At 72.5% G+C, this 106760-nt stretch carries 122 protein-coding genes, 1 tRNA gene and 2 riboswitches (2 of these 125 running past the window's edge); of the genes, 72 read left to right on the forward strand and 51 right to left on the reverse strand.

The window, feature by feature from the left end:
- The 13 genes from ABTW95_RS01015 to ABTW95_RS01075 all read left to right on the forward strand — a co-directional run.
- A protein-coding gene (locus ABTW95_RS01015; protein WP_396449337.1) for an MraY family glycosyltransferase crosses the window boundary here: on the forward strand, positions 1 to 614 show its 3' portion. It extends 541 nt beyond the left edge of the window; only the last 614 of its 1155 coding nucleotides appear in the window; its start codon lies off the left edge, out of view; its stop codon occupies positions 612 to 614.
- Positions 615 to 833: 219 nt separating this feature from the next.
- Positions 834 to 1250: a Cg1360 family ATP-synthase-associated protein gene (locus ABTW95_RS01020; RefSeq protein WP_396449338.1), complete on the forward strand. Its 417-nt coding sequence runs from the start codon at positions 834 to 836 to the stop codon at positions 1248 to 1250.
- Between the two features lie 84 nt (positions 1251 to 1334).
- Positions 1335 to 1559: an AtpZ/AtpI family protein gene (locus ABTW95_RS01025; RefSeq protein WP_089330863.1), complete on the forward strand. Its 225-nt coding sequence runs from the start codon at positions 1335 to 1337 to the stop codon at positions 1557 to 1559.
- 70 nt (positions 1560 to 1629) lie between these two features.
- On the forward strand, positions 1630 to 2424 hold the full coding sequence (gene atpB, locus ABTW95_RS01030) for a F0F1 ATP synthase subunit A (RefSeq protein ID WP_396449339.1): 795 nt from the start codon (positions 1630 to 1632) through the stop codon (positions 2422 to 2424).
- 98 nt (positions 2425 to 2522) lie between these two features.
- A complete protein-coding gene (gene atpE, locus ABTW95_RS01035; protein ID WP_089330861.1) occupies positions 2523 to 2759 on the forward strand; it encodes an ATP synthase F0 subunit C in 237 nt (78 codons plus the stop codon).
- A 32-nt stretch (positions 2760 to 2791) separates the two neighbouring features.
- Entirely contained in the window at positions 2792 to 3349 is a 558-nt protein-coding gene (locus ABTW95_RS01040) for a F0F1 ATP synthase subunit B (protein ID WP_396449340.1), read from the forward strand.
- A 103-nt stretch (positions 3350 to 3452) separates the two neighbouring features.
- Positions 3453 to 4274: a F0F1 ATP synthase subunit delta gene (locus ABTW95_RS01045; protein WP_396449341.1), complete on the forward strand. Its 822-nt coding sequence runs from the start codon at positions 3453 to 3455 to the stop codon at positions 4272 to 4274.
- A gap of 63 nt (positions 4275 to 4337) precedes the next feature.
- Positions 4338 to 5972, forward strand: coding sequence for a F0F1 ATP synthase subunit alpha (gene atpA, locus ABTW95_RS01050; RefSeq protein WP_396449342.1), 1635 nt, complete (start codon positions 4338 to 4340; stop codon positions 5970 to 5972).
- A 5-nt stretch (positions 5973 to 5977) separates the two neighbouring features.
- Positions 5978 to 6874, forward strand: coding sequence for a F0F1 ATP synthase subunit gamma (locus ABTW95_RS01055; RefSeq protein ID WP_396449343.1), 897 nt, complete (start codon positions 5978 to 5980; stop codon positions 6872 to 6874).
- Between the two features lie 2 nt (positions 6875 to 6876).
- Complete coding sequence (gene atpD / locus ABTW95_RS01060) at positions 6877 to 8307, forward strand: F0F1 ATP synthase subunit beta (RefSeq protein ID WP_396449344.1); 1431 nt, start codon at positions 6877 to 6879, stop codon at positions 8305 to 8307.
- A 154-nt stretch (positions 8308 to 8461) separates the two neighbouring features.
- The gene (locus ABTW95_RS01065; protein WP_396449345.1) at positions 8462 to 8848 is read left to right on the forward strand and encodes a F0F1 ATP synthase subunit epsilon; all 387 of its coding nucleotides are present in this window, start codon (positions 8462 to 8464) and stop codon (positions 8846 to 8848) included.
- Positions 8849 to 8884: 36 nt separating this feature from the next.
- Positions 8885 to 9349, forward strand: a complete 465-nt coding sequence (locus ABTW95_RS01070) for a DUF2550 domain-containing protein (RefSeq protein WP_396449346.1) — start codon at positions 8885 to 8887, stop codon at positions 9347 to 9349.
- A 169-nt stretch (positions 9350 to 9518) separates the two neighbouring features.
- Entirely contained in the window at positions 9519 to 11042 is a 1524-nt protein-coding gene (locus tag ABTW95_RS01075) for a M28 family peptidase (protein WP_396449347.1), read from the forward strand.
- 59 nt (positions 11043 to 11101) lie between these two features.
- Here the strand turns inward: ABTW95_RS01075 and ABTW95_RS01080 are convergent, their stop codons facing one another.
- Together ABTW95_RS01080 and ABTW95_RS01085 are read right to left on the reverse strand one after the other, a co-directional pair.
- Positions 11102 to 12031, reverse strand: coding sequence for a DUF4097 family beta strand repeat-containing protein (locus ABTW95_RS01080; protein ID WP_396449348.1), 930 nt, complete (start codon positions 12029 to 12031; stop codon positions 11102 to 11104).
- A gap of 110 nt (positions 12032 to 12141) precedes the next feature.
- Positions 12142 to 12756 (reverse strand): cob(I)yrinic acid a,c-diamide adenosyltransferase, encoded by a 615-nt coding sequence (locus tag ABTW95_RS01085; RefSeq protein ID WP_396449349.1) that lies wholly within the window; start codon positions 12754 to 12756, stop codon positions 12142 to 12144.
- Between the two features lie 71 nt (positions 12757 to 12827).
- Here ABTW95_RS01085 and ABTW95_RS01090 point away from each other — a divergent pair, with 71 nt between their 5' ends.
- The 3 genes from ABTW95_RS01090 to ABTW95_RS01100 all read left to right on the forward strand — a co-directional run bounded on the left by ABTW95_RS01090 (position 12828) and on the right by ABTW95_RS01100 (position 15749).
- On the forward strand, positions 12828 to 14420 hold the full coding sequence (locus tag ABTW95_RS01090; RefSeq protein ID WP_396449350.1) for a GMC family oxidoreductase: 1593 nt from the start codon (positions 12828 to 12830) through the stop codon (positions 14418 to 14420).
- Positions 14421 to 14916: 496 nt separating this feature from the next.
- Positions 14917 to 15366, forward strand: a complete 450-nt coding sequence (locus tag ABTW95_RS01095) for a hemerythrin domain-containing protein (protein WP_500223517.1) — start codon at positions 14917 to 14919, stop codon at positions 15364 to 15366.
- A 17-nt stretch (positions 15367 to 15383) separates the two neighbouring features.
- Positions 15384 to 15749, forward strand: coding sequence for a cupin domain-containing protein (locus ABTW95_RS01100; RefSeq protein WP_396449352.1), 366 nt, complete (start codon positions 15384 to 15386; stop codon positions 15747 to 15749).
- Between the two features lie 32 nt (positions 15750 to 15781).
- Here ABTW95_RS01100 and ABTW95_RS01105 read toward each other — a convergent pair whose 3' ends face one another.
- The 4 genes from ABTW95_RS01105 to ABTW95_RS01120 all read right to left on the reverse strand — a co-directional run bounded on the left by ABTW95_RS01105 (position 15782) and on the right by ABTW95_RS01120 (position 19889).
- Positions 15782 to 16273, reverse strand: coding sequence for a GNAT family N-acetyltransferase (locus ABTW95_RS01105; RefSeq protein WP_396449353.1), 492 nt, complete (start codon positions 16271 to 16273; stop codon positions 15782 to 15784).
- Between the two features lie 74 nt (positions 16274 to 16347).
- The gene (locus ABTW95_RS01110; protein WP_396449354.1) at positions 16348 to 17847 is read right to left on the reverse strand and encodes an aldehyde dehydrogenase family protein; all 1500 of its coding nucleotides are present in this window, start codon (positions 17845 to 17847) and stop codon (positions 16348 to 16350) included.
- 65 nt (positions 17848 to 17912) lie between these two features.
- A complete protein-coding gene (locus ABTW95_RS01115) occupies positions 17913 to 19268 on the reverse strand; it encodes a carotenoid oxygenase family protein (protein WP_396449355.1) in 1356 nt (451 codons plus the stop codon).
- A 27-nt stretch (positions 19269 to 19295) separates the two neighbouring features.
- Positions 19296 to 19889, reverse strand: coding sequence for a hypothetical protein (locus ABTW95_RS01120; protein WP_396449356.1), 594 nt, complete (start codon positions 19887 to 19889; stop codon positions 19296 to 19298).
- A gap of 92 nt (positions 19890 to 19981) precedes the next feature.
- Here ABTW95_RS01120 and ABTW95_RS01125 point away from each other — a divergent pair, with 92 nt between their 5' ends.
- A complete protein-coding gene (locus ABTW95_RS01125; RefSeq protein ID WP_500223520.1) occupies positions 19982 to 20515 on the forward strand; it encodes a PadR family transcriptional regulator in 534 nt (177 codons plus the stop codon).
- A gap of 13 nt (positions 20516 to 20528) precedes the next feature.
- Here ABTW95_RS01125 and ABTW95_RS01130 read toward each other — a convergent pair whose 3' ends face one another.
- From ABTW95_RS01130 to nucS, 4 genes are all read right to left on the reverse strand, one after another.
- Entirely contained in the window at positions 20529 to 21314 is a 786-nt protein-coding gene (locus ABTW95_RS01130) for a site-2 protease family protein (protein ID WP_396452077.1), read from the reverse strand.
- A 110-nt stretch (positions 21315 to 21424) separates the two neighbouring features.
- A complete protein-coding gene (locus ABTW95_RS01135; RefSeq protein WP_396452075.1) occupies positions 21425 to 22009 on the reverse strand; it encodes a TetR/AcrR family transcriptional regulator in 585 nt (194 codons plus the stop codon).
- 45 nt (positions 22010 to 22054) lie between these two features.
- A complete protein-coding gene (locus ABTW95_RS01140) occupies positions 22055 to 22462 on the reverse strand; it encodes a DUF3224 domain-containing protein (RefSeq protein ID WP_396452073.1) in 408 nt (135 codons plus the stop codon).
- Between the two features lie 53 nt (positions 22463 to 22515).
- The gene (gene nucS / locus ABTW95_RS01145; protein ID WP_396452071.1) at positions 22516 to 23196 is read right to left on the reverse strand and encodes an endonuclease NucS; all 681 of its coding nucleotides are present in this window, start codon (positions 23194 to 23196) and stop codon (positions 22516 to 22518) included.
- Positions 23197 to 23337: 141 nt separating this feature from the next.
- On the opposite strand from nucS, the gene ABTW95_RS01150 reads away from it, so the two are divergent.
- Positions 23338 to 23520, forward strand: a complete 183-nt coding sequence (locus tag ABTW95_RS01150; protein WP_396452069.1) for a hypothetical protein — start codon at positions 23338 to 23340, stop codon at positions 23518 to 23520.
- 141 nt (positions 23521 to 23661) lie between these two features.
- Positions 23662 to 24048, forward strand: coding sequence for an SCO5389 family protein (locus tag ABTW95_RS01155; RefSeq protein WP_396452067.1), 387 nt, complete (start codon positions 23662 to 23664; stop codon positions 24046 to 24048).
- A 73-nt stretch (positions 24049 to 24121) separates the two neighbouring features.
- On the opposite strand, the gene ABTW95_RS01160 is transcribed toward ABTW95_RS01155, so the two are convergent.
- The gene (locus ABTW95_RS01160) at positions 24122 to 25153 is read right to left on the reverse strand and encodes an LLM class flavin-dependent oxidoreductase (RefSeq protein WP_396452065.1); all 1032 of its coding nucleotides are present in this window, start codon (positions 25151 to 25153) and stop codon (positions 24122 to 24124) included.
- 55 nt (positions 25154 to 25208) lie between these two features.
- On the opposite strand from ABTW95_RS01160, the gene ABTW95_RS01165 reads away from it, so the two are divergent.
- The 4 genes from ABTW95_RS01165 to ABTW95_RS01180 all read left to right on the forward strand — a co-directional run bounded on the left by ABTW95_RS01165 (position 25209) and on the right by ABTW95_RS01180 (position 28734).
- Complete coding sequence (locus ABTW95_RS01165; RefSeq protein WP_396452063.1) at positions 25209 to 26786, forward strand: 3-hydroxyacyl-CoA dehydrogenase family protein; 1578 nt, start codon at positions 25209 to 25211, stop codon at positions 26784 to 26786.
- A gap of 21 nt (positions 26787 to 26807) precedes the next feature.
- Positions 26808 to 27113, forward strand: a complete 306-nt coding sequence (locus ABTW95_RS01170) for an Rv1322 family protein (protein WP_396452061.1) — start codon at positions 26808 to 26810, stop codon at positions 27111 to 27113.
- A gap of 42 nt (positions 27114 to 27155) precedes the next feature.
- A complete protein-coding gene (locus tag ABTW95_RS01175) occupies positions 27156 to 27878 on the forward strand; it encodes an alpha/beta hydrolase (RefSeq protein WP_396452060.1) in 723 nt (240 codons plus the stop codon).
- A 64-nt stretch (positions 27879 to 27942) separates the two neighbouring features.
- The gene (locus ABTW95_RS01180; protein WP_396452059.1) at positions 27943 to 28734 is read left to right on the forward strand and encodes an alpha/beta fold hydrolase; all 792 of its coding nucleotides are present in this window, start codon (positions 27943 to 27945) and stop codon (positions 28732 to 28734) included.
- Between the two features lie 9 nt (positions 28735 to 28743).
- Here the strand turns inward: ABTW95_RS01180 and ABTW95_RS01185 are convergent, their stop codons facing one another.
- The 3 genes from ABTW95_RS01185 to mce form a co-directional block, all read right to left on the reverse strand.
- On the reverse strand, positions 28744 to 30276 hold the full coding sequence (locus tag ABTW95_RS01185; RefSeq protein WP_500223528.1) for an AI-2E family transporter: 1533 nt from the start codon (positions 30274 to 30276) through the stop codon (positions 28744 to 28746).
- A gap of 137 nt (positions 30277 to 30413) precedes the next feature.
- The gene (locus ABTW95_RS01190) at positions 30414 to 31739 is read right to left on the reverse strand and encodes a DivIVA domain-containing protein (RefSeq protein ID WP_396452056.1); all 1326 of its coding nucleotides are present in this window, start codon (positions 31737 to 31739) and stop codon (positions 30414 to 30416) included.
- Positions 31740 to 32068: 329 nt separating this feature from the next.
- Positions 32069 to 32503, reverse strand: coding sequence for a methylmalonyl-CoA epimerase (gene mce, locus ABTW95_RS01195; protein WP_396452055.1), 435 nt, complete (start codon positions 32501 to 32503; stop codon positions 32069 to 32071).
- Between the two features lie 107 nt (positions 32504 to 32610).
- On the opposite strand from mce, the gene ABTW95_RS01200 reads away from it, so the two are divergent.
- A complete protein-coding gene (locus ABTW95_RS01200) occupies positions 32611 to 33801 on the forward strand; it encodes an acetyl-CoA C-acetyltransferase (RefSeq protein ID WP_396452053.1) in 1191 nt (396 codons plus the stop codon).
- A gap of 3 nt (positions 33802 to 33804) precedes the next feature.
- Here ABTW95_RS01200 and ABTW95_RS01205 read toward each other — a convergent pair whose 3' ends face one another.
- Complete coding sequence (locus ABTW95_RS01205) at positions 33805 to 34509, reverse strand: DUF4230 domain-containing protein (RefSeq protein ID WP_500223531.1); 705 nt, start codon at positions 34507 to 34509, stop codon at positions 33805 to 33807.
- A gap of 132 nt (positions 34510 to 34641) precedes the next feature.
- Between ABTW95_RS01205 and ABTW95_RS01210 the strand changes: the two genes are divergently transcribed.
- Positions 34642 to 34950 (forward strand): DUF3817 domain-containing protein, encoded by a 309-nt coding sequence (locus ABTW95_RS01210; protein WP_396454951.1) that lies wholly within the window; start codon positions 34642 to 34644, stop codon positions 34948 to 34950.
- 79 nt (positions 34951 to 35029) lie between these two features.
- Here the strand turns inward: ABTW95_RS01210 and ABTW95_RS01215 are convergent, their stop codons facing one another.
- Together ABTW95_RS01215 and ABTW95_RS01220 are read right to left on the reverse strand one after the other, a co-directional pair.
- A complete protein-coding gene (locus tag ABTW95_RS01215) occupies positions 35030 to 36358 on the reverse strand; it encodes a hypothetical protein (protein WP_500223533.1) in 1329 nt (442 codons plus the stop codon).
- A complete protein-coding gene (locus ABTW95_RS01220; RefSeq protein ID WP_500223882.1) occupies positions 36351 to 37277 on the reverse strand; it encodes an ATP-binding cassette domain-containing protein in 927 nt (308 codons plus the stop codon). Before ABTW95_RS01220 ends, ABTW95_RS01215 begins: the two co-directional genes overlap by 8 nt.
- 404 nt (positions 37278 to 37681) lie before the next feature.
- Between ABTW95_RS01220 and ABTW95_RS01225 the strand changes: the two genes are divergently transcribed.
- Positions 37682 to 38611, forward strand: coding sequence for a tetratricopeptide repeat protein (locus tag ABTW95_RS01225; RefSeq protein ID WP_500223535.1), 930 nt, complete (start codon positions 37682 to 37684; stop codon positions 38609 to 38611).
- Positions 38612 to 39060: 449 nt separating this feature from the next.
- On the forward strand, positions 39061 to 40464 hold the full coding sequence (locus tag ABTW95_RS01230; RefSeq protein WP_396451660.1) for an NAD-dependent malic enzyme: 1404 nt from the start codon (positions 39061 to 39063) through the stop codon (positions 40462 to 40464).
- A 28-nt stretch (positions 40465 to 40492) separates the two neighbouring features.
- Here the strand turns inward: ABTW95_RS01230 and ABTW95_RS01235 are convergent, their stop codons facing one another.
- Entirely contained in the window at positions 40493 to 41110 is a 618-nt protein-coding gene (locus ABTW95_RS01235; RefSeq protein WP_500223537.1) for a hypothetical protein, read from the reverse strand.
- Between the two features lie 160 nt (positions 41111 to 41270).
- Here ABTW95_RS01235 and ABTW95_RS01240 point away from each other — a divergent pair, with 160 nt between their 5' ends.
- The 4 genes from ABTW95_RS01240 (at position 41271) to ABTW95_RS01255 (ending at position 45041) form a co-directional block, all read left to right on the forward strand.
- Positions 41271 to 41846 carry a YqgE/AlgH family protein gene (locus ABTW95_RS01240; RefSeq protein ID WP_396451663.1) on the forward strand — a complete coding sequence of 192 codons (576 nt, stop codon included), beginning with the start codon at positions 41271 to 41273 and terminating at the stop codon, positions 41844 to 41846.
- Positions 41847 to 41855: 9 nt separating this feature from the next.
- Positions 41856 to 42125: a DUF3039 domain-containing protein gene (locus ABTW95_RS01245; protein WP_396451665.1), complete on the forward strand. Its 270-nt coding sequence runs from the start codon at positions 41856 to 41858 to the stop codon at positions 42123 to 42125.
- Between the two features lie 153 nt (positions 42126 to 42278).
- Complete coding sequence (locus ABTW95_RS01250) at positions 42279 to 43262, forward strand: zinc metalloprotease (protein ID WP_396451666.1); 984 nt, start codon at positions 42279 to 42281, stop codon at positions 43260 to 43262.
- Between the two features lie 36 nt (positions 43263 to 43298).
- Positions 43299 to 45041: a DEAD/DEAH box helicase gene (locus ABTW95_RS01255; protein WP_396451694.1), complete on the forward strand. Its 1743-nt coding sequence runs from the start codon at positions 43299 to 43301 to the stop codon at positions 45039 to 45041.
- Between the two features lie 31 nt (positions 45042 to 45072).
- On the opposite strand, the gene ABTW95_RS01260 is transcribed toward ABTW95_RS01255, so the two are convergent.
- The 4 genes from ABTW95_RS01260 to ABTW95_RS01275 all read right to left on the reverse strand — a co-directional run bounded on the left by ABTW95_RS01260 (position 45073) and on the right by ABTW95_RS01275 (position 47941).
- Positions 45073 to 45294 (reverse strand): hypothetical protein, encoded by a 222-nt coding sequence (locus ABTW95_RS01260; protein WP_396451668.1) that lies wholly within the window; start codon positions 45292 to 45294, stop codon positions 45073 to 45075.
- Positions 45295 to 45409: 115 nt separating this feature from the next.
- Complete coding sequence (locus tag ABTW95_RS01265; protein WP_396451670.1) at positions 45410 to 45934, reverse strand: gluconokinase; 525 nt, start codon at positions 45932 to 45934, stop codon at positions 45410 to 45412.
- A gap of 2 nt (positions 45935 to 45936) precedes the next feature.
- The gene (locus ABTW95_RS01270; protein WP_396451672.1) at positions 45937 to 46518 is read right to left on the reverse strand and encodes an isochorismatase family protein; all 582 of its coding nucleotides are present in this window, start codon (positions 46516 to 46518) and stop codon (positions 45937 to 45939) included.
- A 70-nt stretch (positions 46519 to 46588) separates the two neighbouring features.
- Positions 46589 to 47941, reverse strand: a complete 1353-nt coding sequence (locus tag ABTW95_RS01275; RefSeq protein WP_396451673.1) for a nicotinate phosphoribosyltransferase — start codon at positions 47939 to 47941, stop codon at positions 46589 to 46591.
- Between the two features lie 129 nt (positions 47942 to 48070).
- Here ABTW95_RS01275 and clpS point away from each other — a divergent pair, with 129 nt between their 5' ends.
- The 14 genes from clpS to ABTW95_RS01345 all read left to right on the forward strand — a co-directional run bounded on the left by clpS (position 48071) and on the right by ABTW95_RS01345 (position 56616).
- The gene (gene clpS, locus ABTW95_RS01280; RefSeq protein ID WP_131875481.1) at positions 48071 to 48367 is read left to right on the forward strand and encodes an ATP-dependent Clp protease adapter ClpS; all 297 of its coding nucleotides are present in this window, start codon (positions 48071 to 48073) and stop codon (positions 48365 to 48367) included.
- Between the two features lie 4 nt (positions 48368 to 48371).
- Positions 48372 to 48911 carry a DUF2017 domain-containing protein gene (locus tag ABTW95_RS01285; protein WP_396451675.1) on the forward strand — a complete coding sequence of 180 codons (540 nt, stop codon included), beginning with the start codon at positions 48372 to 48374 and terminating at the stop codon, positions 48909 to 48911.
- Positions 48912 to 48921: 10 nt separating this feature from the next.
- Positions 48922 to 49341 (forward strand): M67 family metallopeptidase, encoded by a 420-nt coding sequence (locus ABTW95_RS01290; RefSeq protein ID WP_396451677.1) that lies wholly within the window; start codon positions 48922 to 48924, stop codon positions 49339 to 49341.
- A 43-nt stretch (positions 49342 to 49384) separates the two neighbouring features.
- A complete protein-coding gene (locus tag ABTW95_RS01295) occupies positions 49385 to 49507 on the forward strand; it encodes a hypothetical protein (RefSeq protein WP_396451678.1) in 123 nt (40 codons plus the stop codon).
- 106 nt (positions 49508 to 49613) lie between these two features.
- The gene (locus ABTW95_RS01300; protein WP_396451680.1) at positions 49614 to 49886 is read left to right on the forward strand and encodes a MoaD/ThiS family protein; all 273 of its coding nucleotides are present in this window, start codon (positions 49614 to 49616) and stop codon (positions 49884 to 49886) included.
- Positions 49887 to 49904: 18 nt separating this feature from the next.
- A complete protein-coding gene (locus tag ABTW95_RS01305) occupies positions 49905 to 50852 on the forward strand; it encodes a PLP-dependent cysteine synthase family protein (protein ID WP_396451681.1) in 948 nt (315 codons plus the stop codon).
- Positions 50853 to 50980: 128 nt separating this feature from the next.
- Positions 50981 to 51772 carry a thioesterase family protein gene (locus ABTW95_RS01310; protein WP_396451683.1) on the forward strand — a complete coding sequence of 264 codons (792 nt, stop codon included), beginning with the start codon at positions 50981 to 50983 and terminating at the stop codon, positions 51770 to 51772.
- A gap of 161 nt (positions 51773 to 51933) precedes the next feature.
- Positions 51934 to 52788: a glutamate racemase gene (gene murI, locus ABTW95_RS01315; RefSeq protein WP_500223544.1), complete on the forward strand. Its 855-nt coding sequence runs from the start codon at positions 51934 to 51936 to the stop codon at positions 52786 to 52788.
- A 31-nt stretch (positions 52789 to 52819) separates the two neighbouring features.
- Positions 52820 to 53569: an MBL fold metallo-hydrolase gene (locus ABTW95_RS01320; protein WP_396451687.1), complete on the forward strand. Its 750-nt coding sequence runs from the start codon at positions 52820 to 52822 to the stop codon at positions 53567 to 53569.
- A 20-nt stretch (positions 53570 to 53589) separates the two neighbouring features.
- Positions 53590 to 54309 (forward strand): ribonuclease PH, encoded by a 720-nt coding sequence (rph, locus tag ABTW95_RS01325; protein ID WP_396451688.1) that lies wholly within the window; start codon positions 53590 to 53592, stop codon positions 54307 to 54309.
- Complete coding sequence (gene rdgB / locus ABTW95_RS01330) at positions 54306 to 54926, forward strand: RdgB/HAM1 family non-canonical purine NTP pyrophosphatase (protein WP_396451690.1); 621 nt, start codon at positions 54306 to 54308, stop codon at positions 54924 to 54926. Before rph ends, rdgB begins: the two co-directional genes overlap by 4 nt.
- Before the next feature lie 85 nt (positions 54927 to 55011).
- Positions 55012 to 55581 carry a hypothetical protein gene (locus ABTW95_RS01335; RefSeq protein ID WP_396454595.1) on the forward strand — a complete coding sequence of 190 codons (570 nt, stop codon included), beginning with the start codon at positions 55012 to 55014 and terminating at the stop codon, positions 55579 to 55581.
- 16 nt (positions 55582 to 55597) lie between these two features.
- Positions 55598 to 56113 carry a SigE family RNA polymerase sigma factor gene (locus tag ABTW95_RS01340; protein WP_500223548.1) on the forward strand — a complete coding sequence of 172 codons (516 nt, stop codon included), beginning with the start codon at positions 55598 to 55600 and terminating at the stop codon, positions 56111 to 56113.
- Positions 56110 to 56616: a hypothetical protein gene (locus tag ABTW95_RS01345; protein WP_500223550.1), complete on the forward strand. Its 507-nt coding sequence runs from the start codon at positions 56110 to 56112 to the stop codon at positions 56614 to 56616. The genes ABTW95_RS01340 and ABTW95_RS01345 overlap by 4 nt, the downstream gene beginning before the upstream one ends.
- On the opposite strand, the gene ABTW95_RS01350 is transcribed toward ABTW95_RS01345, so the two are convergent.
- The 4 genes from ABTW95_RS01350 to ABTW95_RS01365 all read right to left on the reverse strand — a co-directional run bounded on the left by ABTW95_RS01350 (position 56613) and on the right by ABTW95_RS01365 (position 60377).
- Positions 56613 to 57524 carry an anti-sigma factor RsbA family regulatory protein gene (locus ABTW95_RS01350; RefSeq protein ID WP_396450028.1) on the reverse strand — a complete coding sequence of 304 codons (912 nt, stop codon included), beginning with the start codon at positions 57522 to 57524 and terminating at the stop codon, positions 56613 to 56615. The genes ABTW95_RS01345 and ABTW95_RS01350 overlap by 4 nt on opposite strands.
- Complete coding sequence (locus ABTW95_RS01355) at positions 57524 to 58432, reverse strand: MEDS domain-containing protein (protein ID WP_500223552.1); 909 nt, start codon at positions 58430 to 58432, stop codon at positions 57524 to 57526. Before ABTW95_RS01355 ends, ABTW95_RS01350 begins: the two co-directional genes overlap by 1 nt.
- Positions 58433 to 58512: 80 nt before the next feature.
- Positions 58513 to 59496, reverse strand: a complete 984-nt coding sequence (locus ABTW95_RS01360; protein WP_500223554.1) for an anti-sigma factor RsbA family regulatory protein — start codon at positions 59494 to 59496, stop codon at positions 58513 to 58515.
- 161 nt (positions 59497 to 59657) lie between these two features.
- Positions 59658 to 60377 carry a TetR/AcrR family transcriptional regulator gene (locus ABTW95_RS01365; protein WP_500223556.1) on the reverse strand — a complete coding sequence of 240 codons (720 nt, stop codon included), beginning with the start codon at positions 60375 to 60377 and terminating at the stop codon, positions 59658 to 59660.
- A gap of 38 nt (positions 60378 to 60415) precedes the next feature.
- Between ABTW95_RS01365 and ABTW95_RS01370 the strand changes: the two genes are divergently transcribed.
- Both ABTW95_RS01370 and ABTW95_RS01375 read left to right on the forward strand, forming a co-directional pair.
- On the forward strand, positions 60416 to 61999 hold the full coding sequence (locus ABTW95_RS01370; protein ID WP_500223558.1) for an MFS transporter: 1584 nt from the start codon (positions 60416 to 60418) through the stop codon (positions 61997 to 61999).
- Positions 61962 to 62046 (forward strand) — tRNA-Leu (locus ABTW95_RS01375). Before ABTW95_RS01370 ends, ABTW95_RS01375 begins: the two co-directional genes overlap by 38 nt.
- Before the next feature lie 66 nt (positions 62047 to 62112).
- Here ABTW95_RS01375 and bcp read toward each other — a convergent pair.
- Positions 62113 to 62610 carry a thioredoxin-dependent thiol peroxidase gene (bcp, locus tag ABTW95_RS01380; RefSeq protein WP_500223560.1) on the reverse strand — a complete coding sequence of 166 codons (498 nt, stop codon included), beginning with the start codon at positions 62608 to 62610 and terminating at the stop codon, positions 62113 to 62115.
- Between the two features lie 123 nt (positions 62611 to 62733).
- Between bcp and ABTW95_RS01385 the strand changes: the two genes are divergently transcribed.
- Entirely contained in the window at positions 62734 to 63045 is a 312-nt protein-coding gene (locus tag ABTW95_RS01385) for a DUF3618 domain-containing protein (RefSeq protein ID WP_396450016.1), read from the forward strand.
- On the opposite strand, the gene ABTW95_RS01390 is transcribed toward ABTW95_RS01385, so the two are convergent.
- The 5 genes from ABTW95_RS01390 to ABTW95_RS01410 all read right to left on the reverse strand — a co-directional run bounded on the left by ABTW95_RS01390 (position 62996) and on the right by ABTW95_RS01410 (position 67555).
- Positions 62996 to 63283: an anti-sigma factor family protein gene (locus ABTW95_RS01390; RefSeq protein WP_500223562.1), complete on the reverse strand. Its 288-nt coding sequence runs from the start codon at positions 63281 to 63283 to the stop codon at positions 62996 to 62998. The two genes, ABTW95_RS01385 and ABTW95_RS01390, sit on opposite strands and share 50 nt — an antisense overlap.
- A gap of 32 nt (positions 63284 to 63315) precedes the next feature.
- Positions 63316 to 64587, reverse strand: a complete 1272-nt coding sequence (locus ABTW95_RS01395; protein ID WP_396450012.1) for a family 4 glycosyl hydrolase — start codon at positions 64585 to 64587, stop codon at positions 63316 to 63318.
- Positions 64584 to 65255: an SIMPL domain-containing protein gene (locus ABTW95_RS01400; RefSeq protein WP_500223564.1), complete on the reverse strand. Its 672-nt coding sequence runs from the start codon at positions 65253 to 65255 to the stop codon at positions 64584 to 64586. The genes ABTW95_RS01395 and ABTW95_RS01400 overlap by 4 nt, the downstream gene beginning before the upstream one ends.
- 105 nt (positions 65256 to 65360) lie before the next feature.
- Positions 65361 to 66545, reverse strand: a complete 1185-nt coding sequence (locus ABTW95_RS01405) for an amino acid deaminase/aldolase (protein ID WP_396450029.1) — start codon at positions 66543 to 66545, stop codon at positions 65361 to 65363.
- A 62-nt stretch (positions 66546 to 66607) separates the two neighbouring features.
- Entirely contained in the window at positions 66608 to 67555 is a 948-nt protein-coding gene (locus ABTW95_RS01410; protein ID WP_500223566.1) for a CE1 family esterase, read from the reverse strand.
- Positions 67556 to 67740: 185 nt separating this feature from the next.
- On the opposite strand from ABTW95_RS01410, the gene purU reads away from it, so the two are divergent.
- The 8 genes from purU (at position 67741) to ABTW95_RS01450 (ending at position 74775) form a co-directional block, all read left to right on the forward strand.
- On the forward strand, positions 67741 to 68589 hold the full coding sequence (gene purU / locus ABTW95_RS01415; RefSeq protein WP_396450007.1) for a formyltetrahydrofolate deformylase: 849 nt from the start codon (positions 67741 to 67743) through the stop codon (positions 68587 to 68589).
- A 105-nt stretch (positions 68590 to 68694) separates the two neighbouring features.
- Entirely contained in the window at positions 68695 to 69309 is a 615-nt protein-coding gene (locus tag ABTW95_RS01420; RefSeq protein WP_396450006.1) for a DUF6286 domain-containing protein, read from the forward strand.
- A gap of 2 nt (positions 69310 to 69311) precedes the next feature.
- Complete coding sequence (locus tag ABTW95_RS01425; RefSeq protein WP_396450004.1) at positions 69312 to 69875, forward strand: hypothetical protein; 564 nt, start codon at positions 69312 to 69314, stop codon at positions 69873 to 69875.
- Positions 69876 to 70212: 337 nt separating this feature from the next.
- A complete protein-coding gene (locus tag ABTW95_RS01430; protein WP_396454590.1) occupies positions 70213 to 71877 on the forward strand; it encodes a sensor histidine kinase in 1665 nt (554 codons plus the stop codon).
- Positions 71874 to 72545: a response regulator gene (locus ABTW95_RS01435; protein ID WP_500223570.1), complete on the forward strand. Its 672-nt coding sequence runs from the start codon at positions 71874 to 71876 to the stop codon at positions 72543 to 72545. The genes ABTW95_RS01430 and ABTW95_RS01435 overlap by 4 nt, the downstream gene beginning before the upstream one ends.
- Positions 72546 to 72592: 47 nt before the next feature.
- On the forward strand, positions 72593 to 72748 hold the full coding sequence (locus ABTW95_RS01440; RefSeq protein ID WP_396449998.1) for a hypothetical protein: 156 nt from the start codon (positions 72593 to 72595) through the stop codon (positions 72746 to 72748).
- A gap of 402 nt (positions 72749 to 73150) precedes the next feature.
- On the forward strand, positions 73151 to 74314 hold the full coding sequence (locus tag ABTW95_RS01445; RefSeq protein ID WP_396449996.1) for a thiolase family protein: 1164 nt from the start codon (positions 73151 to 73153) through the stop codon (positions 74312 to 74314).
- A gap of 14 nt (positions 74315 to 74328) precedes the next feature.
- A complete protein-coding gene (locus tag ABTW95_RS01450) occupies positions 74329 to 74775 on the forward strand; it encodes a winged helix-turn-helix transcriptional regulator (protein WP_500223572.1) in 447 nt (148 codons plus the stop codon).
- On the opposite strand, the gene ABTW95_RS01455 is transcribed toward ABTW95_RS01450, so the two are convergent.
- Entirely contained in the window at positions 74743 to 75339 is a 597-nt protein-coding gene (locus ABTW95_RS01455; protein WP_500223575.1) for a TetR/AcrR family transcriptional regulator, read from the reverse strand. The two genes, ABTW95_RS01450 and ABTW95_RS01455, sit on opposite strands and share 33 nt — an antisense overlap.
- Before the next feature lie 89 nt (positions 75340 to 75428).
- Between ABTW95_RS01455 and ABTW95_RS01460 the strand changes: the two genes are divergently transcribed.
- Positions 75429 to 75890, forward strand: coding sequence for a nuclear transport factor 2 family protein (locus ABTW95_RS01460; RefSeq protein ID WP_396449990.1), 462 nt, complete (start codon positions 75429 to 75431; stop codon positions 75888 to 75890).
- Between the two features lie 3 nt (positions 75891 to 75893).
- Here the strand turns inward: ABTW95_RS01460 and ABTW95_RS01465 are convergent, their stop codons facing one another.
- From ABTW95_RS01465 to ABTW95_RS01475, 3 genes are all read right to left on the reverse strand, one after another.
- Positions 75894 to 76517: a LysE family translocator gene (locus tag ABTW95_RS01465; protein ID WP_500223577.1), complete on the reverse strand. Its 624-nt coding sequence runs from the start codon at positions 76515 to 76517 to the stop codon at positions 75894 to 75896.
- A gap of 70 nt (positions 76518 to 76587) precedes the next feature.
- Positions 76588 to 77025 (reverse strand): VOC family protein, encoded by a 438-nt coding sequence (locus ABTW95_RS01470; protein ID WP_396449986.1) that lies wholly within the window; start codon positions 77023 to 77025, stop codon positions 76588 to 76590.
- Between the two features lies 1 nt (position 77026).
- On the reverse strand, positions 77027 to 77590 hold the full coding sequence (locus ABTW95_RS01475; protein ID WP_396449985.1) for a DinB family protein: 564 nt from the start codon (positions 77588 to 77590) through the stop codon (positions 77027 to 77029).
- Between the two features lie 62 nt (positions 77591 to 77652).
- Between ABTW95_RS01475 and ABTW95_RS01480 the strand changes: the two genes are divergently transcribed.
- A complete protein-coding gene (locus tag ABTW95_RS01480; protein ID WP_500223580.1) occupies positions 77653 to 78618 on the forward strand; it encodes a helix-turn-helix transcriptional regulator in 966 nt (321 codons plus the stop codon).
- On the opposite strand, the gene ABTW95_RS01485 is transcribed toward ABTW95_RS01480, so the two are convergent.
- From ABTW95_RS01485 to ABTW95_RS01505, 5 genes are all read right to left on the reverse strand, one after another.
- Positions 78605 to 79975 carry an L-serine ammonia-lyase gene (locus tag ABTW95_RS01485; protein ID WP_396449981.1) on the reverse strand — a complete coding sequence of 457 codons (1371 nt, stop codon included), beginning with the start codon at positions 79973 to 79975 and terminating at the stop codon, positions 78605 to 78607. The two genes, ABTW95_RS01480 and ABTW95_RS01485, sit on opposite strands and share 14 nt — an antisense overlap.
- Before the next feature lie 56 nt (positions 79976 to 80031).
- Positions 80032 to 81288, reverse strand: coding sequence for a serine hydroxymethyltransferase (gene glyA, locus ABTW95_RS01490; protein WP_396449979.1), 1257 nt, complete (start codon positions 81286 to 81288; stop codon positions 80032 to 80034).
- Positions 81285 to 81674, reverse strand: a complete 390-nt coding sequence (gcvH, locus tag ABTW95_RS01495; protein WP_396449977.1) for a glycine cleavage system protein GcvH — start codon at positions 81672 to 81674, stop codon at positions 81285 to 81287. The genes glyA and gcvH overlap by 4 nt, the downstream gene beginning before the upstream one ends.
- A gap of 15 nt (positions 81675 to 81689) precedes the next feature.
- Positions 81690 to 82829 carry a glycine cleavage system aminomethyltransferase GcvT gene (gene gcvT, locus ABTW95_RS01500; protein ID WP_396449975.1) on the reverse strand — a complete coding sequence of 380 codons (1140 nt, stop codon included), beginning with the start codon at positions 82827 to 82829 and terminating at the stop codon, positions 81690 to 81692.
- A gap of 71 nt (positions 82830 to 82900) precedes the next feature.
- A riboswitch (glycine riboswitch) is annotated at positions 82901 to 82986 on the reverse strand.
- Positions 82987 to 82990: 4 nt separating this feature from the next.
- Positions 82991 to 83086: riboswitch (glycine riboswitch) on the reverse strand.
- Between the two features lie 49 nt (positions 83087 to 83135).
- Positions 83136 to 83492, reverse strand: a complete 357-nt coding sequence (locus ABTW95_RS01505) for a hypothetical protein (RefSeq protein ID WP_396449973.1) — start codon at positions 83490 to 83492, stop codon at positions 83136 to 83138.
- Positions 83493 to 83724: 232 nt separating this feature from the next.
- On the opposite strand from ABTW95_RS01505, the gene ABTW95_RS01510 reads away from it, so the two are divergent.
- Positions 83725 to 85023: a M50 family metallopeptidase gene (locus ABTW95_RS01510; RefSeq protein ID WP_396449972.1), complete on the forward strand. Its 1299-nt coding sequence runs from the start codon at positions 83725 to 83727 to the stop codon at positions 85021 to 85023.
- Here the strand turns inward: ABTW95_RS01510 and cds1 are convergent.
- Positions 85013 to 86110, reverse strand: coding sequence for an L-cysteine desulfhydrase Cds1 (gene cds1 / locus ABTW95_RS01515; protein ID WP_396449970.1), 1098 nt, complete (start codon positions 86108 to 86110; stop codon positions 85013 to 85015). The genes ABTW95_RS01510 and cds1 overlap by 11 nt on opposite strands.
- A gap of 88 nt (positions 86111 to 86198) precedes the next feature.
- On the opposite strand from cds1, the gene ABTW95_RS01520 reads away from it, so the two are divergent.
- The gene (locus ABTW95_RS01520) at positions 86199 to 87401 is read left to right on the forward strand and encodes a hypothetical protein (protein ID WP_500223585.1); all 1203 of its coding nucleotides are present in this window, start codon (positions 86199 to 86201) and stop codon (positions 87399 to 87401) included.
- Between the two features lie 55 nt (positions 87402 to 87456).
- Here ABTW95_RS01520 and ABTW95_RS01525 read toward each other — a convergent pair whose 3' ends face one another.
- Positions 87457 to 89016, reverse strand: coding sequence for an ATP-dependent DNA ligase (locus ABTW95_RS01525; protein ID WP_396450448.1), 1560 nt, complete (start codon positions 89014 to 89016; stop codon positions 87457 to 87459).
- Between the two features lie 124 nt (positions 89017 to 89140).
- Here ABTW95_RS01525 and ABTW95_RS01530 point away from each other — a divergent pair, with 124 nt between their 5' ends.
- Positions 89141 to 89866, forward strand: a complete 726-nt coding sequence (locus ABTW95_RS01530) for a hypothetical protein (protein WP_396450446.1) — start codon at positions 89141 to 89143, stop codon at positions 89864 to 89866.
- 341 nt (positions 89867 to 90207) lie between these two features.
- Here the strand turns inward: ABTW95_RS01530 and ABTW95_RS01535 are convergent, their stop codons facing one another.
- The 3 genes from ABTW95_RS01535 to ABTW95_RS01545 are packed head-to-tail and all read right to left on the reverse strand — an operon-like array spanning position 90208 to position 93262.
- Positions 90208 to 91179, reverse strand: a complete 972-nt coding sequence (locus ABTW95_RS01535) for an AurF N-oxygenase family protein (protein WP_500223588.1) — start codon at positions 91177 to 91179, stop codon at positions 90208 to 90210.
- A gap of 54 nt (positions 91180 to 91233) precedes the next feature.
- Entirely contained in the window at positions 91234 to 92097 is an 864-nt protein-coding gene (locus ABTW95_RS01540) for an SDR family NAD(P)-dependent oxidoreductase (RefSeq protein WP_500223590.1), read from the reverse strand.
- Between the two features lie 43 nt (positions 92098 to 92140).
- The gene (locus ABTW95_RS01545; protein WP_396450441.1) at positions 92141 to 93262 is read right to left on the reverse strand and encodes a ferritin-like domain-containing protein; all 1122 of its coding nucleotides are present in this window, start codon (positions 93260 to 93262) and stop codon (positions 92141 to 92143) included.
- Between the two features lie 123 nt (positions 93263 to 93385).
- Between ABTW95_RS01545 and ABTW95_RS01550 the strand changes: the two genes are divergently transcribed.
- Complete coding sequence (locus ABTW95_RS01550; protein ID WP_396450439.1) at positions 93386 to 94063, forward strand: TetR/AcrR family transcriptional regulator; 678 nt, start codon at positions 93386 to 93388, stop codon at positions 94061 to 94063.
- Here ABTW95_RS01550 and ABTW95_RS01555 read toward each other — a convergent pair.
- Positions 93999 to 94661 (reverse strand): TetR/AcrR family transcriptional regulator, encoded by a 663-nt coding sequence (locus ABTW95_RS01555; protein ID WP_396450437.1) that lies wholly within the window; start codon positions 94659 to 94661, stop codon positions 93999 to 94001. The genes ABTW95_RS01550 and ABTW95_RS01555 overlap by 65 nt on opposite strands.
- A gap of 82 nt (positions 94662 to 94743) precedes the next feature.
- Here ABTW95_RS01555 and ABTW95_RS01560 point away from each other — a divergent pair, with 82 nt between their 5' ends.
- Together ABTW95_RS01560 and ABTW95_RS01565 are read left to right on the forward strand one after the other, a co-directional pair.
- Positions 94744 to 96207 carry a flavin-containing monooxygenase gene (locus tag ABTW95_RS01560; RefSeq protein WP_396450435.1) on the forward strand — a complete coding sequence of 488 codons (1464 nt, stop codon included), beginning with the start codon at positions 94744 to 94746 and terminating at the stop codon, positions 96205 to 96207.
- A gap of 19 nt (positions 96208 to 96226) precedes the next feature.
- The gene (locus tag ABTW95_RS01565; RefSeq protein WP_396450433.1) at positions 96227 to 96613 is read left to right on the forward strand and encodes a nitroreductase family deazaflavin-dependent oxidoreductase; all 387 of its coding nucleotides are present in this window, start codon (positions 96227 to 96229) and stop codon (positions 96611 to 96613) included.
- A gap of 36 nt (positions 96614 to 96649) precedes the next feature.
- Here the strand turns inward: ABTW95_RS01565 and ABTW95_RS01570 are convergent, their stop codons facing one another.
- The 4 genes from ABTW95_RS01570 to ABTW95_RS01585 form a co-directional block, all read right to left on the reverse strand.
- Complete coding sequence (locus ABTW95_RS01570) at positions 96650 to 97297, reverse strand: TetR/AcrR family transcriptional regulator (RefSeq protein ID WP_396450431.1); 648 nt, start codon at positions 97295 to 97297, stop codon at positions 96650 to 96652.
- A gap of 93 nt (positions 97298 to 97390) precedes the next feature.
- Positions 97391 to 98044 (reverse strand): TetR/AcrR family transcriptional regulator, encoded by a 654-nt coding sequence (locus ABTW95_RS01575; RefSeq protein ID WP_396450430.1) that lies wholly within the window; start codon positions 98042 to 98044, stop codon positions 97391 to 97393.
- Between the two features lie 78 nt (positions 98045 to 98122).
- Entirely contained in the window at positions 98123 to 98998 is an 876-nt protein-coding gene (locus ABTW95_RS01580) for an aggregation-promoting factor C-terminal-like domain-containing protein (protein ID WP_396450428.1), read from the reverse strand.
- Between the two features lie 72 nt (positions 98999 to 99070).
- Entirely contained in the window at positions 99071 to 99685 is a 615-nt protein-coding gene (locus ABTW95_RS01585; protein WP_396450426.1) for a MarR family winged helix-turn-helix transcriptional regulator, read from the reverse strand.
- A 283-nt stretch (positions 99686 to 99968) separates the two neighbouring features.
- Here ABTW95_RS01585 and ABTW95_RS01590 point away from each other — a divergent pair, with 283 nt between their 5' ends.
- The 8 genes in view from ABTW95_RS01590 to ABTW95_RS01625 are tightly spaced (at most 18 nt apart) and all read left to right on the forward strand, a layout consistent with a single transcriptional unit that may run on beyond the window.
- Positions 99969 to 100772 carry an MlaE family ABC transporter permease gene (locus tag ABTW95_RS01590; protein ID WP_396450424.1) on the forward strand — a complete coding sequence of 268 codons (804 nt, stop codon included), beginning with the start codon at positions 99969 to 99971 and terminating at the stop codon, positions 100770 to 100772.
- Positions 100772 to 101626 carry an ABC transporter permease gene (locus ABTW95_RS01595; RefSeq protein ID WP_396450422.1) on the forward strand — a complete coding sequence of 285 codons (855 nt, stop codon included), beginning with the start codon at positions 100772 to 100774 and terminating at the stop codon, positions 101624 to 101626. The genes ABTW95_RS01590 and ABTW95_RS01595 overlap by 1 nt, the downstream gene beginning before the upstream one ends.
- Positions 101623 to 102699 carry an MlaD family protein gene (locus ABTW95_RS01600; RefSeq protein ID WP_396450420.1) on the forward strand — a complete coding sequence of 359 codons (1077 nt, stop codon included), beginning with the start codon at positions 101623 to 101625 and terminating at the stop codon, positions 102697 to 102699. The genes ABTW95_RS01595 and ABTW95_RS01600 overlap by 4 nt, the downstream gene beginning before the upstream one ends.
- Complete coding sequence (locus ABTW95_RS01605; protein WP_396450419.1) at positions 102696 to 103775, forward strand: MCE family protein; 1080 nt, start codon at positions 102696 to 102698, stop codon at positions 103773 to 103775. The genes ABTW95_RS01600 and ABTW95_RS01605 overlap by 4 nt, the downstream gene beginning before the upstream one ends.
- Complete coding sequence (locus ABTW95_RS01610) at positions 103775 to 104797, forward strand: MCE family protein (protein WP_396450417.1); 1023 nt, start codon at positions 103775 to 103777, stop codon at positions 104795 to 104797. Before ABTW95_RS01605 ends, ABTW95_RS01610 begins: the two co-directional genes overlap by 1 nt.
- Complete coding sequence (locus ABTW95_RS01615) at positions 104797 to 105864, forward strand: MCE family protein (protein ID WP_396450415.1); 1068 nt, start codon at positions 104797 to 104799, stop codon at positions 105862 to 105864. The genes ABTW95_RS01610 and ABTW95_RS01615 overlap by 1 nt, the downstream gene beginning before the upstream one ends.
- Positions 105864 to 106172 (forward strand): MlaD family protein, encoded by a 309-nt coding sequence (locus ABTW95_RS01620; RefSeq protein ID WP_500223597.1) that lies wholly within the window; start codon positions 105864 to 105866, stop codon positions 106170 to 106172. Before ABTW95_RS01615 ends, ABTW95_RS01620 begins: the two co-directional genes overlap by 1 nt.
- Positions 106173 to 106190: 18 nt before the next feature.
- Positions 106191 to 106760: the 5' portion of an MCE family protein gene (locus ABTW95_RS01625; protein WP_500223599.1), read on the forward strand. The gene runs 159 nt beyond the window's last position; only the first 570 of its 729 coding nucleotides appear in the window; the start codon lies at positions 106191 to 106193; the stop codon falls past the right edge of the window.

A 106760-nucleotide genomic window follows, 5' to 3' on the forward strand; every position in this document is an offset into this window, starting at 1 on the left:
TGTTCTCCTACGCCTACCTGCTGTCGAGGACGAACGGGCTGACCACGCTGACCGGCGCGACGCTCATCGCCGCGGTCCTGTTCGGGATGTGCGCGGGCTTCCTGCCGCACAACTTCAGCCCCGCCAAGATCTTCATGGGCGACACCGGCTCGATGCTGATCGGGCTGCTGCTGAGCGCGTCCACGATCATGCTGACCGGGCAGTTCGACCCGGCCATCCTCGCCAACGGGCTGTTCCCGTTCTTCGTCCCGGTGCTGCTGATCCCGGCGGTGGCCGCGGTCCCGTTCATGGACATGCTGCTCGCCGTGCTGCGGCGCACCAGCCAGGGCCGGTCGCCGTTCTCCCCGGACAAGCAGCACCTGCACCACCGGCTGCTGCAGCTCGGCCACTCCACCCGCCGGGCCGTGCTGATCATGTACTTCTGGGTGGGGCTGCTGGCCTCCGGGCTGGTCGGGCTGGCGCTGTTCGACGCCGCGTGGATCACCCTCGGGGTCACGCTGCTGGTCGCGACGGCCGGGGTCGTGCTGATGCTCCGCAAGCCGCGCCGCAGGAAGCCCCCCGCGGACCCGGGCACCGGCGACCACCCCGCCCAGCGCCCCTCCATGCGGGTCTGACTCCGCCCGCCGGCGGCGGGAGACCCGCCGCCCCGCACCGGCGCGATGCGGCGGAACCATTCGCTGAGCTGGGCTAAAGTCCAGGTGCTAGCCTCACCGGAGGTAGCCTCCCGGTTCCCGGATCCGCATTACCTCTAGGGTAATTGTGGACATTCCGGACGCTTGTGATACCTTTCACGAACAAGAGACGACCACTGACCGTGACCAGCCGGAGCCCTCATGCACACCTCCGACGCCAGGATGCTCCGCGGCGCCGCGATCCCGACCTCGGTCGTCGGGGTGGCCGCCGTGCTGACCGGCCTGCTGACCGCCGGCGCCAAGGGCGCCCTGGCGGCGGCGCTCGCCTCCGTCGTGGTGATCGCGTTCTTCTCGATCAGCGCGCTGGTGGTCTCGTGGGCCTCCCGGTACTCCGCGCAGACGATGATGCTGGCCGCGCTGGCCAGCTACGCGGTGAAGATCCTCGCGGTGATGGTCCTGGTCACGGCGATGGACGGCGTCTCCATCTGGAACACCACGGTCTTCGGCTGGACGGTCATCGGCCTCGCGCTGCTCTGGATCGCCGCCGAGTTCCGCGTCGCCCTGCAGCGGAGGCCCTACATTGACGAGCCCGAGAACGTCCTGGACCGGAGCCCGTGATGCAGGCCCCGCGGACGGCGCCTGCCCAAAGGGACTACTCCAATATGACCACCGCGCGGGTGGCCTGCTATCGTCCGGAACGCGATGAGCGAGCAGAAGCCCCGGCCGGAGGACGGCCAGCGGGAATTCGCCGACGTCGCCTGGTCCGTGCCCAGCTACCTTCTCTCCGGGATGATCATCTGGGGCGGCATCGGGTGGCTGCTGTCCGCATGGACGCACCAGACCTGGCTGATCCCCATCGGCCTGATCATCGGTGCCGGGCTCGCCATCTACCTGGTCTACCTGAAGTACGGCAGCCACTCCTCCTGAGCGGCCCCGCCGAGGAAGCCGCCGAGGAAGCCTTCGTGAAACATCACCACATTGATGAAGGGAACGCCGCGTGAACGCGCTGACGGTCCTCGCCACCGGGGGAGAAGAGTTCAAAGCCCCGGGCCCGGAGCTGTTCGACTTCCCGCCCCTGTTCGCCGGCGGCCCGGAGTGGCTGACCAAGCCCGTCGTCTTCTCGGTCGTCGGCACCCTGCTGGTCTGCGTCCTCTTCTGGATGGCGTTCGCCAAGCCGAAGCTCGTGCCGCGCGGCCTGCAGAACATCGGTGAGATCGGCTACATGTTCGTGCGGGACGAGATCGCCCGCCCGTTCCTCGGCAAGAACACCGACCGGTGGATGCCGATGCTGATGTCGCTGTTCTTCCTGATCTGGTTCTGGAACATCTTCGCGGTCGTCCCGATCATCCAGTTCCCGGTCGCGTCGCACATCGCGTTCCCGGTCGTCCTCGCGGTGTTCGTCTACATCGTCAAGGTCTACCTCGGCTTCAAGCACCAGGGCCCGGTGAAGTACTTCACCAACATGATCCCCAAGGGCCTGCCGCTGCCGGTCTACATCCTGCTGGTGCCGATCGAGTACCTCTCGACGTTCATCCTCGCGCCCTTCACCCACGCGGTCCGGCTCTTCGCCAACATGTTCGCCGGCCACACGATCCTGGCGTTCTTCAGCCTGGTCGGCTTCTGGTTCATCTTCGAGAAGCCCACCGCGCTCGGGTTCGGCGTCGGAGTCGTCGGCGTGATCGTCACGATCCTGCTGACCGCGCTGGAGCTGCTGATCCAGTTCCTGCAGGCGTTCCTGTTCGCGATGCTCGCCGCGATGTACATCCAGAGCGGCCTCGAAGCGGACCACTGAGCCCCCTTCGGTCCGGCCCCGGTGCCGGGCCGGCGCAGACAACCTCGTTAGCCCAGACCGGCGGAGCGTCCGCCGGCCGACAGAAAAGGAATGAACCCATGACGGGAGCCGTCCTCGCCGCAGTCGAAGGCAACGTCACCTCGATCGGTTACGGCCTCGCGGCCATCGGCCCGGGCATCGGCATCGGCATCATCTTCGGTCAGGGCGTGAACGCCATCGCCCGCCAGCCGGAGCTGACCGGCGTCATCCGCACCAACATGCTGCTGGGCTTCGTCCTCACCGAGGCGCTGGCCCTCATCGGTCTGGTCGCGCCCTTCATCTTCCAGGGCATCTGACCACGGGTTCCAACTGAGGAAGGGCTGCAGACATGATCACAGCAGCTTCCGTCCTAGCGGCGGAGGAGAACAACCCTCTCGTCCCGCACCCGTACGAGCTGGTCGTCGGCATCTTCTCGTTCCTGGTCGTCATGATCGTCCTGGGCCGCATCCTGGTCCCGCGTCTGCAGCAGACGCTGGAGGAGCGGACCCAGGCGATCGAAGGCGGCCTCGAGCGGGCCGAGCAGGCGCAGAAGGAGGCCCAGCAGGTCCTCGACCAGTACAAGGCCCAGCAGAAGGCGGCCGCGGTCGAGGCGTCCAACGAGCGCCGCAAGGCCGAGGAGCAGGGCGCGCAGATCATCGCCGAGGCCAAGGAGAAGGCCCAGGCGGAGGCGCGCAAGATCGTCGAGGACGCCAAGAAGCAGATCGAGGCCGAGCGGCAGCAGGCGCTGCAGTCGCTGCGCGCCGAGATCGGCGCCCTGTCGGTCGAGCTCGCCGGCCGCGTCGTGGGCGAGTCCCTTGAGGACAGCGCGCGGCAGAGCCGGGTCGTCGACCGGTTCCTCGAGGAGCTGGAGAGCCGCGCCCGCACGCAGGAGCAGATCACATCATGACCTATCTGATGTCGCGCCTCCGGCACGACCGGTCACGGCGCTTCCACGCCCGGTCTTCCCTCCTCGCTCGTACCTCGCTCCTCAGTCCAGACCGGGCGGCGTCATGACCATCACGGGAGCGGTGAGCAGGGCGTCGCTGGCCGAGGCCAAGGACCGGCTGGAGGCCGTGATTCCCTCCGCCGACCTGGCCGAGCTCGGCGGCGACCTGTTCGCGGTGCTGCACCTGATCGACCGCGAGCACGGTCTGCGGCGGGCGGTCTCCGACCCGGCGCGGGACGGGGCCGACAAGGCGCAGCTCGTCCAGATCCTGCTGGAGGGCAAGGTGTCGCCGGCCGCTCTCGGGCTGGTCGCCGACGTCGTCCGGCTGCGCTGGTCGAAGCCGTCGGAGCTGGCGGACGCGGTGGAGGCCCTCGCGGTCACCGCCGAGGCCGCCCGCGCCGAGGCCGCCCGCGAGATCGACGACCTGGAGGACGAGCTGTTCCGGTTCTCCCGGGTCGTGGAGGGGGAGCCCGCGCTGCGCGGCGCCCTGGCCGGCCCGGGGCTGCCGGACGACCGCAAGCTCGGCCTGGTCACGGCGCTGCTGGAGGGCAAGGTCACGGCGGCGACGCTGACGCTGGTCACCGAGCTGGTGCTGCGTCCGAGAGGACGTAGCCTGGAGGGTGGGCTCGCCGAGTACGGCAAGCTCGTCGCCCAGCGCCGGCAGCGGCTCGTCGCGCTCGTCCGGACGCCGACCGAGCTGTCGGCGCGGCAGCGGACGCGGCTGGCCGCGGTGCTCGCCGCCGCCTACGGGCACGAAGTACACCTGAACATCGAGATCGACCCGAGCACGATCGGCGGCCTGTCGATCGAGATCGGGGACGAGATCATCGACGGCACGATCGCCGGACGGCTGGACGACGTCCGCCGGCGGCTGGGCGCCGGCTGAGCGGCCGGTAGGGCCGACCCTTCAGCCGGTCGAGCTGACCTTTTAGGGAGCAAGAGAGGAATCATGGCGGAGCTGACGATCCGTCCGGACGAGATCCGGAACGCGCTGGAGCGCTTCGTCCAGTCGTACGAGCCCGAGGCCGCCGCGCGCGAAGAGGTCGGCACCGTCGTCGATTCCGGCGACGGTATCGCCCACGTCGAGGGCCTGCCCTCCGCGATGGCGAACGAACTCCTCGAGTTCGAGGACGGTACCCGTGGCCTGGCTCTGAACCTGGACGTGCGCGAGATCGGCGCCGTGGTCCTGGGCGAGTTCAGCAACATCGAGGAGGGCCAGAAGGTCCGGCGGACCGGCGAGGTCCTGTCGGCGCCGGTCGGCGACGCCTTCCTCGGCCGGGTCGTGGACGCGCTGGGCAACCCGCTGGACGGCAAGGGCCCGATCGAGACCACCGAGCGCCGCGCGCTCGAGCTGCAGGCGCCGACGGTCGTGCAGCGGCAGTCGGTGAACGAGCCGCTGCAGACCGGCATCAAGGCGATCGACGCGATGACGCCGATCGGCCGGGGCCAGCGGCAGCTGATCATCGGTGACCGGCAGACGGGCAAGACGACCGTCTGCGTCGACACCATCATCAACCAGAAGGAAGCCTGGGCGACCGGCGACCCGAAGCAGCAGGTGCGCTGCATCTACGTCGCCGTGGGCCAGAAGGGCTCCACGATCGCGAACGTCCGCCGCTCCCTGGAGGAGGCCGGCGCGCTGGAGTACACCACGATCGTGGCGGCCCCGGCGTCCGACCCGGCGGGCTTCAAGTACATCGCCCCCTACACCGGGTCCGCGATCGGGCAGCACTGGATGTACCAGGGCAAGCACGTCCTGATCGTGTTCGACGACCTGTCGAAGCAGGCCGAGGCGTACCGCGCGGTGTCGCTGCTGCTGCGCCGCCCGCCGGGCCGCGAGGCGTACCCGGGCGACGTCTTCTACCTGCACTCGCGGCTGCTGGAGCGCTGCGCGAAGCTGTCCGACGACATGGGCGGCGGCTCGATGACCGGCCTGCCGATCATCGAGACCAAGGGCAACGACGTGTCGGCGTACATCCCGACGAACGTCATCTCCATCACCGACGGGCAGTGCTTCCTGGAGACCGACCTGTTCAACCAGGGCGTCCGGCCGGCGATCAACGTCGGCATCTCGGTGTCCCGGGTCGGCGGCTCGGCGCAGATCAAGGCGATGAAGACGGTCGCCGGCACGCTGCGCCTGGCGCTGTCGCAGTACCGCGACCTGGAGGCGTTCGCCGCCTTCGCCTCCGACCTGGACGCGGCGTCCCGCGCCCAGCTGGAGCGCGGCGCCCGCCTGGTCGAGCTGCTGAAGCAGCCGCAGGGCAACCCGTTCCCGGTCGAGCAGGAGGTCGTGTCCGTGTGGGCGGGCACCTCCGGCGAGCTGGACGACGTGCCCGTCGCCGACATCCGCCGCTTCGAGCGGGAGTTCCTCGACTACATCGAGCGGGAGGAGGGCGGCCTGCTGACCTCCATCCGCGAGACGGGCAAGCTCTCCGACGACGGCCTCACCAGCCTCAAGAACGCCATCACGGAGTTCAAGAAGGGCTTCCAGACCAGCGAGGGCGACCTGCTGGCCGAGGAGCCCGTCGAACCGATCGAGGCCGAGGACGTCGAGCAGGAGACCATCACCCGCGTCAAGAAGGACTGACGCCGATGGCCGCACAGCTTCGTCAACTCCGGCAGCAGATCAAGACGGTCAAGTCGACCGCCAAGATCACGCGCGCCCAGGAGATGATCGCCACGTCGCGGATCGTCAAGGCCCAGCAGGCGGTGACGGCGTCCAAGCCGTACGCCGACCAGATCACGCAGGCCCTGACCGCGCTGGTGAGCCACCACGTGGGGATCGACCACCCGCTCCTGCGGGAGCAGCCGGCCGACACCCGCAGCGCCGTCCTGGTCGTCACCAGCGACCGCGGGTTCTGCGGCGCCTACAACGCCAACGTGATCCGCGAGGCCGAGGCGCTGATCAGGGCGCTGCGGGACGAGGGCCGCGAGCCGGTCCCGTACGTGGTGGGCAACAAGGGCATCACCTGGTACCGGTTCCGGGGCCGGGAGGTCGCGCAGACCTGGCACGGGTTCAGCGACCGCCCGAACTTCGCGAACGCGGAGCAGATCGGCCGCCGGCTCACCGAGGACTTCCTCAAGACCGACGCCGAGGGCGGCGTCGGCGAGATCCACGTGGTCTACACCGAGTTCGTCTCGATGCTGACCCAGACCGTCCAGGTCAAGCGGCTGATGCCGCTGGAGATCGAGGAGAGCGAGTCCGGCGCGGTCCCGCCGGCGTACGAGTTCGAGCCGTCCGCGCAGGCGGCGCTCGACCTCCTGCTGCCCAACTACGTCGAGAGCCGCATCTTCCACATGCTGCTGCAGTCGGCGGCGTCGTTCCAGGCGTCGGTCCGGCGGGCCATGAAGTCGGCGACCGACAACGCCAACGAACTGCTCGGGGTCTACACGCGCCAGATGAACCAGGCGCGGCAGGCCGCGATCACCCAGGAAATCAGCGAGATCGTCGGTGGCGCTGACGCGCTCGCCGAGTCTGGCGGGGAGTGATAATGACTGCACAGGTAGAGACGGCGACCGCGACCGGGCGCGTCGCACGCGTCATCGGCCCGGTCGTCGACGTGGAGTTCCCCGCCGACGCCCTCCCGGACATCTACAACGCGCTCAACGCGCAGGTCGTGCTCGGCGGCGAGGAGAAGACCCTGACCTTCGAGGTCGCCCAGCACCTGGGCGACAACATGGTCCGGGCCATCTCGATGCAGCCGACGGACGGCCTGGTCCGCGGCGCGCCGGTGTTCGACAGCGGCGAGTCGATCGCGGTCCCGGTCGGCGACATCACCAAGGGCCACGTGTGGAACGCCCTCGGCGAGGCGCTGGACGCCCCGACCGCGTCGCTGGAGATCAACGAGCGGTGGGGCATCCACCGCAAGGCCCCGGCGTTCGACCAGCTGGAGTCGAAGACCGAGATGCTGGAGACCGGCATCAAGGTCATCGACCTGCTGTGCCCGTACGTGAAGGGCGGCAAGATCGGCCTGTTCGGCGGCGCGGGTGTGGGCAAGACCGTCCTCATCCAGGAGATGATCCGCCGCGTCGCCCGCAACTTCGGCGGCACCTCGGTGTTCGCCGGCGTCGGCGAGCGCACCCGCGAGGGCAACGACCTGTGGGTGGAGATGGACGAGGCGGACGTCCTCAAGGACACCGCGCTCGTGTTCGGCCAGATGGACGAGCCGCCGGGCACCCGGCTGCGCGTCGCGCTGTCGGCGCTGACGATGGCGGAGTACTTCCGCGACGTCCAGGGCCAGGACGTGCTGCTGTTCATCGACAACATCTTCCGGTTCACCCAGGCCGGCTCGGAGGTCTCCACGCTGCTCGGGCGCATGCCGTCCGCGGTGGGGTACCAGCCGACGCTGGCGGACGAGATGGGCGTGCTGCAGGAGCGGATCACCTCGACGCGCGGTCACTCGATCACCTCGATGCAGGCGATCTACGTGCCCGCCGACGACATCACCGACCCGGCGCCGCACACCACGTTCGCGCACCTGGACGCGACCACGACGCTGTCGCGGGGCATCTCCGAGAAGGGCATCTTCCCGGCGGTCGACCCGCTCGACTCCACCTCGCGGATCATGGACCCGCAGATCCTGGGGAACGAGCACTACGAGGTCGCCCAGGAGGTCATCCGGATCCTGCAGAAGTACAAGGAGCTGCAGGACATCATCGCGATCCTCGGTATCGACGAGCTGTCCGAGGAGGACAAGGTCACCGTCCAGCGGGCGCGGCGCATCGAGCGCTTCCTGTCGCACCCGATGTACGTGGCCGAGCAGTTCACCGGCCAGCCCGGCGTGACGGTGCCGAAGGACGAGACGGTCGCCTCGTTCAAGGCGCTCGCCGAGGGCAAGTACGACCACCTGCCCGAGCAGGCGTTCTTCATGTGCGGCGGCATCGAGGACGTCGAGAAGAAGGCCAGGGAGCTGGAGAAGTAACCGCTGCGGCGGGGCCGTCCCGGGGCAGCGCGTCCGACCGCGCGCCCGGGGGCGGCCCCGCCGGATCGGCTCCGGTGAGCCCTTTTTCATCCTCGGAGGTTCGGCTCCCGGGGCTTCTCGGGACATGCCGGATGAACAGAATGAGGAGACAGGCGTGGCAAATCTGAGGGTCGGGCTGGTCTCGCCTGAACGCGAGATCTGGTCCGGCGAGGCCAAGATGGTGGTCGCGCAGACCATCGAGGGGTCGCTCGGCATCCTGCCGGGCCACGCCCCGGTGCTGGGCGTCCTGCTGGACGGCAGCGTGGTGAAGATCGAGCCGGCGGACGGCGGCGAGCCGATCACCGCGGCGGTCGGCAGCGGGTTCTTCTCGGTCGCCGCCGACCAGGTGTCGGTGCTGGCCGAGCAGGCCGAGCTGGGCGACGAGATCGACGTCGAGGCCGCCCGCCGGGCGCTGGACGACGCGCTCGCCTTGGAGGGCGAGGACGCGACACCCGAGCGGCGCGCGCGCGCCCGGCTTCGCGCGGCGGGCATCGAGGCCTAGCATCTGAGGTCTGGAGTTCGACGGACGGCGGGGGAAGTGGGCGAGCACCTGGCACTGGACGTGGGCGGTGCCCTGGCCGCGCTCGTCGTCGTGGCGGCGCTCCTGTTCGTCTGCATGGCGGTGCGCCGCTGGCTGTTCACGCGCGGCGGCGGCACCGTGGAGTGCAGCCTGCGCGAGGTGTCCCCGGAGGGCGGAGCTCCGGGGGTGTGGCGGCTCGGCATCGGCCGGTACAAGGGCGATGAGCTGCACTGGCACCGCGTGTTCGGTTTCCGCAGAAGGCCCCGGCAGGTGATCCACCGCCGGGGCCTCGTCGTGTCGAACCGCCGCGTGCCCGGCCCGGAGGAGGCGGAGGGCCTGCTGCCGGACGTGAGCGTCATCGAGGTGCGCGACGGCTCGCTGATCGTGGAGCTCGCGATGGGCGCGGCGGCGCTGACCGGGTTCCTGGCGTGGCTGGAGGCGGCCCCGCCGGGGCTTCCCGTGGACCTGCACCAGCCCGAATGACCCCGCCCACGCCCTCCGGCGGCCCGGCGCCCTGGACCGGGGGATGCGGAATGAGCGGGTAAGGCGCCGGTATCGAGTTGGCGTTGCGGCGCCGCCGCTGCTTGAGGCGGGCGGGGCGCGGGTCGAGGATCGCTGCTGGTCCGCTCCGTTCCCGTCCGCTGGAGTGCACGTGCGCAAGCTGATCACCGGCCGCAACCTCGTCACCGGCACCGCCGTGGCGCTGCCCGCGCTGTTCCTTCCCCTGGCGCTGCCCGCGGCGGGCGCCGCGCCCGCCCGGCCCGATCTCGCGAAGCTGGTGACGCTGAAGGACATGAGGGCGCACCTCGCGGCCTTCCAGGAGATCGCCGACTACAACGGCGGCAACCGCGCGGCGGGCACGCCCGGCTATGACGTCTCGGTGCGGTACGTCGTGGGGCGGCTCCGCAAGGCCGGTCTCACCCCGAAGGTGCACAAGTTCTCCTACCCGTACTGGCGGGAGAGGTCGGACGCGGTGTTCGCCCGGACGGCGCCGTCCAAGAAGTCCTACAAGCGGGAGAAGGACTTCCTCACCATGGCCTACTCGGGGTCCGGCGACGTGACGGGGCCCGCGGCCGCGGTGGACGTCCCGGCCAAGGGGGACGGGACGAGCGGCTGCGAGAAGGGCGACTTCAAGGGCTTCAAGAAGGGCTCGATCGCGCTGCTCCAGCGCGGGGGCTGCACCTTCCGGACGAAGGCGGCACGGGCCAAGGCGGCGGGCGCGTCCGCCGTGGCCGTGTTCAACAAGCCGGGGGAGAAGGGGCCGATCATCGGGACGGTGTCGAAGCCGTCCGCGATCCCGGTGGTCGGCCTGACGCACGAGCTGGGCGCCGCGCTGGCGAAGGAGGCGAGGAAGGGCGGCCTGAAGCTGCGCGTGAAGACCGACACCGCGCACGGCGAGCGGACGTCGGCCAACGTCGTCGCCGACACCGAGCGCGGGAACGCCGGCAACGTGGTGCTGGTCGGCGCGCACCTCGACAGCGTCCCGGCGGGCGCGGGGATCAACGACAACGGCACCGGCGCCGCCGCGCTCCTCGCCATCGCGGGCAAGATCAAGGATCTGGGCAAGGGCCTGCGGAACCGGGTGCGGTTCGCCTGGTGGGGCGCCGAGGAGGAGGGCCTGCGCGGCTCCGCCCACTACGTGGCGTCGCTGCCGGCGTACGAGCGGGAGAAGATCGCCCTCAACATCAACCTCGACATGCTCGGCTCGCCGAACGGCACCCGCGGCGTGTACGACGGCGACCACTCCACCGGCGGCGGCACGCGGGCGCCCGCCGGGTCCGGGGCGATCGAGAAGATGTTCCGCGACTACTTCAAGGGCCGCCGCCTGCCGACGGCCGAGAGCGCGTTCGACGGGCGCTCGGACTACGGGCCGTTCATCGAGCGGGGCATCCCGGCGGGCGGCATCGCCACCGGCGCCGAGGGCGTGAAGACCGCCGCGGAGGCCAAGGCGTTCGGCGGGCGGGCCGGCAAGGCGTACGACCCCTGCTACCACGCCGGGTGCGACCGGCTGAAGAACGTCGACCTCAAGCTGCTCGACACGAACGCCGACGGGGTCGCGCACGTCCTGCAGCACCTGGCCGAGACGACCGTCGCGGTCAACGGCGGCGCCCGCCTGGCCCTGCCCGCCGCGGCGTCCTACGAGCCGGTGCGGCAGGGCCCCTACCTGCTCCGCTAGCCCTGCCCGCCCGCTTCCGCCAGCCCTGCCCGCCTGCTCCGCCGGCCCCGCCCGGCCGGCTAGTTCGGTGCGACGCGGATGCTGCCGTCCTTGGTGGTGAGCTTGATCCGGCGTCCGGAACGGGAGTCCTCGTGGACGGCCGGGTCGATCCGCCGGCTGCCGTTGTCGGTGGACACGTCGAACGCGTAGCCCTCACCGGTCGGCAGGCGCAGATTGATCGAGCCGTTGTCGGACGTCGCGTCGACGTTCGCGGGCGACGCGGTCAGGCGCAGGACGATGCCGCCGTCCTTCGTCCGGGCGGTGATCCGGTCGGTGGTCAGCCCGGGCGCGTCGATGCTCCCGTTGTCGGTGCGGAGGTCGGCGGTGGTGACGTTCCCGCTGATGCGGATGCGGCCGTCGCGGGAGCGGGCCGTGACCTTGCCGGCCGTCAGCCCGGTCGCGTCCACCGAACCGTTGTCGGTGCGGAGGTCGGCGGTGTCGGCGCGGCCCGAGACGCGCACCGACCCGTCCTTCGAGCTCAGGGACGCGGTGGTGGCGCGCAGGCCGGTCGCGGTGATCGAGCCGTTGGCGCTGTGCAGCTTCACCGCCCCGGTGAGCCCGGAGGCGATGACCGTCCCGTCCCGGCTGTCGATCTGCACTGGCGTCGAGCGCGGCACCCGGATGCGGTACGAGACGCCGCACGGGGAGAACCCGATCACCTGGGTGCCGCACTTCGACGACAGCTTGAGCGTCGAGCCCTCGAAGGAGTGCTTCGCCCGCGGCTTGTTCTTGTCGTTCGACCAGCGCAGCCGCTCCCGCACGGTGATGCCGGGGGAGTCGGACGCGGTCACCTCGACCCGGCCCCCGTTCGCCTGGACCTTCAGCGCGGTGACGCCGGCCGGCGCGGCGAACGAGCGGTCCTCGTGGCGGGTGCCGAAGCTCAGGTTGCCGCAGGCCGTCAGCGTCACCGCCGCCACCGCCGCCACGGCCGTGCCCGTCAGGGTCCTCACGTGGTCTCTCCCGTTGGTCGCCATGCCCTCGTACATGACAAGCCTGGCCCGGACGAGACGCCGTCACCAGGTGGGGAGCCGGTCATCCGGGGGTGGGGTTAGCCCCACCCTCAGCGTTCGCCGCCCGGCTTCCACAGCACGTCGCCGTGCTCGGCGTTCGCGACGCGGCACAGGATGAACAGCAGGTCCGACAGGCGGTTCAGGTACTTGGCGGTGAGCGGGTTCACGCCGTTCTCCGCGACCTCGTCCGCGCTGCCGTGCGTCTCGATCGCCGCCCAGACCGAGCGCTCGGCGCGGCGCGTCACCGTCCGCGCGACGTGCAGGAGGGCGGCGCCGGGCGTCCCGCCCGGGAGGATGAAGCTGCGCAGCGTCGGCAGCTCGGCGTTGTGCTCGTCGCACGCCTGCTCGAGCCGCTCGATGTAGGACTCCTCGACGCGCAGCGGCGGGTACTGCGGTTCGGGGACGACCGGCGCGCACAGGTCGGCGCCCACATCGAACAGGTCGTTCTGGACGCGGGTCAGCAGCGTCGCCACGTTCTCCGGCAGCGCGCCGAGCGCGAGGGCCGTCCCGATCGCGGCGTTGGCCTCCTCGACGTCGGCGTAGGCGGCGAGGCGCGGATCGGTCTTGCGGGTCCGCGACGCGTCGCCGAGCGCGGTGGTTCCGTCGTCGCCCGTCCGGGTGTAGATCCGCGAGAGCACGACGGGGTTGTCCCTGTTCTTCGCCATATGAGGAGCCTAGCCTTGCCGGATACAGAAGCCCGTTCGGTAGGGTTCCCGGAAAGACCCCGGAGGCCGCCTTGTACGACTACATCATCGTGGGAGCGGGGAGCGCGGGCTGCGTCCTCGCCGCCCGCCTGACCGAGGACCCCTCCGTGAAGGTCCTGCTGCTGGAGGCGGGCCCGCCCGACGACGCGCCGGAGATCCACATCCCGGCCGCCGTGGCCGCGCTGATCAAGGGCCCCTACGACTGGGACTACACGACCGTCCCGCAGGAGCACGCGGCCGGCCGCAGCGTGTACTGGCCGCGAGGCCGGACGCTCGGCGGCAGCTCGTCCACCAACGCGATGATCTACATCCGCGGCGCCCGGCACGACTACGACACCTGGCGCGACTCCTACGGCTGCGACGGCTGGGGCTACGAGGACCTGCTGCCCTACTTCCGGCGCGCCGAGGACCAGCAGCGCGGCGACCTCCCCTACCACGGCGTCGGCGGCCCCCTCCGCGTCGAGGACCTGCGCTACAAGCACCCGCTGACCCGCGCGTGGGTGCAGTCCGCGAAGGCGTACGGCCTCGCCGCGAACCCCGACTTCAACGGCGCCGACCAGGACGGCGTGGGCTTCTACCAGGTCACCCACAAGCGCGGGAAGCGCTGGTCCACCGCCGCCGGGTACCTGCACCCGGTCGAGAACCGGCCGAACCTCACGATCGTCACCGACGCCCTGGCCACCCGCGTCGTGATCGAGGACGGACGCGCCACCGGCGTCCGCTACGAGGCGCGCGGTGAGACCCACTCGGCCCGCGCCGAGGCCGAGGTGATCCTGTCCGGCGGCGCGGTGAACAGCCCGCAGCTCCTGATGCTCTCCGGCATCGGCCCCGCCGACCACCTGCGGTCCCTGGGCATCGACGTCGTGGTCGACTCGCCGGTGGGCCGGAACCTCCAGGACCACCCGTTCGTGAACGTCATGTTCGCGACGCCGCGCCACAAGCCCCTCTGGGAACTCGCGAACGCCCGCTCGTTCGCCCTCTACCAGGCGCTGGCGCGCGGCCCCTACGCCTCGAACATCGCCGAGGCCGGCGGGTTCGTCCGCACGGTGGAGGGGCTGCCCGCCCCGGACCTGCAGTACCACGTCCTGCCGACGCCCTTCGTGAACCAGGGCCTCACCGAGTCGTCCGAGCGCCTCCTGTCCGTCATGGTCACCGCCATCGCGATCGAGAGCCGCGGCGCGCTGACCCTCCGCTCCGCCAGCCCGTACGCCAAACCGCTGATCGACCCGGCCTACCTCGCCGACAAGGCCGACCTGGACATCCTGGTCGCGGGCGTCCGGCAGGCCCGCGAGATCGCCGCGTCCGGCCCGCTCGCCTCGATGGTCGGCGGCGAGTGGGCGCCCGGCGAGCAGGTCGACTCCGACGAGGCCATCGTCGAGTTCGTCCGCCGCGAGGTCGCGACGCTGTTCCATCCCACGAGCACCTGCGCGATGGGCGGGGACGGCTCCGTCTGCGACCCGTCCCTCCGCGTGCGGGGCGTCGAGGGCCTCCGCGTCGTGGACGCCTCGGTCATGCCGGCCGTCCCGCGGGGCAACACCAACGCCCCCACCATCGCGATCGCCGAGAGAGCCGCCGACCTGATCCGCGGCCGCACCCCGCTGAAGCCGGCCAACGCCCCGGAATGAGAGACGCCCCGGCCCCGGGGCGCTGAAACGGAAAGCGCCCCCGTCGGAGACGGGGGCGCGGGGGCTTGCGTACGGGCCGCGGGGGTCACCGCTTGAGGGCCTTCGCGATGCGGGCGCGGCGCGAGTTCTTCGCTTCGGTCCGCAGGACGCGTACGCGGTCGTTGATGATGGTCTGGCTGATCTCCGGGCGGATCATGGCTGACTCCCTGTTCCCGCCGGGCCCTCGTGGCCCGACATGTACAAGGTTCGTCCTAAGCCCCCATCCCCCACATTGGGACGACGCCTTATCTACGCCGCCTAGGACGCCTTAGATGGCCGGTCCCTCGTCCGAAGGGACTCAGACCCCGTGGACGGCCGGGCTGAGCGCGCCCGGTGCCTGGTTTCTCACACTTGAGGGCAATATTTACATGTCCATCTTGTATTAATATCGAAGTTCCAGCGTTGCCGGTCGCGGGCGGCCGGGGGCGCCGTCCGAGCGCGGCAGCGAGGTTGCGGCATGGAGACCGAGTCACTGGCGATGGCCCTGGAGCGGGAGCATCACGAGATCGACGCGGGGATCGAGGAGTTCACGGCCGGGTCCGGGGAGCGGGAGCCGCTGGTGCGCGCCGTCCGCGCGCTGCGCCGCCACATCTATCTCGAAGAGGAGTTCCTGTTCCCGGCTCTCCACGCGGCGGGGCTGACGAGTCCGGTGCTCGTCATGCTGCGCGAGCACGCGCAGATGTGGGCGACGCTCGACGCGCTCGAAGCCGAGCAGGACGCCGGTGCCGCGTTCACGCTGTGCCGGCGGCTGGCCGTCCAGCTCCTGCACCACAACCTGAAAGAGGAGAAGGTCCTCTACCCGGAGCTGGACCGGGTCGTGCCGGAGCCGCGGGCCGGGCGCCTGCGGGCCTTTCTTGATTCCGGGGAGATGCCCGCGGGCTGGGTGTGCGTGCGGGCCCGGACCTGACCGAAGGGAGAGCAAGGGTGGAGAAGAAGGCCGTCATCGGGAGCGCGTCGGAGCTCGCGGAGTTCAGCGCCGAGTCGTTCTGCCCGAAGGTGCTGTCGGCGACCGACCTCACCAGGGTGATGATCGTGGGCATGGAGGACGGGCAGGAGATCCCGCTGCACACGCCGGGTGTGCAGCTGGCTCTGGCGATCCTGGAGGGGACCGGCGAGGTGTGGATCGGTGACGCGCCGCATCCGGTGGCGGCGGGCGACATCGCCGTGATCCCCGCCGGTACCACCCGGGGCGTGCGCGCCAAGGGGCGCCTGGTGTTCATGAACGTCGTGTCGCCGCCGCCGACCGCGGCCGACCACGAGGCCGAGCGGCGCCCCTGGCCGACCGCCTGATTGTCCAGGCCGGGGCGGCGGACGCCGCCCGTCTAGGCGACTTCGATGAAGCCCAGGTGGTCGTAGAGGCGGCGGGCGCGGCGGTTGCGGCGGGTCACCGCCAGGGAGAGGGTGTCGTGGTCCGGCGCCAGGGCGTGCATGGCCGCCTGGATCAGGGCCCGGCCGAGGCCCCGGCCCGCGTGGGACGGGGCGATGAAGAGGAACGCCAGGAGCGGCTCCCGCTTGTAGAGGGTGACCAGGGCCGCGCCTATAGGGCGGTTCTCGTGGTCGGCGACGAAGGAGGCGTCGCGGAGGAACGTGCCGTATTCGCCGTTCAGCGTGAGCCGGATCTCGCGGGCCGCGCCGGCGAGGTCGCCGACGTCCGCCTCGTCGGGGGTGCCGCGGTAGGCGTCCCACATGGCGGCGGCGAGGGCGGGGACGTCGGCGTCGGCGAACGGGCGCAGGCCCCGCGGAGGCGGGGGCGGCGCCGCGAGGGCCACCTGGAGGCGGCTGCGGACGGGTGCGCCGAACGTCCCGGATGCCATGGTTCCGAGTGTAGGTCGCGCCCCCGGGACCGGCCCGGGGGCGCCCTGCTCCTGTCGCGTCTGCTCCTGTGGCGTCAGCGCTTGTACCGGCGGCCGTGGATCATGTTGATCAGGCCGAGGACTCGGGCCATCTCCTTCTCGCTGCGGCCGAACGAGGTGAGGTTCATGGTGGCGAACCGCTGCCGGGTGATGGCCTTGGCGCGGGCGAACTCGCGCAGCCCGTCCGCGCCGTGGATGCGGCCGAACCCGGACTCGCCGACGCCGCCGAACGGCAGGGCGGCGACCGAGGCGAACGCGGCGAAGGCGTTGATCGACGTCATGCCGGAGCGCATCCGGCGGGCGACGTCCAGGGCGCGGGACTTGCTGCCGGAGAAGATCGCCCCGGCGAGGCCGTAGCTGGTGCGGTTGGCCTTCTCGACGGCCTCGTCGAGGTCCTTGACCCGGTGCACGGTGATCGTCGGTCCGAACGTCTCCTCGCAGACGGCGGACGAGTCGTCCGGCACGTTGGTCAGCACGACCGGCTCGACGTAGGGCTTGCGGACGGACTCGGCGCCGCCGACGACCGCCTTGCCGCCCTTGTCGAGCGCGTCCTTGATGTGCCGCTCGATGATGTCGAGCTGCGACGGCATGGTGATCGGGCCGTAGGCGGCCTCGCGGTCGAAGCCGGGGCGCAGCTCGGCGGCCTTCTCGGTGAGCTTGCCGAGGAACTCGTCGTAGGCGTCGTCGACGACGTAGATGCGCTCGACGCCGATGCAGGTCTGCCCGGCGTTCGACATGGCGCCCCACAGCGCCGCGTCCGCGGCGGCGTCGAGGTCGGCGTCGGAGTCGACGATGCAGGCGTCCTTGCCGCCGCACTCGGCGACGATCGGGGTGAGGTTCTCCGCGCAGGCCGCCATCACGCGCTTGGCGGTGCGGGCCGAGCCGGTGAACGCGATCTTGTCGACGTGCGGGTTCGAGGCGAGCGCCGCGCCGGTCTCGCCGAGCCCGGTGACCGTCTGCAGGACGGGGTGCTCGGGGATCACCGCGGCGAACAGCTCGGCGAGCAGCACGCCGACGCCGGGGGTGAACTCGGACGGCTTGAACACGACGGCGTTGCCGGCGGCGAGCGCGTACCCGATCGAGCCCATCGGGGTGAAGATCGGGTAGTTCCACGGGCCGATGACCCCGACGACGCCGAGCGGCTGGTACTCCAGCACGCACTTCTGGTTGACCGCCATCAGGCCCGGGTAGACGGTGCGCGGCCCGAGCACCTTCTGCGCGTTGCGGGCGGCCCAGTCCAGGTGGGTGATCGCCATGATCGTTTCGAGCTGGGCGTCCTGCACCGGCTTGCCGGTCTCCTGGTGGATGAGCTCGGCCATCCGGTTCAGGTTGCGGGCGAGCGACCCCTTGACGTTGAGCAGCCGGAGCCGGCGCTCCTTCCAGCCGAGGGCGCGCCACCACTCGGCCGCCTCCCGGGCGCGTTCGACCGCCGCCGCCACGGCGGCGCCGTCGTGGACGGGGTGCTCGGCGACGACCTCGCCGGTGGCCGGGTTCAGGGACGCGAACGTCTCGGCGCTCTCCGTGACCACGGACATGAGGAACCTCCCGCGAGGAGCCTGGTAAGTGGGTACTTGCGCTGTGTACCGGCTAGTAAACCACCCTAAGCCCCCGCCGGGGAGTCGGGGATCCAGCTTCCGTGGAATCCGGCCGGAACGCGCCGCGGCAGGTGGACGGTCGCCGTGTGCGACAGGTCGGAGGCGTCCAGGACGAGGAGGTCGGATCCTCCCTCTCGGGACACGATCGACAGCAGCCAGCCGTCGTCCTCCGCGCGTGCGCCCGCCGCGGGGACGAAGATGGCCTCGCCGACGTGCGCGCCGGGCCCGCAGTCGTGCGCGGACGACGCCCCGCGCATGTCGTACTTCACGATCGAGCTCCCGCCGACCGTGTAGAGGTAGCGGTGCTCCAGGCCGGTCCTGGTGTCGTCGTGGGTCGGGAACTCGACGCTCCGGTCGTCGAGCGGCTGCTCGACCGCCTTCCCCGTGGCGGGATCCAGGATCCAGCGGTGCAGGTGGGCGCTCTCCGACCGCGCCGCCTCGGCCGCCGGGTCGACCGCGCCGCCGATCCCGCCCCACAGGGACGCGAAGCTCTGCGGACGGTAGCGCGCCGCGTCCAGCACGATCCGCCCGGCGGCGTCCTCGTGCGCGTTGCCGACGTGGAACACATAGCACGGGTCGACCTCGAACCAGCGGACGCCGCCGGACCCGTCGCGCGGCATCACGCCGAGCCGGGCGCCGTACCCGTCGTCCCACCGGTACGGCATGCCGGATGTTCCGGACAGCGCCATGTCCAGGTCGAACACGACCGGCAGGTCGAGCCAGACGACGTGGTTCTCGGTGATCGCGAAGTCGTGCATCATCGTCGAGCCGGGCACCTCGACCTCGCGGCTCTCCACCAGGTCGCCGTCCGCGGACAGCCGGTGGAAGGTCAGGTAGGGCGGGAAGACGCCGTATCCGAAGAACAGCAGGTCGCCGGTGACCGGGTCCTCCTTGGGGTGCGCGGTCATCGCGGTGGTGAGCCGCCCGCCGAAGTCGCAGGGGCCGGCGGTCTCCAGCTCCGGCGTCACCTCGTAGGGGAAGCCGCTCTCCACCAGCGCCCAGATCCTGCCCGCGTGCGGGATCACGTGCGTGTTGGCCTGCACGGCGCGCCGGTCGAAGGTGAGGTCGTCGCGGACGAACGGCCTGCCCTCGGTGAACGCGTCGGTGCGGACCCAGCGGTTGCGGTACCACTCGGCCCGCCCGTCCCGCAGCCGGACGCCGTGGATCATGCCGTGGCCGGTGAACCAGTGCCGGCTCGGCTCGCCGGGCTTCGGGTTCGGCCCGTTGCGGAAGTACCGGCCGGTCAGCTCGGCCGGCAGCGTGCCGGTGACCCGCAGGTTGTAGGCGTCGGTCTCGTCCGGGACGGGGGCGAGGGGGCCGTCCATCCAGGCGGCGGCGCTTCCGTCGGTGTGCTCGCTCATCGTGTGCTCCTTGCGGGTCGGGACGGATCAGCCGGCGGCGGACTCGGGCGACGGCTGGGCGAGTCCTGCGAGGTGGCGCTTGCGCGCGATGCCGGGGTAGCGCGCGGTGAAGACGGCCGGGACCGCGAAGCCCGCGACCTTGACCGCGACGAGCAGCGCCGTGTCGTGCGGGTTCCAGTGCTGGACGGCGCCGAGCGCGGCCGCCATCGCGGTGAAGCTTCCGGCCCAGACGGCGGTGATCACGCGGTTGATGCGCCGGAACAGGGCGGTGGCCGCGATCTCGGCGGTGACCTGGCGGCGCGCGATGCCCTCGGTGAACGGCCGGCGGACGAGCAGCGTCCCCCATGCGGTGGCGGCCAGCCAGCCGATCGCGAGGGAGGCGCCGTAGTCCAGCACGGGCGAGCCGGGCGCGGCGAAGGCCAGCGCGGTGAGCAGCGCCATGAACGCGGATGTGGAGATCTCCAGGATCAGCGCGTCGGTGCGGTGGCCGCGGCGCAGATCCTGTCCCAGCAGCGCGAGCGCGGCGGCGAGCCCGGCGGCGGCGCCGGTCCGGGCGTCGAAGCCGCTCACGACCGCGAGCACGATCCACGGGAGGAAGGTTCTTGCGTAGTACTTCGCCATCGGCCGGGAGCCCCTCTGATATTCCAACTTTGACATGTCGAACATAGATACTCCGGATTCGACATGTCAACATGGAGAGGTAAGATCGCGGCATGAGTTTGCGACATGCGGTGCTCGGGCTCATCGCCGAGATGGACGGCGCGAGCGGCTGGGACCTGCTGAAGATGTTCGAGATCTCGCTCGGGAACGTCTGGCCGGCCCGGCAGAGCCAGCTCTACGGCGAACTGGGCAAACTCACCGCCGCCGGGCTGATCGAGGTGGCCGAGGAGGGGCCGCGCGGCCGCAAGGAGTACCGGATCACCGAGCCCGGCCGCGCCGAGCTGCACCGCTGGCTGCTGGACGTCGAGCCGAAGCCCGCCCGCCGCGACGACGCGCTGCTGCGCGTCTTCTTCCTCGGCCTGGTCAGCCCCGCCGAGGCCCAGGACTACATGGGCCGCCACCGGGACGAGCTGGACCGCCGCCTCGACGACCTGCGGACCCTGGAGAAGAACATCGACTGGGGCGACGACGACCTGTCGGCCTACGGACGGCTGGCCATGGAGTACGGCAAGCGCTTCATGGCGATGCGCCGCGACTGGTTCGACTGGGCCCTGCAGGAGATCAAGGCCCTGCACGACCGCGACTAGGGCGAGGCGCCCGCTAGTTCCAGAACTGGAACAGCGAGTACCCGAACTGGATCGGGAGCTCCTCCAGGCCCAGCGCGTCGGTGATGTTGTAGATGACGTTGAAGAAGCCCTCGTTGATCGGGCCCAGCCAGAGCAGGGCGATCAGGATGAGGAAGACGTAGCCCCCGTAGGGCGCCACCCGGTCGACCCAGCCGCGCGGCAGGTACGGCTCGATGATCCCGAACCCGTCCAGGCCGGGGATCGGCAGCAGGTTCAGCACGGCCGCGGTGACCTGGAGGAACGCCAGGAACGCCACGCCCAGCCAGAACACGCCGTGGTCCTGGTGGGCGAAGTTCTTGTAGAGCACCGCCAGCATGATCGCGAACAGGACGTTGGACAGCGGGCCCGCGGCCGAGATCAGGCTGTGCCGCAGCCTGCCCCGGATGGCGTGCCGGTCGATCCACACGGCGCCGCCCGGCAGGCCGATCCCGCCGAGCATGATGAAGACCACCGGGATGAGGAAGCTCAGCACGATGTCGGAGTACTTCAGCGGGTTCAGCGTGAGGTAGCCCTTGGCGGCGACGCTGCGGTCGCCCGACCGGAAGGCCGTGTAGGCGTGCCCGAACTCGTGCACGCAGAGCGACAGCATCCACGCCGCGAGCACGAACCCGAACAGCGCGATCCGCGCTTCCTTGGCCGGGTTCTCCCCGTACCGCCACGCGATCAGGCCGCACAGGGCGGTCGCCGCCACGATCGCGAGGAATACCGGGCTCGGCCGGACGGACGCGCTCCCCCGCGCCTTGTGTGCAGTCCCGTCCATCGCCTCCGGCCTCTCTCCCGCATGATCTTCATCTCGGTAACTGTCCGCGCGCCGCCGCGGTTCCGTCCGGGGCGGGCCGCCCGGGCGAGGCCGCCCCGGCGGGGCCGCCGTCACGGCGCCGCGATCACCGGGACGACGTAGGTGCGCAGGAAGCGGCGCAGCTCGTCGGCGTCCCGGTCCCGGTCCATCACGATCAGCGACGTGATGATCCGGAAGAGGAACTCGACCGTCCCCTCGACCTCGATGTCGGGACGCAGCGTCCGCTGCCGCTGCGCCTGCTCGAAGTACGGCCGGACGTAGTCGGCGCACAGCGCGAGCACGCGCTCGGCCCCGCCGGCGACCGCCGCCTGCATGTGGCCCGCGGCCTCCGGCACGAGGAAGTGCGCGATGGTCGGCTCGCTGCGGACGTACGCGATCGCGTCCATCGCGCCCTCGACGATGGCCTCCGGCACCGACCGCTCCCGGCGCAGCCGGTCGGCGAGCCGGTCCAGGAACCGGTGCAGGTCGCGCACCACCACGGCCAGGATCAGCTCGTCCCGGCCGCCGGTGATGCTCCGGTACACCGTCGCCCGCGACAGCCGCGCGGCCGCCGCGATGTCCTCGACCGTCGTCTTGGCGACGCCGAAGCGGCCGAAGCACTCTTCGGCCGCGTCGATGATCCGCTCACGGGTCGCGTCGGTGGTGACCGGGGGCATGCCAGCACATTACCGGCACCCCGCCGGGACTCGGCCCACCGGCGCTCAGTCCAGCGTGTACTCCAGGGTCCAGGTGTGCGAGCCGTCCTCGGCGACGGTGATCTGGCCGGAGCCGCGGATGCCGGCCAGCTCCCCGGTCCCGGACGTGGGGACGATCAGCCAGCGCAGCCACTGGGTGCCGGGCGTGCCGTCCTCGCTGCCCCCGCTGTGCTGGAGTACGAGCGTCCCCTCGCGCCCGTGCAGGATGCCCTCGACGCGCTCCACCCCGACGTAGGCGGCGGGCCCGGCCGCCGTCTCCACGGTGATCAGCTCGGTGCTGCTCGTCCCGACGAGGTCGCCGTGGTACCGCTTGCGGACCTGGACGCGGGTCAGCTTGGTGCCGTCCTGTTCCTCGTAGGGCTTCTCGGCGTCCCACGCCTCGATGTCGAAACTGCCGCCGGCTTGAAACGTCATGCCCGCCATGATTGCACGCCCCACCCGACGCGAGGGAAATCCCGGACGGCCGCTCAGAAGAGCGTGCCCTCGTGCCGGATGCCGCGCAGGGCGTCGTAGTCGAGGGTGACGCAGTCGATGCCGCGGTCGGTGGCGAGGACGCGGGCCTGCGGCTTGATCTCCTGCGCGGCGAACACCCCGCGGACGGGCGCCAGGTGCGGGTCGCGGTTCAGCAGCTCCAGGTACCTCGTCAGCTGCTCGACGCCGTCGATCTCGCCGCGCCGCTTGATCTCGATGGCGACCGTGGCGCTGTCGCCGTCCCGGCACAGGATGTCGACCGGGCCGATCGCGGTGGGGAACTCGCGGCGGATGAGCGTGTAGCCCTCGCCGAGCGTGGTGATGTGCTCGGCGAGCAGTTCCTGCAGGTGCGCCTCGACGCCGTCCTTCCGCAGCCCCGGGTCGACGCCCAGCTCGTGGCTGCTGTCGTGCATGATCTCCTCGATGGTGAGGATGAGCCGCTCGCCCGACTTGCCGTGCGTGACCGTCCAGCGCGCGACGGCGCCGTTCTCCTCGTAGCTCTCCTCGCGCAGCGAGCAGGGCGGGTTCATCCAGTTGAGGGGCTTGTAGGCGCGGTCGTCGGCATGGACGCTCACGCTCCCGTCCGCCTTGATCAGGATCAGCCGGGGGGCCATCGGCAGGTGGGCGGTGAGCTTGCCGGCGTAGTCGACGCTGCAGCGGGCGATAACGAGACGCACGCTGCCCAACCTTAGTGGCGGGCCTAAGGCGTGTGGGCCGGGTCGGATAAGGCGTGCTGCCGATGCGGGGGCGGGGTCCTTAGGACGAGTCTCTTGGATGTCGGGCCGTGCCGAGCGGCCCGGATCATTCGGGGAGAGACCGTGTTCCATCACGACATCATGCAGTCGATCATGACCGAGCGGGGCCGCGACCGGCGGGCGCGGGCCGCCGCGGAGCGGGACGCCCGGCTGGCGCGCCGGGCGCGCGAGTTCTGGGCCGACCGGGCCGAGCGCAGCGCGCCCGTCCGCCGGGCGCGCCGCCAGGGAGCGGCGCCCGCACGATAGCGCCCGCCTCCGGACGGACCGGGGCCGTCCGGAGGCGCTCAGTAGCGGAATGAAAATCTTTGTCAAGCCTGGAATTCTCCGGAAGCCGTGATTAGCGTCGGCGGGTGGGTGTTCATCCTCAAACGGCGAAAGGACCCCCGCATGTCTCTCGACGTGACTCCGGAACTGCTTGAGACGGCGCAGCAGGGCGAGGTCGGCGACGCCGCCTTCGTCGAGTGCATCAAGACGTCCCTCCCGTACGCGTGGGACATGATCAGCGGCCTGGTGGCCCGGCTCCAGGTGGACGGCGGCGACTTCGCCGACAACCTCACCCCGCCCCCGGACGAGCAGGCCCGCGGCCAGCTGCTCCGCGTCCTCGCGAGCGACGCCATGCGCGCCGCGCTGGAACGCCACTTCGGCGTGAAGCTCGCCTTCCAGAACTGCCACCGCGTCGCCGTCTTCCCGACCGCCGACTCCACCGCCTACCGGACGTTCGTGACGGCCCGCGAGCAGATCCTCAACCAGTCGCCCGAGCTCCGCGACTGCTGACCCCGCCCCGACCGGCGCGCGGCGTGCCGCCCGGGACCACCGGCCGCGGCACGCCGCACGCATCTCACCCGCCTCACCCGCGGAGCTCGGGGAGGACCTCGGCGCCCAGCCGGGCGATGTTCTCCAGCGTGGCCTCGCGGGAGCCGGCGGCCTCCACCATCAGGATCAGGTGCTGGATGCCCGTCTTCTCGGCCGCGGCCCGCAGGGACTCGACGCAGTAGTCCGGAGAGCCGACGGGGTGGATGTCGCACATCCGGCGCGTGTAGCCGACCGGGTCGGGGGAGGGGCGCGGACGGTCGTCCACGGCGACGTATCCCTCCAGGCCGGGGCCGAGCCAGCGGGGCATCTCCCTCATCAGGGTCTCGACCGCCTCCTCGCGGGTGTCGGCGACCTGCGCGACGTGGGCGGAGATGTGCGGGAGGCCGGGGCGGCCGTGCCGGGCGACGGCGGCGGCCTTCTCGCCGGCGTCCACGTGCATGCCCAGCAGCATCGGCAGGCCGCGCTCGGCGGCCAGCCTCTCGGTGGCCGGAGAGGTGCAGGCGACCGTCACGGGCGGCGGTACGGGCGCGCGCGGGACGATCGGGACCTCACGGAAGCGGAAGAATTCCCCCTCCGCCGAGACACGGTCAGCGGACAGAGAGGTGAGGAGCAGGTCCAGGGATTCGGCGAAGCCGTGCTCGTAGCGGGGGAGGCCCGTCCCGAAGACCTCGAGATCCCGCCACGGGCCGCCGCGTCCGACGCCCAGGCGGAAGCGGCCGCCGGAGAGGAGGGAGAGCATCGCCGCCTCCTCGGCGAGCGCCACCGGGTGCCGGGTGGACAGCACGCTCACCGCCGTCCCGACGTGGATCCGCGAGGTCGCGGCCAGCAGATGCCCGGCCAGCAGCGTCGCGGACGGGACGACCCCGTACGACATGAAGTGGTGCTCGGCCAGCCAGACGTCGTCGAACCCGGCGCGTTCGGCGGCGACGGCGGCCTCGACGGTGCGGGCGAGAGCCGCGGCGTCGCTTTGGGCGTCCGAGCGGAGCTCGTCCTTAGCACGGCGGTGGGCGGGGGCTGGAGGACGGGCGGGGAAACGGGTCGCGAGGAGGAAGATTCCTAGGCGCACCCCACCGTCGTACCCGGGAGCGGGAACGCCCGAGCGCTCTGCAAGACTGCCAATCATGACTGTGGGTGCGTTCAGCAGGATCGGGGTCGTCGGACTGGGCACGATGGGCGCGGGCATCGCCGAGGTGCTGGCGCGCGGCGGCCTCGCGGTCGTCGGCATCGAGGTGGACGAGGACGCGCTGGAGCGCGGGCGCGGCAACCTGGAATCCTCGACCGGGCGGGCCGTCAAGCGCGGAAGGCTCACCGAGGACGCGCAGCGCGAGATCCTCGGCCGGGTGGCGTTCTCCACCGACTTCGCCGATCTGGGCGACTGCGACCTCGTCATCGAGGCCGTCCCCGAGCGGCTGGAGCTGAAGCGCAAGGTCTTCGCCGAACTGGACCGGGTCTGCCGGGAGGACGCCGTCCTCGCCACGAACACCTCGTCGCTGTCGGTCACCCGCATCGCGGTCACCACCGGGCGCCCCGCCAAGATCGTCGGCGTGCACTTCTTCAACCCGGCGCCGGTCATGAAGCTGGTCGAGGTCATCGCGACCGTGCTGACCGAGCCGGAGGCGGTGACCCGCGTCGCCGCGCTGGTCGAGGGCCTCGGCAAGACGCCGGTGACGATCGGCGACCGCGCCGGGTTCGTCGCCAACCGGCTGCTGTTCGGCTACCTGAACCAGGCCGCCGGGATGCTGGAGTCCGGGCACGCGACCCGCGACGACATCGACACCGCGATGAAGGTCGGCGCCGGCCTGCCGATGGGCCCGTTCACCCTCATGGACCTGATCGGCCTCGACACCTGCGTCGAGGTGCTGGACGCGATCTACGCCGAGTCGCGCGACCGCCGCCACGCCGCGTCCCCGGCGCTGCGCGAACTCGTCACCGCCGGGATGCTCGGCCGCAAGACCGGCCGCGGCTTCTACTCCTACGACCGGTCCGGCGCGGCCGAAGAGGCGGCCGCGCCGGAGGAGGGCGCGCCGCCGGCCGTCGGCGTCGTCGGCGTCGGACCGCTCGCCGACGCGCTCGCCGCGCTGTGCGACCGCGCGGGCGCGCGGGTCCGCGACTCGGCCGCCGACCTCGCCGGCTGCGACCTCGTCATCGAGGCCGCGGAGGACCCCGGGGCCGCGCGGGCGCTGCTGTCCGCCGCCGCGCAGGCCGCCAAGCCCGGCGCCGTGCTCGCCGTGACGTCCGTGGCCGGCTCGGTGATCGAGCAGGCCATGGCCACCGGGCGCCCCGCCGACGTCGTCGGGCTGCACCTGCCCGACCCGGCCGGCGCGCTCGCCGAGATCGCCGCCACGGTCGCGACCGGCCCGGACGTCGCCGACCGCGCCGCCGCCCTGCTCGGCCGCCTCGGCCTCACCGCCGTCCGCTGCCGCGACCGCGCCGGGTTCATCGTGGACGCGCTGCGCTTCCCGTACCTGAACGACGCCGCCGCGATGCTCGGCGCCGGATACGCCGACGCCGACTCGATCGACGCCGCGATGACGCTCGGCTGCGGCTACCCGACCGGCCCGATCGCCGACCTCGACCGGCTCGGCCCCGCCCGCGCCGTGGCCGTCCTGCGCGCCCTGCACGCCGAGACCCGCGAACCCTCCCTGTCCCCGGCGCCGCTGCTGATCGAGCACGCGACGGCGGGCGAGCCGCTGCGCTGACCCGGCGAATATCCTGGGAGCATGAGCCCCCGGAAGAACCGCCGTGCCGTTTCCGACCGCCCCCGGAGCGGCGGGGCGTGGGCTCAGCGGGCAGAGGAGGGACCGGACGGCGAATGGATCGTCCGGCCGGTCGCCGGGGCCGCGGCGGCCAAGGCGTACCGGTGCCCCGGATGCGACCAGGAGATCCCCCCGGGCGTCGCGCACGTCGTCGCCTGGCGGGCCGGTGACGGCGGCGACGACCGGCGGCACTGGCACCGCCCCTGCTGGCAGGCCCGCGGCCGCCGCGGCCCCCGCATCCTCCGGTCGCGCAACGCCCCCCGTTACTGAGGGCGCCCGGTCGCAGAGGGCGCCCCGGCACTAAGGAGACCCATGGCGGAGATCAGGGCGGCGACAGTGCTGCCCGCGCGGCGCGAGGACATCACGCTGCACACGTCGGACGGCCTGGAACTGGTCGGGGAGCTGGCGCTGCCGCCGGACCGGCCGCCGGTCGCGACGCTCGTGTGCCTGCACCCCCTGCCCACGGCCGAGGGCATGATGGACAGCCACGTGCTGCGCAAGGCGTCCTACCGGCTGCCCGCGCTCGCCGACCTGGCCGTGCTGCGCTTCAACACCCGCGGGACGACCTCGGCGCGCGGGACGAGCCAGGGCGAGTTCGGCGAGGGCGAGACCGAGCGGTTCGACGTGGCGGCGGCGCTGGAGTACACCGAGTACCACGACCTGCCGCGCCCGTGGCTGCTCGGCTGGTCGTTCGGCACCGAGCTGGCGCTGAAGTGGGGACGCGACCCGCTGGTCGAGGGCGTGATCCTGCTGTCCCCGCCGCTGAAGCGCGCCGGGGACGCCGACCTGGACGCCTGGGGCGCCGACGGGCGGCCCGTGGTGGCGCTGGTGCCGGAGTTCGACGACTACCTGCGCCCGGCCGAGGCGCGGGAGCGGTTCAAGCGCGTCCCGCAGGCCGAGGTCGTCGCGGTGGACAACGCCAAGCACCTGTGGGTCGGCGAACCGTACGTCCGGATCGTGCTGAACGAGATCGTCAAGCGGGTCGCGCCGGCCGCCCATCCGCTCCCCACCGAATGGGACGAACCGGACAAGTAAACCGCTGCGGCCGATCGCGGCCACTCCCGTCACAGTGGCCGCGATAGCGGGTAAGCATGGCCCAATGACGGTGCAGCTGTACGCCAGGGATGTCGGTACCGGCACGCCGCTCGTCCTGCTGCACGCCTTCCCGCTCTCCTCCGCGATGTGGCTGGCCCAGCGGGAGGGCCTCGCGGGCCGGTTCCGGGTCATCACCCCCGACCTGCGCGGATTCGGCGGATCGGTGCTCGGCGACGACGAGCCGTCCGTCGACGCGATGGCCGACGACGTCGCCCGCATGTTCCGCGGCCTCGGCGTCCGGCGCGCCGTCGTCGGCGGCCTGTCCATGGGCGGGTACGTCGCGATGGCGCTGTGCCGCCGGCACCCCGACCTCGTCCTCGGGCTCGTGCTCGCCGCGACCCGCGCCGCCGCCGACACCGAGGCCGTCCGGGCGAACCGGCTCCGGCAGGCCGAGCGGCTCGAACGCGAGCGCAGCCCCCAGGTCCTGGTGGACGAGGTGCTGCCCGGCCTGGTCGGGCCCACCACCTACCGGCAGCGCGCGCTGATCTACGGGCGGGTCCGCGGCCTCGTCCAGGCGACCCCGCCGCACGCGGCCGCGTGGGCGCAGCGCGCCATGGCCGGGCGGCCCGACGCGTTCGACACGCTCCGCGCCGTCAAGGTGCCCGCCCTCGTCATGATCGGCGACGAGGACGCGCTCGCGACCGAGGACGAGGCCCGCGCCATGGCGGACGCGCTGCCGAACGCCGAGCTGCTCGTCATCCCGCGGGCCGGGCACCTGTGCGCGGTCGAGCAGCCCGATCTGTTCAACCAGGCGGTCGCCGAGTTCGCCGCCGCGCTCGCCCGCGTCGGCGGGTGAGCCCCGGCCCTACAGGGTCTCCTGGCGCGGCATGACGACCTCCCGGATCAGCAGCGAGATCGCCGCCGCCGTCGGGATAGCCAGCAGCGCGCCGACCACGCCGAGCAGCGCCGCGCCGACGAGCGCCGCGACGATCGTCACCGCGGGCTGCACGTCGACCGTCCGCTTCATGACGCGCGGGTAGACCAGGTAGTTCTCCACCTGCTGGTAGACCACGTAGAAGACGACGCAGACGATCAGGTCGGTGGTGTCCCCGGTGAGGAACGCGACCAGGCACACGATCACCGCGCCGATCGTGGCGCCGATGAGCGGGATCAGGTCGGTCACCGCCACGATCAGCGCCAGCGCGAGCGCGTACTTCACCCCGAGGATCGACAGGAAGATGTACGACGTGATGCCCGCGATGAACGCGATCGTGAACTGCCCGGCGACGTAGCCGCCGATCCGGTCGAGTATCTCGTCGCCGAGCAGGGCGACGCGGGCTCTTCGGGTGCGCGGCGCGAGCTGGTAGAAGAACGTCTTGATCTGCGGCAGCGAGCTGAGGAAGTACAGCGTCAGGATCAGGATCGTGATCGTCTGGAAGATCCCGTTGATCGCGACCTTGCCGATGCCGGTGGCGGTGTCGGTGAGGGTCTTCTGGAAGTCCTCGCCGGACACCGCCTTCTGCGCGCGGTCCAGCAGCCCGTAGCGCTTGTCCCAGTCGGCCAGCGTCTTGTTGTCCTGCAGTTGCTGGACGTACTCGGGGATGTTGTGCCGCAGCTCGGTGACCTGCTCGGACACCGGCTGGACGAGGGAGGCGACGAACCCCGCGAAGAACAGGATCACCAGCAGGAACACCGTCGCGACGGCGGCGCCGCGCGGGAACCCGAACTTGCGCAGCCGCTCCACCGCCGGGTTGAGGCCGACCGCGAGGAACATCGCGACGACGATCATCACGATGACGGACTTGGCGTTCGTGGCGGCCTTCACCAGCATCCACGCGGTGATGACGCCGAGCGCGGCGGTGAACCCGAACACGAACGGGTGGGCGCGGCCGAGCGGCTGCCCGGGCCGGCCGAACGGGAACCGCTGGTCGACGCCGGCCTCGCGGCGGCGCTGCTCGACGTCGTGCGCGGGATCGGGCGCTCCCGGCAGCGGCGGCACCTGCTCGCCGCCCGCAGTCTCGGCCGGGAGCGTGACGGGCGCGCCGGTCGCGGGGTCGCGTTCGCCCGCCGGCTCGCCGGTCTCCTCGGGCCGCAGCGCCCCGCTCGGCGCGACGCTCTCGCTCCCGGTCCCACCCGACCCGGTGTCCCGGTCACCGGTGTCCCGGTCGCCGTTGTCGTCGCCGTCGCTGCCGCCGGTGCCGGTGTCGCCGGTGTCGTCGGGGCTGCCGCCGGTGGCGTTGTCGGAAGCGTCCTCGTTGGAAGCGTCCTCGTCGGGGGAGTCCTCGTCGGTGGCGTCGTCCGGAGGCGGCGCGGGTGCGGGTACCCCGGGTTCGCCTGCGGGCCGTCCCGTGCCGGGCACCGCCTTCGGCTCGTCGTCGCGAGAGGTCTCGTCGGCCACGCCGCTCTCCTCGTTCATATGTCCCGTCGGAGGACGCGGCCGTTCACAGGCCACGAGCGTCCCACGGTGGTGAGACGAAGGAAAGCCTAGAGGCGTTTCACCGCCTCTAGGCTTTCCTCGACGCCGGTCTCAGGAACTCACTCCTGCCACCAGTCCTCGTCGTCCTCCTCGGACTTCTTGGGCTGGGCCTGCTTCGCGGGCGCGGCCTTCGCGGCGGCCGGCTGCTGCTGCTTCGGCTGGGGCTGCGGGGCCGGCTTCGGCTCGGCGGCCGGGATCGCGGCCTTCTCCGGGGCCGCGGCCAGCTCGGGCTCGGCGCCCATCGTCGGCGCGACGCCGCCGATGAGCTGGCGCAGCTGGTTGAGGTGGCTGGTGATGCTGTCGCGCTGCCGGGTGAGCTCGTCGACCTGCCGCTGCGCCGCCGTCCGGACGCGGTCGGCCTCGGCCTTGGTCTCGGCGAGCAGCTGCTCGGCCTGCGCCTTGGCCTCGGCGATCACGTTGTCGGAGTTCTTGCGGGCGTTGGCCATGAGCTGCTTGGCGTGCGCGTCGGCCTCGCGCCGGGTCTGCTCGGCCTGCTGGGTCGCCTTCGCGGCCCGCTGCTCGGCGGACGCGGCGCGCTGCTCGGCCTCGGCGACCAGCTTCTGCGTGGCGGCCTGCGCGGCGGAGTGCCGCTCGGCGTCCTGCCGGTCGGCCTCCTCGCGGCGGGCGGCGAGCTGGATCTCGAACTCGGCCTCGGCCTGGGCGCGCTGGGCCTCGCTCTCCTCCAGGATGCGCTGGGCCTGCGCCCGCATCTCGTCGGCCTGCCGCTTGGCCGTGGTGAGGATCTCGTCCCGCTCGCGCTTGGTCGACGCCCGCAGCTGTGCGACCTCGCGCTCGGTCGTGGTGCGCAGCTTGGCGATCTCGCGCTCGGCGCTGGCCCGCTTCTCGGCGACCTCGTGGTCGGCCGTGGCGCGCAGCTTGGCGACCTCGCGCTCGGTGGTGGAGGTCAGCTCGTCGGCCTCGCGGCGGGCGGAGGTGCGCACCTCCTCGGCCTCGCGCTCGGCCGCGTTGCGCATGTCGTCGCCCTCGCGCTGGGCGTTGGCGCGCAGTTCGGCGGCGTCGTTCTCGGCGTTGGCGCGCTGCTCGGCGGCGTCGACCTTGGCCGCGGCCTTGATCTCGTTCGCCTCGGAGCGGGCCGCCTGGACCAGCTCGGTCGCCTGCTCCTCGGCGAGGCGGAGCAGCTGCTCGATGCGGGCGCCTAGACCGGAGTAGGTGGGACGTTCCTGCTCCTGCAGCTGACGGTGGGCGTCCGACAGCTCCCGCTGCAGGGCCTGGGTCTGCTCGCGGGTCTGCCGCACCTCGTTGTCGAGCTGCTTGATGTGCTCGTCGACCTGGTGCCGGTCGTAGCCGCGAAGCACCACGTCGAACTCGCGCGGGGGCGTGTCTTCAAAGAAGTTGCTGAGCTGGGCGTCGATGTCGGACTGCATGTGGCTCAATCCTGATGTGACGGGGCTACGGGTGGTTCCGGGGACCGGTTGATCGCCTGACATGAACGGGCGGAGTGCCCCAGACCTCTTCCGGCGAATGAAGCGTACTCCGGACACTGCCGTGTTGGGGGCTCATCTTGACGCGCTGCGTGGAATGTCCGGTTTGTTGGCGTGTTCAGCCGGGTTGCAGGTGCGCAGGTGTCGGGGGTGCAAATGCACCAGATGTGTCTGAACGGTCACAGAGCGGCGGTCAGTGGCCCGCCCTCCGCCGCCGTGATATCGAACACGTCACGATCCGGTCGCGCGTACGCCGCGCCCGGCCCGCAAGATCATCCAGCGTCCGGCCGCTTCTGCACGAGCTCGGTCAGCACGCCGTGGCAGTCCTTGGGGTGCAAAAAGTTGATCAAAGATCCCATGGATCCGTTGCGCGGCGCGTCGTACAGCACCCGCACGCCCCTGCCCGCGATGCCGGCCGCCTCGTCGGCGACGGTCCCGTCCGTGCCGAACGCGATGTGGTGGACGCCCTCGCCGTTCTTCGCCAGCCACTTGGCGACCGCCGAGTCCTCCCGGATCGGCTCGATCAGCTGGAGGTAGCTCGCCGCCCCGTCCCCGGTGTCGTTGATCTTGAGCATGCACTCCCGGACGCCCTGCTCCTCGTTCACCTCGAAGTGCGCGTCGGTGAAGCCGTAGGTCGCCTTGTAGAACTCGACGGTCGCGTCCAGGTCGTGACAGGCGATGCCGATGTGGTCGATACGGGTCAGCATGGGCTTTCTCCCTACTAGGGCGGCCAGGCGGGGGCGAACGGAACCGGACGGCGTTCCCCTGGGTATGGTGGCAAACGTCGCCGCAGCACCACCTGGAGGGCCCCCACATGACCGCTACGTCCGTGATCGTCGCCGGCGCGCGCACCCCCATCGGACGCCTGATGGGCTCGCTGAAGGACTTCTCCGCGGCCGACCTCGGCGCGCACGCGGTCAGGGCGGCGCTGGAGCGGGCCGGGGTGGCCGGCGACCAGGTCCAGTACGTGATCCTCGGCCAGGTGCTGCAGGCGGGCGCGGGGCAGATCCCGTCCCGGCAGGCGGCGGTCAAGGCGGGCATCCCGATGAGCGTCCCGTCGATCACGATCAACAAGGTGTGCCTGTCCGGCCTGGACGCGATCGCGCTCGCCGACCAGCTGATCCGGGCGGGCGAGTTCGACATCGTGGTGGCGGGCGGCATGGAGTCGATGACCCAGGCCCCGCACCTGCTGCCGAAGTCGCGCGGCGGCTACAAGTACGGGTCGATCGAGGTCCTCGACCACATGGCCCACGACGCCCTCACCGACGCCTACGACGGCATCGCCATGGGCGAGTCGACCGAGCGCCACAACGCCAGGCTCGGCATCTCCCGCGAGGAGCAGGACGAGTTCGCCGCCCGCTCCCACCAGCGCGCCGCCGAGGCCATCAAGAACGGCGTCTTCGACGACGAGATCGCCCCGGTCGAGATCCCGCAGCGCAAGGGCGACCCGGTCGTGTTCGCCAAGGACGAGGGCGTGCGCGGCGACACCACCGTCGAGGGCCTCGCCAGGCTGCGCCCGGCGTTCAGCAAGGACGGCACGATCACCGCCGGCTCGTCCTCCCAGATCTCCGACGGCGCCGCGGCCGTCGTCGTGATGTCGAAGGCCAAGGCCGAGGAGCTGGGCCTCACCTGGCTCGCCGAGATCGGCGCGCACGGCAACGTCGCCGGCCCGGACAACTCCCTCCAGTCCCAGCCGTCCAACGCCATCAAGCACGCCCTCGGCAAGGAGGGCCTGACCGTCGACGACCTCGACCTCATCGAGATCAACGAGGCGTTCGCCTCCGTCGGCATCCAGTCGATGCGCGACCTCGGCGTCGGCCCCGAGAAGGTCAACGTCAACGGCGGCGCCATCGCGCTCGGCCACCCCGTCGGCATGTCCGGCGCCCGCATCGCCCTGCACCTCGCCTACGAGCTGAAGCGCCGCGGCGGCGGCACCGGCGCCGCCGGCCTCTGCGGCGGCGGCGGCCAGGGAGACGCGCTCATCCTGCGCGTCCCCACCGCGTAGCGGTCACTGGGCGCTGGGCTGCCGGACGGTCACCGTCTTGAAGCCCAGCGCCTTGAGCATGTTCTCCATCATCGACTTCGTGTTGGCGTCGGCGCGTTCCCGCAGCCCGCTCCGCCCGGCGGCGGTCTGGATCTTCTGCGACGCCAGGACGTAGAGCTGCTGCTGGTCGTTCGGGTTGCTGCTGAAGAAGTCGCCGAAGCGGTCGATGAGGCCGCGCTCGGTGGCGTAGACGTAGCTGCTCCTCGGGTCCAGGTTGGTCTTCTCCAGTTGGGCGCGGGGGAGCGTGACCGTGGCGGCCGTGCGGTCCTCGTTGACCTTCACGGCCCCCGAGCCGAGCTTGGAGAAGTCCACGTAGGCGTCGACGGTGCCGTTCCCGACGAACAGCGTCCGCTTGCCGCGCAGTGAGCCCGGCAGGAACTTGGCGTCCTTCTCCAGGTCGACGATGACCTGGAAGCTGCCGCTCGCCGCCTCGTAGCGGTGCAGGTCGCGGATCGACTTCAGCAGGACGGGCCCGCTGCGGTCCTTCGTCTCCGTGCCGAACGGGTTCAGCCGGCCCGGCAGGCCGCGCAGCGCCTGCTGCGCCAGGAGCACCAGCGCGATGGTCGCGACGACCAGCAGCACCGGGGTGAGCAGGCCGCGGCGCGGGGCGCGGGTCCGTTCGGGGGACGGCTTGCGGGGCGCGTCGTTCCGGGGTTCCGAGCGAGCCATGCACCAGAGCATTCCCGGCATCCCCGTCCCACACCTGGCGGCTCGGTGAGGTCGGCGTGGACCGCGATGTGATCAAGGCCATAGGGCGGGCCGAAACCCCGGGCGCGGGCGGGCCGTTGACGCGGCGTGGACATGATTCGTGTTTTCCGGTTCGTCTCGGTGGCGGAGGCGGTCTCGTTCCTGCTCCTGCTGCTGGTCGCCATGCCGCTGAAGTACGGCGCGGACGCGCCGGTGGGCGTCCAGCTGGTGGGCCCGCTGCACGGAGTTCTGTTCATGGCCTACGTCGGCCTGGTCTTCCTCGTCCGCGACGAGCTCGGCTGGGACCTCAAGCGCACGGTCCTGGCGCTCGGCGCCGCCGTTCTGCCGGCGGCCCCGCTGCTCGTGGAGCGCCACTGGGCGCGGCCCGCGGCGCCCGCCGCGCAGCCGGCCGGGCGGGCCTGAGACTTCTGCGCGGCCGCGGCGGTTGGGGGTGGCCGCCGCGGCCGCGCAGGGGAACCCGCGCCGCGCAGGGGGCCCCGCGTCATGTCGGGGGAGCGGTTCTGTCGAAGGTCCCGCGGCGCGCGTGCTTCGTCGATCGGTGCTTCCCGGCGCGGACGGGGCGGAAGTCGGCGGGGCCGAGGGAGCAGGTGCGGTACCGGGTGAAGTGGCGGCGCAGCCAGGCGCGGCGCCCGCGCTCGGTCCAGGATGCGAACCGGCGGGCCGCGCGGGCGTCGGCGATGGACGGGGGTTCGTCGTCCAGCAGCCAGGCGTCGACCAGCGCCGGGTAGCCGCCGGAGGAGCCGGCGGAGGAGCCGGCGGCGCAGGCGCGCGGGTCCTTGAGCGCCCTGCTGATCTGCCGGGCGGCCCGCGCCGCGTATCCGGGGGAGAGGTCCTCGTCGAGATGGACGAAGGCCACGCCGTCCGCGACCGAGACCGGCGCCCAGCCGGGACGCTGCCGCACCTGCGTGAACTCGCCGGGCGTGCCGTTCAGCCGCGCCGCGAGCGGGACGACCGCCGCCATCAGCCGGGGCAGCGCGTCGCGCAGCGCGGGATGCACGCAGACGGTCACCGGCCAATGCCGGCACGCTTGCGGCGCGGGCGCGGCGCGGACCGCCGCGGGGTCCGACCCCTGGAGGCCGAGCGTGGCCGCGCCGGTCGCGGCCAGCGCGGCGGCCAGCGGCAGGACGAGCAGGAACCGCCGCGTCGCCCACAGGACGTAGCCGAGGATCAGCGCGGCCGTCAGCCCCGCCGTCCAGGCGGCCTGGTCGGCGAACACGCGGGGGCGCAGGGTGGTGAACAGGTCGATGCGGGGGAAGGCGGCCGGGGGCAGGAGGCTCCACCACGACACGCCCGGGATGCGCAGCGCCGCCCACATCGCCGTCGCGCCGAACGCCAGGGCCGCCGTCGCGCGGTGCGGGACGACGCGTCCCGTCAGGTAGCCGACGACGACGTGCAGGACGAGCGCGCCCGCGCCCGCGATCACGCCGAGGGGGTGCGGGTGCCCGGCCTCCGCCTGCGCCAGCGTGACGGCGACGACGAGCGCCGTGACCGCGGTGTAGGAGACCAGGGCCGCGGAGGACAGCAGCAGGAGGTCGAGCAGCGCGCCCGTGGCCGGTGAGCGCGCGGTGAGGTCGCGCAGGTAGTCGAGCGGGCGCTCGCGCACCGCCGCCCACGCCGCCAGCGCGGCGGCGACGGGCCCGAGGAAGCGGACGGCGTTGACCAGCGCGACGACCGTGTTGTCCCAGTACGCGGCGGACAGGCAGAGCCCCGGGAGCGCCGCCGCCGTCCCGACCGCGGTGAGGACCGGCACCGCGACCAGCAGCGCCGTGCGGCGGGCGTCCAGCCGGAGCACCCGCCCGAGGTCAGACACCGGTGGCGCTCCCGGCGGGCAGCGGGAGCCGCGGCAGCGCCCGCCGCGCGGGCCGCCCGCCGCGGCGCCGGCCCGCCGCGCCGTCGCCGCGCCGCTCCAGCGCGTCGACGCGCTGCGGGCCGGGGACGCCGGCCCCCTGCGGGGCGGGGGCGGGCGCGCCGTCGTCCGGCCGGTCGAGCGCGTCGATCCCCTGCCGGTCGAGGGCGCCGCCGCGGCGGTCGGCGGCGGAGCGGCCGCGGCGCGCGGCGGACGAGTGCGTGGGCTGCTCGGTCAGCCGGCCGCGGGCCAGCGTGAACAGGCGGTCGCACCAGCCGGTGAGCGTCCCGGTGGCGTCGGCGGTGACGACCACCGCCGGCGCCAGCGCGCGCAGCACCGGGACGAGCTCGGCCATCGCGGAGGTCAGCGCGGACCCGCCCGGACCGGCGGCGCCGGTCGGCCACGGCTCGGCGGCGGCGCACAGCTCGCCGAACGGGTCGTCCAGCAGCACCGCGCGCGGCTCGTGGACGCAGGCGGCGGCGAGGCCCGCGCGCAGCCGCACCTCAGGCGGCAGCAGCGCCAGCTCCGTGCCGGCGGCGTCGGCGAGGTCGAGCCGCTTCAGCATGGCGCGCGCGGCGGACGCGCTCCGCCGCTTGTAGTACGCCGCGTACGCGACGAACTCGCCGGCCGTCATGTTCTCGGCGCGGGAGAACCGGGCCGGCAGGTAGCCGATCCCGGCCCGCGCGGCCCGCAGCCCGGCGGCGCTCGATATGTCGTGTCCGAGAATGCGCAGCAGGCCGGCATTCGGCCTGCGCAAGGTCGCGAACGTGGCCAGCAGAGTGGATTTACCGGCACCAGGTGGACCGGCCAGGCCGACCACGCCTTCGGGCACGCCGAAGGTCACCGGGCGCAGGAGCCACCGCCCCCCGCGGCGGACACCCATTCCTCGGGCCACGATCACGGAATGCTCCGCGATCACAAGTGTTTCCCCCCGTTGCTCGTCATGCGGTCGCGGCGCCGGCCGCGGGCGCTCCGGTGGCCACGGGTCCCCCAACCCGCCACGCGGTGCCCGCTTTTGCCCGGCCGCGATGCATCGACATCGTGACTATAACCGGGCTTGGTGATGGCTGTCAGCAATCTTTTTGCCTTTACGGCAGCCCGCCTGGATTCTTTGCCCGCGGCGCCGGAGCGGAGAATTCGATAATGGTCGACAATTCCCCGTTTGCATACCGAACAGGGATGTGTCGGACGTCCGGCGCGGGCGGCGCGCTCCGCTGGGAGCGGACGGGCGCACGGCCCGGTGCGGTCATGGGGCAGGATGGACCCATGCCTTCTCGGGACTTTTCGTTGCACGGGGCCATCGACCTGGGGGCGCGCCAGGCGGCCACAAGGAAGCAGCAGGAACGCCGCGCCCAGGGCGGCGGCGCGCCGGCGGGCGCGGGGGGCGCCGCCGGCCAGTACGTCGTCGACATCACCGACCAGACCTTCAACACCGAGGTCGTGGAGCGGTCGCAGTCCGTGCCCGTCCTCGTGGACTTCTGGGCGGAGTGGTGCGGGCCGTGCAAGCAGCTCGGCCCCATCCTGGAGAAGCTCGCCGCCGAGGCGGCCGGCAAGTGGGTGCTCGCGAAGGTCGACATCGACGCGAACCCGCAGCTCGCCGCGTACATGCAGCAGATGGGCGTGCGCGGCATCCCGTTCGTCGCGGCGGTCGTCGCCGGCCAGCTGCTGCCGTTCCTGAACGGCGCCGCGCCCGAGCCGCAGGTCCGGCAGGCCATCGACCAGCTCTTCGAGGCGCTGCGCAAGGAGGGCATCCTGCCGGAGGCGCCCGAGGGCGAGCAGGCCGCCGGCGACGCCGGGCCCGCCGCGAACCCGGCGCACGCCGAGGCGGAGGCCGCGCTGCAGCGCGGCGACCTGCCCGCCGCCAAGGCCGCGTTCGAGCGCCTCCTCGCCGACAACCCGCGGGACGGCCAGGCCAAGCAGGGCCTCGCGCTCGTCGAGCTGAGCATGCGCGTCGGCTCGCTGGACGCCGAGAGCGTCCTCCAGGAGGCCGCCGACAAGCCCGGCGACGTCCAGGCGCAGATCAGCGCGTCCGACGTGGAGATGGTGTCCGGCCGCATCGAGGAGGCGTTCGACCGGCTGCTGGCCGCGGTGCGCGGCAGCGCGGGCGACGACCGCGACGCGGCGCGCAAACACCTGCTGTCGCTGTTCGAGCTGCTGCCGCCGGACGACCCGCGCGTCGGCAAGGCCCGCCGCGGCCTGCAGTCCGCCCTGTTCTGACCCGCCCTGTTCCACCCGCCCAGTTCCGGCCCGCCCGGCTCGACCGGCGCGGTTCCGTCGCGCCCCGGACGCCCCGACCCTCCGGGCGGCCCCCGGCCTTCCGCCGGCCCCGCGCCGGCGGAAGGCGAACGAGCCGGGGCGATCAGGGCACCCGGCCGCGGTGTTGCGCGTATGCTCGGAGCGATGACCGTGCCCGGACGGTCCGCATGCAGCACTGACGCGATGCAGCACTGACACGCGGCCGCCCCCGCCGATCCGCGGCTCCGCAACCTCGTGACCGACGTCATGAGGCCGCCCGCGCCCGCGGCGGTCGAACGACCGCCGCACAGGCGCGGGCTTTCTGAGTCGCGGGGACCGCACCCGGGCCGCGGCCCCCGGACGCACCGTGCCGGTCCACGGGCGGCGCGCGCGGGACGAGAACAACCCGGAGCAACAAGGGAGCAGTCGTCGTGGCGAGCGTGCCGAGCGTGTCGTACTCCATCACCGTCCGGCTGGAGGTCCCGGCCGGCGGCAAGGCCGTCAGCCAGATCACCCACGTGGTCGAGAACGCCGGCGGCATCGTCACCGCGCTCGACGTCAACACCGCCGGCCACGAAACGCTGCGCATCGACGTGACGATCGCGACCCGCGACACCCAGCACGCCGAGGCGATCGCCGGGGCGCTGGAGGGCATCGAGTCCGTCAAGATCCACAAGGTCAGCGACCGGACCTTCCTGATGCACCTCGGCGGCAAGATCGAGATGCAGTCGAAGGTGCCGCTGCGCAACCGCGACGAGCTGTCGATGGCCTACACGCCGGGCGTCGCCCGCGTCTCCCTCGCCATCGCGCGCAACCCCGAGGACGTCCGCCGGCTGACCATAAAGCGCAACAGCGTCGCCGTCGTCACCGACGGGTCGGCGGTGCTCGGCCTCGGCAACATCGGCCCGGAGGCGGCGCTGCCCGTCATGGAGGGCAAGGCGGCGCTGTTCAAACGGTTCGCCGGGATCGACGCGTGGCCGATCTGCCTCGACACCCAGGACACCGACGAGATCGTCCGGACGGTGCAGATCCTCGCGCCCGCGTTCGGCGGCATCAACCTGGAGGACATCTCCGCGCCGCGCTGCTTCGAGGTCGAGCGGCGGCTGCGCGAACTGCTCGACATCCCGGTCTTCCACGACGACCAGCACGGCACGGCGATCTGCGTGCTGGCCGCGCTGACCAACGCGCTGCGCGTCGTCGGCAAGGACATCGGCTCGGTCCGCATCACGATGGCGGGCGCGGGCGCCGCCGGCAGCGCCATCCTCAAGCTGCTGATCCACGCGGGCGCCCGCGACCTCGTCGTGTGCGACTACCGCGGCGCCGTCCACAAGGGCCGCGACGACCTCGACGACTCGCTGCGCTGGATCGCCGAGCACACCAACGCGTCCGGCTACACGAGCGACCTGCGCGGCGCGGTCAAGGACGCCGACGTGTTCATCGGCGTCTCCGCTCCCGGCATCCTGAACGGCGACGACATCGCGACGATGAACGACGGCGCGATCGTGTTCGCGCTCGCCAACCCCGAGCCCGAGGTCGACCCGGACGAGGCCCGCGAGCACGCCGCCGTCGTCGCGACCGGCCGCAGCGACTACCCCAACCAGATCAACAACGTGCTGGCGTTCCCCGGCGTCTTCCGCGGCCTGCTGGACGCGCAGGCCGACGTCGTCACGCTCGACATGCTGGCGGCCGCGGCCGCGGCGCTGGCCGGGGTCGTCACGCCGGAGGAGATCGGCCCGAACTACATCATCCCGAGCGTCTTCCACCCGGACGTGGCGAGCCGCGTCGCCGGCGCCGTCCGCGAGGCCGCCGGCGGTCGCCCCCGCACGGAGGCGTGACCCCCGGGGGTCGCCCTGCCGGGGGCGCCTAGTCGGATTCCTTGCCCGCGAACATCTTCTCGCGGCGGCGGGGCCAGATGCCGCCGTACCAGAAGATGATCGCGCCGGTGAGCAGGATGGCGGCGCCGGTCGCGGCGCGCGCCCACAGGACGGTGTCGGGACCGGTGTGCGGCAGGTTGCCGGGCGGCGTCTCCGTCGGCGCCCCGGCGCCCGCCTTCTTGCAGTTCGCCCGCACCGTCTTGGCCACGATCTCCTTGTTCGCCCAGGTGACGGAGAGCTCGGTGCGGCGGTCCTCGCGCAGCTCGACCGGGACCGTCCGGGTGTTGTTCGGGGGGATCTTGCCGGGGATCGCGGAGCCGCCGTCGTCCCGCTCGATGGAGAAGTCCTCGGTCCGGGTCCCGGTGTTGCGGATCCTGACGTGGACGGTGCGGTCGGGGCAGGAGACCGAGCCGATGCTCGCGGTCACCGCCTGCGCGGGCGGCTTCGGCGTCCCGGACCCGGTGGCCGGCGCGGACGGGCTCGCGGACGTGGTCGCCGAGGACGACGCCGGCTCGGCCTTGCCGTCCGACTTGAACAGCGCCGGGATCGCGAGCAGCGCCGCGATCACGACGAACACGGCGGCGATGACGACCCTGGGCAACTGCATCGCTGTCCTCCCGGCGCGCACCAAGCGGATGGCCGATGATCCTAGATCATTCTTAACCCAGGACCTTGTGGTGCCGATATCCCCATCGATAGGAATGCGTAACAGGCTAACGAGCGGGGAGACGTGCCGCCGGAGGTCCGCGCAACGCATGATGGAACCCATGGAAGACGGCATCAGGGTGGGGCTCCTGCTGGTGGCGACCCCTCAACTGGAGGACCCGAACTTCAGGCGGAGCGTCGTCTTGCTGGTCGAGCACGACAGCGCCGGAGGCACGCTGGGCGTCGTCCTGAACCGGCCGACCGAAGTTCCCGTGGACCGTGTGCTCCCGCCGTGGGGCGAGCTCGCCACCGGCCCCGCCGTGGTCTTCCAGGGCGGCCCCGTCGCGCTGGAGCATCCGCTCGCGCTGGCCCGCCTCCCCGGCGAGGAGGAGCCGCTCGGCTGGCGGGCCCTCAACGGCGGCGCCGAGGTCGCGCGGGTCGGGGTCGTCGACCTGGAGGCCCCGCCCGGGCTGCTGGCCGCGGAGCTGCTGCAGCTGCGCGTGTTCGCCGGGTACGCGGGCTGGTCGGCGGGGCAGCTGCGCGGCGAGATCGAGGACGGCTCGTGGTACCTGGTGCCCGCCGAGGCCGGGGACGTCTTCGCCGCCGACCCCGAGCGGCTGTGGCAGGACGTTCTGCGCAGGCAGGGCGGTGATCTGGCGTTCGTCTCCACTTTCCCCGACGACCCCACGCTGAACTAAGGTGAATACGTGAGCACGAAGATCCTTCCTGAGAGCGACACCCAGCAGGACGTCCGGCCGGACCTCTCGCACGGTGACGGCGACCACGAGCGGTTCGCCCACTACGTGAAGAAGGCCAAGATCACCGAGAGCGCGGTGACCGGCACGCCGGTGATCGCGCTGTGCGGCAAGGTCTGGGTGCCCAACCGGGATCCGAAGAAGTACCCCGTCTGCCCGCAGTGCAAGGAGATCTACGAGTCCATGAAGCCGGGCGGCGAGGGCGACAAGGGCGGCGAGTGACCCGCCGCTGACACGCGGCGGACGGCGCGCCGCCATTTCGTGCTGCGCGCTTCCGGGTCCCGCGGCGGGGGGTGCCGCGGGACCTGCGATTACGGACTTCTGACATACGGGGGATGAATGCGGCGGCTGGCCGGGGTTTCACTATGCGCACTGATGGTCACGGTGTGCGCCGTTCCGACTGCGGCGGGTGAGCGGACGCGGGTCCGCGCCGCCCCGTCCGGCGCGGAGGACGACGGGTGCGTCCATCGCTCGAACGCCCGCGCGGCCCGGCCGCGCGACCGCGCCGACCTCGGCCGCGACCAGGTCGTCGGCATGCTCGCCGACCTGCGCCGCACGCTCCTCGACCGGTTCGGGACGTCCGACGAGCGGCGCCTCGACGCCTCCCGCCGGATGGCGCGGAACCTGGTCGTGCCGGTGCGGTTCCACGTCGTCCACAGCGGGCGGAGCGGGCTGCTGCCGAAGCGGGCCGTCCAGTGGCAGATCTCCACGCTGAACGCCGCGTACGGGGGCAAGAAGGGCGGAGTCGACACCCGGGTGCGGTTCCGGCTGGCCGGCTACGACCGCACGGACAACGCGGCGTGGTTCCACGCCCCGGAGCGGTACGAGCGCCCGATGAAGAAGCGGCTGCGCAAGGGCGGCCGCGGCACGCTCAACGTCTACACGGCCGCCGTCGGGTCGGACGTCCTGGGCTTCTCCACGTTCCCGCAGTGGTACAAGCGCGACCCGCGCATGGACGGCGTCGTCATCGACTTCCGCAGCCTGCCGGGCGGCTCGTACGGGCCGTTCAGCCGCGGGTACACGGCCGTCCACGAGATCGGGCACTGGCTGGGCCTGCTGCACACGTTCGAGGGCGGCTGCGTCCCGCCGGGCGACGGGGTGGCCGACACCCCCTACGAGGCGGAGCCGGCGCAGGGCTGCCCGCACTCGCGCGACACCTGCCCGCAGCGCGGCCGGGATCCGGTCCACAACTTCATGGACTACGCCCACGACGCCTGCATGAACGCCTTCACCGCAGGTCAGGGCCGCCGCGTCCGGGCGGCGTGGGCGGCCTACCGGGCCGGGCGGCACGGCCGCCACCGTGTGGATCCGGGCACAGCCGGGGCCGCCGGGGCACGAAGTGTCGGTGCGGCTCGGTAGCCTTCGATGACCGTGAGCACCTTCGCCGCATCGAGCATGCCCCCCGCGTTCCCCGAAAGGGCCGCCTGGGGGACGGCGTCGTCCCTGCGCGCATGGCAGCAGCAGGCGCTGGAGGCTTACTTCGGGGCGGACGGCTCCCGGCCGGGCCCGCGCGACTTCCTCGCCGTCGCGACGCCCGGCGCCGGCAAGACGACGTTCGCGCTGCGCCTCGCCCGAGAGCTGATGGAGCGGCGCATCGTGCAGGCGATCACGATCGTGTGCCCGACCGAGCACCTCAAGCGGCAGTGGGCCGAGTCCGCCGCCCGCGTCGGCATCAGGATCGATCCGGAGTGGCAGAACAGCGACGGCCCCATCGGCAAGGACTTCCACGGCGTCGCCGTCACCTACGCCACGGTCGCGGCGCGGCCCGCCCTGCACCGCAACCGCACCGAGTCGCGCAAGCACCTCGTCGTCTTCGACGAGGTGCACCACGCGGGCGACGGGCTGTCGTGGGGCGACGCGGTCCGCGAGGCGTTCGAGCCGGCGACCCGCCGCCTGGCGCTGTCGGGCACCCCGTTCCGCACCGACATCAACCCGATCCCGTTCGTCCAGTACGAGGAGGGCCCGGACGGCGTCCGCCGCAGCCGGGCGGACTACACCTACGGCTACGGCCCGGCCCTCGCCGACGGCGTCGTCCGCCCGGTGATCTTCCTGGCCTACGCGGGCGAGATGCGCTGGCGCACCCGCGCGGGCGACGAGATCACCGCGACCCTCGGCGAGCCGCTCACCCAGGACCAGACCGCCCAGGCGTGGCGCGCCGCGCTCGACCCGAAGGGCGACTGGATCAGGCAGGTCCTGGCCGCCGCCGACCGCCGCCTCAGCGAGCTGCGCCGCGCGATCCCGGACGCGGGCGGCCTGGTCATCGCGACCGACCACGAGACCGCCCGCGCCTACGCCGGGATGCTGAAGGCGGTCACCGGGCAGAGCGCCACGGTCGTCCTGTCGGACGACCCGACCGCGTCCAAGAAGATCAAGGCGTTCGCCGACACCGACGACCGCTGGATGGTGGCGGTCCGGATGGTCTCCGAGGGCGTCGACATCCCGCGCCTCTGCGTGGGCGTGTACGCCACCTCGACCAGCACGCCGCTGTTCTTCGCCCAGGCCATCGGCCGCTTCGTCCGCGCCCGCAAGCGGGGCGAGACGGCGTCGGTCTTCCTGCCGTCCGTGCCCGCCCTGATGAGCCACGCCTCGGAGATGGAGGAGGAGCGCGACCACGTCCTCGACCGCCCCGTCCGCGAGGACGGCCTCGACGACGAGCTCCTCGCCGAGGCCAACCGCAAGCAGGACACCCCGGACGTGGGCGAGGAGCTTCCCTTCGAGACGGTCGAAGCCTCCGCGACGTTCGACCGCGTGCTCTACGACGGCGGCGAGTTCGGCACGCACGCCCAGCCGGGCTCCGCCGAAGAAGAGGAGTACCTGGGCATCCCCGGCCTCCTGGAGCCCGAGCAGGTCTCGGCCCTGCTCCGCAAGCGGCAGGCCGCCCAGCTGGCCAGCGCGCGGAAGCGCAAGACGGGCGACCCCCGCGCCGACCGCACCGCCGCCGAGGACCTGGCCGCCCTCCGCCGCGAGCTGAACGGCCTGGTCAACGCCTGGAACCACCGCACGGGCCAGCCCCAGGGCGTCATCCACAACGAGCTGCGCCGCTCCTGCGGCGGCCCGCCCGTCCCCCAGGCGAGCGCCGAGGAGATCCGGCAGCGCATCGCCAAGATCCGCGAATGGGCCGCCAAGCGCCGCCACTGACCCCCGCCACTGACCCCCGGCACCCGGCTCCTCAGCCGCTCCCGGGCCGGCGCGGCCGCTGGAAGATCACCCTGAACACGCCCTGCCGGTCGGGCCCGATGACGCCGGCGCACTGCCAGCCCGCCCGTCCGGCCTTGTCGAGCTTCTCCTGCAAAGCGGTCGCGTGCACGCCCCCCACCGGGTTCAGCTTCACGACGCTGACGCGGTACTCCCATTGGGTCGCCGCGGCCGGCGGCTCGTCCTGACCGTCCATTCCAGCATTCTCCAGGCCCGGCCGGACCGGGGAGCCGGCGGGTCACCCGGCGGACCGGTGCCCGGGCCGATGCGCCGGTCGGCGTGGTGCCCGCCGGTCGCGGGGGTCTTTCGGGTCAGTGAGCGACCGGGGTCGGGTTCAGGGCCTTGATGATGTAGGTGACCGTTTCCTCGGGGGTGCCGGTGATGGGGGCGAGAAGGACGTCCTCGTCGGGGGCCGGGGGCTCCAGGTCGGCGAACTGGGTGTCGAGGAGCGTCGCCTTGAAGAAGTGGCCCTTGCGCGCCTTCATGCGGGCGGCGATGAGGTCGCGGTCGCCGTCCAGGAGGACCATGGCCACCTCGGGTTTGCCGCCGGCCAGCAGGTCGCGGTACTTGCGCTTCAGCGCCGAGCAGGTGACGACGCCGGGACGGCCGGTGGTGAGGCGCTCGGTGATCCATGCGGAGATGGAGCGGAGCCACGGCAGGCGGTCGGCGTCGGTGAGGGGGTGTCCGGAGCGCATCTTCGCGATGTTGGCCTCGGAGTGGAAGGAGTCGGCCTCGGCGTAGTCCCAGCCGAGGCGCTCGGCGAGGAGGGTGCCGATGGTGGTCTTGCCGCTGCCGGACACGCCGGCGACCAGGATGACCGTGGGGGGATTCGGCATGGTCAGGCGTTCACCACCGGCGCGCCGGACAGCGTGACGCCCTCGGCGCGCAGCTCGTCGAGCGCGCGGTCGACGGTCGCCTTGCTGACGCCCGCGGTGAGGTCGAGCAGGACGTTCGTGCGCAGGCCCGCGCGGGCGGCGTCGACGGCGGTGGCGCGGACGCAGTGGTCGGTGGCGATGCCGACGATGTCGACGGCGTCGACGCCGCGGGCGGCCAGCCAGTCGGCGAGCGGCGTCCCGTCGTCGGAGACCCCCTCGAAGCCGCTGTAGGCGGCCTCCTCGCGGCCCTTGCTGAAGACCGCCTCGATGGGGGCGAGGGCCAGGTTGGGATGGAAGTCGGCGCCCGGCGTGCCGATCACGCAGTGCGGCGGCCACGAGTCGACGAAGTCGGGTTCGTCGGAGAAATGGTCGCCCGGGTCGAGATGGAAGTCGCGGGTCGCGACGATGTGCGCGTAGTCGGACCGGTGCCCGGCCACGTAGTCGGAGATGGCGGCCGCCACGTCGGCGCCGCCGCCGACCGCCAGCGAGCCGCCCTCGCAGAAGTCGTTCTGCACGTCCACGATGATCAGAGCCTTCTTGCCCATGACCGCTCCCTGTACCGGTTGCCCCGCCGGATCACCATCGACCGTACCCCAGGCCCGCGCGGATACCGCGTCACGGGCGGGGGCCGCCGGTGACGAATTCGGTGGGGACGGCCGGCTCGCCCTTGGACAGCTGGATCGCGGTGGGCGGCAGCTCCGAGATCGAGCGGGCGTGGCGCTCCCTGGCCTTCTCGAGCGGCTCGCGTCCGACGATCTCGCCGTCCCGCACGAGGGGGACGTGCAGGGGGCGGTCGCGGGGGCCGGGCGCCGGCGCTCCGGTGAAGACCGTCTCGGCGTAGGCGACGCCGTGCCCGTCGACGCGGCGGACGGCCGTCTTGCGCCCGCCCCGGCTCGGCTTGCCCGCCGAGCGTTTCGCGACCGGCCGCATGGGCGCGTCGTCCTCGGGGCCGTCCGAGCGGGCGACCAGCTTGTAGACGAGGGACGCGGTGGGCGCGCCCGAGCCCGTGACGAGGGACGTTCCCACCCCGTAGCCGTCCACGGGGGCGGCGGCCAGGGCGGCGATGCCGAACTCGTCCAGGTCGCCGGTCACCACGATGCGCGTGTCGCGCGCGCCGAGGGAGTCGAGCTGGTCGCGGACCCGGCGCGCCATCACGCCGAGGTCGCCGCTGTCGATGCGGACGGCGCCGAGGGACGGCCCGGCGAGCTCGACCGCCGTGCGGACGGCCCGTTCCACGTCGTAGGTGTCGATCAGGAGGGTCGTGCCGTCCCCGAGCGAGGCGAGCTGCGCCTCGAACGCGTGCCGCTCGCCGTCGTGCAGCAGGGTGAAGGAGTGCGCGCTCGTCCCGGCCGTCGGCACGCCGTACAGCCGGCCCGCCTCCAGGTTGGACGTGGTGGTGAACCCGGCGATGTAGGCGGCGCGGGCGGCGGCGACGGCGGCGCGCTCGTGGGTGCGCCGCGACCCCATCTCGATGATCGGGCGGCCCTGCGCGGCCTGCACCATCCGGGACGCGGCCGACGCGATCGCGCAGTCGTGGTTGAGGATCGACAGCACGAGCGTCTCGAGCAGGACCGCTTCCCCGAACGTCCCCTCGACGGCCAGGATCGGCGACTCGGGGAAGTAGCACTCGCCTTCGGCGTAGCCCCAGACGTTCCCCGTGAAGCGGTACTTCTCCAGCCACTGCGCCGTGGGCTCGTCCACGATGCCGTTGGAGGTGAGGAAGTCCAGCTCGGCGGCCTCGAACCGGAACGCCTCGATGGCGTCCAGGAGCCGCCCGACGCCCGCGACGACCCCGTAGCGGCGCCCGGGCGGCAGGCTCCGCGCGAAGACCTCGAACACCGCGCGGCGGCCGGCGGTGCCGCTGCGCAGCGCGGCCTGCAGCATGGTCAGCTCGTACTGGTCGGTCAGCAGTGCGGTGCCGTCACCAAGGTCCACAAGTGGCACCTTAAGCCCGACTGCGGGCACCATGAATGTGCGGGCCCGCCCACCCGGCGGGGGAGTGGCGCATAGCATCGGGTTGGGGGGCGAACGACAGCGCGAGCATTCGCGGACGAAGGAGAGTGCGCGAAGAGAGGGGGCTACCCGGTCATGAGCGCCATGAGCACGGCGCCCGCACCGGTCGAGCTGGAACGGCCGGATGCCGAGGAGGACGTGAGCGCCGACCGGCCCTGGCTGGCGATCGTCTGGAACGACCCGATCAACCTGATGTCGTACGTCACGTACGTGTTCCAGGCAGTGTTCGGGTACCCGAAGACCAAGGCCGAGAAGCTGATGCTCGACGTCCACCACAAGGGCCGCGCAGTCGTGGCGAACGGCACCCGCGAGGAGATGGAACGGGACGTGGAGATCCTGCACTCGTACGGGCTGTGGGCGACCGTGAAACGGGACGACTGAGCCGATGACCGACGTGCGGAGGACCCGGCATGGCGTCCGGGTCCGGCTGGCGGCCGACGAGGCGGCGCTGCTGCGCGCGCTCATGGAGCAGCTGCTCGCGCTGATCGGCGGGGCGCCCGGCGGGGACGACGAGCTCGCCGCGCTGGGCATCGCCGAGAACGCCGAGAAGCCGGACGACCCCGTCCTGGCGCGGCTGTTCCCGGACGCCTACCGCGACGACGGCGAGGCGGCGGAGGAGTTCCGCCGCTACACCGAGATGGGGCTGCGGGACGGCAAGCGCGAGGCGGCGGGGCTGGTGCTCGGCGCGCTGACCGGCGACGGCGCCGACGTCGTGCTGGACGAGGAGCAGGCGCAGGGGTGGCTGCGCGCGCTGAACGACGTCCGGCTCGCGCTCGGCACCCGCCTCGACGTCACCGAGGAGTGGTACGAGGAGGCGAGCGCCATGGACCCGCGCGACCCGCGCGCCTCCCTGTTCGCCGTCTACGACTGGCTGACGATGCTCCAGGAGAGCCTCGTCCAGGTGCTCTGGGAGCCGTTGCCATAAGCTCGGGGCCATGCTGACGATCGAGCGCGCCCTCGTGGACAAGATCATCGCGCACGCGCGCGCCGACCACCCGGACGAGGCGTGCGGGATCATCGCCGGTCCGGTCGGTTCGGACCGTCCCGTCCGGTACGTCGCCATGGAGAACGCCGAGCGGTCCCCGACCTTCTACCGGTTCGACTCCCAGGAGCAGCTGAAGGTGTGGCGGGAGATGGACGACCGGGACGAGGAGCCGGTGGTGATCTACCACTCGCACACCGCCACGGAGGCGTACCCGTCCCGCACGGACATCTCCTACGCGTCCGAGCCGAACGCCCACTACGTGCTCGTGTCGACCCGCGCGGAGGACGAGACCGAGTTCCGGTCGTTCCGGATCGTGGACGGTGAGGTGACCGAGGAAGAGGTCACCGTCGTGGACGCCTACGGCGACTGAACGGGAACGGATCGGGATGGTCGCGGCCGGTAAACTGGTCGACATGTGGACGAGCGGGCATGAGACGGGCGCCGCACGGCGCCGTGCCGGGTCCGCCGCCGTGCCGCCCGTGCAGAGCTTCCTGTTCGGGCACTCGCGCGCCGAGGTCGTCTACGACTGTCGCTGACGCGCTGATCACACCCTGGAATCTTCCCGCCGCCCGCCCGGTTGCAACGCGAGAGGGCGGGGGAGCCCCGAACGACGTTAGAAGACGTTAGAAGGAGATCACCGCGATGGCGATCGAGGTCCGGATCCCGACGATCCTGCGCAACCTCACCGACGGCGCGAAGGCCGTCGAGGGCAAGGGCGGCACGCTGGACGAGCTGTTCACCGACCTGGACTCCCGGCACGCCGGCCTGCGCGACCGGCTGGTGGACGACAAGGGCCTGCGGAAGTTCGTCAACGTGTACCTCAACGACGAGGACGTGCGCTTCCTCGGCGGGCTGGAGACGCAGGTCGCCGACGGCGACAACGTCACCATCCTGCCCGCCGTGGCCGGCGGCTGAGCCGGGCACGGACGAGCAATGCGCTTCGACTCGCTACTGGACTCGCTCGGCCGCACGCCGCTGGTCGGCCTCCCGCGGCTGTCGCCGGGCGAGGACGTCCGCATCTGGGCCAAGCTGGAGGACCGCAACCCCACCGGCTCGGTGAAGGACCGCCCCGCCTTCTACATGATCCAGAAGGCGGAGAAGGAGGGGCTGCTGACGCCCGGCTGCACGATCCTGGAGCCGACGTCCGGCAACACCGGCATCTCCCTCGCCATGGTCGCCAAGCTGCGCGGCTACCGGATGGTGTGCGTGATGCCGGAGAACACCTCCGCCGAGCGCCGCCAGCTGCTGGAGATGTGGGGCGCGGAGATCATCTCGTCCCCGGCGGCGGGCGGCTCGAACGAGGCCGTGCGGGTGGCGAAGGGGCTGGCCGCGGAGCACCCCGACTGGGTGATGCTCTACCAGTACGGCAACGAGGCCAACGCGCTCGCGCACTACGAGACGACCGGGCCGGAGATCCTCGAGGACCTCCCGACGGTGACGCACTTCGTGGCCGGGCTCGGCACCACCGGCACGCTGATGGGCGTCGGCCGGTTCCTGCGCGAGCGGGTGCCGGACGTGAAGATCGTCGCGGCGGAGCCCCGGTACGGCGACCTCGTCTACGGGCTGCGCAACATCGACGAGGGCTTCATCCCCGAGCTGTACGACGACACCGTGCTGACGACCCGCTTCTCCGTCACCTCCGGGGACGCGCTGCGCCGCACCCGCGAGCTGCTGGAGCAGGAGGGCATCTTCGCCGGCATCTCGACCGGCGGCGCGCTGCACGCGGCGATCGGCATGGCGAAGAAGGCGGTGAAGGCCGGCGAGCGCGCCGACATCGTGTTCGTCGTCGCGGACGGCGGCTGGAAGTACCTGTCCACCGGCGCCTACGGCGGCACGCTGGAGGAGGCCGAGGCCCGCCTCGAAGGCCAGCTCTGGGCGTGACGCGGTCCCGCTTCCGGGGCTGACCTGCCCTTTGTGGCATCCGCACGGCACGGTAGAGTCTTTTCGAACGTGATTCTAGAATCGGGCCGGCGGGATGTTCGCGGCCCGGTCGACGTGGGAGTGTGCGGATGAGCGGGTTCGGCGAGGCGACCGCCGTGCGGCGGGTCGGCGACGGCCGGTACGAGGCCGACCTGGACGGCGCCTACGGGTTCGCCGAGGCCCTCAACGGCGGCTACCTGATGGCCGTCCTCGGCCGCGCCGCCGTCGACGCGTCCCCGCACGCGCACCCGATCTCGACCGCGGCCGGCTTCCACCGCGTCGCCAAGCCGGGCCCCGCCCTGCTGGTCGTCGAGCCGCGCAAGGAGGGCCGCACGACCGCGTCGGCGCTCGTCTCCCTCGTCCAGCACGACCGGACCGTCGTGGACGCGCTGATCATCACCGGCACCCTCGACGCCGCCGCCGAACCCGCCTACGCCGGCGCCGCGCCCGCGCCCGTCCCGCCGATCGAGGAGTGCACGGAGTTCCGGCCGCCCACCGGCGCCGGCTTCGCCGACCAGGTCGACATGCGCTTCGACCGGACGACGATGGGCTGGCTCGACGGGCAGCCGAGCGGCAGCCCGGAGATCCGCGCCTGGTTCCGGCTCCGGGACGGCTACGCGCCCGACGGGCACTCCCTCGCCCTCGCCGTGGACGCGCTGCCGCCCGTCGCGCTGAACCTCGGCGCGCAGGGCTGGGCGCCGACCGTCGAGCTGACCTGGCACATGCGGGCCGTCCCGGCGCCCGGCTGGCTCGCCGTCCACGGCACCGGGCGGCTGCTCTCGGACGGCTGGTTCGACGAGGAGGTCGAGGTGTGGGACACCGCCGGCCGGCTCGTCGCGCAGAGCCGCCAGATCGCCCGCGTCCCCCGCGCCCGCTCCTGAACCCGCGCCCCCGAAACCTCGGCGTGTCATCACCGGACGCCCCTCCGGACCACCGGATCGCTTGCGCATCCGTTGACCAGGACGGTTTTCCGTGGCGTTACGGTGTGATGTCCGACGCATGACGCACCCGCACGGGGCCGTGTCGCTTAGCCTTGTGCACCATGTCAGATCCATCCCGGGGGGACGGCCTCCCAGACGCTCCCATCGGGATCTTCGACAGCGGTTTCGGTGGGCTCACGGTGGCCCGCGCCATCCTCGACCAGCTCCCCAACGAGCCGGTCATCTACCTGGGCGACTCCGCCCGGCAGCCGTACGGCCCGCGCCCCATCGCCGAGGTCCGCGCGTTCGCCCTCGAAATGCTCGACCAGCTCGTGGACGAGGGCGTGAAGATGCTGGTGATCGCCTGCAACAGCGCCAGCTCGGCGATGCTGCGCGACGCCCGGGAACGCTACGACGTCCCCGTCGTCGAGGTCATCAACCCGGCGACCCGCCGCGCGGCCCGCGCCACGTCCAACGGCCGGGTGGGGCTGATCGCGACGCAGGCCACGGTGACCAGCCGCGCCTACGACGACGCGTTCGCCGCCGCCCCGCACATCGAGCTGATCAGCGCCGCCTGCCCGCGCTTCGTCGAGTTCGTCGAGGCGGGCGTGACGATGGGCGAGGAGCTGCTGGAGGCGGCCCGCGGCTACCTGCGGCCGATCGTGGAGGCGGGCTGCGACACGCTCATCCTCGGCTGCACCCACTACCCACTTTTGACGGGCGTCATCTCGTATGTCGTCGGAGACGGGGTCACACTGGTCTCAAGCGCCGACGAGACCGCCAAGGACGTGTACCGAGTGCTGCACGATCGGGGGCTGGCCCGCGCCGAGGCGACGCCCCGGCCGCGGCACCGGTTCCGCGCCACCGGAGACCCCGCCGTGTTCGCCGAGCTCGGCCGGCGCTTCCTCGGGCCGGAGATCGGCTCGGTGGAGCCCGCGCCGGCCGGGGCCGCGTCGGACAAGGCACTGACCACCTGATTCCTCGGGGACTCTAAGAGGAGGAGCGAGCGTGCGGGTCACTGTGATCGGCTGCTCCGGCAGTTTCCCTGGGCCGGACAGTCCGGCGTCCAGCTACCTGATCGAGGCCGACGGCTTCGCGCTGGTGCTCGATCTCGGCAACGGGGCGCTCGGGTCGCTGCAGCGGTTCCGCTCGCTGTACGAGATCGACGCCGTCTGCATCTCCCACCTGCACGCCGACCACTGCCTGGACCTGTGCGGGTACTGGGTCGCGCGCACCTACCGGCCGGGCGGACCGGCGCCGAAGATCCCGGTGCACGGCCCCGCCGACACCGCCGACCGCATGGCCCGCGCCTACGACCTGGACCCCGACCCCGGAATGACGGAGACGTTCGACTTCCACACCCTCCGCCGCGGCCCCTACGACATCGGCCCTTTCCGCGTCACGACCGCGCTGATGCCTCACCCGGTCGAGGCGTTCGCGTTCCGCATCGAGTACGGCGGCAGGGCCGTCGCCTACTCCGGCGACACCGGCCCGTCCGGCGACCTGGTCGAGCTGGCGCGCGGCGCCGACCTGTTCCTCTGCGAGGCGTCCTTCCTGGACGGCCCGGAGCACCCGCCCGAGCTGCACCTGACCGCGCGGGAGGCCGCCGAGCACGCGGCCCGCGCGGAGGTCGGGCGGCTCGTCCTCACCCACCTCGTCCCGTGGAACGACCGGGAGCTGTCGCTGAACGAGGCGAAGGCGGCCGGCTACGACGGGGACATCGAGCTGGCCCGCGTGGGCGCCCGGTACACCCTCTGAGTCCCGCTAGGGTTGACCGCATGGCCCGCCCCGATGACCGCGCTCCAGACCAGCTCCGTCCCGTCACGATCCAGCGCGGCTGGCTCGACCACGCGGAAGGGTCGGTGCTCATCGAGTTCGGCCGCACCCGCGTGCTGTGCGCCGCCTCCGTGCAGGACTCGGTGCCCCGCTGGCGGCGCGACAGCGGCCTCGGCTGGGTGACCGCCGAGTACGCGATGCTGCCCCGCGCCACCAACACGCGCAACGACCGCGAGTCCGTCAAGGGCCGGATCGGCGGGCGCACCCACGAGATCTCCCGGCTGATCGGCCGCTCGATCCGCGCGTGCCTGGACCTCAAGGCGCTCGGCGAGAACACCGTCCAGCTCGACTGCGACGTCCTGCAGGCCGACGGCGGCACCCGCACCGCCGCGATCACCGGCGCGTACGTCGCGCTCGCGGACGCGGTGGGCTGGATGCGGGACCGCGGGCTGCTCAAGGGCGACCCGCTGACCACCTCCGTGTCCGCGGTCAGCGTCGGCGTCGTGGACGGCGAGGCCCGCCTCGACCTCTGCTACGAGGAGGACTCCGCCGCCGGCACCGACATGAACGTCGTCTGCACCGGCGACGGCCGGTTCGTCGAAGTGCAGGGCACCGCCGAGGGCGCCCCGTTCGACCGCGCCGAGCTGGACGCGCTGCTCGACCTCGGCGCCGCCGGCTGCGCCGAGCTGACCCTCCTGCAGAAGAAGGCGCTCGGCGAATGACCCGGATCGTCCTCGCCACCCACAACCAGGGCAAGGTCGCCGAGCTGCGCCGCATCCTCGGCGACCTCGACGTCGTGGGGCTGGACGAGTTCCCGGGCGCCCCCGACGTCGCCGAGACCGAGCCGACCTTCGCGGGCAACGCGCTGCTGAAGGCCCGCGCGATCGCCGCCTTCACCGGCCTGCCCGCCGTCGCCGACGACTCCGGCCTGTGCGTGGACGCGCTGAACGGCATGCCGGGCGTGCTGTCGGCGCGCTGGTCGGGCCGCTTCGGCGCCGCCGCCGGCGACCGCGACGCCGCCAACCTGCAGCTCCTGCTCGACCAGCTCGCCGATGTCCCCGACGAGCGGCGCGGCGCCCACTTCCTGTGCGCCGCCGTCCTCGTCACCCCGGACGGCGCCGAGCGCACCGTCGAGGGCCGCATGCGCGGCACCGTGATCCGCGAGCCGCGCGGCACCGGCGGCTTCGGGTACGACCCGATCTTCGTCCCGGACGGCGAGACCCGCACGACGGCCGAGATGTCCGCGGCCGAGAAGGACGCCATCAGCCACCGCGGCAAGGCGTTCCGCGAGCTCGCCGCCGTCCTCCCGGAGGCGCTCGCAGCGGCCGGGCGCTCCTGACCCGAGAAATCCCGGGCGCGTGACAACCTCCCGGCGCCCGGCGGGGGTTATCGGGGTGTAAGGAACTTCCTCCCCGAGGAGCAACATGACCGACAAGGGTCACATCCGCCGCGCCCCGCTGCTCGCGCTGGCCGGGCTCGGCGCGGCGGGCCTCGTCGCCGCGGGCGTCTGGCTGGCCGCCGCGTCGGGCTCGTCCTCGGACGCCCGGTCCGTCGCCGCCAAGGACGCGCTGGCCCCCGCGCGGAAGCCGTCGCCCGCACCGTGCCCGCCCATGGAGCAGGCGGCACGCCCAGGAGTCCCGAAGCCTGCGGAGACCGCGGCGCCTGAGCCTGCGCCGACCACACGTCCGGGAGGACCGGCGCCGTCGGAGACCGCCGTGCCGCGGCCGGTGCCGACGGAGCCGGACCCGACGACGCGTCCGGGAGGGCCGGCGCCGGCGGAGACGGCGACGCCCGAGCCCGTTCCGGCGGGTTGTGCGGAGACGCCGTCCGAGGCGCCGCGGGAGCCGGTCCCCACCGCGCGGCCGGTGCCGCCGACGGCCGTTCCGTCGCCGGCGCGGCCGGGCCGTGCTCCTTCGGCGACCCCGTCGCCGGCGCCGCCCGGGTACGAGCCGCCGGGTGCGCCGGCGCCGGCGGAGCCGTCCCACGGCGGGTAGGTGCGGTCTGTCCACGTTGAGCGCCCGGGAGGTGCGCGGGGCGGAGGCCGCGTTCGACGACTTCGCGGCCGCCACCGCGAGCCGGCTGCTGCGCACCGCGGTGTTTCTCGTCTACGACCGGCACCTCGCCGAGGACCTGGTCCAGATCGCCTACGAGCGGGTCGCGCGGCGGTGGGGCCGGCTCGCGGACGGCGATCCGGAGGCGTACGCGCGCCGCGTCCTGGTCAACCTCGCGATCGACGAGGCGAAGCGGCGGTCCCGGCGCCGGGACACCCCGGTCGGGTCCGTCGCGGACGTGGAGCGGCTCGCGGGCGCTCCGGCGGCGCCGGGGGACGCCGCCGGGGGCGACCTCGACGAGGTGCTGCGCGCCCTGCCGGCGAAGCAGCGCGCGGTGGTGGTGCTGCGCTACTGGTGCGACCTCACCGAACACGAGATCGCCGAGACGCTGGGGATCTCCCGGGGGACGGTCAAGAGCCACACCGCGCGGGCCATGGCCGCGCTGCGCGAGCACATGAGGGAGGGGCGCGCATGACCGAGAACCTGGACGCCCTGCTGCGCCGGCACTACCGCGCCGCCGCCGGGGAGATCCACGCGGACGCCGCCGCCGTCCGCCGGTTCCGGGACGCGGGGCACGCGGCCGCGCACGCCCGGCCGGGCGTCCTGCGCCGCTGGGCGTTCCCCGCGCTGGCCGCCGCCGTCACCGCCGCGGTCCTGGTGGCGGTCGCCGTCCTGTTCTGGCCGGGTGGGCGCGGATCGGAGCCGCCCCGCCCCATGGCACCGCCCGCCACGCCCCTGCCGCCGCCCGCCTCACCGACCCCTGTCCCCGAAGCCCCCGCGCCGGACCGGACCGCCTCACCAGGGGAGGACCCGACCGCCTCACCGGGGGAACGGTCTCCCGCCGGCACCCCCACCGCCACTCCGCCCACCGCTACTTCGCCCACCGCTACTTCGCCCACCGCGACTTCTTCGCCTACCGCCGCCCCGCCCACCGCGAGACCGAGCCCCGGCCTTCCGGGTTCCGGGCTTCCGGGTTAGGGCCTCTTGTGGAGCCGGACGAACGTCCCGTCCCAGCCGGCCCGCAGCTCCATCAGGTCGACCAGGAGGCGGACGGTCCACAGGCCGAAGCCGCTCTGTAGGGCCGACTCGGGCGGGATGTAGCCGGTCAGCGGGTCGGGCCGCCAGAAGCCGTGGTCGCCGACCTCGCAGACCAGGCCGGTGCCGTCCTGCCATGTCCACAGGCCGACCGGCGGGGTGCCGTGCTGCAGCGCGTTCGCCGCGACCTCGTTGACGGCGGTGACGAGGTTCTGCGCCGCCTGCTCGCCGAGGCCGGTCCGGCCGGCCCGCTCGGCGACGAACGACCGCAGGTGGTGCAGGTCGGCGCCGTTGACGGGCAGGTACTCGGCGTCGTGCGGGCGGTCGGCGCGCAGGCCGCGGTCGCAGGTCGAACCGAACACCACCGGGTCGACGTACTCGGCGCTGTCGCCGTCGTGGCCGGGGGCCAGCACCTTCGGGTGGGTGCGGCGCGCCTCCGCCAGGATGCGGGGCGGCAGCGCCCGGGTGTCGTAGGGGCACAGCGCGCGTGCGTCGGCGTCCTCGAACACCACGTTGATGAGGGACTCGTACCGGATCCACTCCAGGGTCTGCCGCTCGTCCCAGCCGTCCCACACCGGTTCGGCGACCGCGCACACGCTGCGCGGGGCGTGCTCGCGCACGATGTTCTGGTAGTCCCGCAGGGTGTGGACGGGATGCCGGTAGAAGCCCGCGGAGTCGACGTAGACGATCTCCTTGTCGCCGAGCACGTCGCGCAGCGCGGTGAGGTTGGGCTCGCGGGCGACCGCGATGACGGCCTCGTCGCGTTCCAGCCCGGATCTCAGGTACGGCACCGTGACCGACAGGAAGTCGTCGGCGCCGTCGTACATGAACGCCCTGTGCTCCAATGTCATCAGGCGATGTCCTCCGTCTCCGGGAGCCCGCGCCCGGCGCCGCGGGCGAGGCCCGGCAGCCGGTGCCAGCCGACCGTCTCGATGACGCGCTCCACGTTCGGCCGGAGGTTGTCGAGGACGAGCGCCCCCTGCGCGGGCAGCCGGGTGGCGTGCCGCGCCAGCAGGTTGAGCCCGCCGAGGTCGATGAAGCCGAGCCGGGACAGGTCCAGGTGGACGCTGCCGCGCTGCGCGCCGACCCGCGCGAGCGTCTCGGCGACCACCGTGTGCCGGGCGGCGTCCAGCTCCCCTTCGATCCGCAGCCCGGCCGGCTCGAACGTGCGCACTATCTTCAGGATCCCGTCGTCGAATTCGGGGTTCACTTCCACGAGGACCTCGTGTGTGTCGCGAAGGGCGATGAGCTGGTCGGGCGGGCACGCGCGCCGGTCGATCTGGCAGATCGCCATCGCCATCGTGCTCGGTGATACGGCGTCGCCGACCAGGTGCTCGCAGCCGAGCATCCGGCCGAGGTCGGTGGTCGCGGACTCGTGCAGCACCCAGCTGTAGTCGGTGGTGAGGCGCACGGCCCGGAAGCCCTTGTCGAACGCCCCGTCGACCTCCCGCCGGATGGTGTCGACCATCATGGCCGGGGTGAAGGCGCCGCCGCGGTCGAGGCAGGCGTCCCGCCGCGAGATGACCCGCAGCCGGCCCGACCGGACGGCCTCCGCCGCGTCGGCCTCGCCGCCGACGCCGGGGAGGCGCTCGGCGGGCAGGTCGGTGACGTACACGACCTTCTCGTCGGTCGCCAGGCCCTCCCGGACGAAGGGCCCGATGACGCGGTCGCGCTCCTCGGGGCCGGTGTAGGCCAGCCAGCCGTGGTCTCCGGGCCGGACTGCGCTGACGGGGCGTTCGGCGAACCAGGGTGTCTCCATGGCCTGCCCATCGGGTTCGGGGCGGATCTGTTCAGCCTACGCCGCCCGGGACGATTTGGAAGCCCAACGCATGGAGTTCCTCACGCTCTGTCTATATCGGGGCGTTCCGGGCGGGGCAGGGCGAGCCGCAGCCGGACGGCGGTGCCCGCCTCACCCGTGCGGATCTGCACGGTGGAGCACAGCAGCCGCACCGCCCACAGCCCGAACCCTCCGCCGGACGACGCGTCGGCCGGGCGCGGCGGGAGGAGCCCGTATCCGGCGCCGGGCGGCCACCGCCCCGCGTCGGTGACCTCGCAGACGAGGGACGGGGCGCCGTCGGGCGCGTCCGTCCACATCCGCAGGACGACGGGCGGCGCGCCGTGCCGCAGCGCGTTGGTGACGACCTCGGTGACCGCGACGAGCAGCCGCTGCCGCCCCTCCTCGGGCAGCGCCGTCGGCCGCGCGCAGTCGGTGACCCAGGCGCGCAGCCAGTACAGGTCGGGCCGGGCGTCCAACTCCAGCGCCTCGGCGCCGGGCGGCGGCGGGGGCAGCGGCCCGGCGTCGCAGCGGGCGCAGAACGTCCACGGGTCGACGAAGCCGGGGTTGGGCAGGGCGCGGGTGCCGCGCACGGTCTCCGGGTGCGTCTTGCGGCCCGCGGCGACGACGGCGGCGGGCAGCGAGGCCGCGTAGGGGCACAGGACGGACGCGCCGGTGCCGCGGAACGCGACGTTCAGCAGCGCCTCGGCGCGCAGCCACTCGACGACCTCCAGCGGCGACCGCGACGCCCACGCCGGCTCGCCGAGCAGGCGCAGCCGGCGGCCCTGCCGGGCGCTCTCGTCGGCGTCGCCGAGGCAGTCGGCGAGCGTCCGGGAGGGATGGCCGTACCAGGTGGCGGCGTCGGTGAACCGCACGGCGTCCGCGGCGGGGCCGAGGGCGTCGCGCAGCAGCATCTCGCGCGCGGTCCCGCACACGGCGAGGACGCGGTCGCCCGCGTCGACGCCGTCCCGCAGGAACGGCACGGTGCCGCCGAGGAACTCCGCCACCCCGTCGTAGGGGAGCACGCGATGCGTGAAGTTGTCGCTCACGGCGGTCCCGCCGGTTGTGTGATCATGGTGTCACCGACTGTGCGTGCCGGACGGACCCGACCAGATTAGGCCCCCGGTCCCCGGCCTGCCGAGGCCCGTTCTGCAAAAGTCTGCGTCGGCCGCGCGGCGTCCTGTCCGGAACCGCGCGGCCGTCCTGTCCCTTACCGGGGGCGCGGCCGCGGCGGCGGGTAGAGGGCGGCGCGCAGGCCCGGGGCGAGGCGGGCGATTAATTCATCGGGCGTCATCGACGCGACCGGTTCCACGCCGATGATGTAGCGGACGAAGATCAGCCCGGCGAGACTCGTGCCGAACGCGCCGGCCCGCGCGCCCGCCGCGGGGCCTCCGACGTGCTCGGCGATGCGGCCGACGATCTCGCGTTCCAGGAGGTCGCGCAGCAGCCTGGCGAGCTCGGGGTCCTGCACGGCCGCCCGCACCAGCAGCTTGAGCCGCGCGCCGCCCTCGGGATGCTCCCAGGCCGACAGCAGCGCCCGCAGGACGCGTTCGGGCAGCGTGGCGGGGTCGCCGGGGAGCGCGCCCGCGAGCACCTCGGGCGGGTTGGCGACCAGGCCCAGCACGGCGCCGAACAGCCCCTTCTTCGACCCGAAGAAATAGCTGATCAGCGCGGCGTCCACGCCGGCCTCGGCGGCGATGGACCGCATCGTGACCGGGCCGTACCCCTCGGCGAGGAAGCGGCGGCGCGCCACCGCGAGGATCGCCTCGCGGGTGTCGGGGCTGCCGCGCCGCCGGCCGCGCGTCCCCTTCGCCCTGCCGGCCGCCCTGCCCGCCGCTTCGTCGGCCGCTTCGCCGGCCGCTTCGCCGGCCGTCCTGCCGCTCGCCTCGCCGGTCCCCGTCCCGCCGGCCGCCCCGGATTTATTCATCATGGTTGAAATATAGCCGGTGCGGGAGCGAGGGTCGAGGCATGAAGACCACAGCCACGCAAGGCCCGGGCACCGTCCACCGCGCGGTGCTGCCGGCCGTGATGCTCTCCCTCGCCACCGTCGTGTCGGCCGTCGCGTCGCTCAACACCGCGGTGCCGTCCATCGCCCGCGACACCCGCGCCGGGCTGACCGAGCTGTCCTGGATCATCGACGCCTACGCGCTCGTCTTCGCCGCGCTGCTGCTGCTCGGCGGCGCGATCGGGGACCGCTACGGGCGCCGCCGCGCGCTCGCCGCCGGGCTGGTCGTCTTCGGCGCCGGGTCGGCCGCCGCCGCCCTCGCCAGCGACCCGGGCTGGCTGATCGCGATGCGCGGCGTGCTCGGCGTCGGCGCCGCGCTGGTGATGCCGGCGACCCTGTCCACGATCACCTCGACGTTCCCGGCCGCGCAGCGCACCCGGGCGGTCGGCGCCTGGGCGGGCGTCGCCGGGGCGTCCGCGATCTTCGGGCTGCTGGTGTCCGGGAGCCTGCTGGAGGTGTGGTCGTGGCGGTCGGTGTTCTGGATGAACGTCGTCCTCGCCGTGGTCGCCCTCGTCGCGACGCTCGCGGTCGTGCCCGAGTCCGCCGACCCGGACGCCCCGCGGCTGGACGTGACCGGCGCCGCGATCACCGTCGCCGGGCTCGGCGCCGGCGTCTACTCGATCATCGAGGCGCCGACCGAGGGCTGGGGCAGCGCCCGCACGCTGCTCGGCCTCGCCGCGGCGGCGGTGATCCTCGCCGGGTTCGTCGTGTGGGAGCTGAAGCGGCCGAACCCGCTGCTCGACCCGCGGCTGTTCCGCATCCGGGCGTTCTCCGCCGGCGCGCTCTCGCTCACCCTGCAGTTCTTCGCCTTCTTCGGCTTCGTGTTCATCGTCCTGCAGTACCTGCAGCTGGTGAAGGGCGACAGCGCGCTCGTCGGGGCGCTGAGCCTGGTGCCGATGGCGCTCACGATGATGCCGTTCGCCCGCGTCATCGCGCCCCGCGCGGCGGCGAAGCTCGGCCCGCGCCGCGTCATCACGGCCGGCCTGCTGCTGGTCAGCGTCGGGATGCTCGTCTTCTCCCTGCTGGACGAGGACAGCACCTACTGGCTGCTGCTCGCCGGGCTGATCCCGCTCGGCGCCGGCGCCGGCCTCGCCATGACGCCCGCGACCGCGTCCATCACCGACGCGCTGCCCGCCGAGAAGCAGGGCGTGGGCTCGGCGATGAACGACCTGGCGCGCGAGCTCGGCGGCGCCCTCGGCATCGCCGTCCTCGGCAGCATCCTGCAGTCCGCCTACCGCGCGAACCTGGACCCGGCGGGCCTGCCCGCCCCGGCCGCGGAGCGGGCGAAGGAGTCGCTCGCCGGCGCGGTGCGGCTCGGCCCGCAGGTCGCCGAGCAGGCGCGGGCGGCGTTCGGCGACGGCGTCCAGGCCGCGTTCATGACCGCGTCCATCGCGCTCGCCGCCACCGCCGTCATCGTCGCCGCCCTGTACCGCGCACCCCGCCCGCGGGCCGCGGAAACCGGTGCCGAGGCCGCCGATCAAGCCGATAAGCTGAACGAGGCAGGCACCGGCGGGCGTGGCGAAATCAGGTATACGCGGCAGGTTTAGGTCCTGTTGGTGGCGACACCGTGGGGGTTCGAATCCCCCCGCCCGCACCCGGCCCGCGCGCTGCGCGGGCCGAGGCGTCGGTCCGGGAGCCCCGTCGCGGGGGCCAGGGGCCGTCAGATGCCCAGGTCGCGGCGGAGGCGCTCCACGTGGCCCGTCGCCTTCACGTTGTAGTACGCCTTCTCCACCTTGCCGTCGGCGCCGATGACGAACGTGGACCGGATGACGCCGACGACGACCTTCCCGTACAGCTTCTTCTCCCCGTACGCGCCGTACGCCCGCAGGACCTCGGCGTCCGGGTCGGACAGGAGCGGGAACGTGAGCCCCTCCTTCTCCCGGAACTTCGCCAGCTTCGCCGGCTTGTCCGGGGAGATGCCGACCACGGTGACGCCGGCGGCCTGCAGATCGGCCAGGCTGCCCTCGAAGTCGACGGACTCCTTGGTGCAGCCGGGCGTCAGCGCCGCCGGGTAGAAGTAGAGGATGACGCGCCGGCCGCGCAGCGAGGCCAGCGAGACGGTGGCCCCGTCGGCGTCGGGAAGCTCGAACTCGGGGGCGACGTCCCCCGGCTGCAGCCGCTCGGACACCCTGACCCGCCTTTCGCTCGGATGGTGCATCCGAGCGTACCGGCCGGGGGTTGGGCGGACGTCCACGGGCAAGACCTGCAACACTGTTCGGATCATGCTTCGCTCGCGGTCTCGCCCCACCGCGAGTACGCCCGACACGATTAAGGACACGGCATGGCTGACAGGTTCGGCGACCCGGAGGAGCTGGAACGCCATATAGAGCGCACCCGCCGTGAGCTCGCGCGCACGGTCGACGAGCTCGCGGACCGGGTCAACCCGAAGAACGTCGCGCACCGGGGCGCCGAGCGGCTCAAGGAGGAGGCGGGCCAGGTCGCCAGGGCGTTCGGCGCGCTGGTCCGGCCCGCCGGCGAGGACGAGGACGGTCAGGACGGCGGGATCGACAAGCGGCTGGTGCTCGCGGGCGTCGGGGCCGCGGTCACCGTGACCGCCCTGGTCCTCTGGCGCCGTAGGCGCAGGCGCCGCTGAGGCCCGTTCCAAAGGCGCCGGTCCGCGGTCCGCGGCCGGCGCCTTTGCGTACCGGGCCGGGACCGCGCACGGAGTGCACGAGCAGCTCGGCCACGCCGCGCAGCTCGGCCAGCTCGGCGCGGCAGGGCGGGCAGCCCCGCAGGTGCGCCGACAGCGCGTCGGCCTCGGCGCCGGCCAGCCGCCCGATGGCGTAGACGCCGAGGCCGAGCCGGTACGCCCCGCAGTCCGTTGCTCCCACGCCATGCAGTACGGGACGGCGGCCCGCCCCGTTCAGCGGAACTGCGGGAGATGGTCGCGGTGCGCGGCGAGGCCCTCGTCCAGGATCTTCTCGGCGGTGTGCTTGCTCCGCACGAACGGGTGCGCCATGAGGGCCTGCAGCGCGGTGCGGCGGTCGCCGGTGACGGCCGCCTCGGACGCGAGCCGCTCGTAGCCGTGGATCGCCTGGGTGAGGCCGCGCACCGGGCCGGGCAGGGGGCCCATCGTCAGCGGAACGGGCCCGGACCGCCCGACCAGCGACGGGACCTCCACGATCGCGTCGGCGTCGAGCGAGGAGACCGCCCCGCCGTTGCGCGTGTTGACGATCATCCGGCGGCCCTCGTCGCGGTGCAGCGCGCAGATGACGTCGACCGCGAACTCGCCGTGCTCGCCGCCGCCGCGCTCCCGGGACGGGTCCGGGTCGGCCTTCCGCGACTCCGCGGCGACCTGCTCGTAGTAGGCGGGCAGCATGGCGAGGATGTCCTGCGCGCGGGTCGTGCCCTTCGCGCGCAGTTCCTCCACCACCTCGTCGTGGAAGAAGTAGTACTTGGCGTAGGAGTTCGGCAGGAGGCCGAGCGCCTTGGCGAGCTCGGCCATCCGCGACGGGTCGCGCCACGGCGTCGCGCCGCCGCCGGGGACGTCGAGGCCGTCCAGCAGCGCCGGAAGGTCGAGCGGGCGTCCGTCGAGCCGGACCCGCTCCGCCCAGGTGGCGTGGTTGAGCCCGATCCAGTCGGCCTCCAGCCCGGCGGACGGCAGGCCCAGCAGGCCGGCCCACATCTCGGTGTCGCCGATGAACTGGTCGCACAGCCCGATGATCCGCGCGCCGGTGTGGCGGGCCACGGCGTCGGTGACCACGTTCGTCGGGTTCGTGTAGTTGACGATCCAGGCGTCCGGGTCGGCTGCGGCGGCGATGTCGAGCAGGACGGGCACCGACCGCAGCGCCATCAGGAACCCGCCCGGCCCGGCCGTCTCCTGCCCGACGACGCCGTGCTTCAGCGGGATCGACTCGTCCAGGTGCCGCGCGGCCAGCCCGCCCGGGCGGAACGTGGTGAACACGTAGGACGCGCCGTCCAGCGCCGCCTTGAGGACGGTGTGCGACGACACGGTGAGCGCGGCGCCCCGCGCGGCGAACATGTTCCGCGCGAGCCGCGTCATGACGTCCAGGTGCTCGGCGTCGATGTCGTAGCAGGCCAGCTCGGTGCCGGCGAGGTCGTCGGCGCGGTGCAGCAGGCCCCGGATGACGCCCGGCATATAGCCGCTGCCGGCCCCGACGATCGCGACCTTCACCGCGGCTCCAGGTCGGGCTGCGTCGCGGTGAAGCGGGCCTCGACCGCGGCGCGGACGATCTGCGTCTCCGGCTCCAGGTCGATCGGCTCCGGCTCCTCGGCGGCGCCGCCCGGCGCGCGCCCGTACGCGGCGGCGAGCGCGACCGGGGCGTCCGGGGTGCGGCTGAGCCCCTCGTCCGACAGCTCGACGAGCCCGGTGAGCCGCGCGCCGAGCGCCTCGGCGTAGCTGCGGGCGCGGGCCACCGCCTCGTGCGCCGCCTGCCGCGCGGCCCGCCCGTACACCTCGCTGTCGCGCCGCAGCTCCCAGTCGGGCCCGCTGACGAACGTCCGCTCCAGGTCGCCGAGCCGGGTCACCAGCTCGCCGAGCACCCCGAAGTCCACCACGGCGATCTTGATCCACACGGTGCCCCGGTAGGCGCGGACGTCGCCCTCGCGCCGCCGGTACTTCAGCAGCGGCGTGATCGACAGCCCGCCCGTCTCCACCCTCTCCACGGCGTCGCCGTAGGACTCGACCAGGTCGAGGCAGCGCCGGTTGCGCTCGGTGAGGCGGTCGAGCGCGGTGCGCCGGTCGGACTCCTGCGACTGGACGTGCACCGACAGCCGCGCGATCTCCGGCTCGGCCTCCAGCACCGCCTCACCGCGAACACTGATCAGGGGAGCATCGCTCATGCCCCCAACCTACGCGCAACAGGTCTTGAGCCTCAGCCGCCGGCACGGGCGGGGCCGCCCGACCGGCAGGGGGTTCGAGGGAGTCGCCCCCCTTTAGTCGCCCCTTTAAAGGAACGTCCGCCCCTCGCCCCGGTACGTGGGGACGGTGCGGACGCGGCGGTCGCCCTCGATGAGGTGCAGGGCGTCGAACCGCTCGCACAGCTCGCCGGCCTTGGTGTGCCGGAACCAGACGCGGTCGCCGATGGACAGCAGGTCGGCGGCCCGGCCGAGCAGCGGCGTCTGCACCTCGCCGGCGCCCTCGTTCGGGTCGTAGGACAGCCCGGTCGGCAGGTACGGCTGGGGCAGCCGGACGGCGTCGGCGGGGCCGGACGCCAGGTAGCCGCCGCCGAGGCACGTCGCGACGCCGGGCGCGGGGCGCCGGACGACGGGCAGCGCGAACAGCGCGGCGGGCCGCCCGGTGAAGTTGGAGTACTGGTCGAACAGGTGCGGCTGGTAGAGGCCGGAGCCCGCGGCGACCTCGGTGACAGCGCGTTCGGCGGCGGTCTTCTCGACGCTGCCGGTGCCGCCGCCGTTGACGAACTCCAGGTCGGTCAGCTCGCGGACGGCCCGCACGATCGCGGCGCGCCGCCGGGCCAGCTCCAGCCGGGACTGCCGCTGCATGGCGCGGATGACCCGGCCGCGCGCGGGGCGCCCGGGCGGGAGGTCCCCGACGCCGGCGATCTGCGACTCGTAGGCCATCAGCCCGACGAGGTCGAGCGAGGGCCGCTTGAGGATCCGCTCGGCGAACGCGCTCACCTCGGCGGGGGTGCGCAGCGGCGAGCGCAGCGCGCCGATCCGGACCCGGCCGCCGAGCGGCCGGTAGGAGGCGTCGATGTCGATGCAGACGCGGATCCGCCGGTCACCCGCGGCGCCCTCGATCAGTTCGAGGTGCTCGGGGGAGTCGACCATCAGCGTGATGGCGCGGGCCGCCGCCGGGTCGGCGGCGAGCGCGGCGATGGCGGTGCGGTCGGCGGTCGGGTAGGCGACCAGGATGTCGTCGCTGACGCCCCGCTCGGCCAGCCACAGCGCCTCGGGGAGGGTGAACGCCATGACCCCGGCGAACCCGTCCATGGCGAGGACGTCCTCCAGGAGCGCCCGGCAGCGCACGGACTTGCTGGCGACGCGGATCGGCTTGCCGGCGGCGCGGCGCACGAGGCCGGCGGCGTTGGCGCGGAAGGCCGCGAGGTCGACGACGGCGAACGGCGCCTCGATCCCGGCGGTCGCGGCGTCATAGCGGTCCCGGAGGTTCATGCTCGTCACACTGCCACACTAACCGCTAATGTGAAAAGCTCTCACGTACCGCCGCCGGGCTCTCACGCACCGCCGCGGGGATGGGACGCGAAGAAGTCCCACAGCATGGGGGCGGCCTCGTCCGGCCACTCGTGCCCGCCGCCCTGGATCTTGCAGAAGGTCACCGCCACGCCCCGCCGGCCCTTCCCGGTGCTCCGGCAGTCGGTGTCGCCGCCGCGCGCCTTCACCGGCTCGTGCGGCTCGGGCAGCCCGGCGCGCTTGCGCCAGAACTCGACCGCCTCGGACACGGGCGGGAACGGGCGCTTGTCGTTGAAGTCGCGGTCGCCGCCCCCGTGGAACGGGACGTTCCGGTCCGCCGTCCCGTGGAAGATCATCGCGGAGACCGGGCGGTCCGGATCGCAGCGGGTCACCAGCGCGCCCTCGACGACCCCGATCGCCGCCACCTTGTCCGGCTTCTCGCAGGCCATCCTGTACGCCATGCCCGCGCCGTTGGAGAACCCGGTCACGTAGACGCGCTCCGGGTCGGCGAGGCCGGCGCCCGTCAGCTCGTCGATCAGCTTGGTCAGGAACCCGACGTCGTCGATGTCGCCGATCTTTGCGGCGCCGCAGCAGTCGCCCGCGTTCCAGGTGGTCATGAAGCCGTCGGGGTAGGCCACGAGGAAGCCGTGCTCGTCCGACAGCGCGTCGAAGCCGGTCAGGTCCTCCATCTTGCCCATGTTCGCGAGCCCGCCGTGCAGGGCGATGACGAGCGCGGGCGGGTCGGCGGGCCTGCCGTCCTCCCACTCGCCGTCCGACACCTTGGCCGGGACGTGCAGGAGGAACTCGCGGTGCCCGAACGTCCCCACGTCGATCTTCTGCTTGTGCGTGCCCCGGGAGGTGGGGATCCCATCGACCTTCGCGGGGCGCCCGCCCTTCTCGCCCTTCGTGCCGTGCTCCTCGGTGCAGCCCGCCAGGACGCAGCCCGCCAGGACGAGGGTGACCGCCAGTGCCACGAGCAGGATTCGCCGCATGCAGGCAAAACTAACCTCAACGGAAGCCCGCAAACTACTCATCAGTAAACGAAGCGGCCCGTGCCGCGACGACGACTCCTTTCACCGGGGTGACACGGTGAAAGGACGGCGGCGGGATGCCCGGAGGCCGCGTAAGCTCGAAGGGATCCCTTCCGAGCCGCCGCGTCGCGATAAGAGTGAGACCGTTGAGCGAATTCGTCCTGACCCTGTCCTGCCCGGACCGGCCCGGCATCGTCGCGGCCGTCTCGGGACTGCTGGCCGAGCGCGGGTGCAACATCCTGGAGAGCCAGCAGTTCGGCGACGGCGAGTCCGGCACGTTCTTCATGCGGGTGCAGTTCGCGGCGCTGGACGACACCGACCCCGACGAGCTGCGCGGCGCGTTCGCGTCGCTGGCGCCCGAGCTCGGGCTGGAGTGGCGGCTGCACCCGCTCGCCGAGCGGCAGCGCGTCCTGATCATGGTGTCGAAGGGCGGGCACTGCCTGAACGACCTGCTCTACCGGACGCGGTCGGGGCTGCTCGACATCGACATCGTCGCCGTCGCGTCCAACCACCCCGACCTGCGTCCCCTCACCCAGTCGTACGGGATCGACTACCACCACCTCCCGGTGGGGCCCGGCGGCAAGGCGGCGCAGGAGGCGGAGATCCTGACGCTGGTCGAGCACTACCGCGCCGACCTCGTCGTCCTCGCCCGCTACATGCAGATCCTGTCCGACGACTTCTGCGCCAAGCTGCCGGGGCGGATCATCAACATCCACCACTCGTTCCTGCCGAGCTTCAAGGGCGCCCGCCCCTACCACCAGGCGCACGCGCGCGGCGTCAAGCTGATCGGCGCCACCGCGCACTACGTCACCGCCGACCTGGACGAGGGGCCGATCATCGAGCAGGAGGTCGCGCGCGTCGACCACACCCACAGCCCGGAGGAGCTGGTGGCGGTCGGGCGCGACGTCGAGTGCCTCGCGCTGGCCCGCGCGGTCCGCTGGCACGCCGAGCACCGCGTCCTGCTCAACGGCGACCGGACCGTCGTCTTCCGCTGACCTGCGGTTTTCCGTGAGATGTCGGCATGGCGTGTTTCACTCTGCGTGGCCATGCCTCACGATGAGTGAGGATGTCGGACGTGCCGATGGCTCACGGGGGTGGCTATGGCCGAGGCGTTGGTCCATGACCTGATCGAGGAGGAGCGGAGCCGCCGGGAGGCCCGGCGGCTGGCCCTCCGCGCGTTCCGGCCGCGCCGCGCGTTCGCGGGGTTCGCCGCGGCGCTGCTGGTGACGGCGGCGGGCGGGACGGCCGCGATCGAACTGCTGGCCGCGGCCCTCGGGTCCGCGGTGCACCCGGTGCCGGGGGTGGCCGCGCTGGCCGGCGTCCTGCGCCGGCGCACGTGGGACGACCCGAACGTCCTCGTGGTCGCGGGGGCGGTCGCCGCGCTCGGGGCCGCGTTCCTGGCCGCGGCGCTGCCCGGCCGGCTGCGCGGGGTGCCGCTGGACGGCGCCGACCCGCGCCAGGCCGGCCTCATCGGGCGGGCCGCGCTGCGCCGGTCGCTGGCCGACGCGGCGCTCGGCGTCCCCGGCATCGAGCGGGCCCGCGTCCGCGGCCTCGGGGTGTTCCGGCGGGGCCTGGTCGTGCGGGCCGGCACCCACTACCGGAACCCGGCGAACCTGGCCGACCTGGTCCGGGCCGCCGTCGACGCGCGCCTGGACGGGATCGAGCCGATGCACCGGCCGGACGTCGAGGTCCGGCTCGGCTGGCGGAAGGACTGACGATGCGGATCGCGATCGCGATGACCGGGGCGGTGCTGCTGCTGGCCGGCGCGTCCGCCGCCGCCCTCGGGCTGGGCGCGTTCGACGCGTTCGGCGCCCTGTCGGGCCGGCCGCTGCTCGACCCCGCGCTGGTGCGGTTCGCGGACGGCGCCGGGTGGTTCCTGCCGGCCGCGGCGGGCGCCGCCGAGGCGCTGGCGCTCGCCGGGCAGCTGTGGCTCGTCCTGCAGTGCCGCACGCTGGTCCACCGGTGGTGGCCCGACCTGGACGCCGAGACCCGCGCCCGGGAGCGGGCGGCCCGCGGCGACCTCGACCGGGACGTGCGCGCGCTGCCCGGCGTCGAGGACGTCCGCGCCCGCCTCACCGGCACCGCCGACCGGCCGCGCCTGCTGCTGACCGTCTCCTGCGCGGGCGACACGCTGGTCGGCGAGGTGTACGGGGAGCTGGGCGCGGGACCGGTGGAGCGCTACCGGCGCGCGATCGGGATGCCCGACCTGCCGGTGGTGGTGCGCTTCCGCCCGGTGTTCGCGCGCCCCCGCCGCCGCGACCCGCAGCCCGAGACCGCCTGACGGCCGCCCGGCGCCGGCCGAGTGGCACCGGCCGCCCGGCACCGGCCGCCGGGCACCCCTGCCGTATCCGGCGGCGTGTCGAGAATCGGCGGAAGAGCGGCGCCCGTCCCGGGTCGATCCGGGACGGGCGCCCGCTCGTCGGCGGACGCCCATGCGCCGGGACGGACGGCGCATGCACACGGCGGGCGCCCGCGGTGGGGGGAGGCCGCGCAGGTCGGGAGCGTGGTCGGCGCAGGGGCGGACCCTGCGCCGCCACTATGCGACATTCCTGTGACGGCGGTCACGCTTGTGTACATTTCGTTCACGGCGTGTCCGGAACGGGAGGTGCGAGCATCCGATGCGGCGTCCCCACTGGGCGGTGCCCGCGAACTGGAGCGTGGCCCGGCAGCTGCTCGTGCTGCAGGCCGCGATCGTCGGGCTGCTCGTCGCGGCCGGCGCCGTCCTCGCCTACCTGGACGCCGGCCGGTCCGCGGACGACGGCGCGGCGCAGACCGTCACGGCGGTGGCGCTGAGCATCGCGGACGCGCAGAACGTCCGGGCGGCGCTCGCCGCCCCCGATCCGAGCGCGCTGCTGCAGCCGTACGCCGAGCGCGTCCGGTACGACACCGGCGTCGACTTCATCACGATCATGAGCCCGCAGGGGATCCGGTACACGCACCCGAACCCGGCCCGGATCGGCGGGCACTTCGTCGGCAACACCGCGCCGGCCGTCGCCGGCCGCACGTTCACCGAGACCTACACCGGCACGCTCGGCCCGTCCGTGCGGACCGTCACGCCGGTCTTCGACGACGAGCACGAGGTCGTGGCGCTCGTCGCGGTCGGCATCACGGTCCGGGTGATCACCGCCGAGCTGCGGCAGCGGCTGCTGGCGCTCGCCGCCGTCGCCGGCATCGTGCTCGCCGCGGGGATGGCCGGCAGCTACCTCGTCTCGGCCCGGCTGCGCCGGCAGACCCGCGGCGTCGCGCCCGGCGAGCTGCGCGAGATGTTCGAGTACTACGAGGCGATCCTGCACGCCGTCCGGGAGGGCCTGCTCATCCTCGACCGGGCGGGGCGCGTCGTGCTGTGCAACGACGCCGCCCTCGACCTGCTCGGCCTGCGCTCCGGCCGGCCGGACGGCGCGGCGCGGGCGCGGCCCGGCCGGTCGCCGGTGCTGCCCGCGCCCGACCTGCGCGGGCGCCCCGTCACCGAGCTCGGCCTGCCGGACGAGCTGGTCGCCACGCTCGTCGCGCCGGAGCCGCGCTCGGACGAGATCCATGTCGGCGACACCCGCGTCCTGGTGGTGAACACCTCGCCCGTCCGGTCCCGCGACCGGGCGATGGGCAACGTCGTCACCTTCCGCGACCACACCGAGCTGCAGAGCCTGAACGGCGAGCTGGACACCGTCCGCGGCTTCGCCGAGTCGCTGCGCTCGCAGGCGCACGAGGCCGCGAACCGCCTGCACACGGTGGTGTCGCTGGTCGAGCTGGGCCGGCCCGACCAGGCCGTCGCGTTCGCCACCGCCGACCTCGCGGCCGCGCAGCGCCTCACCGACCGGGTCGTCGGCTCCGTCACCGAGCCCGTCCTCGCGGCGCTGCTGCTGGGCAAGTCGGCCGAGGCCGCCGAGCGCGGCGTCGAGCTGGTCATCAGCGAGGACACCGCGATCGAGGGGACGGTCGAGGTCCGCGACCTCGTCACCATCCTCGGCAACCTGATCGACAACGCGGTGGAGGCGGCGATCGCGAACGCGCCCGCCCGGCCGCCGCGGGTCGTCGTCACCGCGCGGGAGGACGCCGGTACGCTCCTGCTGGAGGTGTCCGACAGCGGGCGGGGCGTCGACCCGTCCGACGTGCCCGACATGTTCCGGCGCGGCTGGACGACCAAGACGTCGGGCGGCTGGCCGGTGGGGCACGGGCTCGGCCTCGCGCTGGTCGGCCAGGCCGTGCGGCGGCACGGCGGCGAGATCCGGGTGGGGCACGACGACGGCGCCGTGTTCACCGTCCGCATCCCCCTGGACCAGCGATGATCGAAGTGCTCGTCGTCGAGGACGACCCGGTGGCCGCCGAGGCGCACCGCACCTACGTGGAGCGCGTCTCCGGCTTCACCGTCGCCGGGGTCGTGCACTCCGGCGCGGACGCGCTCCGCTTCTGCGAGCGGAACCCCGTCGACGTCGTGCTCCTCGACTTCTACCTGCCGGACACGCACGGCCTCACCGTCTGCCGCGCGCTCCGCGCCGGAGGCCGCGACGTGGACGTCATCGCCGTCACCTCCGCCCGCGACCTGGCGGTGATCCGCTCGGCCGTCTCCGTGGGCGTCGTCCAGTACCTCCTCAAGCCGTTCACGTTCGCCTCCCTGCGCGACAAGCTCGACCGCTACGCCCGCTTCCGCGAGCAGGCGGCCCGCGTCGGCGAGGTCAGCGGCCAGGCCGACGTGGACGGGATGCTCGCCACCCTGCGCACCCCCGACCACCGGGCGCTGCCGAAGGGCATGAGCGACGAGACGCTCCAGGCCGTCACCGACGTGCTGTCCAGCGCGTCGGAGGGCCTGTCGGCCGCCGCGGCCGCCGACCTCACCGGCGTCTCCCGCGTCACCGCGCGCCGCTACCTGGAGTACCTGGCGCAGAACGGCATGGCTCAGCGCAAACCGCACTACGGGCAGGTCGGCCGCCCGGAAGTGCGCTTCTACCCCTGCTAGACGGGGTACCTATGGGACGACAGTGAAGCGACATCGGGGGAGTCGTCGTGACCGACAAGCCTGGCAAGCCCGAGGGCGGGGCGAACACCCAACCGGAGCGCGCGGAGGACCCGCCCCGCGCCGAGCAGGCGGCGGGCAAGCCCCAGAAGAAGAAACCGGGCGACGCGGCCCGCAAGATGCGCGCGATGTTCGAGGGCCGCTGACGGCCGCACCCTGACGCCCGGACGCGAGTCCGGGCGTTCCCATGTTTGCGACACCTTTGGGTGTGATTTGTCGGCCATATCCCCGTACGGGACTAACGTCCGAAGTGAACGTGACGTCGAGGGCATCGAGGAGGCGTGCTTGTCCCACCGTGAGAAGCCGGGCGGCTCCGATCGGGGGCCCTTCGACGTATGGAGGGAACAGACGGACCACGGCATGGGCCCCTCCCGCTGAGCGGCCCGACACCCGGGGACCACGGCATCAGGCCGCGGCCCCCGGGTTTTGTCATGCGGCCCCGGGGCCGATGTGAGGCATCGCACCCGGCAGGGTGGGTTGTGTTTTCCAACTCAGTGGCCGGATACTGGCGGGGGAGCGAGTTGGAAAAACCAACGGAGGTGGCGGACATGCGGGACGCGGTGATCGTGGAGGCGGTGCGGACTCCGCTGGGCAAGGGCAAGGCGAACGGGTTCCTGCACGGCGACCATCCGGCCGACCTGCTGGCGCGGACGCTGAAGTCGCTCGTCGAGCGGGCCGGGATCGACCCGGCGGAGGTCGACGACGTCATCGGCGGCGTCGTCACGCAGGCCGGCGACCAGGCGCTCAACGTCACCCGGACGGCCGTGCTCGCCGCCGGGTTCCCCGAGAGCGTCCCCGCCATGACCGTCGACCGGCAGTGCGGCTCGTCCCAGCAGGCCCTGCACATCGCGGCGCAGGGCGTGCGGAGCGGCGCCTACGACATCGCGATCGCCTGCGGGGTCGAGTCGATGTCGCGGGTGCCGATGGGGTCGAGCGTCCTGCCGGGGAGCGACCCGTTCGGGACGATGCTGCGCGAGCGGTACCCGGACGGGCTCGTCGGGCAGGGCATCAGCGCCGAGCTGATCGCCGCCCGCTGGGGCCTCGCGCGCGAGGAGCTCGACGCCTACGCCTACGAGTCGCACCGCCGCGCCGCCGACGCGTGGAAGAACGGCGAGTTCGACCGGGAGGTCGCCTGGGCGGGGCAGTGGGACGAGACCGTCCGCCCGGGGACGTCCCCGGAGGTCCTCGCCGGGCTCAAGCCGGCCTACTACGACGAGCGCACGGCCGAGCGCTTCCCGGAGATCGAGTGGAAGATCACCGCGGGCAACGCGTCCCCGGTCAACGACGGCGCCGCCGCCGTCCTGGTCATGGGCGCGGACGTGGCCGAGCGCCTCGGCCTGCGCCCCCGCGCCCGCTTCCACGCGTTCGCGGTGACCGGCGACGACCCGCTGCTGATGCTCACCGCGATCATCCCGGCGACCGAGAAGGTGCTCCGGCGCGGCGGCCTCACCCTGGACGACATCGACCTGTTCGAGGTGAACGAGGCGTTCGCCCCGGTCGTCCTGGCCTGGCAGCGCGAGACCGGCGCCGACCTGGGGCGGGTCAACGTGCGCGGCGGCGCGATCGCGATCGGCCACCCGCTCGGCGCCAGCGGCGCCCGCATCATGACGACGCTGCTGCACGCCCTGGAGGACCGCGGCGGGCGGTTCGGCCTCCAGACCATGTGCGAGGCGGGCGGCATGGCCAACGCCACCATCGTCGAAAGGCTCTGACTAGGCTTCGTGCCATGCCCAAGGACGCCGACCCGCGCGAATGCTCGGTCGCCGACACCCTCGACCTGGTCGGCGAGCGCTGGAGCCTCCTCGTGATCCGCGAGCTGAGCTACGGCGTGCGGCGGTTCGACCGGATCGTGCGCAACACGGGCGCGTCCCGCGACATCCTGGCGTCCCGGCTGCGCAAGCTGGAGGCGAACGGCATCATCCGGCGCGAGCGCTACAGCGACCACCCGGCCCGCTACGAGTACCACCTGACGCCCGCGGGCGCGGAGCTGTGCGACGTGCTGCTCGTGCTGATGCGGTGGGGCGACCGGCACCTGCACCCCGACGACCCGCCCGTCCGCTGGCAGCACTCCTGCGGCGAGCCGGTCAGCCCCGTGGTCGTCTGCCGCCACTGCGGCGGCGAGGCCCGCGTGGGCGCCCACTCACCCACCGGCCGCGGCGCCCGCACCTCCTGAGGCCGCGTCCAGCAGGGCGCGGGCGCCGGTCCGCGCCCGCGCGGCCGCGGCGGGGTCGCCGTGGACGCCGGCCACCACGATCGCCCCCTCGGCGAGCAGGTAGACCGCCTCGGCGGCGGCCGGGGCGACGGCGGAGACCAGCTCGGCCACCTGGTCGTGGAAGGCGCGCTTGTGCGCGCGGGCCGCCTCCGCGATCGCCGGGGCCGACGGGCCGAGCTCGCCGTGCGCGTTGACCCACGCGCAGCCGCGGAACCCGGGCTCGGCGAACCAGGCGCCGAGCCAGTCGAACAGCGCGAGCACGCGCTCCCGGGGGTCGGGCACGGTGTCCAGGTGGGCGGCCAGCGCTCCGCGCCAGCGCCGGTCGCGGCGGTCCAGGACGGCGACGATCAGCGCCTCCTTGGTGGGGAACAGCCGGTAGACGCGCTTGAGGGGGAGCCCGGCGGCGTCCCGCAGCTCGTCCATGCCGACGGCCTGGATGCCCTTCCGGTAGAAGAGGTCCTCGGCGACGTCGAGCAGCGTGCGGCGGTCCAGGGCCTGCTGCTCCTCGGTGATCGCTGCGGGCATCGCCACTCCGGCTTGACGTTGAGAACGGACGTTTTCTACCTTAGGCGACGTAGATTGAGAACGTACGTTCTCAACTTGAGGAGGCCACGATGCCGGAAGACCGCCCGCCCTACCCGCCGTTCACCGAGGAGACCGCCCGGCAGAAGGTCCAGGCCGCCGAGGACGCCTGGAACACACGCGACCCGGAGCGGGTCGCGTCCGCCTACACGCCGGACTCGGTGTGGCGGAACCGGGACCGGTTCATCACCGGCCGGGACGAGATCATCGCCTTCCTGAAGGAGAAGTGGGAGCGGGAGCTCGACTACGCGCTGCGCAAGAGCCTGTGGGGCTTCCGGGAGAACCGGATCGCCGTCCGGTTCCAGTACGAGTGGCACGACGACGGCGGCCAGTGGTGGCGCAGCTACGGCAACGAGCTGTGGGAGTTCGACGAGCGCGGCCTGATGCGCCGCCGCGAGGCGAGCATCAACGACGTGCGGATCGCCGAGTCCGACCGCCGCATCCGCGGCCCGCGCCCTGAGGCCGAGCACGGCGCCGACATCCCGATCCGGTAGCGGTCACCGCTCCGCGGCCAAGCGGACGCCCAGGCCGATGAAGAGGGTCCCCACCGCCGTGTTGAGCCGCCGCCGCGCCGCGCGGCGGCGGCGCAGCCAGTCCCCGATCCGGCCCGCGAGGACGCCGACCGTGCCGTCCACGAGGAACTCCAGCACGATCAGGACCGCCCCCAGGAGCGCGAACTGCAGCCACACGTGCCCCAGCGCCGGATCGATGAACTGGGGCAGGAAGGCGATCGTGAAGGTGACCATCTTCGGGTTCAGCAGGTTGGTCAGCAGCCCGTTGAGGTAGGCCCGCCGGCCCGACACGCCCGCCGGCGCCGCGTCCGGCACGTCCCCGCGGTGCCGCAGGGTCTGGACGCCCAGGTAGACCAGGTACGCGGCGCCCGCGGTCCGCACCACCGTGAACGCGACCGGCACCGCCGCGAACAGCGCCGCCAGCCCGGCCGCGGCCACCGCCACGTGGACGGCCTCGCTCGTCGCGACCCCGGCCGTGGCGAGCAGCCCGGCCCGCGCGCCGCCCCGCATCCCGCAGCCGAGGACGAACAGCATGTCGGGCCCGGGAATGACCATGGCGACGACCGAGGTCGCGAAGAACAGGGCGAGCAGGTGCGGATCGACGGGCATGCCGTGATCCTCACACGCCGCGGCCCGCCCGGGGAAATCGGATCAGGCGGGGCCGCGGCGCTCGGGGCGGTCAGTCGAGGCAGAACTCGTTGCCCTCGGGGTCGGCCATCACGATGTGGCCGGCGCCGAGCGGGGGCGCCGGATCGTGGCGCTGGAGGCGGGCGGCGCCGAGGGAGACGAGGCGTCCGGCCTCGGTCTCCAGGGCGGCCATCCGGGCGTCGCCCTCAAGGCCGGGCGCGGCCCGGACGTCCAGGTGCACGCGGTTCTTGGCCTGCTTGCCCTCCGGGACGCGCTGGAAGAAGAGGCGGGGGCCGGCGCCCTCGGGGTCGACCACCGCCGAGGCGTCGTTGCGCCGCTCGGGCGGGACGCCCATCGCCTCCAGGGCCTCGTCCCAGGACGCGAAGCCGCCGGGCGGGTCCTGCAGCCGGTAGCCGAGGACCTCGGCCCAGAACGCCGCGAGGGCGGCCGGGTCGGCGCAGTCGAAGGTGATCTGTACGTCGCGGGCCATGTCAGCTCGCCTCCCGTCGGGTGTGCAGGTAGAGGTCGCGGAGCAGGCTCACCTCGGCGAGGTGGTGGATCAGCTCCCGGTTGATGTGCAGGACGAGCGTCGCCATCGGCTCCTCGGCGTACGGGCCCTCGGCGGGCCCGCAGGGGCGCGCCAGGCCCTCCTCGCCCAGGGACTCGACGCCCGCCAGCCAGGTCGCGTACTCGGCGTCGAGCTGCGCCAGCGCCCCGGCGGCGGTCCCGGCGTACTCGAACGTGTCGTAGTCCGTGGCCGCGCGGCCGAAGTGCGAGGCGCTGCGCATCGCGAGCACGCCGACGATGACGTGCGCGAGCCGCCAGGCGACCGTCGTGAACGGCGGCGGGTCGGGCGGCGGGAACGCGAAGTCGATCGTCATCGCGCCGGCCCCGGCCCGCACCGGTGCGGTGCCGGTGCCGCGCGGGCGGACGCTCCAGCAGCCGGGGGCCGGCTCCCAGAAGTACTCGTCGTCCGTGAGCCCGTCGAGGCGGGGGCGGAGCTGGTTGTCCCAGTGCCAGGCGATCTGGTCCCGGAGCATGGTGTTCCACGTCATGGCACCCAGCCTTCCCCCAATTGCGGACAGGAATGTTCCGCGATGTGTGCCACGATGACCGCGTGACCGTTGAGGCGACGACCGAGCGGGTGCTGCGGCTGCTCGCGCTGCTGCAGCGCAGGCCGTCCTGGACCGCCGCCGAGCTCGCCGCCGAGCTCGGGGTGACCGACCGCTCGGTGCGCCGCGACGTGGAGCGGCTGCGCGCGCTCGGGTACCCCGTCCGCGCGGCGGCGGGCGTCGGCGGCGGCTACCGGCTCGGCGCGGGCACCCGGCTGCCGCCGCTGCTGCTGGACGACGAGGAGGCGATCGCGACCGCGGTGTCCCTGCGCATGGCCTCGGGCGGCACGGTCGCCGGGGCGGGCGAGGCGGCGCTGCGGGCGCTGGCGAAGCTCGACCAGGTGATGCCGCCCCGGCTGCGCGCCGAGGTGCGCGCGGTGCACGGCGCCACCGAGACCCTCGTCGGCCCCGGGGTCGAGATCGACGCCGAGGTGCTCGTGACGCTCGCGCGGGCCTGCCGCGACGCCGTCCGGGTGCGGTTCCGGTACGCCGCCCCCGGCGGCGGGGAGCGGGAGCGCACGGTGGAGCCGGTGCGGATGGTCGCCACCGCCCGCCGCTGGTACCTGATGGCCTGGGACGTCGACCGCGGCGACTGGCGCACGTTCCGGCTCGACCGGATGCGCGAGGTGGCGGCGACGACCTGGCATTTCCGGCCGCGGGAGCATCCGGACCCGGTCGCCTACGTCCAGCGCTCCGTCACGGAGGCGCCTTACCGCCACCTCGCCCGGGTGCGGCTGCGGGCCGAGGCCGCCCGGGTGCGGGAGCTGGTGCCGCCCCAGGTGGGCCGGGTCGAGGAGGACCGCGACGGCTGGTGCGTCCTCGTCGCGGGCGGGGACGATCTCGATTGGCTCGCCGTGCACGTGGTGCGCCTGGGCTTCGAGGCCGAGGTGCTGGAGCCCGCCGAGCTGCGGGCCGCCGCCGCCCGGCTCGCCCGCCGCCTGGCGGCGATGTCCGGGGTCAGCATTCGATGACGTTGACGGCCAGGCCGCCGCGCGAGGTCTCCTTGTACTTGTCGAGCATGTCGCGGCCGGTGTCCCGCATGGTCTTGACGGCCTTGTCGAGGGTGACGAAGTGGCGGCCGTCGCCGCGCAGCGAGATGCGCGCGGCGCTGATGGCCTTGATGGCGCCGATCGCGTTCCGCTCGATGCAGGGGACCTGGACCAGGCCGCCGACCGGGTCGCAGGTCAGGCCGAGGTTGTGCTCGATGCCGATCTCGGCGGCGTTCTCGACCTGCTCGGGGGTGCCGCCCAGGACCTCGGTGAGGCCGGCGGCGGCCATGGAGCAGGCGGAGCCGACCTCGCCCTGGCAGCCGACCTCGGCGCCGGAGATCGAGGCGTTCTGCTTGAACAGGACCCCGATCGCGCCCGCGGTGAGGAGGAAGCGGACGATGCCCTCGTCGCCGCCGGGCAGGAAGCGGTCGTAGTAGTGCAGGACGGCCGGGACGATGCCGGCGGCGCCGTTCGTGGGGGCGGTGACGATGCGCCCGCCGGCGGCGTTCTCCTCGTTCACCGCGAGCGCGAAGAGGGTGACCCAGTCCATCGCGTGGAGCGGGTCGGACGCCTTCTCGGCCGAGAGCCCGCGGTGGAGCTGGGGCGCGCGGCGGCGCACCTTCAGCCCGCCGGGGAGGAGGCCCTCCCGGGTGCAGCCCCGGGCCACGCAGTCCTGCATGACGCGCCAGAGGGCGAGCAGCTCCTCGCGGACCTCCTCGGGGGTGCGGCCGAACGCCGTCTCGTTCTCCAGCATCAGCGCGGAGACGGACAGGCCCGTCTCGCGGCAGCGGTCGAGGAGGGCGGCGGCCGTGTCGAACGGGTGGGGGAGGACGGTGTCGTCGGCCTTGATGCGGTCGGCGCCGGTGGCGTTCTCGTCCACGACGAAGCCGCCGCCGACCGAGTAGTAGACCTTGGACCGCAGCTCTTCGCCGCCGCCGGCGTAGGCGGTGAAGCGCATGCCGTTGGGGTGGCCGGGCAGCGACTCCCTGCGCTCGAAGCGCAGGTGCTCGTTGACCACGAAGGGGATGTCGTGGTCGTCGAAGAGGCGCAGCGCCCCGCGTTCGCGGATCGCCGCCAGGCGTTCGTCCACCCGGTCCACGTCGACCAGTTCCGGCTTGTCGCCCTCCAGGCCGAGCATGACGGCCTTGTCGCTGCCGTGGCCCTTACCGGTGAGGCCTAGCGAGCCGTAGAGCACGACCCGCACCGAGGCGGTCTTCTCCAGCAGCCCGTCGCGTTCCAGGCCGCGGGCGAAACGGTGGGCCGCCGCCATCGGGCCGCCGGTGTGGGACGACGACGGGCCGATGCCGATCTTGAACAGGTCGAAGACGCTGATGGCCATGAGCTACCTCGTTGTAGCTGCGCCCCCTCCCGGCGGCGGGAGGGGGCGCGGAGACGTCACAGGTCGGGATACAGGGGATGCTCGTCCGCCAGCGCCTTCACCCGGGCCGCGAGGGCGTCGCGGTCGAAGGACGGCTGGAGGGCGAGCGCGATCACGTCCGCGACCTCCGCGAAGTCGTCGGCGGTGAAGCCGCGGGTGGCGAGGGCCGGCGTGCCGATGCGCAGGCCGGACGTGACCATCGGCGGGCGCGGGTCGTTCGGCACCGCGTTGCGGTTCACCGTGATGCCGACGTCGTGCAGGCGGTCCTCGGCGTCGCGCCCGGTGAGGTCGGAGTCCACCAGGTCGACCAGGACGAGGTGGACGTCCGTCCCGCCGGTGAGGACCTTCACGCCCGCCTTGGCGGAGTCCTCGGCGAGGAGGCGCTCCGCGAGCAGCTTCGCGCCCTCGACGGTGCGGGCCTGCCGGGCCTTGAACTCCTCCGACGCGGCGATCTTGAGGGCGACGGCCTTGGCGGCGATCACGTGCTCCAGCGGGCCGCCCTGCATGCCGGGGAACACCGCCGAGTTGATCTTCTTGCCGAACTCCTCGCGGGCGAGGATCAGCCCGCCGCGCGGGCCGCCGAGCGTCTTGTGCGTGGTCGTCGTGACGATGTCCGCGTGCGGGACCGGCGACGGGTGCAGCCCCGCCGCGACGAGCCCGGCGAAGTGCGCCATGTCGACCATGAGCAGCGCCCCGACCGAGTCGGCGATCTTGCGGAACGCCGGGAAGTCGAGCTGCCGCGGGTACGCCGACCAGCCCGCCACGATCATCTTGGGCCGGTGCTCGGCCGCGAGCGAGGCGACCTCGTCCATGTCGACCAGGCCGTCCTCGGCGCGGACGTGGTACGGCACCACGTTCAGCGTCTTGCCCGAGTAGTTCAGCCGCATCCCGTGGGTCAGGTGGCCGCCGTGCGCGAGGTCGAGCCCCAGGATCGTGTCGCCGTGCTGCAGCAGCGCGAAGTACACCGCCGTGTTGGCCTGCGCCCCGCTGTGCGGCTGGACGTTCGCGTGCTCGGCGCCGAACAGCGCCTTCGCCCGGTCGATGGCGAGCTGCTCGGTGACGTCGACGTACTCGCAGCCGCCGTAGTACCGCCTGCCCGGGTAGCCCTCGGCGTACTTGTTCGTCAGCACGGAGCCCTGCGCCTCCAGCACGGAGACCGGCGCGAAGTTCTCCGACGCGATCATTTCCAGCGTGGACTGCTGGCGGCGCAGCTCCGCGGCGACGGCCTCGGCGACCTCGGGATCGGCCGCCGCGAGGGAGTCGTAGAGGCTCATGCTTCCTCGATCAGCTTCTCGTAGGCGGCCGAGTCGAGCAGGTCGCCGGGCTCGTCGGAGATCCGCACCTTGAAGATCCAGCCCTCGCCGTACGGGTCGTCGTTGATCACCTTCGGCTCGTCCACCACCGCGCTGTTGATCGCGGTGACCTCGCCGCTGACCGGGGAGTACAGGTCGCTCACCGACTTGGTCGACTCGACCTCGCCGCAGGGCTCGCCCGCCTCGACGGTGTCGCCCTCGGACGGCTGCAGCTCGAGGTAGACGATCTCGCCGAGCGCGTCGGCGGCGTGCGCCGTGATGCCGACGGTGACGATGCCGTCCTCGCCGCCGAGGCCGGACACCCACTCGTGCTCTTCGCTGTAGCGGAGCTGCTCCGGAACGCTCACGATGTTCTCTCTCTTTCAGGGACGCTTGTAGAACGGCAGGTCGACCACGTCCACCGGCTCGTGCCGGCCGCGGACGTCCACGGCCAGGCCCGACTCCTCGACGCCGCTGTCGAGGTAGGCCAGGGCGATCGGCTTGCCCAGTGTGGGCGAAGGGGCGCCGCTCGTCACCACCCCGCACGGCGTGCCGCCGGACGTGACGACCTGGTACCCCTTCCGCGGCGCGCGACGCCCGCGCGCGGCCAGTCCCACGAGCCTACGGCCCGGCGGGGTCTGCGCCTGCGCCGCCAGGGCCGCCTTGCCCACGAAATCGACGGGCTTGTCCAGCTTCACGACCCGGCCGAGGCCCGCCTCGAACGGGTTGGTCTCGGCGGTCAGCTCGTTGCCGTACAGCGGCATGCCCGCTTCCAGGCGCAGCGAGTCGCGCGCCGCGAGCCCCGCCGGGACGACCCCGTCCACCGCGGCGAGCGCCCGCCACAGCGGGACCGCGTCGGAGGCGTCCACGAACAGCTCGAAGCCGTCCTCGCCCGTGTACCCGGTGCGGGCGACCAGCGCGTCGACGCCCGCGACCCGGTCCGCCAGGATCGCGTAGTACCTGAGGCCGGCGAGCGTCGCCTCGGTGAACCGTTCGAGGATCTCCTGCGAGCGCGGGCCCTGCAGGGCGATCAGCGCGTAGGCGTCGGAGCGGTCGTCGACGACCGCCTCGAAGCCCGCCGCCCGCTCGGTCAGCGCGTCCCGGACGACGGCGGTGTTCGCGGCGTTCGCGACGACCATCCAGGTCTGCGCTTCGCCCCCGCGGCCGCCTCCCGCCGCCTCCCGGTCGGCGAGCCGGTACACGATCAGGTCGTCGAGGACGCCGCCGTCCGGCGCGCAGAGCATCGTGTAGCGGGCCTTGCCGACCGCCATCGGGGACAGGTTCCCGACCAGCGCGTAGTCGAGGGCCGCCCCGGCGCCCGGCCCGGACACGAAGATCTCCCCCATGTGCGACAGGTCGAACAGCCCGGCGCCGGTGCGGACGGCCTCGTGCTCGGCCGTCTCGCTCCTGTAGCGCAGCGGCATCAGGTAGCCGGCGAAGTCGACCATGTTCGCGCCGAGGTCCCGGTGGACCTCGTGCAGCGGGGTGGTCTTCGGCTCGGCGGACTTTGACTCGGCGGACATCGGTTCGGCTCCTTCGTCACGGGCGCGTGGTCCATCGTCCCACTCGCGCACCGGGCGTCTCGGTGCCTCCCCCTCTGTCATCTGCGCCTGAGAGCTTCACCCGCCTGCACGCGGGCTTTCACCTTCGGCGGGGGACCGGGTCCCCGCTTTCCAGAGGTCGCCTGGCCCGTGCGGTCCGTGGGCCTGAGAGGTTCCGGGGAGGATTTGCTCCTTCGGCGCCCCACGCCGGCTGCGTGGGACTCTCCCGCACGGGATCAACGGCTGACCGCAAATCTAGCAGCGGCCCTGCCCCGCGACCACCCGCCGTCAGCCCGCCGGCGACGGCGACGCGGACAGCGACCTCACGCACGCCCGCAGGGCCGCCTTCATCTTCTCCAGCTCCGCCTTGCCGGGCGTCGTCGACGGGTTCGGGCTCGGCAGTTTCACGCCCTGGCGGTGCATGCAGTCGTTGAACCTCTCGGCCGCGCTGGACGGTCCGGGCGTCGGCGCGCCGCCTTTCCCGGGCGCGCCGGACGGCGCCGACGCCGGTGCCGAGGCCGCGGGCGAGGGCGGTGCGCCTTTGCCGTCGCCGGAGCCGCCGTCGCCGGAGCCGCCGTCGCCGGAGCCGCCGCATCCGCTGAGCGCCAGCACGAGCGCCAGCACCGCCACATGACCGAGCTTCAAGGTGGACCTCCGTGCACCGGGGACGGGACCGGCCCATGATGCGCGGGCGGGGCGGCGCGCGGATATCGCGGCGCGTGCCAATGCCGCGGGCCCGGTTTAGCAACTCGCATCAAACGGGCGTCCGCGCAGTCTCGGTTGACTTAAACCGGATCGGGTTCCGTAACGTACCCTGAGTTGGTCACCCGAGATCACCCGCGGTGAGCGCGGGCGCACGAGTTGAAGGGCACGCCGGATGGTCTACCTGGCGGGAATGCTGATCCTGTTCTTCGGCCTGCTGGTGTCCATCGCGCTGCACGAGCTCGGGCATTTCTCCTTCGCCAAGCTCTTCAAGGTGCGGACGACCCAGTTCATGGTCGGGTTCGGGCCGACGATGTGGTCCAGGCGCAAGGGCGAGACCGAGTACGGCGTCAAGTGGATCCCGCTCGGCGGCTACATCCGCATGATCGGGATGCTGCCGCCGCGCAAGGGCGACGCCCCCGGGCAGGTGCGGCAGGTCAGCACCGGCCCGTGGCAGGGGCTCATCGAGTCGGCCCGCGGCGCCGCGATGGAGGAGATCAGGCCGGGCGACGAGGACCGCGTGTTCTACGCCAAGAAGTGGTGGCAGAAGATGCTCATCATGTTCGGCGGCCCCGCGATGAACCTGGTGCTCGCGGTGATGTTCTTCGCGATCCTGCTGATGGGGATCGGCGTCAAGCAGCCGCAGCCGGTGATCGAGCAGGTCCACGACTGCATGGTGCCCGCCAGCCAGTCGCAGCTGAAGGACTGCCCGGCGAACGCCGCCCCCACCCCGGCCGCGCAGGTCGGGCTGAAGGCCGGCGACCGTATCGTGTCGTTCGGCGGCAAGAAGATCGACGACTACGACGAGCTGCGGGTGCTGATCCGCGACAGCGGCGGCAGGACCGTCCCGATGACCGTCGAGCGCGGCGGGCGGAACCTGCGGCTCGACGTGCCGATCACCCGCAACCAGATGCACGACCTGGACGACCCCGACAAGATCGTCAACGTCGGGTTCCTCGGCATCACGCCGGCGCAGGCGATGGAGCGGCAGGGGCCGGGCGCGGTCGCGAGCACGATGACCGACCTGACCGCGCGCACCGCGGGCGCGCTCTTCCGGATGCCGCAGAAGATGGTCGGCGTCTGGAACGCCGCGTTCGGCGACGAGAAGCGCGACCCGAACGGGCCGGTCGGCGTCGTCGGCGTCAGCCGGATCGGCGGCGAGGTCGCCGCGTCCCACGACTACACCGGCGCCGAGAAGGTGTCGTTCTTCGTGATGCTGCTCGGGTCGCTGAACCTCGCGGTCGGGCTGTTCAACCTCGTCCCGCTGCTCCCGCTGGACGGCGGCCACATCGCCGGCGCCCTGCTGGAGGCCGTGAAGAAGGCGTTCGCGAAGATCTTCCGCAGGCCCGACCCCGGCTACGTGGACGTCGCCAAGGCGCTGCCGGTCACGTACGTGATGGCGGTCGTGCTGATCGTCATGGGCGGCCTGCTGATCTACGCCGACCTCGTGAACCCCGTCACCGTCACGGGATAGCGGGCATCTCGCCCGTCTTCCGGAAATCGTTCAGCGCGGCGAGGTAGGGCTCGATGTCGAGGCCCTGCGCGGCGAGCCACGCGTCCGACCCGTAGGTGCCGGAGTAGCGCTCGCCGCCGTCGCAGATCAGCGTGACGACGCTGCCGCGCTCGCCGCGCGCCCGCATCTCCGCGATCAGCTCCGCCGCGCCCCACATGTTGGTGCCGGTCGAGCCGCCCACGTTGCGGCCGCTGACCTCGGCCGTCCAGCGCATCGCCGCGACGGACGCCGCGTCCGGCACCCGGATCATCCGGTCGATGACCGTCGGCAGGAACGACGGCTCCACGCGGGGCCGGCCGATGCCCTCGATCCGCGAGCCGGCCGCCGTCCGGTCCGGGTCGCCGTCGGCGAACGAGCCGTGGAACGCCGAGCCCTCGGGGTCGACGACGGCGAGCCGCGTCTGGAACCGCCGGTAGCGCGCGTACCGGCCGATCGTCGCGGACGTCCCGCCGGTGCCCGCGCCGACCACGATCCAGGACGGCTCCGGGAACCGCTCCAGCCGCATCTGCTCGAAGATCGACTCGGCGATGTTGTTGTTGCCGCGCCAGTCCGTCGCGCGCTCGGCGTAGGTGAACTGGTCCATGAAGTGCCCGCCGCACCCGGCCGCGAGCCGCCGCGCCTCGTCGTAGATCGCGGACGGGTCGTCCACCAGGTGGCAGCGGCCCCCGTGGAACTCGATCAGCTGGATCTTCTCCGGGCTGGTCGAGGCGGGCATCACCGCGATGAACGGCAGGCCGAGCAGCCGCGCGAAGTACGCCTCCGACACCGCCGTGGACCCGCTGGACGCCTCGATGACCGTGGTGTCCTCGCGGATCCAGCCGTTGGCCAGCCCGTAGAGGAACAGCGACCGCGCGAGCCGGTGCTTCAGCGAACCCGTCGGGTGGACCGACTCGTCCTTCAGGTACAGGTCGATGCCCCACTCCGGCGGCAGCGGGAACACGTGGAGGTGCGTGTCCGCGCTGCGGTTGGCGTCGGCGTCGACCAGCCGGATCGCCTCGGCGATCCAGGCCCGGTACCCGGGATCGCAGCGGTCCACGATGCGGCTCACGTCGGTGTTCTCCTCGATCGTCGTCGATCGGCCGGGTCCCACGATATCCGCGCATGTCACGGTGCATCATGGAGGCAGCGGGGGGCAGATGATCGAGATGTTCGACGAACGGATCGTGGCGACCGGGCGGCTCCCGCTGTTCGGCTTCTTCGTCGCGTTCCTGATCACTTTCGTGCTGACGCGGGTGAACGTCCGGCTGATCCGGGCGGACGTGCGCTGGTGGTTCAACAACGTGACCGCCGGCGACGTGCACATCCACCATGTCGTGTTCGGCGTCGTCCTGATGCTGGCGGGCGGGGTCGGCAGCCTCGCCGTACCGGACGCCTACACGGGCCTGAGCGTCGCGGCCGCCGCAGTGTTCGGCATGGGCTCCGCCCTCGTCCTGGACGAGTTCGCGCTCATCCTGCACCTCCAGGACGTCTACTGGACGGAGAAGGGCCGCGCGTCCGTCGACGCCGTGTTCGTCGCGATCGCGGTGACCGGGCTGCTGCTGCTCGGGATCCGCCCGCTCGGCTACGAGGGCATCGCGCCCGACCCCGGCACCGGCATCCTGACCCGCGTCTACGTGGCGTCCCTGGTCATCAACCTGGTGTTCGCGGTGATCACGCTGCTCAAGGGCAAGATCTGGACCGGCCTCATCGGCCTGTTCGTCCCCGCCCTGCTGATCGTCGGCGCGATCCGGGTGGCGCGGCCGGGCTCCCCGTGGTCGCGCTGGCGCTACCCGCCGGATTCGCGCCGCTACCAGCGGGCCGTCCGCCGGGAGAGGCAGATCCGCCGGCCGCTCATCCGCGGCAAGATCTGGGTGCAGGAGTTCATCGCGGGGCGGCACGACCTCATCCCGCCCGACCTGCTGCAGCGCCGCGCGGACGCGGCCGAGCGCGCCCGCGTCCGGCGGCTCGAACGCGCCGAGCGGCGCGCCGCCGCCCGCGAGGAGCGCCGCGCCGCCGCCCGCGCCGAACGCAAGGCCGCCGACCGCGCGGAGCGCCGCGCCGAGCGCCGGGCGCAGCGCCGCGCCGAGCGCCGTGCCGCCCGCGGTACCGGCCGCGGTACCGGCCGCGGTACCGGCCGCGGTACCGGCCGCGGTACCGGCCGGACCCCGTCGCCTCGGGTGAAGGGCAGGGCCGTGTCCCGCATGCGGGCCCGCGCGGCCGCGCGGCGGGTGAGCCGCCCCCGGGAGGAGTTCCCGCCGGGCTTCCGCCCCGGCGGACGCCTCCCGCCCGCCCCGGCGAACCCCGCCGAACCGGCACCGCTCGGCGACACGCCCCGCGGCCCCGGCGAAGAGCCGCCCTGACCGCCCTGACCGCCCTGACCGCACGGCCGGGCACGCGGCCCTCGCCGCGGGCGGGCTAGTCCATGACGGGGGCCACGGCCCGGACGGTGTCGATCGTGTCGGCCTCGGCGGCGGACTTGTCGGGCCGGTACCGCAGCACCCGCGCGAACCGCAGCGCGATGCCGCCCGGATAGCGCGGGCTGTGCTGGACCCCGTCGAACGCGATCTCGACCACCAGCTCCGGCCGGACGTGCACCGTCCAGCCGTCCTCGCGCACGGCCAGCTCCCGCAGCCGCTCGGTCTGCCAGGCGAGCAGCTCGTCGGTGAGCCCCTTGAACGTCTTGCCGAGCATCACGAACCCGCCCGTCTCGGGGTCGCGCGCGCCGAGGTGCAGGTTGGACAGCAGCCCCTGCCGGCGCCCGTGCCCCCACTCCACGGCGAGCACGACGAGGTCGAGCGTGTGCCGCGGCTTCACCTTGATCCACCCGGCGCCGCGCCGCCCGGCCGTGTACGGCGTGTCGAGCGACTTGATCACGACCCCCTCGTGCCCCCGCGCCACGGCCTCGTCGAAGACCTCCTTGGCCCGCGCCGGGTCGCCGGTCACGACCCGGGGCATGCGCAGCTCCTCCGGCACGACCCGCGCCAGCGCCGCGCTCCGCTCCGCCCCCGGCGCGTCGAGCAGGTCGGCGCCGCCGCCCGCGGCCTCCGCGGCGCCGCCGGCCTCGTCGAGGTACAGGACGTCGAACAGGAAGACGCTCAGCGGGACCGAACCGGTGTTCTTCGCGGTGCGGGTCGCGGTGCGCGCGGCGGTCACCTGGAAGGGGTGGGGGCGGCCGTCCGGGCGCAGCGCGATCAGCTCGCCGTCGAGCACGGCCGCGCGGACGGGCAGCGCCCGCACCGCCTCGACGACCTCGGGGAGCCGGTCGGTGATCTCGTCGAGGGTGCGGGTGAAGACGCGCACCTCGCCGCCCGAGACGTGCACCTGGGCGCGGACGCCGTCCAGCTTCCACTCGACCGCGGCCTCGGCCTTCAGCTTGGCGAACGCGTCGCCGATGGACGGCGCCGACGCGGCCAGCATGGGCTTGACCGGGCGGCCGACCTCCAGGGTGAAGGCGCGCAGGCCGGCGGCCCCGTCGGCGAGGGCGGCGGTCGCGACCGGGCCGAGGGAGCCGCGGAGCATGAACGCGCGCCGCACCTCGGCGGCCTTCACCCCGGCCGCGGCCGCGATCGCCTCGGCCATCACGCCGTCCAGCGCGCCCTGGCGCAACTCGCCCGCGAGGAGCCTGATGAGGAAGTCCTGCTCGGGGCGGGTGGCGCGGCCCATGAGCGCGGCGACGAGCTCGCGGCGGCGGGCGACCGAGCCGGGGCCGGAGACGGCGCCGATCTCGGTGAACGCCGCGTCCGCCTCCCGGACGGTCAGCGACGGCTCGGCGGCGGGCGGCGGAACCTCCCGCAGTGCGGCGTATCCCACGCCGATCTGGCGTTGCGGCAGCTCACCGGACAGGTAGGCGACGACCGCGGGCGCCTCGCCCGGATCGGCGCGGCGCAGGCACTCCGCGAGCGCGGCTACCTTGGCCTTCCGGCCCGAGGTGCCCGCCACCGCCCCCGACGTCCGCGCGATGTCAGCGATCAGCACCCCTCCAGTGTGACCCCGGGGTCTGACAATCAGCACCGTCAGGGGGCCTGGTCAGGGGCGGCGCGCCTGACTACGTTGACGGGAGGGCGGGGCCATGACGCGACGGGGGAGTGAGGAGCGGGACGTGGGGCTGCAGCGTCCGGTCGAACCGTTCCACCGGCCGTACGCCGGGCCGGAGCCGCCGTCTCCGGCGCGCCGGCCGAGGCGGCTGCTCGTGCTGCTGGTGGCGGCCGCCGCGTTCGCGGCGGCGGCGGTGGCGGTCTTCCTCGTGGCGCCCGGCAAGGAGCGGGGCGGCACCGATCGGGCCGCGGTGACGCCGCGGCGGCCCGCGCCGCAGACCTCCGCCGAGCGGATCGTCGAGGCGCTGCCGCCGCCGTGCGGGACGGTCTCCGCGGGCACCGTGGCGAAGGCCGTGCCGGAGGCGGCGAAGCGGCACAGCGCGAACTCGACGCTGACCACGTGCACGTACTCCTCGACCGGGTCGTCGTTCCGCTGGCTGCGGGTGGAGGCGCGGCTGTACGCGCGGGAGAACACCGCGACCCCGGTGCGGGACGCGGAGCGCTACTACGACGCGCGGTGGGCGCAGGCGCACGACGCCCCGCTCGTCCGGACCATCGCGCTGGAGCGGCAGAGCGGCGTCGGCGACGAGGCGTACCGCTGGTTCAAGGCCGACGAGGGGCAGCCGACCGTGGTCGGGGAGGTCACGGCGCGGATCCGCAACGCGGTCTTCACGGTCAGCTACAGCGAGCGGGCGCCGGACGCCGCCGAGCAGGACGAGCGGGAGCGGGAGATCCTCGCCACGGCGACCGCCGCCGCCCGCGAAGTCCTCGCCGCGCTTAATGATTTCTGACCTGATTCGGCCGACCGCGACCTATTTCTTGTCAACACCTTCTAAGGTGATTCGGTAAAGGGGAGGCGGTATGCCGATCATGCTCCCGCGCCAGGCACCCGGTCGGCATGCTGGAAACGCCTGGGAGGAGGAGGCGACGACGTGACCGTGTCATCGATTGGAGTGTCCTGGGTGAGATAACCCCAGGCAGGCGCAGTATTTCTTCGACGGGCCGCGGAGTGGACCCCGCTCCGCGGCCCTTGCGCCTTCCGAATTCCGGACCACTCCGCCGGACGCATTCAAGAACTGATTTCTAAGAACTCGCTTCGATGTCGAGATAAATGGCCGGCGAGTAGAACCTGTTATGGCTCCAGTAGACCCGCGCGGAGCCACACGTCACGCGCCCGCCCGTCCAGGAAGCCGACCTCGTCGAAGAACGCGGTGCACTTCCGGAACGCCCACGCCATGGTCGCCCGCCGGTGCGGGCTGCGCGCCGCCACCCGGCGCGCGAGCTTCGGGTCGAGCCCCACCGCCGTGTAGCAGGACGGGTGGATCACCTGCGCGCCCATCAGCCGGGTCGCCTGCGCCATGCCGTAGGCGGCCATCCGCCGCCGCACCGCCGGGATCACCGCGACCAGCCGCTTCAGCTCCTCGCGCGCGTACCTGATGTGCCGCGCCTCCTCGATCACGTGGATCCGGGTGATCTGCCGGATCAGGGGCTGGACGTCCTCGTCCGGGAACGTCAGCCGCTGGAACGCGTCGGTGAACTCCTCCACGACGAGGGTTCCGGCGAACATCGGCATCGGGTCGTACACGGTGCCGAACAGCTTCGCGAAGTGGAACTCCAGGGCCCGCGGCCGGTGCGTGCGCAGCCCGCACGTGCGCACCATCCGGCCGAACATCTTCGAGTGGCGGCACTCGTCCGCGATCTCCGTCAGCGCGTAGGCGACGTGGTCGCTGTCGTAGCGGTGCCGGTAGGCGTGCATGACCAGCGACTGCATCAGCAGCATCTCCGACCAGATGCCGAACGAGGCGATGCTGCACATCTCCCGCTTGGTCAGCTCCACCCGCTGCCGGTGCGTCAGCCCGTCCCACAGCGGCGTCTCGTAGATCGACACGAGCTGCGGAGGCATGTAGAAGACGTCCGGGTCCTGCGGGGCGTCCCAGTCGACGTCCGCGTCCGGGTCGAACGAGTGCCTGCGCGACGTCCGCAGCAGCCGCTCGGCGACCACCTCCCGGTGCGTCAGCTCCAGCGTGTGATCGCCGTCCTTGCATCTGATCCGCGCCGTCCACGTGCGGGGACGGCCGTCGCCGAGCAGCGCGTCGGGGGGCATCGCTCCGTCACCTCTCAGTACGGGGAGGGTCGGGGGCCGCGCCCTGGCGGGGCGTCAGCCCTGGGGGGCGGGGATTCTGGCCAGAAGGCGCAGGGAGGCGGGGGAGACGCGGGAGAGCACGTGCAGGAGGTGGCCCTCGAAGTTGACGGGGACCACGGGCCTGTTCTTGATGATGGCGTGGACGACCCGCTCGGCGACCTTCTCCGGCGGGTAGTTGCGCAGCCGGATGGCCTTCTGCCCGCGCTGCCTCAGCTTCTCGGGGGACCCGCTCTCCCCGTCGACGTAGGTTCCGTTCTTGACGATGTCGGTGCTGACGAAGCCTGGGCAGACGGCGGTGACGCCGATCCGGGAGCCGGCCAGCTCCGCGCGCAGGCACTCGCTGAGCATCAGCACGGCGGCCTTCGTCGTGCAGTAGGCGGGCATCGAGCGCCACGGCGCGAACGCGGCCGCGGACGCGATGTTGACGATGTGGCCGCCGAAGTTCGGCTTGTCGGGCTTGTTGGGCAGTGCGTTGACGCGGTCGCGCATCTGCCGCCCGAACAGCCGGGACCCGTGGATGACGCCCCACAGGTTGACGCCCATCACGCGGTCCCAGTCCTCCAGCCCGGTGTCGAGGAACGACCCGGCGACCGCGACGCCCGCGTTGTTGACGACGATGTCGGGGACGCGGTGCGTCTCCTTCACCTCGGCGGCGAACGCCTCCATCGCGGCGGCGTCCGCCACGTCCACCTCGTAGGCCGTGCCGCCCGTGCCGTTCGACTTCGCGCGGGCGATGGTCCGCTCGGCGGCGGGCAGGTCGATGTCCGCCGCGATGACGCTTGCTCCGCTCTCGGCCAGCGCGAGCGCGACGGCCCGGCCGATGCCACTGCCGGCACCGGTGACGACGGCGAGCGCTCCATCGAAATGCGCGAGTGGCATGCGAACCTCCGAGGCTGTGCGGACCGGGTGGTCCCAAAGTTACTCAGGACGCCCCAGGATCGGCGACGGCGGCCTCGGCGACGACGGCGTCGACCTCGGCCTTGCGGGCGGCCTCCTCGGCGGCGAACCGCTCGGTGTCGAGCTTCTCGGCGATCTCCTCGTCCTGCTTCATGAGCGCGTCCAGGTCGGCCTTCGACATGTCGAGGACGCCCATGTCGTCGTAGGTCTGCTGAATGCGCTCGCTCCACAGCCCGATGTCCTTCACGCAGGGGACGATCCGGCTGAACAGCAGGCTCTGGAACATCCGCATGTAGGGGGAGTTCTCCACCATCTCGTCGACCTCCTTCGGATCGATGCCGAAGTTGGTCCAGATCTCCCGGCCGCGGATGCGGTCGCGCATCAGGTAGCAGCCCTCGATGACGAAGTCCTCCCGCTCGCGCAGCTCGGCCGGCGACAGCTGCTTGTAGTAGTCGCGCAGCGCCAGCCGCCCGAACGCGACGTGCCGGGCCTCGTCCTGCATCACGTAGGCGAGGATCTGCTTCGGCAGCGGCTTGGTCGTGATGTCGCGGATGACGCCGAACGCGGCGAGCGCGAGGCCCTCGATGAGCACCTGCATGCCGAGGTAGGGCATGTCCCAGCGGGAGTCGGTGAGGGTCTCGTTCAGCAGGTCCTGCAGCTTGGTGTTGATCGGGTAGATCATCCCGACCTTCTCGTGCAGGAACCGGGTGAACAGCTCGACGTGCCGCGCCTCGTCCATCGCCTGGGTGGCGGAGTAGAACTTGGAGTCCAGGTCGGGCACCGACTCCACGATCCGGGCGGCGGTGACCATCGCGCCCTGCTCGCCGTGCATGAACTGGGAGAACTGCCACGACGTGGAGTGCCGCCGCAGCTCGCCGCGCTCCTTCTCCGACAGCATGTCCCAGTACTTCGTCCCGTAGATGGCGAGGGACTGGTCGGGGACGCCGAGGATGTCGTGCGGGTCGACCTCCAGGTCCCAGTCGATGCGCTTGACCGAGTCCCACTGCTTGTCCTTGCCCTTCTGGTACAGGGCGAGGAGGCGGTCGCGGCCGTCGTCGTACTCCCAGGTGAACCTGGCGTCGCCGGCCATCGGCACGTTCCAGGTCTCGGCCGGGACGGGGTCGGTGTAGAGGTCGTGGGTCGACAAGGGCACTCCTCCCCGAAGCGCGGACGTACGGTGTACGTTTCACGTACAATGTACGTACCGTGTCATGGGACACTTACGATGTCAACGGCGGAGTGATGCCAACGGCGGAGAGAGGAGCGGCGGGTGACCTCCGACACCCCGCGCCCCGCGCTCACCCGGGACCGCATCGTCCAGGCGGCGGTCGCGCTGATCGAGCGGGAGGGCGCGGAGGCGCTGTCGATGCGCCGGGTCGCGGCCGAACTGGACGTCGCCGTCATGTCCCTCTACAACCACGTCCCGAACAAGACCGCGCTGCTGGAGGGCGTCGCGGAGCGGGTCGTCGAGGGCCTGGAGCTGGGGGACGACCCCGGCCGGTCCTGGCAGGAGGGCGCGCGCGCCCTCGTCCGCGCGTTCCGGAAGGTCGCGCACGACTACCCGCGCTGCATGACGATCGTCCTCACCCACAAGGTCGACACCGCGGCCGGGCTGCGGCCGATGGAGCGGGCGCTCGCGCTGGCCGACGCGGCGGGCTTCGACGCCGAGACCGCCGTGCGCACCATGCGGGCGCTGCTCGCCTACGCGATCGGCGCACAGGTGCGCGAGGTGGGGATGGAGAAGATGCTCGGGCACCTGGCCGAGACCGGCGCCGAGTCGTGGAACCGCCTCGACCCGGAGGAGTTCCCGCACGTCATCGCCTACGGCCCCCAGCTGGCCGCGCACGACCCGGAGAGCGACTTCGAGTTCGGCCTCGACCTGCTCATCGCGGCTCTGGAGGCGCTTCCCCGCCGGCCGGCGGGGAAGCCGGGGCCAGGTACGGGCTGAGGCCCTGCCGGCAGAAGTCGGTCATGTGGCGGGCCGCGTCCTCGGCCGACACGTCGGGGCGGCTCGTCAGCCACAGCGCCATCCGCTCGCTCGCCCCCATGATGATCTGCGTGTACGCCTCGATCACGTCGGCGGGCGCGGACGGCGCGAACGTCGCCAGCACCCCGGCGATCAGCGCGCTCTGCTGCCGCCTGGTCGCCTCCACGGCCTCGGCGGTCTCCGGGGACGCGGCCGTCGGCTCGCGCAGCAGCATTGCGAACGAGTCGCTGTGGGCGTCGATGAAGGAGAAGTAGGCGACCATGCCGCGCCACAGGACGTCCTCGGGGGTGGCGGCGCCCGCCATGGCCTTCTGCGTGACGTCGAGCAGCTCCGCCTTGGACCGGGTCACGCACGCCACGAGCAGCCCGTCCTTGGAGCCGAAGTACTCGTAGAGCATCGGCTTGGAGACCCCGCAGCGCTCGGCGATCTCGTCCATCGAGGTGGCCTGGTAGCCGCGCTCGCCGAACACCTCCTCCGCCACGTCCAGCATCTGCTGCTCGCGCGCGGCCCGGGACATCCGCCTGCGGCGGGCGGGAGGCTGCGGTGTGGCGGCATTCACAGGGGAACCTCTCTGTTGGACCTACCGTCAGTAACCTACTCCGGGTAACTTACCGGAAGTAGGTTACGTGAGAGGATGGGTTATGAGCGAGCGCGCCCCGGCGATCGTCATCATCGGCTCCGGCTTCGCCGGCCTCGGCATGGCGATCCGGCTCAAGCAGAACGGCTTCCACGACTTCGCCGTCCTGGAGAAGAGCGACGCGCTCGGCGGAACGTGGCACGACAACACCTACCCCGGCTGCGCCTGCGACGTCCCCTCGCACATGTACTCGTTCTCCTTCGAGCTGAATCCCGGCTGGACGCGGATGTTCGCGCCGCAGCCCGAGATCCGCTCCTACATGGAGCGCACCGCCGACAAGTACCGGGTGCGCGAGCACATCCGGTTCGGCGCGCGGGTCGACTCGATGGAGTACGACGACGACGCCCGGCGCTGGAACGTGACGCTCGCGGACGGGACGGTGCTCACCCCGAAGGCCGTCGTGTCCGGCATCGGCGCCCTGCACGTCCCGTCGTTCCCCGACCTGCCGGGCATGGAGCGGTTCCGGGGCACCGCGTTCCACTCCGCCGAGTGGGACCACTCCTGCGACCTCGCGGGCAAGCGCGTCGCCGTCATCGGGACCGGCGCGTCCGCGATCCAGTTCGTCCCGCAGGTCGCGAAGAAGGCCGCCGACCTCGTGGTCTTCCAGCGGACGGCGCCGTGGATCCAGCCGAAGCCGGACGTGGCGATCCCGGCCCCGGTGCGCAAGGTGTTCGAGAAGGTGCCCGGCACCGCCCGCGCCTTCCGCAACGGCATCTACTGGGCGCTGGAGGCGCGCGCCGTCGGCTTCACCATCGACCCGCGGCTGTCCGCCCCGCAGGAGAAGATCGCCCGCCGGCACATCGAGCGGCAGATCTCCGATCCGGAGCTGCGCGCCAAGGTGACGCCCGACTACACGATCGGCTGCAAGCGGATCCTGCTGTCCAACGACTACTATCCGGCGCTCACCCGCCCCAACGTGCACCTTGAGACCTCCGGCGTCGCCGAGGTCCGGGAGGGCTCGATCGTCACCGCGGACGGACGCGAATACGAGGTCGACTGCATCATCTACGGCACCGGCTTCAAGGTGACCGACGCCCTCACCGAGCTGCGGGTCACCGGCCGGAACGGCGTCAAGCTCCAGGAGATCTGGGCCGACGGCATCGAGGCGCACCGCGGCACCACGATCCCCGGCATGCCGAACTTCTTCATGCTGCTCGGCCCGAACACCGGCCTCGGCCACAACTCCGTCGTCTTCATGATCGAGGTGCAGATCCAGCACGTGCTGAGCTGCCTGCGCCTCCTGCAGGAGCGGGGCGGCGACGCGATCGAGCCGAAGCCGGAGGCCGCGCGCCGCTTCAACGACCGCATGCAGCGGCGGCTGCGCCGCGCCGTGTGGAACGAGGGCGGCTGCAGCAGCTGGTACCTGGACGACCAGGGCGTCAACCGCACCCTGTGGCCGGGGCACACCTTCGAGTTCTGGGCGACCTGCCGCAAGGCCGACCCGGACGAGTACCTCATCACCCGCTGAGCGTGTTACTCATGGGGGCATGCCGAAGCCGCTGATGCCGAGATGGGCTCCCCGCTTCAACAAGGCGGTCACCAACCGGATCCAGGGCGTCTACGCCCCCTACGTGCCGCCGCTCGCGGTGATCGTGCACCGGGGCCGCAGGTCGGGCCGCGAGTACCGGACGCCGGTGACGGCGTTCCGCAGCGGCCGGCGGCTCATCGTCGGGCTCCCGTACGGGCGGGACACCGACTGGGTGCGCAACCTGCTCGCCGAGGGGCGCGGCGGCGTGCAGCGGATGGGCCGCGTCCGGCGCATCGCGAACCCGCGGGTGCTGACCGCCGCCGAGGCGGGCGACCTGCCCCGGCCGGGCCGCTACGCCGCCCGCTGGATGGACGTCCTCGTCGCCGACATCGAGGACGCGGACTGACCGCTGCCTCCCGGCCCGCTGCTTCCTCCCGGCCCGCTACTTCTCGGGCGCGAACATGGGGCGGAAGCCCGCGACGAGCTGCCGGATCACCGGGCGCTGCTCGGCCGGGGTGCGGCCCCGCAGGTCGTGGATGGGGTCGAGGCCGTCGTAGTACGGCGCCAGCGCCAGGAACGGCAGCAGCGTCATCAGCCAGGTGGCGAGGACGTCGAGGTCGGCGTCCTCGCGGATGGCGCCCTCCGCCTTCCACAGCTCCAGCGTCGGGTGGATGACCTGCAGGTAGTGCTGGTTCGCGGTGTCGCGGACCACGGACCGGACGCTGTTGTCGAGCTCGAAGTTCGTCGCCGCGGTGACGCCGCGCTCCAGCGGGTGGTCGGCCATGTACTCAGTCCAGTCGCACAGGACGTCGAACAGCCACTCGTCGAAGGACTGGTCGAAATCCACCCGCTCGATGCGGCGCTCCATCTCCTCGCGGATGCGGCGGGACGTCTCGTCGCACACGAACGCGAAGAACTCCAGCTTGTCGCTGAAGTACTGGAACAGCGAGCCCTTGGCGATGCCGGCCTCGCGCGCGATGGTGTTCAGGCTGCCGGTCGAGTACCCGTGCTCCCCGAACTCGCGCATCGCCACCTCGAGCACCCGTTCGCGCTTGGCGACGTTGAGGCGGAACCAGGTCGACGTCGGCATGGACTCCTTCGACTTTCCGTCAGGAACCGGTAACCAGAAGGTCAGGATAACGGTCCGTGGCGTCCCGCGTGACGCGAACGTCACCCGTGCCGCTCAGCGGGCGAGGCGGATCAGGATCCGGCACACCTCGTCGATGATCTCCGCGGCCTCGTCCTCGCTCTCCGCCGTGGCGATCTCCCGCCCGGCCTCGCCGATGACCGTGGTGAGCACCAGGCTCAGCACCTGCTCGGCCCGCCCGGCCGGCTCGCCGGGCGCGGGGCCGCGCAGCAGCTTGGTGTTCTGCGCGATCCAGTGCTGGGCGCGGCTGCGCCGCATCAGCGACGAGCCGGACGGCCCCTCGCCGTCGAGGAACAGCCGGGCCGCCTCCCGGCGCTCCCAGCACACCCGCAGGTAGGCGCGGGCGCCGGCGGTGAACAGCGCTATCGGGTCGGACTCCCCCTCCTTGCGGGCGGCGGACACCGCCTGCGCGGCGCTCGCCTCCTGCTCGGCGGTCAGCTCCTCCCACAGCGCCACGTACAGCCCGGCCTTGCCGCCGTAGTGGTGGTAGAGGCTGCCGACGCTGATCCCGGACCGCTCGACGATCTCGGCGATGCCCGCGTCGGCGTAGCCGCGGTCGGCGAAGACCCGCTGCGCCGCGCTGAGCAGCGCCTGACGGGTGGCGTCGGCGCGGGCCCACTGCCGCCCTCCGCCCGCGTGCCCGTCGCCGTTCGCGGTCTCGTTCCCCTGGCGCGCCCTGCTCGTCCGCATCCCTCCATGGTGCCAGGTCGCGGACGCGCGGACGCGGAACCGGTGCCCGGCGGCGGATGCTCGGCACAGGCGGTCCGCTCAGTACCAGTGGTGCGCCTGCCAGAACGACCAGGCGCCGCACGGGTCCTTGTAGCGGGCCTTGATGTAGCCGAGGCCCCACGCGATCTGGGTGGGCGAGCTGGTGCGCCAGTCGGCCCCGGCGCTGACCATCTTCGACCCGGGGAGCGCCTGCGGGATGCCGTAGGCGCCGCTGGACGGGTTCTGGGCCCGCTCGTTCCAGCCGCTCTCGTGGTTCCACAGCGTCAGCAGGGACGGCCAGCAGCGGCCCCAGCCCTTGAGGGCGTTCATCTTCTTGCCGTACGCCTTGTTCTGCGCGGAGCTCGGGTTCGACTTGGCGAGGCGCTCGCGCTCCTTCTGGGCCTTGAGCTTCGCCCGCGCCGCCGCGTCCCGCTTGGCCTTCTCCTTGAGCCGCTTCAGCTCGGCCTGGTGCTCCTTGTAGGCGCGCTCCTTGGCGTGGGCGATCGCGTCGGCCGCGACCTTGTCCATGTCGGACGCCGACGTCAGCTTGGCGAGCATGTCGTTGGTCGACAGGCCGGCCGCGGCGGCCTGCGGCGGCTTGGTGTCGTCGCCGGTGAACCGGTCGAGGTCGACCAGCACCACGGCCGAGCCGAACACGGCGATCGCGGCGGCGGTGATCGTCACGTTGCTGGTGAGGACCCGGCGTACGCGGCGCTTCTTCTCCGGGGGGAGGGAGGGCGGCCCGTCGGACCGGTCGGGCCGGTCGAACCGGCCGGGCCCGTCGAACCGGTCGCGCCCGTCGAACCGGTCGCGGGGGCCGCCGCGGCGGGCCGCGCCGTACGCGTCGGGCGCCTCGCGCGGTGGGGGGACCCGTTCGGGACGGGCGCGCCGGCCGCCGCCGGCGGGACGTCTGCGCGTGCCGTGACTCTGTGGCATAGGAGAAGACTGCCTTATCGCCCGGGTGTCGTGGTGTCGGAGTGAAGGTACGCGGGCGGCATGGTACGCGGTTCACCCCCGTCCCGTCACCGGCGTCCCGTCACCGCCGCGCCCGGCCCCGCCCTCGCCGTTGCCGCGTTCCACGGGCTCGACGTCGCCGGCCGCGAGGCGCGCCGGCTGCAGCGCCTCGAACAGGTCCCGGTGCATGCCGCCGAACGCGGCGAAGGCGCTGCCGGGCGCCTCCAGGGCGAGGCCGACCGCGTTGACCCGGTCCCGCCCGGCGGGGGTGATCTCGACGAGCGTGGCGCGCCGGTCGCGCGGATGCCGGGCGCGGCCGACGAGCCCGGCGGCCTCCAGCTGGTCGACGGTCAGCTTCACCGTCGTCGGGTGCATCATCAGGAACCGGCCGAGCGTGCTCAGCCGCGCGCTGCCGTGCGAGGTGAGGGCGAGCGTGGTGAGCAGGAAGTACCCGGTCCGGGTGAGGCCGAGCCGCTGCACCTCGTCGTCGAGCGCCTTCTTCATCAGCTGGTTGAGCCGGCCGACCGAGCAGATCGCCATGAACGGCCACGGCTCGCCGTGCAGGCCCTGCTTCTCCCAGCGGTCGCGGACGCCCATGACCAGCGGGTCCGCGCCGCCGTCCACGTCGTCCGCCATCTTCCGCCCCGCCTCGATCCCCGCCTCGATCATCGTGCGCCGATCGTAGCTTCGGACAAATCCAGATGTAAGTACTCGCTTCTTAGACCTTCTTCCAATAGAGTGCCACAGATCACAGACGGTGCCCGAGTGCTTGCTTGGGCCCCCGGTGATCCCGGTCTCTGCCGAGACCACGGTGGCGCGCAACGAAGGCTCTGTACGTGGGCGCCGCCTGTGGGCCGGCGGAATCCGGAGTATCGGATGGGCGCCGACGTCCGAGAACGAAGGAGGCTGGTATGTACCTTCGCCCCGCCCCCACGGGGGAGGTCACCGGCTGATGGCCCTGAGCCTGACCAAGGCTCCCGATCTGGCACGCAGGCGCGTCGAGCGGGCGCTCGACGAGACCGGGCTGCTGTGCGTGACCCTCCTCGAAGGGCTGCGCCGCTCCTGGGACCTGCGCCAGTGGTGGGGCGAGTTCATCGAGCAGTGCTGGTTCCTGGCGCGCGTCACGAGCGTCCCGGTGATGCTCATCGCGGTGCCGCTCGGCGCGACCATCTCGCTGCAGGTGGGCGACATCGCACGGCAGCTCGGCGCGCAGTCGGGCACCGGGGCGCTGCTCACCGCCGCGATGATCCAGCAGGTGGCGCCGCTGGCCGCCGCGCTGCTGGTCTCCGGCGTGGGCGGGTCGGCCATCACCGCCGACATGGGCGCCCGCAACATCCGCGACGAACTCGCGGCCATGGAGGTCATGGGCATCAACCCGATCCACCGCCTGGTCACCCCCAGGCTGTGGGCGGCGAGCATGGTGTCCGGGCTGCTGTGCTCGGTGGTGATCCTGGCGGGCGTGCTCGGCGGTTACTACTTCAACGTCATCCAGCAGGGCGTCAGCCCGGGCGCGTTCTTCGACGGCTCGACGACCCTGCTGCAGTTCTCGGACCTGCTCATCACCCTGTTCAAGGCGTGGGTGTTCGGCTTCATCGCCGCCGCCGTCGCCTGCTACATGGGGATGAACTGCGACTACGGCCCCGTCGGCGTCGGCCGCGCGGTGAACAAGGCCGTCGTCGTCACCTCGATCGTGGTGTTCGCGACGAACTACATCCTCACCATGATCTACCAGGTCCTCTTCCCCCCGAGGTTCTGATGGTCGCCATTTCCCCCGTCCGCAAGCTGGGCCGCGCCGTCCGGGGCCGGACCGCGGGCCTCGCCGCGTCGGCCAACCTGCCGATCTTCCTCGGCCGGGTCCTCTACCACCTGCTGTTCGACATCATCCTGAAGCGCAAGTACGGCAAGACGCTCGCCAAGCAGGTCAGCGACATCACCGTCGGCGTGGGCGCGCTCGTCATCGGCGGCGGCATGATCTTCGTGATCGCGACGATGTCGCTCGCCACCGGCGCGATGGTCGGCCTGCAGGGCTACCCCGGGCTGGAGCGCATCGGCGCCGAGGCGTTCACCGGGCTGGTCGCGAGCTACTCCAACGTCCGCGAGGTCACCCCGATCATCGCCGGGGTGGCGCTGGTCGCGCAGGTCGGCACCGGGTTCACCGCGGAGATCGGCGCGATGCGGATCTCCGAGGAGATCGACGCGCTGGAGGTCATGGGCATCAACTCCCTGGCCTACCTGGTGTGCACCCGCGTCGCCGCCGGCGTCATCGCGCTCGTGCCGCTGTACCTGGTCTCACTGTTCATGGCGTTCTTCGCCACCAGGTTCATCACGATCCAGTACTTCGGGCTTTCGCCCGGTATCTACGACTACTACTTTCACCTCTACCTGCCGCCGATCGACGTGTTCTACAGCGTCATCAAGGTCGCCGTGTTCGCCTTCATCATCATGTTCATCCACTGCTACCGCGGCTACTACGCGGCGGGCGGCCCGGTGGGCGTGGGCGTCGCCGCCGGCCGCGCGATCCGGGAGTCGACCATCCTGATGATCCTCATGAACCTGGTCCTGTCCTACATCTTCTGGGGACACGGCAGCACAGTGAAGTTGACCGGATGAGCGAAGAGACTCTCTCCCAGCGCTCCCGGACGGCCTTCGGGCTGGTCGGCGCGGGCGTCATCGCGGCCGCGGCGGCGTTCGTCGCGATCGGCTCCACGCCCGGCCACTCGGGCTCCACGTACTACAACGCGACGTTCGGCCGGGCGGGGCAGGGCCTCGACGCGGGCAAGTCCGAGGTGAAGGTCCGCGGGATCTCCGTCGGCACCGTCGACCACCTGAAGCTGACCGGCAACGGCCGCGTCACCGTCCGGATCCGGGTCGACAAGGGCGTCAAGGTCGCCGACACGGCGGTCGCGACGGTCGAGCCGGTCTCGGTGTTCGGGCCGAAGGACATCAGCCTCGACCTCGGCGCGCACGAGCTGAGCGGCCCGTACCTGAAGGACGGCGGGACGATCACCAGGACGCACGACCCGGAGGAGCTGTCGGACACCGCGTGGCCCGCCTACAACCTGACCAAGGCGATCAACCCCGACGACGTGGCGGCCATCCTGCACACGTTCGGCTCCGGGCTGTCCGGGCAGGGGCAGGCGCTGCGCCGCACGATCGACAACGGCGCCATCGTCGTCGACGCGACGCACCGGGACCGCGCGGCGATCAACGCGCTGCTGAACGACATCAACGGGCTGTCGGGGACGTTCGCGTCCCGCGGCGACACGCTCGCCGCGTTCACCGGCGACTTCAACCGGCTCAACCAGGCGATCAACGAGCGTCCCGACAAGGTCTCGCAGCTGCTGGACAGGTCGAGCAGGCTCGGTGACACGCTCGGCCGGAACCTGCAGCAGCACGGCCGCAACCTCGGGAGCATCATCGACGGCGGCGGCGACGTCGTGTCGGTGTTCAACGGCCAGCGGCGCAACATCCCGGTGCTGCTGGACAGCCTGAACGGGTTCTTCAACCTGCTGGCGCAGATCATCCGCGTCCCCGGCCCGGAGGGCACCGTCATCGCCCAGGCGCGCAACGACCTCCCGCTGGACATCTGCCAGATCTTCGTGGACGCCTGTACGGCCAAGCCGCAGAAGACCGCCTTCGAGCTGCGGCTTCCGGCGCAGAACAAGACCGGGGGGCGCCCGTGAGCCCGCGGATGCGCCGCAAGGCGGCGCGCGGACCCGACTACGCCACGACCCTGAAGACGCTGGTCTTCGTGGCGCTGACCGGGCTGCTGACCTTCTACATCGGCCAGCAGATCCTCGGCACCAGCTTCCACGCCCGCTACAAGCTGACCGCGACGTTCGACGACGTCACCGGCCTGCTCGAAGGCGACGACGTGAAGGTCGCCGGGACGCCGGTCGGCCAGGTCGACAGCATCGAGGTGGTGCGCGGCAAGGCCGTCGTGAAGATGGCCGTCGACAAGGACGTGCGGCTGCCCTCCGACTCCACCGCCGCGATCCGCTGGCGCAACGTCATGGGGCAGCGGGTCGTCTACCTGGAGCCGGGGTCGAGCCAGAGCATGCTGGGCGACGGCGACCGCGTCCCGCACACCCGGTCCGCGGTGGACCTCGGCGACGTCGTGAACGCGCTCGGCCCGCTGACCCGCAACCTCGACCCGAACCAGCTCAACAAGATCCTTTTCGCCTTCTCCCAGGCGCTGGACGGCAACGAGCAGAACATCTCGGCGCTGACCGACAACCTGGACCTGCTGCTCCAGACGTTCGCGGCGCGCAAGAAGACGATCGAGGGGATGATCGACGACTACGAGACGGTGAGCGCCGCCGTCGCCACCCGCGACAAGCAGATCGCGGCGAGCATCGACAACCTGCAGTCGCTGACCAAGGTGTTCGCGAACAACCGCAGGCTGCTGGAGAACGCGATCGTCGAGATCGACGGCGTCACCACCAACCTCAACCAGGTCCTCGGCGGCAACGACGCGCAGCTCGCCCGCATCGTCGACAACCTCGGCAAGTTCGCCGAGACGTTCCGGCTCAACGTCGACCAGCTGGAGAAGATGGTGCAGCAGCTTCCGCTGACGCTGCGCCAGCTCTTCGCCTCCGCCAACGGCGGCCACTTCCTGCGCACGAACGCTCTCTGCCTGAACGTGATGCAGGGACCGTGTCCATTCCCGATGGAGCTGCCGAGAGCGCCCGGGACGGACGGGCCGTCCAAGGACGACCTCGCCAAGCTGAGGAAGATGCTCCAGGGGGGTGGCGGCTGATGGCGCTGAGGTCCCTGCGCGACGTCGACCACAAGCTCGTCGCGATCGTCACGCTCACCGCGCTCGGCGCGGCCTGCGTGTTCGCGTTCGCGGTCGGGCAGCTGCACCTGTTCGAGCGCGGCTACACGATGAGCGGCGAGTTCAGCGACGCCTCCGGGCTGAAGAAGGGCCAGGACGTGCGGGTGGCCGGCGTGAAGGCGGGCCGCGTCACGTCCGTGAAACCCGACTTCAAGCACGGCAAGGTCATCGTCACCTGGCACGTGAACGCCGGGATCGACCTCGGGCCGAAGACGCGGGCCGAGATCCAGACGACGACGCTGCTCGGCGGCCGCTACCTGCGGCTGTCCGGCCCGGTGTCCAAGCCCTACATGGCGGACGTCCCCGAGTCGAGGCGGCGCATCCCGCTGTCGCGCACCAGCGTCCCGTTCACCGTCCCGGACGCGCTGGAGGGCGCGCAGAACATCGTCGGCAGGCTCGACGAGAAGAGCATCGACAAGCTGCTCACCGAGGTCAACAAGATCAAGTCGCCGGGCGCGGAGAAGCTGAACCGGATCCTGGTCAACATCCAGGAGCTGTCCCGGATGCTCAACGACTCCTACCCGCAGATCCAGCAGCTGATCGAGAGCAGCAAGACGATCACCGGGACGCTGGCGAGCAAGGACCGGCAGCTCCGCGAGATCATCGACTCCAGCCGGGTGCTGCTGCAGACGCTGGTGAAACGGCGCGACGAGCTGGCCGCGACGATCGGGCAGGGCAGCCGCACCGTCCGGACGCTGTCCAACGTGATCGCCAAGAACCAGAAGCAGCTCGACACCCTGCTCAGCAACCTGCACCTGCTGACCACTCGGCTCGCGCCCAACATGGACGCGCTGAACACGAACTTCTCGCTGCTCGGGCCGACGTTCCAGCAGGTCGCCAACCTCAAGGGCAACGGCCCCTGGGTCGAGGGCGTGCTCACCGGGCTCGGCCCGCTGCAGCCGCCCGGCCCGATCTCCACCCGGCGCGGCCAGGGAGGCAACTGATGGGGCGCGTCACGGCGGGAGGACGACCCTCCGCCTCACCCGGGAAGGCGAGGGCGAAGGGCATCGCGATCGCCCTCGGCCTCACCCTGACGGCGTCGCTGGGCGGCTGCTCGCTCGCCCCGTCGCCGGACGACCGCACGATGGTCGTCTACGTGCCGAAGGCCCGCTCCTTCTACCCGCAGTCGAAGGTCAAGGTGATGGGCGCCGACGTCGGCCTCGTCGACAAGGTCGAGAACCAGGGCGACAAGGTCAAGGTGACGTTCCACCTGCGCGGCGACGTCCCGCTGCCGAAGGGCGTGCAGGCGTCGATCGTCCCGCTGAACCTGATCGGCGAGCGGAACCTCGTCCTGCATCCGGCGTGGAAGCCGGGAGAGCCGAAGGAGACCTCGAACGTCATCCCGATGGAGCGCACGCACGTGCCGGTCGAGGTGGACGACGCGCTCAGCTCCTTCACCAACCTGGCGAACGCGCTCGACCCGACCAAGATGCAGTCCGCGCTCGGCACCGCGGCCGACACGGTGCGGGGCAACGGCAAGGAGTTCAACGCCACGCTCGAGCAGAGCGCCCGCCTCATCGAGAACGTCGCCGGGCAGGACCAGGAGCTCATCGAGGTCGCGCGGAACCTCGACCGGCTGGCCGGGGTGGTGCGCGGGCGCGAGCAGGTCCTCGGCACGATGATCCGGGACTTCGGCGAGGCGAGCCGGGTGCTCAGCTCCGAGCGGGGCGAGCTGCAGCAGCTGATCAGCGGCATCCTCGACCTCGCGAAGAACGGCGACAAGCTGCTCCAGAAGTACAAGGGCAACCTGCCCTACGACCTGGCCGTCCTCACCAGGGCGGCGCTGGTCCTCAAGGGCAACGCCAAGGAGATCGCGCAGCTGCTCCACGTGCTGCCCGGCATCGGCGACGCCCTGATCGGCGGCTACAACCCGAGGACCAAGTCGCTGCAGATCCGGTTCGCCACCGACGCGTTCCTGCGGACGTGGCTGAAGGGCCTGATGAACACCGACGACGTCGGCTGCCCGCTGCCCAAGCCGAACTCCAACTGCCCCTGGGACGGAGGCAACTGATGGGCGGGAAGATCCTCCTCCTCGTGGTCGCCGTGGCCCTCGCGGTCTCGGGCTGCTCGTACCAGACGGCCGGCGCGCCGAAGGGCGATCTGACGCTCACCGCCACGTTCGACGACGCGCAGGGCCTCGTCGCCGGGCACAGCGTGCAGATGTCCGACATCACGATCGGCACCGTCACGAAGGTCGAGCTGGTCGGCTACAAGGCGAGGGCGACGCTGTCCATCGAGGACGGCATCAAGATCCCCAAGGGCACCAGGGCCGAGATCAAGGTGACCTCGCTGCTCGGCGAGAACTACGTGGACCTGTAGCTGCCGCCCGGCGCGAGCATGGACCGCGGCCCGTTCCTCGCCTCCGGCTCCGCGATCACCGACACCAGCGTCCAGCCCGCGTTCGAGGAGGTCGTCGGGCAGGCCGGGCCGCTGATCCAGGCGCTCGCCGGCGACGACGTGGCGACGGTCGTCAATGCCGGGGCCACCGCGCTGGACGGCAACGGGCAGAAGCTCAACAAGACGATCGCCCAGGCGAGCGACCTGGTGAGGATGTTCGCCCGGCAGCGCATCGAACTCGGCGAGTCCATCGACCGGTTCGCGAAGCTCGGCCGGTCGCTCGCGAAGGGCGACGACGCCCTCAGCGAGGCGCCGGGCCAGCTCGAACGCACGACCCGGATGCTGAACGACGACAAAGAGAAGATCATCAAGGCCGTCGACCGGCTCACCGAGATGGCGCACGAGCTGAACGACAAGGTGCTGGTGGGGCGCATCGCCCGGTTCCGGCGGCTGCTGAACGACCTCGACCCCGTCCTGCAGCAGCTCGGCGGCAACCGCAAGCGGCTCACCGCCGTCGTGGACGGCATCGTGGCGTTCTCGTACAAGATCCCGCTGGCCAGCTACGACGGC

The sequence above is a fragment of the Spirillospora sp. NPDC127506 genome, assembly GCF_040302145.1.
In the GTDB taxonomy this organism is placed as follows: Bacteria; Actinomycetota; Actinomycetes; order Streptosporangiales; family Streptosporangiaceae; genus Spirillospora.

Excerpts from the sequence above, each read along its gene's own strand:
- ABTW95_RS01020 (WP_396449338.1), top strand. The coding sequence starts at position 834 with ATGCACACCTCCGACGCCAGGATGCTCCGCGGCGCCGCGATCCCGACC.
- ABTW95_RS01025 (WP_089330863.1), top strand. The coding sequence starts at position 1,335 with ATGAGCGAGCAGAAGCCCCGGCCGGAGGACGGCCAGCGGGAATTCGCC.
- atpE (WP_089330861.1), top strand. The coding sequence starts at position 2,523 with ATGACGGGAGCCGTCCTCGCCGCAGTCGAAGGCAACGTCACCTCGATC.
- ABTW95_RS01040 (WP_396449340.1), top strand. The coding sequence starts at position 2,792 with ATGATCACAGCAGCTTCCGTCCTAGCGGCGGAGGAGAACAACCCTCTC.
- ABTW95_RS01045 (WP_396449341.1), top strand. The coding sequence starts at position 3,453 with ATGACCATCACGGGAGCGGTGAGCAGGGCGTCGCTGGCCGAGGCCAAG.
- atpA (WP_396449342.1), top strand. The coding sequence starts at position 4,338 with ATGGCGGAGCTGACGATCCGTCCGGACGAGATCCGGAACGCGCTGGAG.
- ABTW95_RS01055 (WP_396449343.1), top strand. The coding sequence starts at position 5,978 with ATGGCCGCACAGCTTCGTCAACTCCGGCAGCAGATCAAGACGGTCAAG.
- atpD (WP_396449344.1), top strand. The coding sequence starts at position 6,877 with ATGACTGCACAGGTAGAGACGGCGACCGCGACCGGGCGCGTCGCACGC.
- ABTW95_RS01085 (WP_396449349.1), bottom strand. The coding sequence starts at position 12,756 with ATGGCGAAGAACAGGGACAACCCCGTCGTGCTCTCGCGGATCTACACC.
- ABTW95_RS01095 (WP_500223517.1), top strand. The coding sequence starts at position 14,917 with ATGGAGACCGAGTCACTGGCGATGGCCCTGGAGCGGGAGCATCACGAG.
- ABTW95_RS01105 (WP_396449353.1), bottom strand. The coding sequence starts at position 16,273 with ATGGCATCCGGGACGTTCGGCGCACCCGTCCGCAGCCGCCTCCAGGTG.
- ABTW95_RS01110 (WP_396449354.1), bottom strand. The coding sequence starts at position 17,847 with ATGTCCGTGGTCACGGAGAGCGCCGAGACGTTCGCGTCCCTGAACCCG.
- ABTW95_RS01115 (WP_396449355.1), bottom strand. The coding sequence starts at position 19,268 with ATGAGCGAGCACACCGACGGAAGCGCCGCCGCCTGGATGGACGGCCCC.
- ABTW95_RS01120 (WP_396449356.1), bottom strand. The coding sequence starts at position 19,889 with ATGGCGAAGTACTACGCAAGAACCTTCCTCCCGTGGATCGTGCTCGCG.
- ABTW95_RS01125 (WP_500223520.1), top strand. The coding sequence starts at position 19,982 with ATGAGTTTGCGACATGCGGTGCTCGGGCTCATCGCCGAGATGGACGGC.
- ABTW95_RS01130 (WP_396452077.1), bottom strand. The coding sequence starts at position 21,314 with ATGGACGGGACTGCACACAAGGCGCGGGGGAGCGCGTCCGTCCGGCCG.
- ABTW95_RS01135 (WP_396452075.1), bottom strand. The coding sequence starts at position 22,009 with ATGCCCCCGGTCACCACCGACGCGACCCGTGAGCGGATCATCGACGCG.
- ABTW95_RS01140 (WP_396452073.1), bottom strand. The coding sequence starts at position 22,462 with ATGACGTTTCAAGCCGGCGGCAGTTTCGACATCGAGGCGTGGGACGCC.
- ABTW95_RS01155 (WP_396452067.1), top strand. The coding sequence starts at position 23,662 with ATGTCTCTCGACGTGACTCCGGAACTGCTTGAGACGGCGCAGCAGGGC.
- ABTW95_RS01165 (WP_396452063.1), top strand. The coding sequence starts at position 25,209 with ATGACTGTGGGTGCGTTCAGCAGGATCGGGGTCGTCGGACTGGGCACG.
- ABTW95_RS01170 (WP_396452061.1), top strand. The coding sequence starts at position 26,808 with ATGAGCCCCCGGAAGAACCGCCGTGCCGTTTCCGACCGCCCCCGGAGC.
- ABTW95_RS01175 (WP_396452060.1), top strand. The coding sequence starts at position 27,156 with ATGGCGGAGATCAGGGCGGCGACAGTGCTGCCCGCGCGGCGCGAGGAC.
- ABTW95_RS01180 (WP_396452059.1), top strand. The coding sequence starts at position 27,943 with ATGACGGTGCAGCTGTACGCCAGGGATGTCGGTACCGGCACGCCGCTC.
- ABTW95_RS01190 (WP_396452056.1), bottom strand. The coding sequence starts at position 31,739 with ATGCAGTCCGACATCGACGCCCAGCTCAGCAACTTCTTTGAAGACACG.
- mce (WP_396452055.1), bottom strand. The coding sequence starts at position 32,503 with ATGCTGACCCGTATCGACCACATCGGCATCGCCTGTCACGACCTGGAC.
- ABTW95_RS01200 (WP_396452053.1), top strand. The coding sequence starts at position 32,611 with ATGACCGCTACGTCCGTGATCGTCGCCGGCGCGCGCACCCCCATCGGA.
- ABTW95_RS01205 (WP_500223531.1), bottom strand. The coding sequence starts at position 34,509 with ATGGCTCGCTCGGAACCCCGGAACGACGCGCCCCGCAAGCCGTCCCCC.
- ABTW95_RS01210 (WP_396454951.1), top strand. The coding sequence starts at position 34,642 with ATGATTCGTGTTTTCCGGTTCGTCTCGGTGGCGGAGGCGGTCTCGTTC.
- ABTW95_RS01220 (WP_500223882.1), bottom strand. The coding sequence starts at position 37,277 with ATGGGTGTCCGCCGCGGGGGGCGGTGGCTCCTGCGCCCGGTGACCTTC.
- ABTW95_RS01235 (WP_500223537.1), bottom strand. The coding sequence starts at position 41,110 with ATGCAGTTGCCCAGGGTCGTCATCGCCGCCGTGTTCGTCGTGATCGCG.
- ABTW95_RS01240 (WP_396451663.1), top strand. The coding sequence starts at position 41,271 with ATGGAAGACGGCATCAGGGTGGGGCTCCTGCTGGTGGCGACCCCTCAA.
- ABTW95_RS01250 (WP_396451666.1), top strand. The coding sequence starts at position 42,279 with ATGGTCACGGTGTGCGCCGTTCCGACTGCGGCGGGTGAGCGGACGCGG.
- ABTW95_RS01255 (WP_396451694.1), top strand. The coding sequence starts at position 43,299 with ATGCCCCCCGCGTTCCCCGAAAGGGCCGCCTGGGGGACGGCGTCGTCC.
- ABTW95_RS01260 (WP_396451668.1), bottom strand. The coding sequence starts at position 45,294 with ATGGACGGTCAGGACGAGCCGCCGGCCGCGGCGACCCAATGGGAGTAC.
- ABTW95_RS01265 (WP_396451670.1), bottom strand. The coding sequence starts at position 45,934 with ATGCCGAATCCCCCCACGGTCATCCTGGTCGCCGGCGTGTCCGGCAGC.
- ABTW95_RS01270 (WP_396451672.1), bottom strand. The coding sequence starts at position 46,518 with ATGGGCAAGAAGGCTCTGATCATCGTGGACGTGCAGAACGACTTCTGC.
- ABTW95_RS01275 (WP_396451673.1), bottom strand. The coding sequence starts at position 47,941 with ATGGTGCCCGCAGTCGGGCTTAAGGTGCCACTTGTGGACCTTGGTGAC.
- clpS (WP_131875481.1), top strand. The coding sequence starts at position 48,071 with ATGAGCACGGCGCCCGCACCGGTCGAGCTGGAACGGCCGGATGCCGAG.
- ABTW95_RS01285 (WP_396451675.1), top strand. The coding sequence starts at position 48,372 with ATGACCGACGTGCGGAGGACCCGGCATGGCGTCCGGGTCCGGCTGGCG.
- ABTW95_RS01290 (WP_396451677.1), top strand. The coding sequence starts at position 48,922 with ATGCTGACGATCGAGCGCGCCCTCGTGGACAAGATCATCGCGCACGCG.
- ABTW95_RS01295 (WP_396451678.1), top strand. The coding sequence starts at position 49,385 with ATGTGGACGAGCGGGCATGAGACGGGCGCCGCACGGCGCCGTGCCGGG.
- ABTW95_RS01300 (WP_396451680.1), top strand. The coding sequence starts at position 49,614 with ATGGCGATCGAGGTCCGGATCCCGACGATCCTGCGCAACCTCACCGAC.
- ABTW95_RS01305 (WP_396451681.1), top strand. The coding sequence starts at position 49,905 with ATGCGCTTCGACTCGCTACTGGACTCGCTCGGCCGCACGCCGCTGGTC.
- ABTW95_RS01310 (WP_396451683.1), top strand. The coding sequence starts at position 50,981 with ATGAGCGGGTTCGGCGAGGCGACCGCCGTGCGGCGGGTCGGCGACGGC.
- murI (WP_500223544.1), top strand. The coding sequence starts at position 51,934 with ATGTCAGATCCATCCCGGGGGGACGGCCTCCCAGACGCTCCCATCGGG.
- rph (WP_396451688.1), top strand. The coding sequence starts at position 53,590 with ATGGCCCGCCCCGATGACCGCGCTCCAGACCAGCTCCGTCCCGTCACG.
- rdgB (WP_396451690.1), top strand. The coding sequence starts at position 54,306 with ATGACCCGGATCGTCCTCGCCACCCACAACCAGGGCAAGGTCGCCGAG.
- ABTW95_RS01335 (WP_396454595.1), top strand. The coding sequence starts at position 55,012 with ATGACCGACAAGGGTCACATCCGCCGCGCCCCGCTGCTCGCGCTGGCC.
- ABTW95_RS01345 (WP_500223550.1), top strand. The coding sequence starts at position 56,110 with ATGACCGAGAACCTGGACGCCCTGCTGCGCCGGCACTACCGCGCCGCC.
- ABTW95_RS01350 (WP_396450028.1), bottom strand. The coding sequence starts at position 57,524 with ATGACATTGGAGCACAGGGCGTTCATGTACGACGGCGCCGACGACTTC.
- ABTW95_RS01355 (WP_500223552.1), bottom strand. The coding sequence starts at position 58,432 with ATGGAGACACCCTGGTTCGCCGAACGCCCCGTCAGCGCAGTCCGGCCC.
- ABTW95_RS01365 (WP_500223556.1), bottom strand. The coding sequence starts at position 60,377 with ATGATGAATAAATCCGGGGCGGCCGGCGGGACGGGGACCGGCGAGGCG.
- ABTW95_RS01370 (WP_500223558.1), top strand. The coding sequence starts at position 60,416 with ATGAAGACCACAGCCACGCAAGGCCCGGGCACCGTCCACCGCGCGGTG.
- bcp (WP_500223560.1), bottom strand. The coding sequence starts at position 62,610 with ATGCACCATCCGAGCGAAAGGCGGGTCAGGGTGTCCGAGCGGCTGCAG.
- ABTW95_RS01385 (WP_396450016.1), top strand. The coding sequence starts at position 62,734 with ATGGCTGACAGGTTCGGCGACCCGGAGGAGCTGGAACGCCATATAGAG.
- ABTW95_RS01400 (WP_500223564.1), bottom strand. The coding sequence starts at position 65,255 with ATGAGCGATGCTCCCCTGATCAGTGTTCGCGGTGAGGCGGTGCTGGAG.
- ABTW95_RS01405 (WP_396450029.1), bottom strand. The coding sequence starts at position 66,545 with ATGAACCTCCGGGACCGCTATGACGCCGCGACCGCCGGGATCGAGGCG.
- ABTW95_RS01410 (WP_500223566.1), bottom strand. The coding sequence starts at position 67,555 with ATGCGGCGAATCCTGCTCGTGGCACTGGCGGTCACCCTCGTCCTGGCG.
- ABTW95_RS01420 (WP_396450006.1), top strand. The coding sequence starts at position 68,695 with ATGGCCGAGGCGTTGGTCCATGACCTGATCGAGGAGGAGCGGAGCCGC.
- ABTW95_RS01425 (WP_396450004.1), top strand. The coding sequence starts at position 69,312 with ATGCGGATCGCGATCGCGATGACCGGGGCGGTGCTGCTGCTGGCCGGC.
- ABTW95_RS01430 (WP_396454590.1), top strand. The coding sequence starts at position 70,213 with ATGCGGCGTCCCCACTGGGCGGTGCCCGCGAACTGGAGCGTGGCCCGG.
- ABTW95_RS01435 (WP_500223570.1), top strand. The coding sequence starts at position 71,874 with ATGATCGAAGTGCTCGTCGTCGAGGACGACCCGGTGGCCGCCGAGGCG.
- ABTW95_RS01445 (WP_396449996.1), top strand. The coding sequence starts at position 73,151 with ATGCGGGACGCGGTGATCGTGGAGGCGGTGCGGACTCCGCTGGGCAAG.
- ABTW95_RS01450 (WP_500223572.1), top strand. The coding sequence starts at position 74,329 with ATGCCCAAGGACGCCGACCCGCGCGAATGCTCGGTCGCCGACACCCTC.
- ABTW95_RS01455 (WP_500223575.1), bottom strand. The coding sequence starts at position 75,339 with ATGCCCGCAGCGATCACCGAGGAGCAGCAGGCCCTGGACCGCCGCACG.
- ABTW95_RS01460 (WP_396449990.1), top strand. The coding sequence starts at position 75,429 with ATGCCGGAAGACCGCCCGCCCTACCCGCCGTTCACCGAGGAGACCGCC.
- ABTW95_RS01465 (WP_500223577.1), bottom strand. The coding sequence starts at position 76,517 with ATGCCCGTCGATCCGCACCTGCTCGCCCTGTTCTTCGCGACCTCGGTC.
- ABTW95_RS01470 (WP_396449986.1), bottom strand. The coding sequence starts at position 77,025 with ATGGCCCGCGACGTACAGATCACCTTCGACTGCGCCGACCCGGCCGCC.
- ABTW95_RS01475 (WP_396449985.1), bottom strand. The coding sequence starts at position 77,590 with ATGACGTGGAACACCATGCTCCGGGACCAGATCGCCTGGCACTGGGAC.
- ABTW95_RS01485 (WP_396449981.1), bottom strand. The coding sequence starts at position 79,975 with ATGGCCATCAGCGTCTTCGACCTGTTCAAGATCGGCATCGGCCCGTCG.
- glyA (WP_396449979.1), bottom strand. The coding sequence starts at position 81,288 with ATGAGCCTCTACGACTCCCTCGCGGCGGCCGATCCCGAGGTCGCCGAG.
- gcvT (WP_396449975.1), bottom strand. The coding sequence starts at position 82,829 with ATGTCCGCCGAGTCAAAGTCCGCCGAGCCGAAGACCACCCCGCTGCAC.
- ABTW95_RS01510 (WP_396449972.1), top strand. The coding sequence starts at position 83,725 with ATGGTCTACCTGGCGGGAATGCTGATCCTGTTCTTCGGCCTGCTGGTG.
- ABTW95_RS01520 (WP_500223585.1), top strand. The coding sequence starts at position 86,199 with ATGATCGAGATGTTCGACGAACGGATCGTGGCGACCGGGCGGCTCCCG.
- ABTW95_RS01535 (WP_500223588.1), bottom strand. The coding sequence starts at position 91,179 with ATGCCCCCCGACGCGCTGCTCGGCGACGGCCGTCCCCGCACGTGGACG.
- ABTW95_RS01540 (WP_500223590.1), bottom strand. The coding sequence starts at position 92,097 with ATGCCACTCGCGCATTTCGATGGAGCGCTCGCCGTCGTCACCGGTGCC.
- ABTW95_RS01560 (WP_396450435.1), top strand. The coding sequence starts at position 94,744 with ATGAGCGAGCGCGCCCCGGCGATCGTCATCATCGGCTCCGGCTTCGCC.
- ABTW95_RS01565 (WP_396450433.1), top strand. The coding sequence starts at position 96,227 with ATGCCGAAGCCGCTGATGCCGAGATGGGCTCCCCGCTTCAACAAGGCG.
- ABTW95_RS01570 (WP_396450431.1), bottom strand. The coding sequence starts at position 97,297 with ATGCCGACGTCGACCTGGTTCCGCCTCAACGTCGCCAAGCGCGAACGG.
- ABTW95_RS01575 (WP_396450430.1), bottom strand. The coding sequence starts at position 98,044 with ATGCGGACGAGCAGGGCGCGCCAGGGGAACGAGACCGCGAACGGCGAC.
- ABTW95_RS01580 (WP_396450428.1), bottom strand. The coding sequence starts at position 98,998 with ATGCCACAGAGTCACGGCACGCGCAGACGTCCCGCCGGCGGCGGCCGG.
- ABTW95_RS01585 (WP_396450426.1), bottom strand. The coding sequence starts at position 99,685 with ATGATCGAGGCGGGGATCGAGGCGGGGCGGAAGATGGCGGACGACGTG.
- ABTW95_RS01590 (WP_396450424.1), top strand. The coding sequence starts at position 99,969 with ATGGCCCTGAGCCTGACCAAGGCTCCCGATCTGGCACGCAGGCGCGTC.
- ABTW95_RS01595 (WP_396450422.1), top strand. The coding sequence starts at position 100,772 with ATGGTCGCCATTTCCCCCGTCCGCAAGCTGGGCCGCGCCGTCCGGGGC.
- ABTW95_RS01600 (WP_396450420.1), top strand. The coding sequence starts at position 101,623 with ATGAGCGAAGAGACTCTCTCCCAGCGCTCCCGGACGGCCTTCGGGCTG.
- ABTW95_RS01610 (WP_396450417.1), top strand. The coding sequence starts at position 103,775 with ATGGCGCTGAGGTCCCTGCGCGACGTCGACCACAAGCTCGTCGCGATC.
- ABTW95_RS01615 (WP_396450415.1), top strand. The coding sequence starts at position 104,797 with ATGGGGCGCGTCACGGCGGGAGGACGACCCTCCGCCTCACCCGGGAAG.
- ABTW95_RS01620 (WP_500223597.1), top strand. The coding sequence starts at position 105,864 with ATGGGCGGGAAGATCCTCCTCCTCGTGGTCGCCGTGGCCCTCGCGGTC.